Origin of the sequence: Metabacillus kandeliae (genome assembly GCF_021166585.1) — a bacterium.
Classification (GTDB): domain Bacteria; phylum Bacillota; class Bacilli; order Bacillales; family Bacillaceae; genus Metabacillus_B; species Metabacillus_B kandeliae.
Genome location: NZ_JAJOZE010000003.1, coordinates 115,343 through 230,685, shown reverse-complemented (window position 1 = coordinate 230,685; position 115,343 = coordinate 115,343). Strand labels below are relative to the sequence as shown.

At 43.2% G+C, this 115,343-nt stretch carries 107 protein-coding genes and 1 pseudogene (1 of these 108 cut by a window edge); 78 read left to right on the top strand and 30 right to left on the bottom strand.

Translation table 11 applies throughout. The features are described 5' to 3' along the window. The first annotated feature begins 155 nt into the window (after nucleotides 1-155). The 11 genes from ssuD (LRR81_RS10320) to fabZ all read left to right on the top strand — a co-directional run bounded on the left by ssuD (LRR81_RS10320) (nucleotide 156) and on the right by fabZ (nucleotide 10,232). On the top strand, nucleotides 156-1,238 hold the full coding sequence (gene ssuD, locus LRR81_RS10320; protein WP_231789284.1) for an FMNH2-dependent alkanesulfonate monooxygenase: 1,083 nt from the start codon (nucleotides 156-158) through the stop codon (nucleotides 1,236-1,238). Nucleotides 1,239-1,434: 196 nt separating this feature from the next. Then, a complete protein-coding gene (gene ssuD / locus LRR81_RS10315; RefSeq protein WP_231789283.1) occupies nucleotides 1,435-2,520 on the top strand; it encodes an FMNH2-dependent alkanesulfonate monooxygenase in 1,086 nt (361 codons plus the stop codon). After that, nucleotides 2,517-3,758: an ABC transporter substrate-binding protein gene (locus tag LRR81_RS10310; RefSeq protein ID WP_231789282.1), complete on the top strand. Its 1,242-nt coding sequence runs from the start codon at nucleotides 2,517-2,519 to the stop codon at nucleotides 3,756-3,758. The genes ssuD (LRR81_RS10315) and LRR81_RS10310 overlap by 4 nt, the downstream gene beginning before the upstream one ends. A gap of 69 nt (nucleotides 3,759-3,827) precedes the next feature. Then, nucleotides 3,828-4,703 carry a carbohydrate ABC transporter permease gene (locus LRR81_RS10305; protein WP_231789281.1) on the top strand — a complete coding sequence of 292 codons (876 nt, stop codon included), beginning with the start codon at nucleotides 3,828-3,830 and terminating at the stop codon, nucleotides 4,701-4,703. Between the two features lie 13 nt (nucleotides 4,704-4,716). Further along, nucleotides 4,717-5,535 carry a carbohydrate ABC transporter permease gene (locus LRR81_RS10300; protein WP_231789280.1) on the top strand — a complete coding sequence of 273 codons (819 nt, stop codon included), beginning with the start codon at nucleotides 4,717-4,719 and terminating at the stop codon, nucleotides 5,533-5,535. A 568-nt stretch (nucleotides 5,536-6,103) separates the two neighbouring features. Next, a complete protein-coding gene (gene spoIIID, locus LRR81_RS10295; protein WP_231789279.1) occupies nucleotides 6,104-6,379 on the top strand; it encodes a sporulation transcriptional regulator SpoIIID in 276 nt (91 codons plus the stop codon). A 140-nt stretch (nucleotides 6,380-6,519) separates the two neighbouring features. After that, on the top strand, nucleotides 6,520-7,521 hold the full coding sequence (mreB, locus tag LRR81_RS10290; protein ID WP_231789278.1) for a rod shape-determining protein: 1,002 nt from the start codon (nucleotides 6,520-6,522) through the stop codon (nucleotides 7,519-7,521). A gap of 347 nt (nucleotides 7,522-7,868) precedes the next feature. Beyond that, the gene (locus LRR81_RS10285; protein ID WP_231789277.1) at nucleotides 7,869-8,705 is read left to right on the top strand and encodes a flagellar hook-basal body protein; all 837 of its coding nucleotides are present in this window, start codon (nucleotides 7,869-7,871) and stop codon (nucleotides 8,703-8,705) included. A 17-nt stretch (nucleotides 8,706-8,722) separates the two neighbouring features. Next, nucleotides 8,723-9,517 (top strand): flagellar hook-basal body protein, encoded by a 795-nt coding sequence (locus tag LRR81_RS10280; protein WP_231789276.1) that lies wholly within the window; start codon nucleotides 8,723-8,725, stop codon nucleotides 9,515-9,517. 14 nt (nucleotides 9,518-9,531) lie between these two features. Continuing rightward, complete coding sequence (locus LRR81_RS10275; RefSeq protein WP_231789275.1) at nucleotides 9,532-9,747, top strand: DNA-directed RNA polymerase subunit beta; 216 nt, start codon at nucleotides 9,532-9,534, stop codon at nucleotides 9,745-9,747. A gap of 50 nt (nucleotides 9,748-9,797) precedes the next feature. After that, a complete protein-coding gene (gene fabZ, locus LRR81_RS10270) occupies nucleotides 9,798-10,232 on the top strand; it encodes a 3-hydroxyacyl-ACP dehydratase FabZ (protein ID WP_231789274.1) in 435 nt (144 codons plus the stop codon). Nucleotides 10,233-10,309: 77 nt separating this feature from the next. Here the strand turns inward: fabZ and LRR81_RS10265 are convergent, their stop codons facing one another. Next, entirely contained in the window at nucleotides 10,310-10,738 is a 429-nt protein-coding gene (locus LRR81_RS10265) for a YwpF-like family protein (RefSeq protein ID WP_231789273.1), read from the bottom strand. A gap of 160 nt (nucleotides 10,739-10,898) precedes the next feature. Here LRR81_RS10265 and nagZ point away from each other — a divergent pair, with 160 nt between their 5' ends. Together nagZ and ssb are read left to right on the top strand one after the other, a co-directional pair. Beyond that, on the top strand, nucleotides 10,899-12,236 hold the full coding sequence (gene nagZ / locus LRR81_RS10260) for a beta-N-acetylhexosaminidase (protein WP_231789272.1): 1,338 nt from the start codon (nucleotides 10,899-10,901) through the stop codon (nucleotides 12,234-12,236). 522 nt (nucleotides 12,237-12,758) lie between these two features. Continuing rightward, nucleotides 12,759-13,100, top strand: coding sequence for a single-stranded DNA-binding protein (gene ssb, locus LRR81_RS10255; protein WP_231789271.1), 342 nt, complete (start codon nucleotides 12,759-12,761; stop codon nucleotides 13,098-13,100). Nucleotides 13,101-13,458: 358 nt separating this feature from the next. On the opposite strand, the gene LRR81_RS10250 is transcribed toward ssb, so the two are convergent. Next, nucleotides 13,459-14,295, bottom strand: a complete 837-nt coding sequence (locus tag LRR81_RS10250) for a hypothetical protein (RefSeq protein WP_231789270.1) — start codon at nucleotides 14,293-14,295, stop codon at nucleotides 13,459-13,461. Between the two features lie 174 nt (nucleotides 14,296-14,469). Here LRR81_RS10250 and LRR81_RS10245 point away from each other — a divergent pair, with 174 nt between their 5' ends. Both LRR81_RS10245 and LRR81_RS10240 read left to right on the top strand, forming a co-directional pair. Then, the gene (locus LRR81_RS10245; RefSeq protein WP_231789269.1) at nucleotides 14,470-15,765 is read left to right on the top strand and encodes a glycoside hydrolase family 125 protein; all 1,296 of its coding nucleotides are present in this window, start codon (nucleotides 14,470-14,472) and stop codon (nucleotides 15,763-15,765) included. A 149-nt stretch (nucleotides 15,766-15,914) separates the two neighbouring features. Further along, nucleotides 15,915-17,129, top strand: a complete 1,215-nt coding sequence (locus LRR81_RS10240; protein WP_231789268.1) for a multidrug effflux MFS transporter — start codon at nucleotides 15,915-15,917, stop codon at nucleotides 17,127-17,129. Between the two features lie 28 nt (nucleotides 17,130-17,157). Here the strand turns inward: LRR81_RS10240 and LRR81_RS10235 are convergent, their stop codons facing one another. The 3 genes from LRR81_RS10235 to LRR81_RS10225 all read right to left on the bottom strand — a co-directional run bounded on the left by LRR81_RS10235 (nucleotide 17,158) and on the right by LRR81_RS10225 (nucleotide 19,253). Further along, complete coding sequence (locus LRR81_RS10235) at nucleotides 17,158-17,439, bottom strand: hypothetical protein (protein WP_231789267.1); 282 nt, start codon at nucleotides 17,437-17,439, stop codon at nucleotides 17,158-17,160. A gap of 93 nt (nucleotides 17,440-17,532) precedes the next feature. Then, nucleotides 17,533-18,354 (bottom strand): phytanoyl-CoA dioxygenase family protein, encoded by an 822-nt coding sequence (locus LRR81_RS10230; RefSeq protein ID WP_231789266.1) that lies wholly within the window; start codon nucleotides 18,352-18,354, stop codon nucleotides 17,533-17,535. After that, on the bottom strand, nucleotides 18,351-19,253 hold the full coding sequence (locus LRR81_RS10225; protein WP_231789265.1) for a sugar phosphate isomerase/epimerase family protein: 903 nt from the start codon (nucleotides 19,251-19,253) through the stop codon (nucleotides 18,351-18,353). The genes LRR81_RS10230 and LRR81_RS10225 overlap by 4 nt, the downstream gene beginning before the upstream one ends. A 104-nt stretch (nucleotides 19,254-19,357) precedes the next feature. On the opposite strand from LRR81_RS10225, the gene LRR81_RS10220 reads away from it, so the two are divergent. From LRR81_RS10220 to LRR81_RS10155, 14 genes are all read left to right on the top strand, one after another. Beyond that, complete coding sequence (locus LRR81_RS10220) at nucleotides 19,358-20,227, top strand: helix-turn-helix domain-containing protein (protein WP_231789264.1); 870 nt, start codon at nucleotides 19,358-19,360, stop codon at nucleotides 20,225-20,227. A 349-nt stretch (nucleotides 20,228-20,576) separates the two neighbouring features. Beyond that, a complete protein-coding gene (locus tag LRR81_RS10215; RefSeq protein ID WP_231789263.1) occupies nucleotides 20,577-21,164 on the top strand; it encodes a YdcF family protein in 588 nt (195 codons plus the stop codon). A 103-nt stretch (nucleotides 21,165-21,267) separates the two neighbouring features. Further along, nucleotides 21,268-21,861, top strand: a complete 594-nt coding sequence (locus tag LRR81_RS10210) for a YdcF family protein (RefSeq protein WP_231789262.1) — start codon at nucleotides 21,268-21,270, stop codon at nucleotides 21,859-21,861. Between the two features lie 156 nt (nucleotides 21,862-22,017). Further along, complete coding sequence (locus tag LRR81_RS10205; RefSeq protein ID WP_231789261.1) at nucleotides 22,018-24,375, top strand: glycoside hydrolase family 10 protein; 2,358 nt, start codon at nucleotides 22,018-22,020, stop codon at nucleotides 24,373-24,375. Between the two features lie 206 nt (nucleotides 24,376-24,581). Next, the gene (locus tag LRR81_RS10200; protein ID WP_231789260.1) at nucleotides 24,582-25,898 is read left to right on the top strand and encodes an ABC transporter substrate-binding protein; all 1,317 of its coding nucleotides are present in this window, start codon (nucleotides 24,582-24,584) and stop codon (nucleotides 25,896-25,898) included. Between the two features lie 344 nt (nucleotides 25,899-26,242). Then, the gene (locus LRR81_RS10195) at nucleotides 26,243-27,190 is read left to right on the top strand and encodes a carbohydrate ABC transporter permease (protein WP_231789259.1); all 948 of its coding nucleotides are present in this window, start codon (nucleotides 26,243-26,245) and stop codon (nucleotides 27,188-27,190) included. Nucleotides 27,191-27,208: 18 nt separating this feature from the next. Then, on the top strand, nucleotides 27,209-28,030 hold the full coding sequence (locus LRR81_RS10190) for a carbohydrate ABC transporter permease (protein WP_231789258.1): 822 nt from the start codon (nucleotides 27,209-27,211) through the stop codon (nucleotides 28,028-28,030). 28 nt (nucleotides 28,031-28,058) lie between these two features. Next, a complete protein-coding gene (locus LRR81_RS10185; RefSeq protein ID WP_231789257.1) occupies nucleotides 28,059-29,411 on the top strand; it encodes an FAD-dependent oxidoreductase in 1,353 nt (450 codons plus the stop codon). Between the two features lie 3 nt (nucleotides 29,412-29,414). Next, the gene (locus LRR81_RS10180; RefSeq protein WP_231789256.1) at nucleotides 29,415-31,985 is read left to right on the top strand and encodes a glycoside hydrolase family 38 N-terminal domain-containing protein; all 2,571 of its coding nucleotides are present in this window, start codon (nucleotides 29,415-29,417) and stop codon (nucleotides 31,983-31,985) included. Beyond that, nucleotides 31,982-33,655: an ROK family protein gene (locus LRR81_RS10175; protein WP_231789255.1), complete on the top strand. Its 1,674-nt coding sequence runs from the start codon at nucleotides 31,982-31,984 to the stop codon at nucleotides 33,653-33,655. Before LRR81_RS10180 ends, LRR81_RS10175 begins: the two co-directional genes overlap by 4 nt. A gap of 12 nt (nucleotides 33,656-33,667) precedes the next feature. Then, entirely contained in the window at nucleotides 33,668-34,630 is a 963-nt protein-coding gene (locus LRR81_RS10170) for an acetylxylan esterase (RefSeq protein WP_231789254.1), read from the top strand. Beyond that, a complete protein-coding gene (locus tag LRR81_RS10165) occupies nucleotides 34,627-36,162 on the top strand; it encodes a DUF4127 family protein (RefSeq protein ID WP_231789253.1) in 1,536 nt (511 codons plus the stop codon). Before LRR81_RS10170 ends, LRR81_RS10165 begins: the two co-directional genes overlap by 4 nt. Next, nucleotides 36,155-36,838, top strand: coding sequence for an N-acetylmannosamine-6-phosphate 2-epimerase (locus LRR81_RS10160; RefSeq protein WP_231789252.1), 684 nt, complete (start codon nucleotides 36,155-36,157; stop codon nucleotides 36,836-36,838). The genes LRR81_RS10165 and LRR81_RS10160 overlap by 8 nt, the downstream gene beginning before the upstream one ends. Nucleotides 36,839-36,967: 129 nt before the next feature. Next, nucleotides 36,968-38,065 (top strand): major royal jelly family protein, encoded by a 1,098-nt coding sequence (locus LRR81_RS10155; RefSeq protein ID WP_231789251.1) that lies wholly within the window; start codon nucleotides 36,968-36,970, stop codon nucleotides 38,063-38,065. A gap of 149 nt (nucleotides 38,066-38,214) precedes the next feature. Here the strand turns inward: LRR81_RS10155 and LRR81_RS10150 are convergent, their stop codons facing one another. The 3 genes from LRR81_RS10150 to LRR81_RS10140 form a co-directional block, all read right to left on the bottom strand. Further along, a complete protein-coding gene (locus LRR81_RS10150; protein WP_231789250.1) occupies nucleotides 38,215-38,703 on the bottom strand; it encodes a CBO0543 family protein in 489 nt (162 codons plus the stop codon). 420 nt (nucleotides 38,704-39,123) lie between these two features. Continuing rightward, nucleotides 39,124-39,906, bottom strand: a complete 783-nt coding sequence (locus tag LRR81_RS10145) for a GNAT family N-acetyltransferase (protein ID WP_231789249.1) — start codon at nucleotides 39,904-39,906, stop codon at nucleotides 39,124-39,126. Between the two features lie 31 nt (nucleotides 39,907-39,937). Continuing rightward, nucleotides 39,938-40,831: a phosphotransferase enzyme family protein gene (locus LRR81_RS10140; RefSeq protein WP_231789248.1), complete on the bottom strand. Its 894-nt coding sequence runs from the start codon at nucleotides 40,829-40,831 to the stop codon at nucleotides 39,938-39,940. 179 nt (nucleotides 40,832-41,010) lie between these two features. Here LRR81_RS10140 and LRR81_RS10135 point away from each other — a divergent pair, with 179 nt between their 5' ends. Next, a complete protein-coding gene (locus tag LRR81_RS10135) occupies nucleotides 41,011-41,655 on the top strand; it encodes a helix-turn-helix domain-containing protein (RefSeq protein WP_231789247.1) in 645 nt (214 codons plus the stop codon). A gap of 3 nt (nucleotides 41,656-41,658) precedes the next feature. Here LRR81_RS10135 and LRR81_RS10130 read toward each other — a convergent pair whose 3' ends face one another. The 3 genes from LRR81_RS10130 to LRR81_RS10120 all read right to left on the bottom strand — a co-directional run bounded on the left by LRR81_RS10130 (nucleotide 41,659) and on the right by LRR81_RS10120 (nucleotide 46,457). Further along, nucleotides 41,659-41,898 (bottom strand): hypothetical protein, encoded by a 240-nt coding sequence (locus tag LRR81_RS10130; protein ID WP_231789246.1) that lies wholly within the window; start codon nucleotides 41,896-41,898, stop codon nucleotides 41,659-41,661. A gap of 223 nt (nucleotides 41,899-42,121) precedes the next feature. After that, nucleotides 42,122-44,872 (bottom strand): DEAD/DEAH box helicase, encoded by a 2,751-nt coding sequence (locus LRR81_RS10125; RefSeq protein ID WP_231789245.1) that lies wholly within the window; start codon nucleotides 44,870-44,872, stop codon nucleotides 42,122-42,124. Continuing rightward, nucleotides 44,865-46,457 (bottom strand): SWIM zinc finger family protein, encoded by a 1,593-nt coding sequence (locus LRR81_RS10120; RefSeq protein ID WP_231789244.1) that lies wholly within the window; start codon nucleotides 46,455-46,457, stop codon nucleotides 44,865-44,867. The genes LRR81_RS10125 and LRR81_RS10120 overlap by 8 nt, the downstream gene beginning before the upstream one ends. 414 nt (nucleotides 46,458-46,871) lie before the next feature. Between LRR81_RS10120 and LRR81_RS10115 the strand changes: the two genes are divergently transcribed. The 28 genes from LRR81_RS10115 (at nucleotide 46,872) to LRR81_RS09985 (ending at nucleotide 75,501) form a co-directional block, all read left to right on the top strand. Beyond that, complete coding sequence (locus LRR81_RS10115) at nucleotides 46,872-47,015, top strand: hypothetical protein (RefSeq protein WP_231789243.1); 144 nt, start codon at nucleotides 46,872-46,874, stop codon at nucleotides 47,013-47,015. A 390-nt stretch (nucleotides 47,016-47,405) separates the two neighbouring features. After that, a complete protein-coding gene (locus tag LRR81_RS21235) occupies nucleotides 47,406-47,540 on the top strand; it encodes a hypothetical protein (protein WP_269448591.1) in 135 nt (44 codons plus the stop codon). Between the two features lie 173 nt (nucleotides 47,541-47,713). Beyond that, the gene (locus tag LRR81_RS10110) at nucleotides 47,714-48,460 is read left to right on the top strand and encodes a YveK family protein (protein ID WP_231789242.1); all 747 of its coding nucleotides are present in this window, start codon (nucleotides 47,714-47,716) and stop codon (nucleotides 48,458-48,460) included. After that, complete coding sequence (locus LRR81_RS10105; RefSeq protein WP_408631596.1) at nucleotides 48,450-49,157, top strand: CpsD/CapB family tyrosine-protein kinase; 708 nt, start codon at nucleotides 48,450-48,452, stop codon at nucleotides 49,155-49,157. The genes LRR81_RS10110 and LRR81_RS10105 overlap by 11 nt, the downstream gene beginning before the upstream one ends. Nucleotides 49,158-49,233: 76 nt before the next feature. Next, nucleotides 49,234-49,998 (top strand): tyrosine-protein phosphatase, encoded by a 765-nt coding sequence (locus LRR81_RS10100; protein ID WP_231789241.1) that lies wholly within the window; start codon nucleotides 49,234-49,236, stop codon nucleotides 49,996-49,998. Between the two features lie 250 nt (nucleotides 49,999-50,248). After that, nucleotides 50,249-52,060, top strand: coding sequence for a polysaccharide biosynthesis protein (locus LRR81_RS10095; protein WP_231789240.1), 1,812 nt, complete (start codon nucleotides 50,249-50,251; stop codon nucleotides 52,058-52,060). 142 nt (nucleotides 52,061-52,202) lie between these two features. Beyond that, complete coding sequence (locus LRR81_RS10090) at nucleotides 52,203-52,526, top strand: PglD-related sugar-binding protein (protein WP_231789239.1); 324 nt, start codon at nucleotides 52,203-52,205, stop codon at nucleotides 52,524-52,526. Nucleotides 52,527-52,734: 208 nt separating this feature from the next. Then, nucleotides 52,735-53,409 (top strand): sugar transferase, encoded by a 675-nt coding sequence (locus tag LRR81_RS10085; RefSeq protein ID WP_231789238.1) that lies wholly within the window; start codon nucleotides 52,735-52,737, stop codon nucleotides 53,407-53,409. Next, nucleotides 53,378-54,241, top strand: coding sequence for an NAD-dependent epimerase/dehydratase family protein (locus LRR81_RS10080; RefSeq protein ID WP_231789237.1), 864 nt, complete (start codon nucleotides 53,378-53,380; stop codon nucleotides 54,239-54,241). Before LRR81_RS10085 ends, LRR81_RS10080 begins: the two co-directional genes overlap by 32 nt. An 11-nt stretch (nucleotides 54,242-54,252) precedes the next feature. Continuing rightward, a complete protein-coding gene (locus LRR81_RS10075; protein ID WP_231789236.1) occupies nucleotides 54,253-55,488 on the top strand; it encodes a glycosyltransferase family 4 protein in 1,236 nt (411 codons plus the stop codon). Continuing rightward, a complete protein-coding gene (locus LRR81_RS10070) occupies nucleotides 55,481-56,503 on the top strand; it encodes a polysaccharide biosynthesis protein (protein WP_231789235.1) in 1,023 nt (340 codons plus the stop codon). The genes LRR81_RS10075 and LRR81_RS10070 overlap by 8 nt, the downstream gene beginning before the upstream one ends. After that, nucleotides 56,500-57,609, top strand: a complete 1,110-nt coding sequence (locus LRR81_RS10065) for a capsular polysaccharide biosynthesis protein CapF (RefSeq protein ID WP_231789234.1) — start codon at nucleotides 56,500-56,502, stop codon at nucleotides 57,607-57,609. Before LRR81_RS10070 ends, LRR81_RS10065 begins: the two co-directional genes overlap by 4 nt. 4 nt (nucleotides 57,610-57,613) lie before the next feature. Beyond that, nucleotides 57,614-58,738 carry a non-hydrolyzing UDP-N-acetylglucosamine 2-epimerase gene (gene wecB, locus LRR81_RS10060; RefSeq protein ID WP_231789233.1) on the top strand — a complete coding sequence of 375 codons (1,125 nt, stop codon included), beginning with the start codon at nucleotides 57,614-57,616 and terminating at the stop codon, nucleotides 58,736-58,738. Between the two features lie 66 nt (nucleotides 58,739-58,804). Next, nucleotides 58,805-59,974 (top strand): glycosyltransferase family 4 protein, encoded by a 1,170-nt coding sequence (locus LRR81_RS10055; RefSeq protein ID WP_231789232.1) that lies wholly within the window; start codon nucleotides 58,805-58,807, stop codon nucleotides 59,972-59,974. A gap of 1,299 nt (nucleotides 59,975-61,273) precedes the next feature. After that, a complete protein-coding gene (locus tag LRR81_RS10050; protein ID WP_231789231.1) occupies nucleotides 61,274-62,479 on the top strand; it encodes a polysaccharide biosynthesis protein in 1,206 nt (401 codons plus the stop codon). 125 nt (nucleotides 62,480-62,604) lie between these two features. Then, a complete protein-coding gene (locus LRR81_RS10045) occupies nucleotides 62,605-63,918 on the top strand; it encodes a nucleotide sugar dehydrogenase (protein ID WP_231789230.1) in 1,314 nt (437 codons plus the stop codon). A 402-nt stretch (nucleotides 63,919-64,320) separates the two neighbouring features. Next, nucleotides 64,321-64,644 (top strand): dynamin family protein, encoded by a 324-nt coding sequence (locus tag LRR81_RS10040; protein ID WP_231789229.1) that lies wholly within the window; start codon nucleotides 64,321-64,323, stop codon nucleotides 64,642-64,644. A 160-nt stretch (nucleotides 64,645-64,804) separates the two neighbouring features. Continuing rightward, on the top strand, nucleotides 64,805-65,740 hold the full coding sequence (locus LRR81_RS10035) for a hypothetical protein (protein WP_231789228.1): 936 nt from the start codon (nucleotides 64,805-64,807) through the stop codon (nucleotides 65,738-65,740). 199 nt (nucleotides 65,741-65,939) lie between these two features. Then, the gene (locus tag LRR81_RS10030; protein ID WP_231789227.1) at nucleotides 65,940-67,550 is read left to right on the top strand and encodes a hypothetical protein; all 1,611 of its coding nucleotides are present in this window, start codon (nucleotides 65,940-65,942) and stop codon (nucleotides 67,548-67,550) included. A gap of 222 nt (nucleotides 67,551-67,772) precedes the next feature. After that, on the top strand, nucleotides 67,773-67,958 hold the full coding sequence (locus LRR81_RS10025; RefSeq protein WP_231789226.1) for a hypothetical protein: 186 nt from the start codon (nucleotides 67,773-67,775) through the stop codon (nucleotides 67,956-67,958). 144 nt (nucleotides 67,959-68,102) lie between these two features. After that, nucleotides 68,103-69,026, top strand: a complete 924-nt coding sequence (gene yhfZ / locus LRR81_RS10020; protein ID WP_231789225.1) for a GntR family transcriptional regulator YhfZ — start codon at nucleotides 68,103-68,105, stop codon at nucleotides 69,024-69,026. Between the two features lie 13 nt (nucleotides 69,027-69,039). After that, the gene (locus tag LRR81_RS10015; RefSeq protein WP_231789224.1) at nucleotides 69,040-69,402 is read left to right on the top strand and encodes a PRD domain-containing protein; all 363 of its coding nucleotides are present in this window, start codon (nucleotides 69,040-69,042) and stop codon (nucleotides 69,400-69,402) included. Further along, on the top strand, nucleotides 69,399-69,758 hold the full coding sequence (locus LRR81_RS10010) for a DUF2620 domain-containing protein (protein WP_231789223.1): 360 nt from the start codon (nucleotides 69,399-69,401) through the stop codon (nucleotides 69,756-69,758). The genes LRR81_RS10015 and LRR81_RS10010 overlap by 4 nt, the downstream gene beginning before the upstream one ends. 30 nt (nucleotides 69,759-69,788) lie before the next feature. Further along, nucleotides 69,789-71,084: a YhfT family protein gene (locus tag LRR81_RS10005; RefSeq protein WP_231789222.1), complete on the top strand. Its 1,296-nt coding sequence runs from the start codon at nucleotides 69,789-69,791 to the stop codon at nucleotides 71,082-71,084. Between the two features lie 12 nt (nucleotides 71,085-71,096). Beyond that, nucleotides 71,097-72,035 carry a phosphotriesterase family protein gene (locus LRR81_RS10000; protein ID WP_231789221.1) on the top strand — a complete coding sequence of 313 codons (939 nt, stop codon included), beginning with the start codon at nucleotides 71,097-71,099 and terminating at the stop codon, nucleotides 72,033-72,035. Then, nucleotides 72,025-73,134, top strand: a complete 1,110-nt coding sequence (locus tag LRR81_RS09995; RefSeq protein WP_231789220.1) for an aminotransferase class V-fold PLP-dependent enzyme — start codon at nucleotides 72,025-72,027, stop codon at nucleotides 73,132-73,134. Before LRR81_RS10000 ends, LRR81_RS09995 begins: the two co-directional genes overlap by 11 nt. A gap of 7 nt (nucleotides 73,135-73,141) precedes the next feature. Continuing rightward, nucleotides 73,142-74,305, top strand: coding sequence for an alanine racemase (locus tag LRR81_RS09990; RefSeq protein WP_231789219.1), 1,164 nt, complete (start codon nucleotides 73,142-73,144; stop codon nucleotides 74,303-74,305). 2 nt (nucleotides 74,306-74,307) lie between these two features. Further along, entirely contained in the window at nucleotides 74,308-75,501 is a 1,194-nt protein-coding gene (locus LRR81_RS09985) for a phosphopentomutase (RefSeq protein WP_231789218.1), read from the top strand. A 258-nt stretch (nucleotides 75,502-75,759) separates the two neighbouring features. Here the strand turns inward: LRR81_RS09985 and LRR81_RS09980 are convergent. The 11 genes and pseudogenes from LRR81_RS09980 to LRR81_RS09930 form a co-directional block, all read right to left on the bottom strand. Continuing rightward, nucleotides 75,760-76,074: pseudogene (locus LRR81_RS09980) on the bottom strand (hypothetical protein); the annotation flags it as partial. A 218-nt stretch (nucleotides 76,075-76,292) separates the two neighbouring features. Beyond that, nucleotides 76,293-77,552 carry a hypothetical protein gene (locus LRR81_RS09975; protein ID WP_231789217.1) on the bottom strand — a complete coding sequence of 420 codons (1,260 nt, stop codon included), beginning with the start codon at nucleotides 77,550-77,552 and terminating at the stop codon, nucleotides 76,293-76,295. Nucleotides 77,553-77,563: 11 nt separating this feature from the next. Next, nucleotides 77,564-77,812, bottom strand: coding sequence for a hypothetical protein (locus tag LRR81_RS09970; protein ID WP_231789216.1), 249 nt, complete (start codon nucleotides 77,810-77,812; stop codon nucleotides 77,564-77,566). Nucleotides 77,813-77,821: 9 nt separating this feature from the next. Beyond that, nucleotides 77,822-78,730, bottom strand: a complete 909-nt coding sequence (locus LRR81_RS09965; RefSeq protein WP_231789215.1) for a hypothetical protein — start codon at nucleotides 78,728-78,730, stop codon at nucleotides 77,822-77,824. A gap of 11 nt (nucleotides 78,731-78,741) precedes the next feature. Further along, a complete protein-coding gene (locus LRR81_RS09960; protein WP_231789214.1) occupies nucleotides 78,742-79,056 on the bottom strand; it encodes a hypothetical protein in 315 nt (104 codons plus the stop codon). A 17-nt stretch (nucleotides 79,057-79,073) separates the two neighbouring features. Continuing rightward, on the bottom strand, nucleotides 79,074-80,267 hold the full coding sequence (locus tag LRR81_RS09955; RefSeq protein ID WP_231789213.1) for a DUF2460 domain-containing protein: 1,194 nt from the start codon (nucleotides 80,265-80,267) through the stop codon (nucleotides 79,074-79,076). Between the two features lie 110 nt (nucleotides 80,268-80,377). Then, nucleotides 80,378-81,670 (bottom strand): O-antigen polymerase, encoded by a 1,293-nt coding sequence (locus LRR81_RS09950; RefSeq protein WP_231789212.1) that lies wholly within the window; start codon nucleotides 81,668-81,670, stop codon nucleotides 80,378-80,380. Between the two features lie 261 nt (nucleotides 81,671-81,931). Continuing rightward, entirely contained in the window at nucleotides 81,932-82,618 is a 687-nt protein-coding gene (locus tag LRR81_RS09945; RefSeq protein WP_231789211.1) for a hypothetical protein, read from the bottom strand. A gap of 212 nt (nucleotides 82,619-82,830) precedes the next feature. Beyond that, nucleotides 82,831-83,397 (bottom strand): imm11 family protein, encoded by a 567-nt coding sequence (locus LRR81_RS09940; protein ID WP_231789210.1) that lies wholly within the window; start codon nucleotides 83,395-83,397, stop codon nucleotides 82,831-82,833. Nucleotides 83,398-83,415: 18 nt separating this feature from the next. Beyond that, on the bottom strand, nucleotides 83,416-83,943 hold the full coding sequence (locus tag LRR81_RS09935) for a hypothetical protein (protein ID WP_231789209.1): 528 nt from the start codon (nucleotides 83,941-83,943) through the stop codon (nucleotides 83,416-83,418). 83 nt (nucleotides 83,944-84,026) lie between these two features. Continuing rightward, nucleotides 84,027-85,583, bottom strand: coding sequence for a T7SS effector LXG polymorphic toxin (locus LRR81_RS09930; RefSeq protein WP_231789208.1), 1,557 nt, complete (start codon nucleotides 85,581-85,583; stop codon nucleotides 84,027-84,029). 268 nt (nucleotides 85,584-85,851) lie between these two features. Between LRR81_RS09930 and LRR81_RS09925 the strand changes: the two genes are divergently transcribed. The 11 genes from LRR81_RS09925 to LRR81_RS09875 all read left to right on the top strand — a co-directional run bounded on the left by LRR81_RS09925 (nucleotide 85,852) and on the right by LRR81_RS09875 (nucleotide 98,174). Continuing rightward, complete coding sequence (locus tag LRR81_RS09925; RefSeq protein ID WP_331716334.1) at nucleotides 85,852-86,418, top strand: hypothetical protein; 567 nt, start codon at nucleotides 85,852-85,854, stop codon at nucleotides 86,416-86,418. 131 nt (nucleotides 86,419-86,549) lie between these two features. Then, nucleotides 86,550-87,653: an amidohydrolase/deacetylase family metallohydrolase gene (locus LRR81_RS09920; protein WP_231789206.1), complete on the top strand. Its 1,104-nt coding sequence runs from the start codon at nucleotides 86,550-86,552 to the stop codon at nucleotides 87,651-87,653. After that, nucleotides 87,631-88,740: a DgaE family pyridoxal phosphate-dependent ammonia lyase gene (locus LRR81_RS09915; protein ID WP_231789205.1), complete on the top strand. Its 1,110-nt coding sequence runs from the start codon at nucleotides 87,631-87,633 to the stop codon at nucleotides 88,738-88,740. Before LRR81_RS09920 ends, LRR81_RS09915 begins: the two co-directional genes overlap by 23 nt. Further along, nucleotides 88,737-89,489, top strand: coding sequence for a 2-dehydro-3-deoxy-phosphogluconate aldolase (gene dagF / locus LRR81_RS09910; RefSeq protein ID WP_231789204.1), 753 nt, complete (start codon nucleotides 88,737-88,739; stop codon nucleotides 89,487-89,489). Before LRR81_RS09915 ends, dagF begins: the two co-directional genes overlap by 4 nt. Further along, nucleotides 89,482-90,495, top strand: a complete 1,014-nt coding sequence (locus tag LRR81_RS09905; protein WP_231789203.1) for a sugar kinase — start codon at nucleotides 89,482-89,484, stop codon at nucleotides 90,493-90,495. Before dagF ends, LRR81_RS09905 begins: the two co-directional genes overlap by 8 nt. Nucleotides 90,496-90,510: 15 nt before the next feature. Further along, complete coding sequence (locus LRR81_RS09900) at nucleotides 90,511-91,230, top strand: GntR family transcriptional regulator (RefSeq protein ID WP_231789202.1); 720 nt, start codon at nucleotides 90,511-90,513, stop codon at nucleotides 91,228-91,230. Between the two features lie 53 nt (nucleotides 91,231-91,283). After that, complete coding sequence (locus tag LRR81_RS09895) at nucleotides 91,284-92,609, top strand: GntT/GntP/DsdX family permease (protein ID WP_231789201.1); 1,326 nt, start codon at nucleotides 91,284-91,286, stop codon at nucleotides 92,607-92,609. Between the two features lie 303 nt (nucleotides 92,610-92,912). Next, the gene (locus tag LRR81_RS09890) at nucleotides 92,913-94,127 is read left to right on the top strand and encodes an ROK family transcriptional regulator (protein WP_331716331.1); all 1,215 of its coding nucleotides are present in this window, start codon (nucleotides 92,913-92,915) and stop codon (nucleotides 94,125-94,127) included. A gap of 26 nt (nucleotides 94,128-94,153) precedes the next feature. Next, nucleotides 94,154-95,725 (top strand): glycoside hydrolase, encoded by a 1,572-nt coding sequence (locus LRR81_RS09885; protein WP_231789199.1) that lies wholly within the window; start codon nucleotides 94,154-94,156, stop codon nucleotides 95,723-95,725. Between the two features lie 203 nt (nucleotides 95,726-95,928). Further along, nucleotides 95,929-97,854, top strand: a complete 1,926-nt coding sequence (locus tag LRR81_RS09880; RefSeq protein ID WP_231789198.1) for a BglG family transcription antiterminator — start codon at nucleotides 95,929-95,931, stop codon at nucleotides 97,852-97,854. An 11-nt stretch (nucleotides 97,855-97,865) separates the two neighbouring features. Then, nucleotides 97,866-98,174: a PTS sugar transporter subunit IIB gene (locus LRR81_RS09875; protein WP_231789197.1), complete on the top strand. Its 309-nt coding sequence runs from the start codon at nucleotides 97,866-97,868 to the stop codon at nucleotides 98,172-98,174. A 175-nt stretch (nucleotides 98,175-98,349) separates the two neighbouring features. Here LRR81_RS09875 and LRR81_RS09870 read toward each other — a convergent pair whose 3' ends face one another. Beyond that, nucleotides 98,350-98,925 (bottom strand): dihydrofolate reductase family protein, encoded by a 576-nt coding sequence (locus LRR81_RS09870; RefSeq protein WP_231789196.1) that lies wholly within the window; start codon nucleotides 98,923-98,925, stop codon nucleotides 98,350-98,352. A gap of 390 nt (nucleotides 98,926-99,315) precedes the next feature. On the opposite strand from LRR81_RS09870, the gene LRR81_RS09865 reads away from it, so the two are divergent. From LRR81_RS09865 to LRR81_RS09830, 8 genes are all read left to right on the top strand, one after another. Beyond that, the gene (locus LRR81_RS09865) at nucleotides 99,316-99,621 is read left to right on the top strand and encodes a PTS sugar transporter subunit IIB (RefSeq protein ID WP_231789195.1); all 306 of its coding nucleotides are present in this window, start codon (nucleotides 99,316-99,318) and stop codon (nucleotides 99,619-99,621) included. A 25-nt stretch (nucleotides 99,622-99,646) separates the two neighbouring features. Then, nucleotides 99,647-100,984, top strand: coding sequence for a PTS cellobiose transporter subunit IIC (celB, locus tag LRR81_RS09860; protein ID WP_231789194.1), 1,338 nt, complete (start codon nucleotides 99,647-99,649; stop codon nucleotides 100,982-100,984). A gap of 30 nt (nucleotides 100,985-101,014) precedes the next feature. After that, complete coding sequence (locus tag LRR81_RS09855) at nucleotides 101,015-102,370, top strand: glycoside hydrolase family 1 protein (RefSeq protein ID WP_231789193.1); 1,356 nt, start codon at nucleotides 101,015-101,017, stop codon at nucleotides 102,368-102,370. A gap of 30 nt (nucleotides 102,371-102,400) precedes the next feature. Then, nucleotides 102,401-102,712, top strand: coding sequence for a PTS lactose/cellobiose transporter subunit IIA (locus LRR81_RS09850; RefSeq protein WP_231789192.1), 312 nt, complete (start codon nucleotides 102,401-102,403; stop codon nucleotides 102,710-102,712). A 260-nt stretch (nucleotides 102,713-102,972) separates the two neighbouring features. Then, nucleotides 102,973-103,761, top strand: a complete 789-nt coding sequence (locus LRR81_RS09845) for an REP-associated tyrosine transposase (RefSeq protein WP_231789191.1) — start codon at nucleotides 102,973-102,975, stop codon at nucleotides 103,759-103,761. 123 nt (nucleotides 103,762-103,884) lie between these two features. Then, a complete protein-coding gene (locus tag LRR81_RS09840; RefSeq protein ID WP_231789190.1) occupies nucleotides 103,885-106,293 on the top strand; it encodes a bifunctional diguanylate cyclase/phosphodiesterase in 2,409 nt (802 codons plus the stop codon). Between the two features lie 154 nt (nucleotides 106,294-106,447). Next, complete coding sequence (locus tag LRR81_RS09835; protein ID WP_231789189.1) at nucleotides 106,448-106,789, top strand: ABC transporter; 342 nt, start codon at nucleotides 106,448-106,450, stop codon at nucleotides 106,787-106,789. A gap of 113 nt (nucleotides 106,790-106,902) precedes the next feature. Next, nucleotides 106,903-107,451, top strand: coding sequence for a GNAT family N-acetyltransferase (locus LRR81_RS09830; RefSeq protein WP_231789188.1), 549 nt, complete (start codon nucleotides 106,903-106,905; stop codon nucleotides 107,449-107,451). Nucleotides 107,452-107,517: 66 nt separating this feature from the next. Here the strand turns inward: LRR81_RS09830 and LRR81_RS09825 are convergent, their stop codons facing one another. From LRR81_RS09825 to LRR81_RS09795, 7 genes are all read right to left on the bottom strand, one after another. Next, entirely contained in the window at nucleotides 107,518-107,955 is a 438-nt protein-coding gene (locus tag LRR81_RS09825) for a methyltransferase family protein (protein WP_231789187.1), read from the bottom strand. A gap of 258 nt (nucleotides 107,956-108,213) precedes the next feature. Continuing rightward, complete coding sequence (locus LRR81_RS09820) at nucleotides 108,214-109,620, bottom strand: amino acid permease (protein WP_231789186.1); 1,407 nt, start codon at nucleotides 109,618-109,620, stop codon at nucleotides 108,214-108,216. A gap of 265 nt (nucleotides 109,621-109,885) precedes the next feature. After that, the gene (locus tag LRR81_RS09815) at nucleotides 109,886-111,580 is read right to left on the bottom strand and encodes a methyl-accepting chemotaxis protein (protein WP_231789185.1); all 1,695 of its coding nucleotides are present in this window, start codon (nucleotides 111,578-111,580) and stop codon (nucleotides 109,886-109,888) included. Further along, complete coding sequence (locus tag LRR81_RS09810) at nucleotides 111,580-112,704, bottom strand: ATP-grasp domain-containing protein (protein ID WP_231789184.1); 1,125 nt, start codon at nucleotides 112,702-112,704, stop codon at nucleotides 111,580-111,582. Before LRR81_RS09810 ends, LRR81_RS09815 begins: the two co-directional genes overlap by 1 nt. A gap of 222 nt (nucleotides 112,705-112,926) precedes the next feature. Continuing rightward, the gene (locus LRR81_RS09805) at nucleotides 112,927-113,277 is read right to left on the bottom strand and encodes a DUF2178 domain-containing protein (RefSeq protein WP_231789183.1); all 351 of its coding nucleotides are present in this window, start codon (nucleotides 113,275-113,277) and stop codon (nucleotides 112,927-112,929) included. A gap of 2 nt (nucleotides 113,278-113,279) precedes the next feature. Continuing rightward, nucleotides 113,280-113,513: a helix-turn-helix transcriptional regulator gene (locus LRR81_RS09800; protein ID WP_231789182.1), complete on the bottom strand. Its 234-nt coding sequence runs from the start codon at nucleotides 113,511-113,513 to the stop codon at nucleotides 113,280-113,282. 283 nt (nucleotides 113,514-113,796) lie between these two features. Next, a complete protein-coding gene (locus tag LRR81_RS09795) occupies nucleotides 113,797-114,750 on the bottom strand; it encodes a CPBP family intramembrane glutamic endopeptidase (RefSeq protein WP_231789181.1) in 954 nt (317 codons plus the stop codon). Between the two features lie 168 nt (nucleotides 114,751-114,918). Here LRR81_RS09795 and LRR81_RS09790 point away from each other — a divergent pair, with 168 nt between their 5' ends. Continuing rightward, nucleotides 114,919-115,343 carry the 5' portion of a response regulator transcription factor gene (locus LRR81_RS09790; protein ID WP_231789180.1) on the top strand. It continues 286 nt past the right edge of the window, so only the first 425 of its 711 coding nucleotides appear in the window; its start codon is at nucleotides 114,919-114,921; the stop codon falls past the right edge of the window.

Sequence of the window (115,343 nt, the reverse complement as noted above, 5' to 3'; positions counted from 1 at the left end):
TAGAGTTAGACCCCTGAATTAAATAACCATACTTGATTTATCGGAATTATCAACTTAAACTAAAAAGCAATAAGCAAGAATAATATAGGGTATTGAATAATGCCTTTTCATAAGCCTTGGGGACAATTTTTTACACAAATATGGGGGACGGAAAATTGAACTTATTTTGGTTTTTTCCAACAGCAGGGGATGAACGGTTTTTAGGGACGGAATTAGGTGCTCGCAAGGCAGACCTGCCTTACTTGAAACAAATTGCCGGTGCGCTGGATGATCTCGGTTATGACGGGGCACTGCTTCCGACAGGAGCCAATTGCGAGGATGCCTGGATTACAGCTTCGATGCTGGCATCTGTCACAAGCAGGCTGAAGTTTTTAGTGGCGCTGAGACCAGGGCTGATGTCGCCTACGCTTTCTGCCCGAATGGCAGCGAGCTTTGATCAGCTTTCAGAAGGGCGGCTGCTTTTAAATGTTGTAACAGGAGGAAATCCTGTGGAACAGGCGGGCTTCGGCAATTATTTAAAGCATGATGAGCGGTATGACATGACAGATGAATTTTTAACCGTATGGAGAGATCTGCTTCAAGGGAAAACGGTTGATTTTCACGGCAAGCACGTTTCTGTTACAGGTGCCGAGGTACCTGAGCAGCCTGTGCAAAAGCCTTACCCGCCGCTATTTTTCGGAGGCTCTTCAGAAGCCGGAAAAAATGTTGGATTGAAGCATGCGGATGTTCATCTGCTATGGGGCGAGCCGCCGGAAAAAATTAAGGAAAAAGTAGATGAAATGAGAAAGCGCGCGAAAGCAGAAGGCAGATCGATCAGCTTCGGCTTAAGGATGCATGTCATCGTCAGAGAAACGGAAAAAGCGGCATGGGATGCGGCCGATGAATTGATTCAATATGTGACAGATGAAACGATTGAAAAGTATCAGAAGAAACTGTCTGTGTTTGACTCAACCGCACAGAAAACGCAGGCCTCCCTGCACGGGGGCACCAAAATCAGGGAAAAGCTTGAGATTTCGCCTAACCTGTGGGCAGGTGTCGGCCTTGCGCGTGAAGGTGCAGGAACAGCGATTGTCGGCGACCCGGACATCGTCACAGAAAGACTGAAGGAATATCATGACATTGGAATTGATACGTTCATTCTCTCAGGCTACCCGCACCTGGAAGAGGCTTACCGATTTGCTGAACTTGTGTTTCCAAAGCTGAAGGATCAGCAAGTGAATATAAGAGGAATTGTTTGAGACTGGATCCTATGGGTTCAGTCTTTTTTCTTTTTGATAAAACACACTTGACTTATCGGAATTATCTGATTAGAATTAATCTCAAATCAATAGATTAGCTGATCAGAGGAACTGAAGGCGCCTTCTTGCTTAGAATAAGCAGAAGCGCCTTTTTTATTTAGACTTCTAGAGATAAAACATAGGGGGAGAGTAGGATATGAACGTATTTTGGTTTTTTCCAACAGCAGGAGATGAACGATTTTTAGGAACTCTTGAAGGAGCAAGAAAAGCAGATCTTCCTTACTTAAAGCAGATTGCAGGGGCACTGGACAATCTCGGCTATGATGGGGCACTGCTTCCAACGGGAGCGAACTGTGAAGATGCATGGATCACGGCTTCGATGCTTGCTTCTGTAACAAACAGACTGAAATTTCTTGTCGCGCTAAGGCCCGGACTGATGTCACCGACTCTTTCTGCCAGAATGGCGGCGACCTTTGACCAGCTTTCAGGCGGCCGCTTGCTTTTAAACATTGTAACAGGCGGCAACCCGGCTGAGCAGGCTGGCTTCGGCAATTATCTGGATCATGATGAACGCTATGAGCTGACAGATGAGTTTCTGACAATATGGAGAGATGTTCTTCAAGGAAAAACGGTTGACTTTAATGGCAAGCATCTATCTGTATCAAGGGCAGCCGTATCGGAAGCAGCCGTGCAGAAACCTTATCCGCCGCTCTATTTTGGAGGCTCTTCAGAGGCGGGGAAAAAAGTCGGGCTGAAGCATGCTGATGTGCATTTGTTATGGGGCGAACCCCCTGCAAAAATAAAGAAAAAAGTAGAGGAGATGAGAAAGCGGGCGAAGGCAGAAGGGAAGAATCTCCGTTTTGGGCTCAGGCTGCACGTTATTGTCAGGGAAACGGAAAAGGCTGCCTGGGATGCGGCTGACGAGCTCATTCAATATGTAACGGAAGAAACAATTGAAGCCTACCAAAAAAGATTTTCCCTTTTTGATTCTACCGCACAAAAAACACAGTCCTCTCTGCACGGCGGTTCTAAGCAGAGAAAGGACCTCGAGATTTCTCCGAATCTATGGGCCGGTGTCGGTCTTGCTCGGGAAGGAGCAGGGACAGCACTAGTCGGAGATCCTGATACTGTTGCAGCCAGATTAAAAGAGTACGAAGAAATTGGAATTGACACCTTTATCCTTTCCGGCTATCCCCATTTGGAGGAGGCCTACCGTTTTGCAGAGCTTGTTTTTCCAAAACTAAAAAATAAACCAGTGAATGTAAGGGAGGAAGCAATATGAAAAAATGGGCAGGTGTTCTTCTGGCAGCCAGCTTAACGTTAGCTGGCTGCTCAGCTGGCACTTCCGGGTCACCTGGAAGCGGCCAGAAGGAAAAAATCAGCTTTATCCATTGGCGCGGGGAGGATACGAAGGTATTCAACGAACTGATCAGCCAATTTGAGAAAGAAAATCCAAAGATCGATGTAGAAATGAACGTTTTCCCTTCTGATCAATATCAGACACTTGCTCAGACAAAATTAATGGATGGCACGGTTGGCGATGTGTTTGCCTCATTCCCCGGCGCACAATTCCAATCCATCGCAAAAGCTAATTTGTATGCTGACTTAACCGACAGCAAAGCCGTTAAAAACTACCAGCCCGAATACATAAAGGCAGGACAGAAGGATGGCAAGCAGCTCGCTGTTCCTTATCAGCTCGTATACAACATGCCGCTTTATAATGAAGAGATCTTCAAAAAGTATGGCCTGACACCTCCGAAAAATTGGGACGACTTCCTCGCAGCGGTGATGACACTGAAGAAAAACGGCCTTACCCCGATTGCTTTTCCTGGAGCTGATATTGGACCAGGCCAATTCATGAACACAATGGTGATGAACAATGCGCCTGATGACGCAGCCATCACAAATCTTGAAAAAGGCAAAAGCAAGCTGACGGAAGAATGGTGGGTTAAGACTCTCACGCAATTTAAAGAGCTCAAAGATGCAGGCGCCTTCCAGGACAATGAACTGGGAACCAAATCCGATGCGGCAGCCGCTTTGTTTGCTCAAGGAAAAGCTGCGATGCTGGCCACTGGAACCTACTCGATCTCTACAGTTAAATCCATTAACCCGAATATTAAGCTTCAGCTGCTGGCACCGATTACTGTACCGGAAAATCAGGCAAAGTGGGAAGGGATTCATACGACAACCTTCATGCTCGGCATCAACAGCCGCTCTCAGCATAAAGAAGCGGCGGAAAAATTCCTTGAATTCCTCAGTGATCCGAAGCATGCTTCCGATTATGCCAATAAAACGGTTCAGCACGTAACAGTGAAGGACGTTACCTACAGCTCTGAAGACCTGAAAAAGACAGCCGAATGGTCCAATAAGAAAACCAGATTTCAGCCGCGCTTCCTCATTCAGAATATGGATGTGCAGACGGCAGCAGTAAACTCCATTCAGGACGTCCTGAGCGGAACCGATCCGAAAGAAGCTGCAGCGAAGGCACAGAAAATTGTAGACCAGGCACTGGCTAAATAATCATGAAGGAAGGAAGAGGGCTGGCTCTTGCCCCTCTTCCTTTTTTTATAAAAGGGATGATAAAACGCAATGAGATACAGCAAAAGCATCTATTTATTTTTTCTTCCAGGCCTGCTGCTTTTTGCCGTCTTCTTTCTACTTCCGCTTGCCGAGACGGTATTTTACTCGTTTACGTCCTGGGATGGCTACACAGTAAACCCGCCATTTACCGGGTTGAAAAATTACACGCGCTTGATAGTGAACGATTCGATCTTTCATCAGTCCTTTTGGAATAATGCGAAATTTATGCTGTTTACAGTCATTCTGCAAACAGTGCTTTCCCTGATTTTGGCGCTTTATCTTTTGAAAAACAGCAAGGCAAGCATTTTTTTTAGAGCTCTATTTTTCTTTCCGACAATCCTTTCCTCTGTAGCTGTGGCTTTTTTATGGTCCTTTGTCTATGATCCAAGTCTTGGACTGTTAAATCAGCTGTTGAAAGCCATTCATCTGGACTTTTTGGCCTTAAATTGGATTGGTGATCCAAAAGGGGCGATTTTCTCCTTGGCCTTTGTCCAGGTATGGTCGCACATTGGCCAGATGATTGTGCTGTTTGTTGCAGGCATGCAGGCGATTCCGGCAGAGCTGTATGAATCCGCAGCACTTGAAGGAGGTTCAAAATGGGATATTTTCAAAAAAATTACCTGGCCGCTGCTGGCTCCAACAACAACCATTGTTGTAGCTTACACAACGATTCAGTCATTTAAAGCGTTTGATTTGATCTTCGCAATGACAAGGGGCGGGCCGAACTATTCCACAGAGATCCTCTCCACTTTTATCTATCATGCAGCATTTGAAAACTATCAATTCGGCTATGCTTCAGCGGCATCTGTTTTATTTATGATTCTGATCGGTGTTCTCACCTTCATTCAGTTTAAGCTGCTCCGGTCGAACAACGTCACTTATTAAGAAGGAGGCCAGCATGATAAGGACTGGTGCAACTAAGCCGATTCTCTTAATCGCCTATTCTATTCTAATTCTTGTGCCGCTAGCCACAGCACTCCTCACATCCTTTAAAAAAATGAATGATGTGTATGCTGGAGCGCTGGCACTCCCAAAAACATGGGTATTTTCCAACTTTACGCTCCTGCTTTTTGAAAAGTCCCTGCTGCGCTATTTTCTAAATAGCGTAACGGTGACCGCAGCATCTGTCTTTTTTGCGCTGTTTTTTGCCAGCATGATTGCGTACGGTATAACAAGGCTGAAATATAAGCAGGCAGGTATTCTGTTTGGGGTCTTTATGCTCGGCATGGTCGTCCCGGCTCAAACGATGATGGTCCCGCTGTATTCCTTCATGCTGAAAATGCATCTGACCAATTCGCTTGCAGGCCTCATCCTTGTTCACATAGCAGTTCTGCTTCCGATCTGTGTATTTATCTTAACGGGCTTTATGAGAACATTGCCGGAGGAATTGTTTGAAGCTGCACGAGTGGACGGCGCGACGGAATGGAGCATGTACAGAAGCATTGCCATTCCGCTCTCCCTGCCTTCTATCGCGATTACTGCCATCTTTTCCATGGTGATCGTCTGGAACGACCTGCTGTTTTCACTCCTGTTCATCACAAATGAAGAAAAAAAGACATTACCGCTTGCTCTTCTGCAATTTCAAGGGGAGTATTTAACGAACTACCCGGTACTATTTGCAGGCGTGCTGATCACTTCCCTTCCGCTCATCTTGCTGTACGTTTTCCTGCAGCGCTTCTTTATATCGGGTGCATTGAGCGGGGCGGTAAAGGGGTAATAGGAAGTAGGGGGCTGAATCCTTTGGGTTCAGTCTTTTTTAACATCTGAAGATAAAAAGGGTAACTGTGCATAAAGGCAGAAGCTGCTCATAAAGGCTCAAACCGCGCAAAACCGTGAGAGTCCGCGCATAAAAGGCCAAACCTGCGCATAACATTCTCAGTCCGCGCATAAAACAAAAATGCCGCGCAAAAATTCCTGAAACCCGCGCATAAACAGCAAACCACAGCTCCCAGCCAGTCCCATAACAGCAAAAATTCCTTCACCGCATGCCAAAATAGAACCCGAAGCCTTAAAAATAGCTCTCTGCCCATCAAATTTCCCTTCAAAAACACAATAAATACAAGAAACCCCTTGTCCTCATTGACTTTTTAGCATATATCCCTACCCAAGCTAATAAAATGTTACAAACCTAACAAAGAGAGTGTTTGAGGTGAGGACGTGGGTGTTCAAGGTAAATGGAGAAATAGAGGCATCTTAGAAAAAGCAAACATCAAAGCTGCGGGATTCCCTTCGTATGCGGGTCTCATTTCACACTTCTCACATCCATTTTAGGGAGGTCGAGTAGTGTGCACGATTACATCAAAGAACGTACAATCAAGATTGGAAAGTATATCGTTGAGACAAAGAAGACAGTTCGCGTGATTGCGAAGGAATTCGGTGTTTCGAAAAGTACTGTCCATAAGGATCTGACTGAAAGATTGCCCGAAATCAACCCTGATCTGGCCAATGAGGTAAAGGAAATTCTCGATTATCATAAATCGATCCGCCATCTTCGCGGCGGGGAAGCAACAAAGCTGAAGTATAAAAAAGAAGAAATTCTGGAAGAAGAAACAGTAAAATAAAAAAAATCTTCATTGCAAATCCATTTATTCCGCATACTAACAAAAACAGACTTTTTTTAGCAATTTATGATACAATATGAAATTAGAGCCCACCTGGGCAAAAAGCGGGAAAAGAGATTTGCAAGGAGGAAACTGGGAAAATGTTTGCGAGGGACATAGGAATTGACCTTGGAACAGCGAATGTGCTGATTCATGTTAAAGGAAAAGGCATTGTATTGAATGAGCCATCTGTTGTGGCTATGGATAAGAATACAGGCAGAGTTTTGGCAGTTGGTGAAGAAGCAAGGCGTATGGTTGGCCGTACTCCTGGGAATATTGTTGCGATTCGCCCTTTAAAAGACGGAGTCATTGCTGATTTTGAAGTAACAGAGGCAATGCTGAAGCATTTCATTAATAAGCTAAATGTAAAAGGGATTTTTTCAAAGCCCCGGATGCTGATTTGCTGCCCGACGAACATTACATCTGTTGAGCAGAAGGCCATTAAGGAAGCGGCTGAGAAAAGCGGCGGCAAGCAGGTTTATTTAGAAGAAGAGCCAAAGGTTGCAGCGATCGGTGCGGGAATGGATATTTTCCAGCCGAGCGGCAACATGGTAGTGGATATAGGCGGCGGTACGACGGATATTGCTGTGTTGTCAATGGGCGATATTGTTACCGCCTCCTCCATTAAAATGGCAGGGGACAAGTTCGACAGCGAAATCCTGAATTACATTAAAAAAGAGTACAAGTTACTAATTGGCGAACGTACAGCAGAAGACATCAAAATCAACGTCGCAACGGTATTCCCAGGCGCACGGAACGAAGAGATTGCCATTCGCGGACGCGATATGGTGACAGGTCTCCCTAGAACGATTACCGTTACATCAAGTGAAGTGGAACAAGCTCTAAGAGAGCAGGTAACCGTAATTGTACAAGCTGCAAAAGGCGTTTTGGAAAGAACACCGCCAGAGCTTTCTGCCGATATCATTGACAGAGGCGTTATTTTAACAGGCGGAGGAGCCTTGCTGAACGGTCTTGATCAGCTTTTGGCTGAGGAGCTGAAGGTACCGGTTTTCGTTGCCGAAAACCCGATGGACTGTGTCGCAGTCGGCACCGGCATTATGCTTGAAAATGTGGACAAGATTGCACGCCGCAAGCTTGGCTGATAAAGAAGAGTCCAGCAGAAATTGCTGGGCTTTTTTCTAAACAATCTTTATTGAAATGCCGATAATAAAAAAAGAGACAAATAGAAAATAAAACCCTGCTGACTGCCCCTTAAACATTCGTATATTCGACAAAATTAGACAAAATAAAAAGGACCCGGTCAGAGTGGGAGCAAAGACCGAGTCAAACACAATTTGAAAGGGGAACAAATAAATGTTCCTATTAGATTATACGATATTTAACAGAAATTTAAAGGGGTAGAGTCCTGAAAATGCAGTTTTTGTCGAAAAAAACTTTCAATAAGTGAACTTTTCATAAATAGTACCAACAAAAAGCAAGAGGTGAAAACATGTTAAGAGGGTTTTACACAGCTGCTGCAGGGATGATCGCAGAACAGCGCCGCACTGAAATGCTGTCCAATAATATGGCAAATGTGAACACTCCCGGCTATAAAGCAGACCAATCTTCCATCAGAGCTTTTCCGGAAATGCTTTTGAACCGGATGGAAAATGATACAGTGCCGGTTAACGGCGCATCTTCTTTTGGCACAAGCACGCCAATCGGATCGCTGAACACGGGCGCCTATATGCAGGAGGTTATGCCGCTGTTCTCACAAGGCGAAATCAGCGAAACCGGAATTCCTTCCGATGCGGCGATTGTAGAGCAGTCGGTACCGGAGAATGCGGAAACGGGCTTAAAGGGTTTCCTGATGTTTGCCGTTCAGTCTCCTGATGGAAATACACGCTATACGAGAAACGGCCATTTTTCCGTTAATGCAAACAATGAACTCACCTCACTTGGCAATCCCATCCTATCGACAGCAGGCAAGCCGATTCAAATTTCAGGCGAAGATTACAAAATCACTCCAGAAGGAAACGTCATCGTGAACGGCAGGCAGACCGCACAGCTTGATGTCCGTTTTGAAGGAGACGTCCGAAATCTTGTCAAAGAGGGCAGCGGGCTATTCCGTACTGCTGATAATGCCAATCTTCCAAGTGCTTCTGGCAATGGACAAGTGCAATACACGTTAAAACAGGGCTTTGTGGAGCGTTCTAACGTAGATACAGCCCGTTCTTATACAGACATGATGACAGCTTACAGGTCTTTTGAAGCGAATCAAAAAGTTCTTCAAGCCTATGACCGAAGCATGGACAAGGCCGCCAATGAAATTGGCCGGATCCGATAACGGGGGGAAAACGTAGCATGCTGCGCACAATGATCAACGCCGGAAATACAATGGGACAGCTTCAGCAGCAATTGGACGCAATTGGGCATAATATATCCAACATTGATACAGAAGGATATAAGAGGACAGACACAAGCTTTGCAGAAATGGTCCGCCAGCAGGTTGACAACCAGCCAGACAAAAAAGCGGAAACAGGACGCCTCACAGACTACGGCATCCGCATGGGCGCTGGGGCAAACCTGACGCAGAACATTGTTTATACGCAAGGGACCATTAAAACAACGGACAGGAAGCTGGACATTGCGTTAACAAAACCGGGCCAGTTTTTAAAAGTTGAGGGTGACGGCAAAGAGCTTTACACACGGAGCGGGGCGCTTTATCTTTCTCCGCTGAATGACGGCACTGGAAATTCCATGCTTGTTACTTCACAGGGATACCGCGTCCTTGATGAAAACAGCCTGCCGATTATTCTCGATGGATCCGGAGATATTAAAATTAATCAGGATGGCACGATCGTAGCATCTGCGGGAAATAGCCAGCTTGGAATTATACAAATCAATAAGCCGCAAAACCTTCTGCCGGCAGGCGAAAGCCTCTATAGCCTGAATGGAAATGACCCGCGAAGCTTAACGAATCTGACCGGAGCCGGAAGGCAGCAGATCGGCGTTCAGCAAGGAGCTCTGGAAATGGCCAACGTAGACTTGTCAAAGGAAATGACGGATATGACAATGGCTCAAAGAGCTTACCAGCTCAATGCAAAATCCATTACACTTGGCGATCAGATGCTCGGGCTGATTAACGGCATCCGCTAAAAGGAGCACTGACAGTGGTTTCTGATATGGCAGCAGACGGAAAACAAAGCAAGGAAACAAAGAAGATTTCGATATGGCTTCGTCTTGCACTTTTACTTGTGCTCGTCCTGCTTGCCTTTATCGGCGGAACCATGGCGGGATACGGCGGCCTCGGCGGTCTGAACCCGTTCGATGCCCTGAAATGGTCTACCTGGCAGCACATCATAGATCTGGTTGAAAAAAAGACGTGACAGGACTATACTTTTAACGGAGATCATTCGTATATAAAGGAGTCAATGCCATGCTTGATATTAACGAAATTAAAGACATTATTCCTCACCGCTATCCATTTTTGCTCGTTGACCGCATCCTTGAAGTCGAAGAAGGCAAAAAGGCAGTCGGACTTAAAAACGTAACAGCCAACGAACCGTTCTTCAACGGCCATTTCCCTGATTACCCAGTAATGCCTGGAGTCCTAATCGTTGAAGCACTGGCACAGGTCGGAGCAGTCGCCATGCTGAAAAAAGAAGAAAACAAAGGACGCCTCGCTTTCTTCACAGGCATCGACAACTGCCGGATGAGAGGTCAGGTTAAACCGGGCGATCAAATCCGCCTTGAAGTGGAAATGACAAGAGTCCGCAGCACAATGGGCAAAGGAAAAGGCGTTGCAACTGTTGATGGAGAAGTTGTTTGCGAAGCAGAAATTATGTTTGCGCTTGGTGAGAAGAAAGAGTAGGAGCAGCCTTAGGGCTGCTTTTTGTCTTCTATAAAGCAGAAATAAAAAAGGCACACCCTGTAAGCATGCCCGTCCCTCTATGATTTCGCTTCCTCCAGATTGTGCCACTTGCTTGAAAAAGCCTGAAGCAATTCCTCGCCGGTCAGCCCCTCATCAATCAATTCGGAAAGCAGTTTTTCTGCATCTCCCCGCGGTCTGTTGGCAGTCAGGCCGCCTTCAAATAATACGGAAACCTTATCCTGTTCAAGCTCCACAACCTCTTTGATCACAGCAGTAACCTTGGCTGGCGTGTTGGTCGATTTGGTAATCGTAACAAGCATTTGAAGCTCATCGTCTTTTTCCTTCAGCTCCTGAAAATAGGAAAGGTAATTTTTGTTCAGCAGAGCTTCAATCATCCAGCGGTTTTCACCGTCTTCCTTGTTGATGATCAAGCCGCCCTCCAAAGGAATTTCCGCGTACCGCTCATCGCGTTCGATCTTCATTCCGACTAGCCGAAAGGTCTTCATGCCTGGCCCTCCTTTATACCGTCCATTTTCTGACTATTATATCACAGAAAGTGCAGCTGGCGTCTTTCTTGAAAATCCCTTCCCCTTAAAGTTGAGGTATTAGCTTATGCAAGGCAAATGGTACAATAAAAGCAATAATCCAAAACTAGGGGCATGAAGCATGTTGAAAAATAAATTAATACTATCTATCTTTTTTATCGTTGTTATAATCGCGGCGATCATCTTTATCCCTCAGCTTCTTCAGAACAGACAAGCAGAGCAGACACAATCATCAGAGCCGCAGTCAGCTGAAACAGCAGGAGAAGCAACAAAGGAAGATGCAGCTGCGGATCAGAAAAACGCAGATACGAGTAAGCCTGCCGCAAAGCCTCTGCAAACAGATAATTCGAAAAGCACAGAAGAGCAGGCAAAAGAATTGCTGAAAGGGATGACACTCGAAGAAAAGGTCGGCCAGATGATGATGATCGGGATCCATGGCCATACGCTAAATTCTGAGGCAGAGGATATGATCCGGAATAAAAAGATCGGCGGCATCATTTACTTCAGCAGAAATATGTCAACGCCAGGCCAGGTGGCTGAGCTGTCCAATTCTTTGCAAAAGGAAGCGCTCAAAGAACGATTAAGGCTGCCGCTCATGATTGCACTTGACCAGGAGGGCGGGGCGATTACGAGGATGAAAGATAAAGTATCTCCTCTTCCGTCTCAGCAAAAAATCGGACAGAAGGCTGCCCCTGATGCAGCATACGAGGTTGCGAAGCTGAATGGGACTGAGCTTCGCGCCATGGGCGTCAATATTAATTTTGCCCCTGTGATGGACTTGTCAAAAACAGATTCAAGGTCGCTCGGGACAGATCCGATGAAAGCCTATCTATACGGCAGTAAAATCATCCAGGGCTTACAGTCGCAAAATATTACAGGAGCGCTGAAGCACTTTCCAGGCAACGGAAGAAGCTCGGTTGACCCGCACAAAGATACATCTGCTGTAGAGGCAAATGAAGCCGATCTGGAAAAATCGGATATTTATCCTTTTACACAAATGATCAAGAATACGGACAACCAGAATTTCTTTGTGATGGTGACGCATATTAAATACCCGGCTTATGACAAAGAAAAGCCGGCAAGCCTGTCGCCAGCCATTATTCAGGATCTGCTCCGCAAAAAGCTTGGCTATAAGGGGATCGTTGTAACGGACGACCTTGAAATGGGAGCCGTTAATAAATATTACTCCTTCAAGGACATGGGAGTCGAAGCGGTTAATGCTGGTGTGGATCTCCTGCTTGTGTGTCATGAATACAAGCACCAGGAAGAGATTTATAACGGGGTGCTGGAAGCCGTAAAAAGCGGAAAGATTAAGGAACAGCGCATTAATGAAGCGGTAACGAGAATTTTAATTCATAAGCTGGAAAAACATGATAGCACTGAGGCTGATCCGCAAAAGGCTGATCAGATTGTAGGAAGTCAGGAGCATCGGGAGCTTTTGAAGAAGCTGGGTTTTTAACTTGAGGGCCATTCATCTTTTGAGGTGGGTGGCTTTTTGTATTGTGAGGGTGCATATAAACAGCTGAACCCGCAACTAATAGGGCAAACCAGCAAATATCAGACTGAACCTGAAAATTTTATGAACAACTTGCAAATAAATTTCCAAAACCTGCAAATAAAATCCAAAAAGCCGCATATAAAATCGCCAAACCTGCAAATAAAAACCCGTAACCCGCCTATAAACCCCGTTCTAGCTGCTCTAAAGAGAGCAAAAAGTGAAAAAAGAGCCGGCTTGACTGCACTTTTTAATCATTTTGCATGAATTTTCCTCTCTTTTTCTTCAAAAATAGAGTCCCAGTAAATTTCCTCTAATTCTTCTAAAATTTAAAATTGCCTATTGTTATAGACAAAACGGGCATCAAACAGCCTGTATCCCATAGATAAGCAGAGTTTTAAGGGCTGAAAATTTATTTTTCCTAATTTTACCCAATGGAGCTTTTCCGTTACGATAGCTGTGAGAACGATAGAGAGGAGGTTAACCGTGATCAACCATGTCACCCTTGTTGGAAGACTGACGAGAGATCCGGAACTGAAATATTTAGCTGACGGGTCACCGGTGTCCAACATTACCCTTGCTGTCAGCCGGAATTTTAAAAATGCTGCGGGCGAAATTGATACGGATTTTGTGAACTGTACAATTTGGCGCAAAACGGCTGAAAATACCGCGAACTACTGCCGCAAAGGCTCCATCGTCGGCGTTACAGGCCGCATTCAAACCCGCCATTATGAATCTACAGAAGGAAAAAGAGTGTATGTCACTGAAGTTGTGGCAGACTCTGTCCGCTTTATGAGCGGAAAACCGCGAGAGCTCGCGGAAGTATAACCCCTTAAATCCCCTCTTACAGAGAATCAATCACATCCCCAGGTTCCCCTCATTCTTGCCAGCCAACGCAAAAGGCTGGTATTTTTCAAAGGAAGCTGTTCTTAATAAAGAAGTGCAAGCTACAATTTCAAACGGAAAAATTTCATCCGGGAATGACGCGGATCGCGATAACCTCCGTTAATTTGATGTCCGAGTGAGCAGGCGATGATCAGGGAAGCAAATAGAAGGATCGTTCTTTTCAATGGAAGGACTTCTTTCTTTTTACTATATAGGTTAATCCTAATGGCAGCGTCTTTCAAGGGGGATATCACTGATGCTAACAATAAAACCCCTTTTACAAGGGGTTGAACGCCATATATTAAGTATTGCTGACTGAACGGTCAGGGTTGCTCTGAACCCAGCCGCCACCTTGTTCAGCAGTATGGTCAATAGTAGAATCTCCATCGCCATCTACCCAAATTGTCCGGCCGCTTGCCAGAGTTCTTTCATGTGGATGTACATAATGGTTCCCTGGATTATTTTCATTCTCTGAAGCATCATCCTGAAGAGATCCTGGGTTGGATTGTATAAAGCCGCCGCCCTGTTCGGCTGTACGGTCAGCGCTGGTATCTCCATCACCGTCAACCCAAATAGTTTGGCCGCTTGCTAGGGTTCTTTCATGAGGCTGTACAAAATGATGATCTGCATGTGCCTCATCCAAATCTGAAGCAGTTGAGGAAGTGTGTTCCACTGCATCGGATTCAGCTCCATTAACGTCAACAATATCAGCAAAATCCAATACTGAAACACCTAATGCTCCGATTGCCGCCGTTTTACCTAAATTACGGGCGCCCTCTTTCCAGCGCGTTTCATCGCCATCTATCAGTCCGCCTGCTACGCTTCCCACATTCTTAACGGTTTGAGTGATTCCTTTGCCGACTGCCGACGCTGTGTTTCCAATTCCTTCTCCTAAGTCACCAAATCCTTGGTCTATTTTTTCTTCGTCTTTTGAAATTAAACCGCTTCCTACATTCCAGACTCCTTCAGCAACATTTCCAAGCTGCTTCCCTGCAAACTCGGTTGATTGTTTAACGCCATCTCCAACTTCCTGGATGAATTTTGAGCCGGTCGCTTCGCCAATGCCTTTAATAATTCCGCCAGTAACCCCTCCAACAAGCCAGCCGGCACCTTCACCTAATCCTTTTAAAAATCCCATGATAAAATCTCCTTACTAATATTAGTTCTTTTTACCTATGTTTTAACTATACTATAATGTCCATATATTGTAAAAATTTAATTAAGCCATTTATTTTCCGTAAACTCTCTATTATGTGTAAGATTTATGTGTAAGATTAAGTGAGGGACAGTTTTATAAATAGGGGTGTGGAAAATGAACGATACAGCTCTGCCGCAATCAATAAAAGACATGATTGCCCAGGTTCAGCAAAAAATGGCACACCGTCCGAAATTGGCGGCTATGTTTGAAAAGTGCTTTTCCAATACATATCAAACAACGATTAAGAGGCTTCAGGATGGCACCACTTTCATTATTACCGGGGACATCCCCGCAATGTGGCTGAGGGATTCCGCGTGCCAGATTAGGCCTTATCTTTCCCTTGCGAGAGAGGATGAGCATTTTTATGAGCTCATCAGCGGTTTGGTCGAGCGGCAGCTGCAGTTTGTGCTGCTGGATCCATATGCCAATGCGTTCAATGAGGAAGAGAACGGCCATGGGCATCAGTCTGATCAAACAGAGATGCACCCGCATGTTTGGGAGCGCAAGTATGAAATTGATTCCTTATGCTATCCGCTGCAGCTGAGCTACCTTTTATGGAAGGCATCCGGCAGGACGGACCATTTAAATGAAACGTTCCTTGCAGCAGCTGGAACAATCATCGATGTATGGATTACAGAGCAGGACCATGAAGCCAATTCTCCTTATACGTTTGAAAGGCCGGGAGCCCCTGCGATCGATTCGCTCACACGGGAGGGGAAAGGCAGCTTTGCTGAGCCGACAGGCATGACTTGGTCAGGCTTCAGACCGAGCGATGATGCCTGTGTATATGGCTATCTCGTTCCATCCAATATGTTTGCAACGGTTGTGCTTGGCTACATTAAGCAGATCGCAGAAGAGGTATTCAGCGATACAGCACTGGCGCAGCGTGCCCATGATTTGTGCGAGCAAATTGAAGGAGGCATTGAATCATACGGGATTACCGAGCATGAGCAGTATGGATCCATCTATGTGTACGAAACAGACGGAATGGGCCATAACCATTTCATGGATGATGCCAATGTTCCGAGCCTGCTGTCCATTCCTTACCTTGGCTACAGGGACGTTCATGACCCGATCTATCAAAATACTAGAAGGTTTATTTTAAGCAAGGAAAATCCTTATTATTATGAGGGGAAAGCGGCAAGCGGGATCGGCAGCCCTCATACTCCTGAAGGCTATATCTGGCACATTGCGCTTGCGATGCAGGGACTGACGGCAAGCTCCAGGGAGGAAAGGGAAAAAATTCTTGATATTTTAGAAGCGACAGATGCGGATACAGGTGTGATGCATGAAGGCTTTTCTGCAGATAATCCCTATGAGTTCACGCGGCCGTGGTTTTCATGGGCCAACGCTCTTTTCAGCGAATTGGTGATGGAGGAGTGCGGATTGGGACTTCAATTAAACGTTTGATTAAATGAATAATCAGCCCATTTTTCACATAAATGATAAAGTTAGTGCCCGCAGGCTTGGCTTCGGGCCTTTCTCTTTGTTATCTGAAGAAAGAAACGATATAATAAATTTCCAGTTTTGGATTTTGCTATTTTAGAAAGGCGGAAATAATGAATAAATTAACAGGGTCAAAACGTCTCCAGCTTGCCCTTTTATTAGGATCACTCGGTTTGCTCGGTCCTTTTACAATTGATATGTATTTGCCATCATTCCCTTCTATTGTGGAGGATTATCAGACACAGGCCTCCCTCGTCCAGATCAGTCTGACAAGCTGTCTCTTAGGGCTTGGTCTTGGGCAATTGGTGATCGGCCCTATGAGCGATGTGCTTGGCCGCAGGAAGCCGCTGCTCATCTTTCTTATCTTGTATTTGCTTGCTTCTCTTGCCTGCTCTTTTTCGCCGACCATCTATGTGTTTATTGCAGCAAGGCTGCTGCAGGGATTTTCCGCAGCCGGAGGGCTTGTTATTTCAAGGGCGATCGTCAGAGATCTTTACAGGGGCAAGGAATTGACGAAGTTTTTTGCACTGCTGATGCTCGTCGGGAACCTTGGTCCGATTGTCGCACCGATTGCCGGAGGCAGTGTGCTGACCTTTACGAATTGGTCAGGCGTTTTCATCGTGCTTGCCTGTGTGGGCCTGGTGCTATTTTTAATTGTCACAGCAAAGCTTGAAGAAACGCTGCATAAGGAAGAACGGGTTGCCAGCAATCTGCCGCAGATCCTAAAGAACTTCAAGTCATTAATTAAAGACCGGCAATTTGCCGGCTATGCGCTGACACAGGGCTTTATCATTGCCGGCATTTTTGCTTACGTTTCCGGCATTCCCTTTGTTTATCAAAACATTTACGGCGTATCGCCTCAAACCTTCAGTCTGCTGTTCGGGATTAATGGTGTTGCCCTGATCATCGGCAGCCAGCTCGTCGGCCGTTTAACAGACGTGATTCCAGATCAGACGTTCCTGAAAATCGGACTGCTCATTTCCAATACGGCAGGCGCCGCTTTGCTTATTGCGCTTCTGCTAAAAGCACCGCTAATTGCCGTTGCCATTCCGATCTTCTTTTTGGTTTCGTCTATTGGAATCATTTCCACAACCTCTTTTTCCCTTGCGATGGATTCGCAGGGACATATCGCAGGAAGTGCTTCAGCGCTTTTGGGACTGCTGCCTTTCATCCTGGGCTCTGTCACAGCTCCGCTTGTCGGAGTTGCAGGGGAATATTCCGCGATTCCGATGGGAATTGTGATTTTCTCGGCAAGCTTTTTGGCATTGGCGTCTTATCTATTACTCGTTCAAAAGGGGTCAGCTGTGAAGCTTTCTCCGAATAAATAAGAAGATCCGGCGGCTGCCGGATCTTTTTCTATCTGAATACCATCGCCAATGTAACGACAACTGCCATAGATAAAACAAAATAGTGAATTCCAATTTCTTTGTTTTTCTCTCTTAATAAATACTCAACCAGCCGCCCAAGCAGCAGAGCGACAGCAATAATCAGCGAGATATACAGGAGAAAAGTGGTAATGCTTTTTCGAATTATTTCACGGGGGAAAAATTCTATCGCGAATATAACGATGGTATACACGATCAGATTGCTGATTGTCTGCTGATTAGTTTTTCTGAAAAGCCGTTTAATAAAGTTCATATGTCACTCCGCCTATTATTAGTTAACTATATATTCAACAATAAATAGGGGGATCCTTCCAATAAAGCCAGCCCCTATCAGGCTGGCTTCCTGCTATTTTTTATAAACAACCGGATTCAAATCCGTAGCAGCCAAATCCCCGCCCTTCAATCCAGGGAGCCACTGGTTAAGGTCGCCTTTCCTGGCATTGCTGTCAGGCTCAGCAACCTTTGTGCCGTCTGCGTAATAGATCACGGTCATCACCTTGCGCATATCTTCGGTTGGGTTGCCCGGGGCAGAGTGAAGCGTCCAGCCGGCATGGAAGGTGGCGTCTCCTGCGTTCATGCTGCCGTAAGTGACGGTGTCGAAGCCTTTGCCTTCGATGAATTCCTTTAGTGTGCGGTGGGATTCGTCTGAGATGACCATTTTGTTGATATAGCCGAGCTTATGGGATTCTGAAGCAAAGGTCATTGAGCCGACTTCTTCTGAAACAGGGACAAGCGGCATCCACATGGTAATTGTTTTGTCGGTATCAAGCGGCCAGTAAATCTGATCCTGGTGCCATGGCGTGTGTCCGCCGCCGGGCTCTTTATATAGTGCCTGGTCATGATAGATTCTGACGCTGTCAACACCGAGCAAATCTGCGGCAATTTTGGCAAACCGCTTGGCGAGGACAAAGCGCTGCACGTCTTCACTGTGCTGCCACACGTTGCCGATCTGGATAAAGGCCTTGCCATATGTATCACGCTGATCAATCGGCTTGTCATGGTAGTTCAGCTCTTTTACTTTTTCCGAAATGATGGGTTCATACGCCTGGATTTCTTCCTGTGCAGCGACATCCCGAAGCAGGATGTGGCCGTTTTTCTGGTAGCCCTCAATCTGGCTTTCTTCCAATGTGTACAAATCAGTAAGCTCTGGCAGTTTTACCTGTGTCATACCTTTTGTTCCTCCTTTGTTTTGTCCCACGCCTGTTCGGCAATTTTTTTCATTACAAGAGACTGCTTCCAGCGGTCTGAAATTTCGTTCCATGAACAGCTAGGCTGAAAATTAGGTGTGACAGCGTAGTGGTGGCCGATCTCGCAGACAAAGGGAAGCACATCGCCGCTGCCTGCCTGATTCCGCCAATACTGCATTCCCCTTTGCCAATACTGTTGAAATGGTTCTACCATCGGATGATCTCCATTACCAACATCAATCTGCACCTGCTGGCCGTTTGTAATTCTGCCATGAAGACATGAGGTGCGCTTCAGAAGCTGATCAAAGTAGGGATCAGCTATTGTAAAATCTGTCATCTCACCAGCCAGAACGTAATGGGATAAGTCTATTGTTAATCTTAGATCTGGCAGGGCTGACACATAGCCTGCCGTCCTGATTAAATCCTGAGTAATCCGGCCGCGATGGGTTTCGATGAAAAGCGGGATACCAAAGGAATCAGCTTCGGCCATTAATTCCTGAAGGCGGGAGATGGCAGGTTCTCCAATAGTGAAGCCATCGGGCACCTGTGCATTGACGTACAGAACGTCATGGTCTGCTGCCTTTTTCAATAGCTCCCGTAAATCTTCGGCCGTTTCAGGGAAAGACTCCAAGCCAAAATGAAAAGAGTATTCCTCCATCAGTCGCCGCCATAATTTTTCTTCGTTTTTAGCGGGAAGGCCTGCAAAAACTCCTTCAAAGCCTGCGTGTGCCATTTGTTCAAACTTCTTCTCGAGAGACCACTCCTGGTCATAATCCCCATACAGCTTCATTGCCCACATAGATTGCTGAATCACAAGTTTTGGCTGATCCTTTGACTTGTCATTTGCTGAAAGCACGCTGTTTATCACCTCGTTTTTCATATCGTGCAGCTGCTTGTTAGTGCTATAATAAAAGAAAAGACAGAAAACCGCTTTGTCAGAAAGCGTTTACTTATTTGTCAAAAACAACTGAGTTAGGTGAGAGGATGCCAACACTATCTGAACTGCTGCAAGTGCAGCCGCTGCTTCCGTTTATCAGGGAGGGGGACATGGCAGAGCGCAAGCCGTGGCGTTTTCCTGAACGCAGGCTGCTGGATTATCTCTTGATTTTTGTGATGAAAGGCCGCTGCCGCTTTTGGGTAGAGAAGGAGCCGCATGATTTTGAGGAAGGCGAATTTTGCCTGATTCAGCCCGGGTGTTTAACAGTGCTGGAGGGCTTAACAGATACAATGACGCCGTTTCTGCACCTTGATTTCTTTTACAGCAGCTATAGAGAACAAAGCTTTCCAACAAAACCGGGACAGGTCAATCTCGCTCCCTATAAGGAGTACCTGCAGCCCAGCCTGAATGAGCTGGCCGGCATCCAGGTGCCTGTCCGGTTAAAGCCGAAAAACCCGCTGAAATTCAGGGAACAGTTCCTGAGACTTGTTGGCGGCTGGCATAAGCGGGATCCGCTGAACCAGCTTCAGATGCAGCAGGAAGCAGCAGAGCTTGTGATGTCTATCCTGGCTGATCATAACTCCCTTGAACCGGCTCAAGGGGATTACGCCGGAACACTGGACTGGATTCCCTCCTACTTTTCTTTAAACTTGAGCGAAAACCTGACCATCAAAGATATGGCACAGAAAGCGAGCCTTTCCCCCTCCAGATTCAGTGCCGTTTTTAAAGAAAAATACAGGCAGGCACCGCATCAATATTTGCTGGAAATGAGGATCCAGCATGCCATTGAGCTGCTGCAAACCTCCATGCTTTCCCAGGAGGAAATAGCGGAATACTGCGGCTTTGCAGACATCCACCATTTCTCAAAGGCGTTTAAAAAGCGGACAGGGCAGCCGCCCGGAAAATACAGGGTTTAAGAAGGAAAAACTTGGGTATATTTTCTTGTGAGATCAGCTGATTTTTTTCTGTTTTTTTGAAGGGTTAGATGCAATAATAGAAGAAGATAAAAGACACAGCTTTCCTTATACAGGAAGTGTGTTTTTCTTTTTGGCTGTGTTAGAGAAGAATGCTAATTTTTGCGCTTCTGTTGATCTACGTCCCAGGCGGGAGACTCCTGCGGGAGCAGCGGGACAGGTGAGATCCCGGAGGCGCTATGGTGCAAGGAGGCTCAGGCGCCCGCCCCGCGGAAAGCGGACTCCTGAAACGGAAATCAACAGCCAATATTAACAGAGCTTTTGATCAGAATGGCAAAGGAACGGTGAAACTGTGGTTCGGAAATTAAAGCGGACATTTCTATTGATCTTTTTTGCAGCATTGGTACTGGCCGCCGCGTTTCTTCTTAGCCGGTCAGTTCTTGATTCAGGACAGCATCCGAAAAAATCGGATGTCATCATCGTGTTAAGCGGTGACAGAGGACGCCTGGAAAAAGCCATTTCTCTTTATGAAAAGGGCTATGCAAAAAGCATTATGCTTTCAACACCTGTAGGCTTTGAAAGCAAGCTGAAAGACCACCTGAGAAAAGAAGTGCCGAAAGACAACTTTATTATGGAAAATCATGCTTCGACGACTTATACAAACGCGACCTACACAAAGCAGCTTGCCATGAAGCATCATTTCAAAAGTGCGATTGTTGTTTCTTCTGACTATCATATCAGGCGCACAAAGCTTGTCTTTGACAGAGTTTACAAAGACACAGGCATGAATCTGACGTATGTTTCTTCAACGAAAGATCATAAGCAGCCGTGGTTTATGGACGGACTGGAAGTGAAAGTCACTCTTTCAGAATACGTCAAGCTCGTAGGCTACTATTTCGAATTGTACAAATCGGTTGATAATCAGGCAAAAGCAGATTAAAGGCGCTTCAGCAAAAAAGGCTGCAGGCGTCTTTTTCTTTTGCCTAAATAATGGAACTTTACGGTATAATGAGCAAAGACGTAATAACAAAGGCGCGGTGAACATGCGAAAAATACTGATTGGAATAGGAACGCTCCTGCTGGCGCTGGCGGTTTTCGCTGTTTTCAGCAGGCAGCTGCTTGTGATAAATGAAAAACCCGTAAAATCTGATGTGATCATGATCTTAAGCGGAGACGGCGGCAGACTGGAAAAAGGGATGGAGCTGTACAAGGAAGGCTATGCCAAATATGTGATGCTCTCCACACCGCTCGGCCTTGAAGTCTCAAGCAAGCAACAGCTGCAAAAGGACATTAGCCCGGAAAACCTGCTGTTTGAGCAAAAAGCAACGAGCACCTACACCAATGCGGTTTACACAAAGCAGCTCGCCGAAAAATACGGCTTTAAGAGCGCGATTGTGGTCACCTCTGATTACCACATGAGAAGATCAAAGCTTGCGTATGACAGGGTATACAAAAACAGCGGCATCAGGCTGACCTATGTTTCAGCGCTTTATAACAGCCCTGTTCCCTGGTATAAAAATCCGAGAGAGGTCAGCCATACGGTTTCTGAGTATATCCGGCTGACAGGATATATGCTGGGCCTTTATGATTTTATCGATTTGCCGGACGGAATGGAACCGGGTCAAACAGCTCAATGAGCTGTCTTTTTTTTGCACGCAGCACTATGAAAATAAATTTCATTATAAAAAAATAAATAAAAATAATTTCAGAAAATTCTTGAGAAAAGAAAAAGGAGGCGTTATAGTTGGTAATTGAAAGCGCTATCAAATTAAGAAGAAAAAGGAGATTAAAGCATGAGCCCCAAATTACGCGTTTTACCAAGCTCTATTCTAGCATCTGCTCTGGTACTCTCTTCTTTTGGCACGGCAGGTATCGCATCGGCTGAAACAAAAACTGGTCCCTACAATGTCCTGACAGTAAAGGACGAGTCCGGTGACAGCATCGCCGTCAATGGAACGAATCAGCTCGCTAACAGCGGCAAAACCATTCTCTTTAATGACTCCTTCAGCTACTACACTGAAACCCAAAAAGGCAGCAAAGAGGCTGTGCTGGAGAAAATCGGTCTGAATCAGTACAAGGTAGTGAAGCACGGGGACGGCGATTCTGCGATTCCTGAGAACGGGCTAGTTCTTTCTACTGGCAGTGCTCCGGGTGCGCCAGCTGACTTTATCAGCCAGCTGAAAGACGGCGAAACAGTCACCGTTTACGAACCGGTTGAAAAATCTTCTGAAATGACAGCAAACGCGGTCGATCCAACCAAAGCCAGCAATCCTGCAGGAGCCCCTTTCGACGGATATAGAGGTCCTGACCAGCTGATTGTGTACACACCGGCTTTTGGCAGCACGACAAAAACCAATCCGTACGGTTATGAAATAACGGTGGAAAATGGCTATGTGACAAAGCTTGGCGGCGGAGGCTCGGCTATTCCGAAGAATGGATTTGTCGTCAGCGGCCATGGCATTGCTTCGTCATGGATTTCAGCGAATTCCATTATTGGAGCCAAAGTAACATTTGACGAAAAAGGACTTGTGAAAATCACTCAGGATGTGGACAGCTTTGCGTTCCAGAGCAAGCAGGCCATCGACCAGGCAAAAGCCTCTATCGAAAAAGCCAAGAAGGAATATCTTGATGTGGCAGCAGATCAAGCTTCAGCCTCCCTGAAAAAAGCGGAGGATCTTCTCTCACAGGTAAAGAATGAAGCCGATCCGGTAAAAGGACTCGACCTGACAAGACAGGCAACACAAGCTGCCTATGATGCGTACTACTATTCTCTCCCATCTAATCCAGCAGAACAGCGGGCCATTTGGTACCGTCCGGAAGAAACCACGCTTGACGGAGTCAAGCAGGTGCTGGACCGGATGGAAAAGGCAGGATTCAATTCAGTTTACTTAGAAACAACGTTTCACGGCTACACGGTTTTTCCAAGCAAAACGATGCAGGCTTACGGACTTCCCGCGCAGCATCCCCGTTTTCAGAACGCCAATTACGGCCCATATGGAAATGATCTGCTGAAGGCATACATCAAAGAAGCGAAAAAGCGCGGCATTTCCATTCAAGCCTGGACAGACGGCTTTATGGTCGGCGAAAGCAGTCTTGGCATGCCGCCGGAGCTCTCTAAGTATCCGGAATGGGCAGCTGTTCAGCGTCAAAATGATTCTGGTAAACCAATGCCGGATTCTTCAAGCAAATATTACTGGCTTGATATAGCTCAGCCAAAGGTACAGGAATTTATGCTGTCCATCTACAAGGAAATGCAGCAAAGCTATGATATTAAAGGGCTCGACATCGACTACATGCGCTATCCTAATCAGACGCCTGACAAGAGCTATGGCTTCAGCCAAACCCTTCGAAGCATGTATCAGTCAGAAAACGGAGTTGACCCGTACACACTGGATCCTGTTAAGGATGCAGAGCAGTGGAACCACTGGTCAGAATGGCTTCTCACTAAGGAAAACCAATTCGTCGATAAGCTTCACACCCAGTCAAAGGCCATTGATAAAACATTTATGATCACAGCAACGCCTGAGCCTGGAGCAGAAGCTGGCCGCATTGCCGATTGGAAGGATGATATCGATGGTGTGATTCCGCAAGCCTACGGCCATGACTTCAACAGCATCCAAAAAACCGTGCAGGACAGCAAAAAGCTGATGCCTGAAGGAACGATGTACTATACAGGCATTTACTCCTTCTATCACCATCTAAGCGAGATGGCAGCAGTCAGTGATGTCATGTCAGCTAAATATGATACAGAAGGCGTGAACATGTTCGCCTTCGGACAAGCAAGTGCCCCGTCCGTTGATGCGCTCGGCAAAGGTCCTTGGAGGGAAAAAGCGGTTAACCCTGGTGAAAATCCGATTGGCGCCTCTGTCGCCCTGTTCAGCAAAATGAAACAGAATGTATCAGAAATTTATATGAAACAGGGAGCTGTCAAAAAGAAAGAAGGAGCCAAGTTAAAGGTGCTGCTCGGAGCCCTTTCTGCCTCTGTCAGAATTCACCCTGAAAAGAGCAGCAAAGTATTCCAGGCAGCAGACAGCGGCATTCAGCAGATGATGGACAAGAATCAACTGGATAAAACCGTTGGAGAACGGATGAAGAATGAATTGAAAGAAGCCCAAAAGTGGGTCAGCTATTACATCAATCATCAACAGTAAGAACAGAGAAGCGGATAGATTCATATCCGCTTTTTTTCATAAGAAGAGAGTTCTCTGATCCTTCGGCAAGTCTAAAAGAAATTAATTTTCATAAATCAAAAAAGTTGTAAAATAATTTTACAAAAGGATTGTAATCAGGCGTGCGCGCGAGTATGATGAAAGTAAGCAAAAAGTAGTAAACGCTTTCAAACAAAGGGGGAAATAGTATGAAAAAGCTAACAAAAACATTGGCTGCAGGGACGATGGCTGCTGCGCTGACAATGAGTCTTGGCGCGTGCAGCAGCAGTACGAAAGAGGCTTCCGGGAGCGGGGAAATCTCAGGGAAAGTCACGATGTGGACAGCTTCACTCAAAGGGGAACCGTTCGATACATATTTCAAGAAGCTGGAGAAGAATTTTGAAAAGCTTCATCCAAAAGTGGATGTAGTGATTCAGGATATTCCGCAGGATCAGATGGAGCAAAAGGTACTCACTTCCCTGACAGGCAGCGACACACCTGATGTGGTCAACCTGAATCCGCATTACATGTCCAACATTGCCGCGCAAGGCGGGCTGCTGGATCTCTCTGATATGGTCAAAGACGATGTGAAAAAATCCTATGTCGATGGACCTTTCAATTCCGGTATGTACGACGGCAAGCTTTATGCCCTTCCTTGGTACCTGACAACGACGGTTTCCTGGTACAACAGTGCGAGCTTTGACAAAGCCGGCGTAAAAGAACTGCCTCAGGACACAGCAGGCCTTTATGAAACAGCGAAAAAAGTGAAGGAAGCAACTGGCAAGCCTTCTTACTATCCTGTTGTGAATGATGGCAATACGATCATGGAAAAAATGGTTTCATTGGCAAAAGGAGAACCAATCGTAAAGGATGGCAAAGCTCAGTTTGAGAACAACCAAGCGATCCTCGACTATTTTGCTGCTACTCAAAAAATGTATAAAGAAGGCATCATCCCGCAGGAAGCTGCAGAGGGATCTTTAAATACAGGCCAGCAGCTGTACATGTCAGGAAATATTGCCTTCCTTGAAGGAGGAGTAACGTTCCTTGGACCGGTAGAATCCGGGGCGCCTGCAGTGTACAAAGAATCCAAAGCAGGGCAGCCGCTTGAAAAAGAAGATGCTCCTGTAAACGTAGCAGTGATGAACTTTGCCGTACCAGCTAAAACAAAGAACAAAGAGGCAGCTGTTGAGCTTGCTGAATACGTGACAAATGCCGAAAACCAGCTTGAATTTGCCAAAACAGCCGGCACTGTTCTTCCAGCGACTAAGAAGTCATTAGAAGATAAGTACTTCAGCAATCCTGGCGACTCACCAAAGGCTACAGGCATGCTTGAGGCTTCCAAGTCCCTTGAACGTGCGAAAGTTCTTGTCCCGCCAACTGAAAACAGTGCGGATCTCAGAAGCTCGACAAAGGATATTTTTGTGAAAAATCTCCAAGGCAAACTGACTCCTGAGGAAGCAGTGAAGGAGCTTGCTTCCGAATGGAACAAATCCTTTGAAAAATCAGGCGAAAAGGTCACGTTCTAACAAAGGAAACAAGAGACTAGCTGTTAACTAGAAAGCTAGTCTCCTTTTTTGAAAGGCTCTCTTAAATTTGGCTGTTGATTGCAGTACTCAGGCGTCCGCTTTCCGCGGGGCGGGCGGTGAGCCTCCTCGGCGCTCTGGCGCCTGTGGGGTCTCACCTGTCCCGCTGCTCCCGCAGGAGTCTCCCGCCTGCCACTCCAATCAACAGGTGTGGAAAATTCAATATTCTTCTTTAACAGAGCCTTTTGAAAAATAAGAGAGTCTTAAATTTCACCCAGTTTAACTTCTCGGTACAGCTGCCTAAGGCTGTTCAATGCGCTTGCGTTTTTCTAGAAAGGAGAATCCACATGAACAGAGAACCCGCCATCATTCCAGCTAGAGTCAAAGCTAAAACTGAAAGTGTGCCGAAGCGAAAGAAAGGCCTGATGACAAGCGTCACCCCCTGGCTGTTTTTGCTTCCGTCGATTCTGATTCTCGGAATCTTCCTGGTTGTGCCGATCCTGCAATCCTTTCAGTGGAGCTTTCTTGATTACAAAATTATTGCCGGTACAGGCGATTTTGCCGGGTTGGATAATTTTAAAGAAATTTTCACCGATGATAAGTTTTGGCTCGCATTAATCAACACCCTCGTGTTTCTCGTCATCGTTCTGCCGCTGAACGTTTTTCTTCCTATGATTCTCGCGGTTCTGGTGAACCAGAAGCTTCGCGGGGTTTCCACCTTCCGAATCTTGTACTATCTGCCGGTCATTTCCCCGATGGTTGTGGCAGCGCTTATGTGGAAGATGCTTTATTCACAGAGCGGAATGATTTCTGCGCTCTTTGTGAAGCTTGGAATCTTTCATTCACCGACAAACCTATTGGTGCAGTCGTCAACTGCTCTCGCTGCCGTGGCTTTTATTACGGTCTGGAAAGGGCTTGGCTATTACATGATCATTTACCTCGCAGGCCTGCAATCGATTCCAAAGGATGTCTACGAATCTGCCAGCATTGACGGAGCTTCCGTTTTTCAGCAGTTCCGCCGGATTACGGTTCCGATGCTTGTCCCGTCTGTCACGCTTGTATCGGTCATGACGATCATTGCCGGGATGAAGGTGTTTGAGGAAATTCAGCTGACAACAGGAGGAGGCCCATCCGGAGCGACGCTCACTCTTGTAATGTATATTTTTGATAAGTTTAAGAGCCTGCATGTCTCAACAGCATCAGCAGCAGGATTGGTGCTTCTCATACTCGCCATTGCTGCTTCACTCCTGCAAATGAAGCTGACAAGCAAGCGTGAAGATGACCTGCGCGCCTAACAGGAAAGGAGAAAAAGGATGAAACAGAAACTATCAAGCAAACTCGCTGTCTACCTGCTGATGATCCTGATAGCCTGCCTGACAGTCGGCCCGTTTTTGGCTACCTTCTTTATTGCCATGAAATCGCCCGGTGAAGGAATTTATGACAGTCTGCTCCCGGCAGCGCCGACATTTAATAACTTTGCTCAAGCTTTCAGCAAAGCAAATTTCGGAAGCTATTTTCTCAACACTGTCATTGTGACGGTGATTGCAATTCCGCTCAACCTGCTGTTCTGCAGCCTTGCTGCCTACCCATTGGCCCGGATGAATTTTAAAGGACGGAGCGTAGTGCTGGCACTGATTATTTCCACCATGATGGTGCCGTTTCAGCTCTATATGGCGCCGCTGTTCCAGCTCGCAGGGGAGCTTGGGCTCAGGAATACACATGTTGGACTGGTTGTTATGCAAGTATCAACCGCCTTTGGGATTTTCTTAATGAGGCAGGCATTTCTACGGATTCCAAAAGAATTGGAAGAATCAGCTTACCTTGATGGAGCCAATAAATTCAAAGTGTGGTACATGGTTGCAATGCCGCTTGTAAAGCCGACGCTTGTGACGCTTGCGATCTTCACTTTTATGGGCACATGGGGAGATTACTTATGGCCGCTCATTAATTCTACCGACAGCAGCATGTACACCCTGTCCATCGGTCTTGCTGAGCTTTCTCAGAACTTTGACGGATCGAACATGAAGCTGATCAGTGCGGCATCAATCCTGACAACGATTCCTACCCTGTTAATTTTCATCTGGCTTCAGAAATTCTTTATTGCCGGTGCAACGGACGGAGCTGTCAAAGGGTAACAATACGATACATAAGAGGGTGGAAGCAGTGGAAACGATCTCCTTTTTCGGCAGGAGCCTGCCGGTTCTCTATGAAACAGACTGTGCCATTATCGGCGGCGGAACAGGCGGTGCGGCGGCAGCCATTTCAGCACTGGAAGAAGGCATCAGCACAGTAGTAATTGAAAAAACCAATGCACTTGGTGGCACTCAGACAAACGCACTCGTCTCACCAATGATGCCGACTCATGTGAAAAAGCAGAAGGTTAATACGCTGATTACAGAACGGCTGGCCAAAGAAAACATTGAGACAAGCGACGGAACGACAGCCTGCAGCTGGTTTAATACAGAGGCGCTGAGCTATGTGCTCGAGCAGCTGATCATCGAGCGCGGCGGCTTCCTTTTATATGATGCGAACGTGATTGACTGCCTGATGGAGAAGGGCTGCCTCACACATGTGGTCATCAACACGTGCCAGGGACTGGCAGCTGTAAAAGCCAAAACGTTTATCGATGCTTCCGCTGATGCAGTTCTCGCAAGGTCTGCAGGCGTTCCTTTCCAATCAGGCAATCACAACGGAGAGAATCAGCAGATCTCCTTCCGCTTTGAAATGGGCGGGATCGATATACAGGCGCTCAGAGCATTTATGAAGTCGCAAAATGATAACTTCTGCCAAATAGACAATCAGAATTTTTTCGAAATTGCGATGGTGCCTGGGAAAGGCCATGTGCTGGAGCCGCTGTTTCAAAAGGGGTTTGAAAATGGGGATTTAAAAGAAGAGGATCTCCGCTATTTTCAAGCCTTTACCCAGCCGGGAAAGCCTGGTGTGATGTCCTTTAACTGTCCGCACATCCCGGGAATCGGCAGCACAACAAGCCCTATTCTCAGATCAAAAGCTGTGACAAAAGGCCGCGAAATGATCCGCAGGCTGACGGGGTTTTTGCCGCGGTATCTGCCCGGCTTCGAGCATTCCTTTCTATTAAAAGAAGCCTCACAGCTCGGCATTAGAGAATCGTACCGGATCAAAGGGAAATATGTGCTCACAGAGAACGACTATGTCAAACGCGCCCGTTTTGCAGACGGTATTGCAAGAGGCGACTGGTATATTGATGTTCACAGCGTAACAAAGGAAGAGGCAGCAGAAGCGAAGCTCTCAAAGGGCGAATATTACGAGATTCCTTACCGGTCGCTTGTCACGCATGAGGCAGCGAACTTGATCGCCGCCGGCCGCCATATTTCCAGCACCTTTCTCATGCAGGCCTCACTCAGAATACAGCCGACCGTGCGCGATATGGCAGAAGCAGCCGGAATAGCCTGCGCCTATTCAGTGAAGCAGGGCATCCCGCTGAATGAATTGGACGGAGCGGTGATCAGACAGCATTTAGGGATGACGGAGGGATAACGGATGAAATCAATCAAAGAAGTGCACATACTCAACCATACGCACTGGGACCGCGAGTGGTATGAGACGTTCGAGGAATTCAGGTACAAATTGCGAAACGGCCTCCGTTATGTTCAGGAGCTTTTGGAAAAAGGAAGCATCCAGCACTTCTTCCTCGACGGGCAGACCATAATCCTTGAGGACTATGAAGAAATCGTTTCAAAAGAAGAATTCGAAAAGCTAGTTTCCTTTATGAAAATGGGCAAAGTGGAGTCGGGACCGTGGTACTTGCTGGCTGATGAGTTTCTTGTTTCAGGTGAAAGCCTGCTGAAAAACCTTGAAATTGGCATAAAGAAGGCAGCTGAACTCGGATCCCTTTCCCCTGTCGGCTATCTGCCTGATACCTTCGGGCATGCAAGCCAAATGCCGCAGATTTTAAAAGGATATGGCATCGAACAGGCACTGGTCTGGCGCGGCGCCGTTTCTTCTTCCTTCGAGAACACCTGGGAGGGTCCAGACGGACGCCGGGTGCTCACCTTGGTGCTTCCGCTAGCAGATGGGTACTACCAGACCTTCTTGAAGCACGGCGATTACATAGAGAAAACAAAAGCGTATCTAACAGCCAAGGCGCCGTATTTGGAAAACGGCCACGCCCTGATCATGAACGGAGCGGATCATACCTTCACGGCACATGATTTAAACAGCCGCATCCAAAAGCTAAAGGAAGAAATGCCGGAACTTAAGTTTCAGGAATCCCTGCTTTCCGCTTATATAAAGGAGTTTCAAGGAAAAGAACCAGCATCAATGATAAAGGGCGAGCAGCGGGATCCATCCAAGATTTTCATTCTGCCAGGCGTCCTTTCCACCCGCTCCTATTTGAAGCAGCAAAATCAGCTGTGCGAGGATGAAGCGCTCGGTGTGATGGAGGCCCTCAATGTATGGAGTAACGGCGGAACAGATTCAGAGGAATGGATGCAGTATATATGGAAGCTGATCCTCAAGAATCAGCCCCATGACAGCATCTGCGGCTGCAGCATTGATGAGGTTCACAATGAAATGGAAACGAGAACGGAAAAAGTGCTGAAAGGGATCCAGCAATTTGCAGCTGACACTCTGAACAGCTCCTATCCTTTTGACTACTTAAACGATGCTGGCGGCAATCCCTATCTTTACATGGTAAACAATCATCCTTTCGAAGGGATTTATCCTGTCGAGGCAGTGATCAGGATCCCGGCTGAAAAGGATCTTGGCAGCATAAAGCTTTTTCATAACGGAGAAGAGCTTTTCATTGATATCATGAAGAGAGATGTCAGGGAAGAATTTCTGCGGCATATTTTAGCAGAGCCTCATTATGCCGAGTATGCGATTTACAGCGTAAAATTTATGCTTCCGTTTAACGGAGCCGAAATAAAAAGAGCAGAGATCAGAAGTGTGAAAGAACAGGCAGAACTACTTGCTGCTTCTAATGAAAATAAGATAGAAAACGAATTCTACCTTGCGGAATGGGGGAAAAACGGTCTCGTTATAACTGATAAAGAAACAGGTGAAGTGTATGAGGATCAGCACATTCTCGTCTCTTCCCTTGATGCCGGTGATACCTATAATTACTCGCCGCCCGTAAATGACCGATTGTCCAAGGCCGTGCTGACCAAAACAGGTGCCGTTTATAAAGGCCAGACGGTTCAATCAGCAGAGCTGTTTTATGAAATGGAGCTTCCGGCCTCTCTTAATGAGGACCGGTCAGGCCCAAGTGAAGCTTTCACCATTAACAAAATCAAAACAGTGGTCTCGCTGCACGCTGGAGAACGGCTCATCACCTTCCGGACAGCTGTTGAAAATACAGCAAGAGACCAAAAGCTTCGCGTAGGCTTTGCAGCAGGAAATGCAGACAGCAGCTTTGCCGACACTGCATTCGATTTGATTCAGCGGGAAACGATCCGCGAGAAAGTGTTCGATGCAGCAAAAAACAAAGAAGCTGTGATGAACCAGTACCCCTCTTATTCAACGGTTCTGGCCAACAGCCACCAGCTAATACACCGCGGCATGCAGGAAGCAGAAATCGACAGGATCGACGGAAAGGATTATGCCCTCTTGACCATGCTCCGAAGTGTCGGCTGGCTGTCCCGGCGTGACTTAAGAACAAGAGGAAACGGGGCAGGCCCGGGCTTTGAAACCCCTGGAGCCCAGTGCCTCGGCACCTATGAATTCCATTATGCCCTGGTTTTAGGTGAAAGACATCATTCATTGAACAATGGCAAGCACTTAAGAAGCCGGGTGCTGACACAGCAGTCAAGTGTCAAAAAAGCAGAACAGCAGCTGTTCCGCATCCTCCAAGGAGAAACCGCATTTTCTTCTTTTCAGCAGAAGGAAGAGGATACGTTTCAGATCAGACTGTTTAATCCAAAAGAAGAAGAGGCAGAAGCCAAGCTTGCATTTGGGTTTCAGCCAGCTGCCGTAGAAGAAGTGAATTTTTCAGGAAATGTTTTACAAAAGCATCCAGCATCGGCTACACTGTGCGTAACGCTGAAAGGAAAAGAAATCAAAACCATCCAGGTGAAAAGGAACGGCAGAGGAAATGAAGGTGAGGAAGCATGAGAAAGTTACTTGCATTTGATATAGGGGGCACGCTCATTAAATATGGGGTGCTGACGGAGGACGGCGCGTTTGTTGAGAAGTTTGAAAAGGAAACAGAAGCCTATCTTGGGGGACCAGCCATTCTGGAAAAGGTAAAATCCTATGGGATAGAGCTGACAAAAAAGCATGAAATCAGCGGGGTTTGCATCAGTACGGCAGGCCAGGTTGACTCAAGAGAGGGAAGCATCCTTTTCGCTCTTCCATCGATCATCCCGGACTACACTGGTACACAGCTCAAAAAGGAGCTGGAGGAATACTTTCAGCTGCCGGTTGAAGTGGAAAACGATGTAAACTGCGCCGGGCTTGCTGAATCCTGGATCGGCACGGGGAAAGATGCGAAAAGCATTTTCTGCCTCACAGTCGGCACAGGGATCGGCGGAAGCTATATCTTGGATAATAAGCTTCATACCGGCCACAGCTTCAGCGGCGGCGAAATCGGCTATATTCCAATTGAAGGAAGCCAGCTTCAGGAGCTTGCTTCAACGAGAACGTTGATTATAAACACGGCGAAGCGAAAGGGCATTCCAGAGCATGAACTGAATGGAAAAGAAATTTTCGCTCTTGCAAAAAGCGGGGATGACATTTGCGCTGAGGAAATCAAGCGGCAGGTGTACTATTTGTCCAAAGGGATCGCCACGATCGCCTACATGATGAACCCGGAGATGATTATTATCGGGGGCGGCATCACGGCGCAGAAGGAATACTTGTACCCGCTGATTATGGAACAGCTGAAGAAGGACATTATCCCGAATATCCTGAGCAAAACCAAAATTGAAATTGCGCGGAATCTGAACGATGCCGGCATGGTGGGCGCGCTTCGCCATTTTCTCATGCAGGAGTCACTAAAGCCGCTAAAAAGCATTACAACGATGATTGAGTTTAACCGGCACAAGCTGACGAACAGGGAGCAAACCATCGCCAATTTTATCATTTTAAATCTGGAAGCTGTTCCGAACAAAACCATTTCAGAAATGTCGCGCCAAATCAATGTATCAGAAGCAACGATCACCCGCTTTTGCCAAAAGCTTGAATTTGGCTCGTACAATAAGCTCAGACTGATGGCGAAGGAAGCGACTGTGAGTACAAGACTGTATGAGCAGACAGAGGCATCCAGCCTGACAGAGGTCAAGCACACGTATATGAGCATGCTGAAAAAGAGCGATTCGCTCTACGATTTTAATGACATACAGGCATTTACCGCACAGCTTCTTTCAGCCGAAAAGGTTTATCTTTATGGTGCAGAAGAAATGGCCACTGTTGCCTCGCAGCTGAAATACAAGCTGATGAAGCTCGGCATCCCTGCCGACTATTTTACGAACAGCTATGAAATGGAGATGTCAGGCTATACCCTTAGTGCTGAAACGGTTGTGATCGGCCTGAACTCTACCGGCTATGCGAAAGAGATTATCGGCATCCTGGAAACCGCAAAAGCGCGCGGCAGTATCACGATCGCCATCTCAAGCCAGCAGGATTCTCCGTTAGCGAGGGCGGCGGATCTGACAATGCTGATCCCGGCAGCCGAGGAGATCAAAAGCGGCACGAGCTCCCTGCGCGAGGTGTCAGCCTATTATCTGCTCGACATTGTGTTCAAAGAGCTGCAGAACATGCAGCTGAAAAAAGTGAATCCATAAGGAGGCAGCACCATGAATCTGTATGATCTTCCGCTCAGCGAGCTGAAAGCCTACAAACCGCAGCAAACAAAGGAGCAGGATTTTGATTCCTTCTGGGATGCCAGAATAGAAGAAAGCGCCGGCATGCCCTTGAATGTTTCAGCTGAAAAGCGGGATTACGCCGTACCAGGGGTAGAAGTCTATGACTTGTATTTTGACGGCTTCCGCAATTCACGCATCCATGCTCTTTATGTAAAGCCACTGCACACGAACGCTGAAGCACCCGCTGCAGTCATGTTCCACGGCTATAACTGGAACGGCTTTGTGCCGCACCATGCCTTTAAATATGCCGTTCAGGGGATTCCGGCTCTACTAGTAGATGTAAGGGGACAAAATCTTCTATCGCCTGACTCCAACACCTATGAAAATGGGGGTTCTGCCGGCTGGATGACGCTCGGCATCAAAAACCCTGACAACTACTACTACAGCCATGTGTATATGGATGCCTGCAGAAGCGTTGACGTGATCAGAGAACTATCAGGAAAAACAGCCGTTATAGCAGAAGGCGGAAGCCAGGGAGGCGCCCTGACGATTGCTGCCGCAGCGTTGCAAAAAGATCTCCTGCTCGCCTGCGCGGATATTCCTTACTTAACTGATTTCAGGAGATCCGTAGAGCTCGCAACAGAAGGACCATACAACGAAATCTACCACTACTTCAAAGTGCATGATCCGCTTCATCAAACAGAGGAACTAATCTACAAAACACTCAGCTATGTGGATTGTATGAATCTCGCGAGCCGGATCAGCTGCCCTGTGATGCTTGGCATCGGCCTTGAGGACAACATTTGCCCGCCATCAACCGGCTTTGCCCTCTATTACCATCTAGAAGGGAAAAAAGAGATCAAAGTTTACCCGGAATGCGCCCACGGGCTGTCGCCGCTTCATGAAGAAGAAAAATTAGCTTTTATTGCTTCTGTCCTCGGAGAAACAGTATGAAGATGCTTTATCTGCCGCTGGATGAACGCCCGTGCAACACTGATGTTGTAGAGCGCATTGCCGGCTCCTCCAAGGAGATCTCTCTACTCTTGCCAAAGAGGGAATGGCTCGGAAGAAAGAAGATAGCCGCTGATCAAGAGCAGCTTTGGAAGTGGATAGAAGAGGAAGCCCAATCAGCGGATGCTCTGATTTTAAGCCTTGATATGCTCATCTATGGCGGGCTGCTGCCTTCCCGGCTTCATCATTTGAAGGAAGAAGCGGCGGAGAGATGGACAGAACGGCTCCGCTCCCTGCGTCAAGCGTATCCTGAGCTCCCCATCTATGCTTTTCACCTAATCATGAGAACGCCAAAGTACTCATCAAGTGACGAGGAACCGGATTACTATGAACAGTGGGGAAGAGAGATTTTTCTTCGCGCTTACTTAATGGATAAAGCATCAAGAGAAGATTTATCAGAAGAAGAGGCAGAAAAGCTGGAAGAAATTCAGCAGCAGCTGCCAAAGGAATACATAGAAGACTATGAAACGAGAAGGGCTTTTAACGCCTCCATGAACCTTCAGATGCTTGAGCTCGCGAAAGAAGGAGTCTTCACCTTTTTAGCCATCCCTCAGGATGACAGTGCGGAATTCGGCTATACAGCGATGGATCAGCAAAAAGCGGTAAGAAAGCGGGCAGAATTGCGGCTTCAGCAAAAGGTCCACATGTATCCGGGCGCTGATGAGGCGGGAGCAACGCTTCTTTCCCGCGCATACTGCGAATGGAAAGGCATCAGGCCGAAGATTTTCCCTGTCTGGAGCAGCACGCTCGGCCCGCAGCTTGTTCCAATGTACGAGGACCGCCCTTTTGCCGAAAGCCTTAAGGCGCATGTGCTTGCGGCTGGCTGCGAACTGACGGATTCTGAAGAAAATGCCGATTTGGTGCTCGCCTACAATGTACCAGGGAGAATCATGCAGGAATCCTGGGAGCAGGATACCCGGGACATCACTTATTCAAGCTTCCGGAATCTCGTCTTTTTCACAGATCAGATCAAGTCACTTCTCCAAAAAGGAAAAAAGGTCGCTGCAGCTGATGCGGCTTTTGCTAACGGCGGCGACAGGGAATGGATTACCATGCTTGACGAAGAGCAGTTTCTGGATCAGCTTGTTTCTTATAAAGGATGGAACACGAACTGCAATACACTGGGGACGACAATTTGCCAGGGAGTCATCGCCTTGAATGGCAAAGGGGACAAGATCAAGGAAAATCTAATTTATCATCTGCTCGATGACTATTTTTATCAAGCAGAAATCAAAATGAAGATGACAGAAGACTTCTTGCCGGAAAGAGGACTGGATTACTTCAATCTGCATGACAAAGCGGATGAAGTAAATAAGGAGCGGGACAGACAGCTGCTGAAGCATTTCCGCGGAACTATCCTAAAGAGCTTCCAAGATTTAGAGATTAGTAAGCTTGAAACCTATGCCCCTTGGAACAGAATGTTTGAAACAGGCATCCTAGTAGAAATTGCACAAAAGGAGGATCACCATGCTTGAAACAATAAAAGGAGGACTCGTCGTTTCCTGCCAGGCGCTTCCGGACGAGCCGCTTCACGGAGCAGACATCATGAAGAAAATGGCTGACGCAGCCAAACAGGGAGGCGCCTGCGGGATCCGGGCGAATGGCACAGCAGATATCGAGGCCATCAAAGAATACACAGGGCTTCCAGTTATCGGCATCATCAAACGGGAGTACGAGGGATCAAGTGTCTACATCACCCCAACCTTAAAGGAAGTACGGGAAATCGCTGAAATCGGAGCAGACCTCATTGCCGTTGATGCGACAAACCGAACCCGTCCGGGCGGCATAGAACTGCCAGAATTCATGCAAACGCTGAAAGAACGCTTTCCAGAGCAGAAATGGATGGCAGACTGCTCCACCCTTGAGGAATGCATTCAGGCGGAAAAGCTCGGCTTTGACTGCGTTGGGACAACCATGGTCGGCTACACAGCAGAAACAGCAGAAAAAAGGCTGTATCACGATGATTTTCAATTCCTGAAAGACGTTCTAAAGCAGGTAAAGGTTCCCGTCATCGCCGAAGGAAACGTGATCACACCTGAAATGGCGGCAAGGGTTCTGGAACTCGGTGCACATGCAGTGGTCGTAGGCGGCGCTATTACCCGTCCGCAGCAGATTACGGAACGGTTTATGAGTGAAATCAAAAAAGCATGACAAAAAAGCAGGCTAAGTCGCTTATGATTTAGACCTGCTTTATTTAATTTTGAAAAACTTACTCGGAAACAGGCATTTGGAAAAATACAAATCATATATAGGTGTATCCGTTAAAAGGCTGAGGAGGACTTGAGACATATGCTGCCTAGTGAAAGATATTTCGGCAATTTAGAATTAGTTCATGCATTTTATGGGGCTATGCCTACTGGTGTGACTGTTTCAGAAACTGGCCGCATTTTCGTTTGCTTTCCGAAATGGGGAGACGATGTTGCCTTCACAGTGGCGGAAATAGTTGGGGGTAAATTGCAGCCTTATCCCAATTTGCAAAGTAATGTGGTTAACCCCGCAAATCTCAAAATGACGTTCATCAGTGTGCAAAGTGTTGTAGCTGATGGGAGGGGAACACTTTGGATTTTAGATACAGCGGCACCCAATTTTTCCGAACCTGTAATAGGCGGAGCAAAATTAGTCGCTGTTGATTTAAACACCAATACAATTAGAAGAGTCTACACTTTTACAGAAGATGTTGTCCTGGCAACAACCTACCTGAATGATGTCCGGTTTGATTACCGTGTGGGAACAGCTGGTTATGCCTATATAACGGATTCTTCCTCCAAAGGACCAGGAGCGATTATCGTCGTAGATTTATCAAATGGAAACGCGTTTAGACGGTTAAATGGGGCAACTTCCACTTCGCCCGACCCTTATTTTTTACCAAAAGTAGAAGGCCGGATTTTAATGAACCGAAACAAAGACGGTTCAACTTCTCCATTTAGACTGGCGTCTGATAGTCTTGCGATTTCTCCGGATGGAAAAAAGTTATTTTATGCTCCCCTGACAAGCCGTCATTTATTTTCGATCTCCACGGAAGCCCTGAGAGACAGAAATATCCCTGACAAGGAGTTATCTTCTCAGGTGCAGTATTGGGGAGAAAAAGGGGCATCAGATGGAATGATCACTGATGCAAAGGGAAATGTTTATGCGGGAGATTATGAAAACAACAGTATCCGTAAAATAGATCCGAATGGCCGCATGGAAACCATTGCACATGATCAAAGAATACTGTGGCCTGATACGTTTTCAATTGGTCCTGATCAATATTTGTATGTCATTGTAAACCAATTGCACCGGCAGCCCAGATTTCATTATGGAAAGGACCTGCGGCAGAAACCTTATAGTTTACTTCGTATGAAAATCGGTGAATTTCCTGCTCGCCCCTTTTCATAAAATGGTTTCCCAGGAACAGTTTTGTCTTGAAACTGTTCCTGGGACTTTTTTATAACGTGGGTAAATTCAAAGCTGTATAATATGAAGATGATTGTCAGAAAAAATGTTCAGCCTGAATGCTCTGGTAGAACTTATGTTAAAGCCTCCATCTAAGAGAAATCGTATTTATTATTGAAGAGGTGCCTTATAACAGCCATTGAAAATCTGACTAATAAAAAAGAAAAAGAAAGCGAGTAAAAAGTGGTTTTCCAATTCCATCCCTTTTTATATTTCACAAGCTTTGTATTCTTTTCCAGCCATAGCTCAGTAATCGTCATCGGTACACTGAAATACAGCACTTTTAAAAGGCACTGATGGATGCGGGAATCTTTCGTCAGCTGATTATAAAAAACACAAGAAATGGGGAAAAGCAGGTAATCAAACAGCAAACTTGTTTTAACTGTTCTTGGAGATCGGGTGGGGTATTTAACATAACCTTTATGTACAACCAATTTATCGACCAATGAGGCATAATAGCTTTTTATAAAGAAAACTAAGAGCCAATCCTTTGCAAGGGGTTTTTTAATCAAGTAAATAAAGGAACCAATACCAAAGAAATAAAGCCATTTTATAAGGTTTTTTTCAAATTTTCTGCCCATGTTCAGCACCTCCGTAATATAATGCAGTAAATAAAAAAAGCGATGAAATCATCGCCAAATTTATCTATTTCTATTAGAACGTTCCTGATGATAAAGATAATCAACCCGTTCCTTCGTTTTTTGAAGCAGTGAAGCTAAAATTGCAGTGTAAATAGATGTTAAAAGAATAGCAATTATTCCTACCCCAAACAAAGTGTTATTATTACTGCGACGCATCAATATCACCACCATTTTCTTTTAATGCTGCAACAATATTTTGCTCTTGAACCCTAACTTTATTCAAAAGAATCAATGAATGACTGCAGTTGGATAATGAGGTAAGCTTCTCATTTTATTCAACCAGACAGGTACAATAATGGAAAAACCCAGAACTATCAGGTCTGGGTTTTTTCTGTTTAAGAATTTGATTCCTGTTTTCATTCAGCTTCCCCGAATCTCCAAAATACTCCGCCCGCCCCTGAACGCATGGCCGGTTTCCATCTTCAGCACCGTATCAAACCCGTACTTTCCATAAACTTTCTCAATCTGTTCATTAATCGGCAGCACCCAAAGCTGCTGAATCCCTTTATTAACTGTCTCCTGCTGGATAAAACGAATCAAGTGTCCGACAAGCCCCTTTCCTCTATAGGAAGAGAGCGTGGCAACACTCTCTAATCTCGCCTGATTACCATGTTCAAAAAGGCAGGCTGCTGCACAGGCTGTTCCGTTGTAGCGGAGCAGGTAGTGGGTAAAAGCTGGGTGCTCGAACTGAGTTTTGAAGGCTTTTTCAATCGTTTCCCTGCCGCCGAATTCCTCAATGCTGCATTTGATGGAAAGTGCTTCTTCATATTGCTGAGGTCCAGCGACTTCAACCGTCACGTTTGGATCCTCCGGCAGCTGAATCACCTCATTGTTCCAAAGCTGAACAGGGGAGATGAAAGATTCATACCCGAATCCCCGTGTTTTCAGCTCTTCTATAAATGGCCCCAACTTGTCGATTTGGTAAAGATAAAAGCGGGGCATCAGGTTCTTTTCCTGATAGAAGCGTATTACTTCATCAATCGCCAACCCCGGATTGGCAGGCGCTTCAGCAATAAAAGCATGGTTGGCATCATAATAATTCGGATGCTCTTCATTGCAGAAGAAAGCACCCCAGGAAGTATCAATGCGATTGGTGAAGGTTTCGAGATAAGCGAAGTCTAGTTTTGTGATGTCTTTTAGCATGGTGCGGTTCTCCTTTGGTACGATTTTTCAGCTAAACCCTGGAAATCTCCCGGACCCCGGCCAAAATCTCTTCTTTGTGCTCAAGAATCCAAAGAAACATATCCTTATTGCATTCATAAAGAGAATCATTTGACAGGAAATCTGCCATAAAAAGAGCCTGCACGCCGAGCAGAACCACCCATATAAACTCAAGCTCTGACTGCTGCAGCGGGTTCTCCTGCTCATAATGATGCAGAAGCTTTCCGGGGAAGGCAAGCCACTCATTTCTCAAGCTCTCATCGGCATAAACTCCGTACAAAATGCTTGTACAGAAATAGCATAGATCAAAAATACGTATATTTTCCTCAGCTAGTTCAAGGTCAAGAATCCCTGTCAGTTCGCTGTCTGTAAAAAGAAAATTCGATGGATGGGCGTCACGATGAATCAGCTGCTTTGGCAGATGGCTGGCTTTTTTCAGCAGAGGCTCAAGATTAAAGAAGGCTTTAGATAGTGATGGGTCTTTTGCGAGGATGGTTTTTGCAGCCCAGCCATAAACGGTTTCGTAAAAATCACTGCTTTGGCCGTTTTGAAATCTTCTTGTTTTTTTATGAAATTTGGCAAACGTTTGCCCAAACAAGCCTGGCGATTGGAGGCTCTTTTGTGCACTCAAAGTTTGGCCGTCCAAATAAGGATACAAGCAGTACAGCTCACCCTTCCATTCTGCAAAGTAATCTCCATGAACCGTTTTAATGGGCAGCGGCACAGGCAGGTTGCCGCTTAAATGCTCGGCCAGCTTCGTTTCTGCCAAAATTCCTTCGATCGATTGCTTCTGCTTTATAATATAAACTGATCTCGTAGACTGAATAAAGACAGATACCCGCTGCGAGACAGGCTTCATTTCACTGATCGTCAAGTCCCATTGCCTGGCAAAAAATAGATCCTTCATCCACATTCCCCCTCGACTTTTACTATTTCGACTTAAATGAAAGGAATCCTTCGTAGTTTTTTGTCGAGATTTATCAATCAATGGACCTATATCTTAAAATGTTAAATTTGTTGAGAATGTTGAATATGTTGTATTTTTCGATCAAATATGGATATTATTATGGTAAGGGAGGTAGAGAAATGTATCGTTTGATCGAGAAGGATCATGAAAACCTTTGGAGCGCCATTTGGACTTTATCCAGCCAGGAACTTTTTGATCAGTCCAAGACACTTATTAAATTAGCAATTGAAAATACGTTAACTGGAACACCATTTTCAAACTTGATTGAAGAAATACACTCCATCAATCCGTCGCCTAATCCGTTTAAAAAGGAAGATGCGGAAAAATTTATGGAAATTGAAAAACAGTTAATGAATACCAGTAGCTTTGAAAATGAGAATACAAAATTAGATGCAAAGCTAGCCATTATTGACTATCTAGAACTCATCTCGAAAATTCTAGATGACAGCCAAGAAGAACTAAGAAAAAAATTGCTAGCAAATCTAATTACGTTAGAAGAGAAGCCAAGCAATAAAGCTGCAGGAATTTCTCCTAAGGAAGCTTCCATCATATTAGGTGTTTCTGACCAAACGATTCGGAGAATGTGTGAAAAAGGGAAATTTCCAGGTGCATATAAGACAGATGGAGGGCATTGGAAAATTCCGTCCAGTCACTTCAAGATCACCAAAGCGCAGGCTTCACAAATTGAACTTGATATAAAAGACATTAGAAAAAAAGCAATAGAAGGCGGAGAGGTGGATGAATTTGATGTCATCCAGCGTTAAAATTCATGGAAGAACTGATTCAGCTGAAAATGGTAACCCCTTGAAGCTCAGAAACTGTGTTTTGTAAGGAGGAAATGTAAATATTAATGATAGTCCTTCTCCATATTCACCAAAACAGCCATCATATTCACCAAACCCCCTTACATATTCACCGAAAGTAGAAATATATTCACCAAAACGCCCCATATATTCACCGACCCGCATTTGAGAGCCAAAACTCAGTTTTCTCTCCATAAAACTCAATTTTGTCCGCCCAGCCAGCCAACCTATTCTTAAGAGTAAAAAAACCAACAAAAAAAGCAGCACGACCCAAGCCGCACTGCCCAAACTTCACTTCCGATACCCGACAGCCTTCTTCCCCGCAATCCGATAAAGCTCCTCCCACTCCGGAGCCTTTTTCGGCTTCTCAGGTTTTGCTGCTTTCTTCCTCGTCTTCTTCACCTCTGCCACAATCTATCCCTCCAAGCTACACACTCAAAGTAAACAGCTCTTCTAATTCATCAGTCGAAAGCTCGGTAATCCAGCTTTCACTTTGAAGTATTTCTTCGTTCAGCGACTGCTTCTTATCGAGCATCACGTCGATTTTTTCTTCAATCGTCCCTGTCGTAATAAGCTTGTGCACGTGAACAAACCGGTCCTGGCCGATGCGGTAGGCGCGGTCTGTTGCCTGATTCTCTACAGCCGGGTTCCACCACCGGTCATAGTGAATGACGTGGTTCGCCGCTGTCAGGTTCAGCCCTGTGCCGCCTGCCTTCAAGGAGAGGATGAGAATCGGCACTTCTTTCCCTTGGAACCGCTCGACCATTTTATCACGGTCTGTTTTAGACACACTGCCATTTAAGAACAGGACTTCGCTGCCGAATTCTCTTTCCAGGAGCTGCTTCATCATGTTGCCCATTGAGATATACTGCGTGAAGATGAGGCAGCTTTCTTCCTGCTCGCGAATCGCTGTTATGAGCTCCATCAGCTTTTCAATCTTCAGACTGCGGTCCACAACCTTCCTCGGTTGATCTTCTTTTAAATAAAGACCTGGGTGGTCGCAAATCTGCTTCAGCTTGCCGAGCATTTTTAAAATTAAAGCTTTCCGCTGCATGCCGGCGAGCTGGGAGACCTGTTCAAATGTATCCTTCACAAGCTGCTCGTAAAGGGAAGCCTGCTCGACGGTGAGCGGAATATATTCCTTCTGCTCCTGTTTTTCAGGAAGATTCAGGGCAACCTGTTCATCCCGTTTTGTTCTTCTCAACAGAAACGGACGAATCAGCTTCCGGAGACGCTCAACGGTTGCTTCTTCCCGGTCCTTTTCAATCGGCAGCACAAACCGCTTATGAAAGCCGTGCAGTGTTCCGAGGTAGCCGTGGTTGGTAAAATCAAAGATCGACCAGAGCTCTGTCAGCCGGTTTTCCATCGGTGTACCGGTGAGAGCAATATGATGCTGCCCCTTCAACTGCCGAATTGCGCGGGACTGCTTTGTGTGGGCATTTTTAATGTTCTGAGCTTCATCAATGCAGATGGTATTCCACTTCATCGCCGCTACATCTTCCACATCAGAAGAAGCAAGCCCGTAAGAAGTGAGCACAATATCCGCCTGCTTCATCTTCTCCTCAAAGCCCTCACCTTTCACCCGGTTCGGTCCGTAGTGGAGGTGAACCGTTAAATGAGGGGCGAATTTCTCGATTTCCTTCTGCCAGTTGCCGAGGACAGAGGTCGGCGCAACAATCAGGGCCGGATACTCCGGCTTTTCTTTTTCAAATAAATAAGAAAAGTAGGCGATCATCTGAATTGTTTTCCCGAGTCCCATGTCATCAGCAAGGGTGGCGCCGAACTTCTGCTCTCTTAGGAATAGCAGCCAGTTTACACCCTGCTGCTGGTAGGGCCGCAGCATACCGTGAAAGCTCTCCGGCACCTGATAGTCAGGAATATTCTGCAGGGAGGTGAGCTGATGAATCATCTTTTTCATCTGCTGGTTCAGTTCAATCTGAATGCCGGCAAAGATCCGAGGATCAATCGCTTCCTCATCCTGTGATTCTTCTTCATTTTCCGCTAGCTCTTGCACCAGGACGTCTGAAAAATGAAGCCCTTCCCGTTCTGCGCGCTTCAGCACCGTTTTCACATGCTGAATAAACGCCGGATCAAGCTTGATCCACTGGCCTCTGAAATTCACAAGTCTCCGCTTTTCATTTACAAGCTGCAGAAAATCCTCTTCTGAAAAATCCACTCCATTTGTGGAAAAACGCCAGTTAAAATCGATCAGCGAGTTCATGCCGAAAAAGGATGGGCCGCGCGGTGTGGAAGAAACCTTTGCCCGCATGAGCACCTGTGATTCTTTCACAACCTGCCACCAGGACGGCAAGAGGATTTCAATTCCCATATTCACTAGCATTTCGCTCGATTCAGTCAGAAACTGCCATGCTTCCTCTTCACTGACAAGTGTTGTGCCGCTTGTAAAGGAAAGCCATGGAACAGCTTCTTTAAAACGCTCCTGCTCGCGCTCAATTTTCTCGGCGTATTTCTTCCACTTGGCAGGGAGGGAGCTCTTGCCGTCATAAACCCGGATATTGTCCTCCAGTACCTTATCGCGAAGCATCAGCTCAAGCCGCCACTCACCGCCATCGTAATCCGGCTCGTTCAGGCGAAGGCCGATCGTAAACGGTGTATCATCAAGAATCCAGCCGATTTTCTCGAGCCAGTCCTGTTCATCAAGAAAATGCCCTTCAAAATGAGAGAGGGGAGGATGGGCGTCAAGGACAGCCTTCCAGGCATTCCGAAGACTTTGATCACGGTCCAGAAAATCAGCCGCTGCTGCGTTGAAGAACTCTGCTTCAAAGCCCTCAAGCTGCTCTTCCTTCGGCTTCCAGCCAATCTGCTGGTGCTGCCAGGCGTGAAAATCAGGCATAAAATCACAGTCAGAAAGGAGGTCATACACCTTTTCAGCCGCCGCAATCAGCGCAGAGTCAGCCTCAATTTCCACCTCTACGAAGGAATTAAACGGCCTGGCTCCGATCAGCTCCGCAAGCATCCAGGGGGAAAGCAAATAGGAGGGGATGCCAATGAAGCTGATGTTTTCAAGCGAAACACCATGCCGGGAAGAGCGGTGCCATGTGAACAGGCTGCGCTGCATTTCCTCGGCTGATACCGTTTTTCCCTCTTTGCTGCACGAGATGGAATAGTGGTAGGTTTCCGCCGGTTCGATATGAAGCTTGTAGACTGTTTTAAGCATGAATCAACTTCCCCTTCACCAATTCTTCCCGAAAAGCACGGAGCCGCTTGTGCTCCTGCAGCATGGCTGCGAGATAGTCTTCCCACTCTTCTTTTGCTTTTAGCTTTTCGTAGATTTTTTTAATTTTTTTCATCTTCCGGACCGCATGTTTATAGCTTTGCCGGTTCCGCTGGGAAATTTCCATCCACACATAGCGGTGGTAGATCGGAAGGAGGGACTCAGGCGCCTCCTTCTCTGCGGCACGCAGCATTTCTTTATCCATATCTTCCACTGAAAAACCAATCAATAAATGAAGCTCAGCCCATGATTTGAACTGCTTGCGGAAGGCGAGGAAATGAGCATATTCTGAAAAGCTGTACGGAAGCATCACCTGGCACCCTTTTTCGTAGGCTGCCTCATCCTTGGTCTGAACAGAATATTCCTGAAAAATAGTCAAGAGAAAGCTTGACGCTCTGCGCTTCTCATTAAATGGCATCGAAGCAGCGAAAAACTCGCCGGCATTGCTATACACATAATCCAGCCACTTCGAAAGGCTCTTCCACTGCTTCCGGGCAGTCAAATCTCCCATCCAGTCAAAAGTGAACGGAAAAAGATCTGGTCCTGCTTCTTCCAAAAACGTCTCCAGTGCTTCATCCTTGCGCTGCAGATAATCAAGATGCGCCAAACCTAGCTTGCACTCAGAAGCAAAATCATCAAGCTTTGCCAGTCTCTCTTCCAAATCCGCCCGCTCTCTGCTGATATATTTCTCTCTATTCAAAAGCCCATTCCACAAATGACGGTACAGACTGAACCGTTCAAACTGAAGCTCCTTGGAGTGAAACAAAAGCTCACGGAAACGCTCCACACTTTCATCAAGCAATGGATCAAGCGCAAATGGCATGGCATAGCGCTTCATTTCACCGAGCTCTGTCAAGATTCGTTTTTCAAGCTCTGAGATGTAGGCCTCTGCCAAATATTCATTTTGGTGCATCTTCTCTTTTTCAGCCAGGAGATCCAAAATAGTCAGCACCGTATAAACAGCCGCATGTATAATGAAGAACCGCTTAATCTCCACCTTCTGAGGTGCTTTCCGCTTTAAGCGGTCAAAAAACACCTCATAATGGCCTGCAGCTGTCTGAAGACTTTTGCCGTCTCGGTAATCCTTGTACTCCTCTTCAAAAAACGCGTACCAGCTATCAAGCGAAGCATCGTCAATTTCTGTCCTCTTTGCTCTCTGAAATTGGGCGAGAATTTGGGTGCTCCGGCCGCTGTTCCACGAGTCCAGGAACGTTCCCACCCTTTCATAGCTTGCATATACATATAGAAACAACGCGAGTAAATGCCTGCACAACCCGGGATTTGGACAGGAACACGTACTCGCCAGAAAAAATTCCAAATCAAGCTCGCATGACACAGGGGTGACATCCTGCACTTTTGCTCTGACAAGTGATGGGGAAGTTCTCACATTAAAGACACTTCCCTGCCTGTAGAGTATCATGCCTTTTTTCATTAAAGCGCGATGCTCCTCCTCATTCGGAGACAGGTATTCCTTCACCTGCTCAGCCGCATGCAGCACCGTATCCTTCGAAAGCTCACTATCAAGCATGCAACATGCTCCTTTCCGATATAGCAAATGGTACCATTTTAAGCGATTCTTCCCAAGATGGTTAAGGGAATCCAGATCCAGCTGCGGCGCCTAGCCCCTCGAGGTCATAAGCCGATCATCCAGAGAAAGGAAAGACCGCCTTTCTCCAGATGCCCGTCTTATGCTTGTCGGGGCTGAACGAGGCGCCTCCGCTTTTCAGTAAATGTTCACCATTTAGACAAAGTTATTCAATTCTTCTATTATACCGCACAAAAAACCAACTACCAAAGGTTTCAAAGCGTCAAAAATCGGGGAGATAAGAATCAGGACTTGTCGGAAGGGTCTAAAGGAAGATTGCCAACCTCGCAATCTCTTATTATAATAAGCAACATGCAGAGCTGTCTAAAACTGTAACATGAAAGGGAATCTTGTAAAATGGATGCCAAACAGATCAAGCAAGAAGATTTTCTGCAAATTCTCATGCACGCCTACAAGAAAGGCGAGCACACAAATGAGATCACAACAAAAGAAATGTTGGAAGAGATTATTCTGCAAATAAAGAAAGTTTATGCTTCTTGATAGAGAGAAGGGCAATCCGCTGATTTGGAATCGGCGGGTTTTTTAGTGGTTAAAATATCCAAAAGGTCTTTTTTAGTCACACCGCAACATGACGAAAAATGCCGAAAAAACCGCAAAAGTTAAATTTGCGTTACATTTCGGGTTTACAATTCAAAATACCTATTAAATTTTTTAAAATTTTTTCCGATAAAAAAACTAGCCGCATCGACACTGTCCGACAAATATCCCTAGTACCTTTCGAACCTTACCTCAAAAAGAGACTTAAAAACATAAAAGCGGTAAAGGACACCAGTGGTAGTTGTACAGAAAAATGAACCTATAAAAGAGAAAATGGATTCTGGAAAATTGGCTTAGCCAACCAGAATGATAAGCGGCTCTAAGGGGGACAAAATGAATAGTCATTGGATTACACCAGAAGAAATGGAAAGAAAAAAACAACTAAAAAGCAAAATGGTTACTGTTGCAGCCGTTATCATCTGCATCGGAATAGTAGCAATAGGGACAATTTTATTTCATAAAATGTAAAAAAGACCTGATAGTAGGTCTTTTTTACTTTTATACTAATATAATATTTTTTCGAAAGGTGGCTTAAGGTTTATGTAAATTTTACCGTCTATCTGTTAATTTATGTAGATATAAGACGATATTTCCAATATAATGATGAGTGTGCTTTTGAGTTCACCTAAACGGAGGTCATCATGGAAGAAACAATCAGCTTAAAAGAGCTGTTTCAGACACTTAAGAAACGCCTTTCTCTTATTATACTAATCACCGCACTCGCAACAGCAACAAGCGGAATCGTCAGTTACTTTTTCCTCACACCAGTATACGAAGCATCCACTCAGATCTTGGTCAACCAATCCAAAAATGATCAGCAAATGTATGAATACAACCAGGTGCAAACGAATGTACAGCTTATCAACACGTATAGCGTCATTATTAAAAGTGCACCAATATTGGGCAAAGTAAAAGAACAACTGAAGTTACCCGAAACCTTAAAAACTCTAACCGATAAGATTACTGTGGCAAGCGAAAAGGAATCTCAAATATTTTCCGTTACTGTGGAAGATGAAAGTCCAGCAAGGGCAACTAAAATTGCAAATACGATTGCGACTGTTTTTCAATCTGAAATTAAGAACCTTATGAACGTTGACAATGTGAGTATTCTTTCTCCCGTGGATGTGGCAGACAGCCAAGCACCTGTAAAACCTAGACCTGCTTTGAACATGGCCATTGCATTTGTAGTTGGTCTAATGGCAGCAGTTGGACTTGCCTTTTTACTGGAATACTTGGATAACACGATTAAAAATGAGCAGGATATTGAAAGATTACTAGAGCTGCCGGTACTGGGATCCATTACACAAATCAAGGATGACGGTCAGCAGAATACCCAAGCAAACCAGGCTTCCATGCAAAGAACAAGAGGTGAGACCATTGGCTCGTAAAGACAGAAAACAGCTTTTTCAGCTGCAAAACAGAAGCTTAATCTCGATGACACAGCCTAAATCTCCTGTTGCCGAGCAGTACCGGACAATTCGAACAAATATACAATTTACCAATGTAGACAGTGATCTCTCTACTATCGTAGTAACATCTTCTGGACCCGGAGAAGGAAAATCCACTACTGTTGCCAATCTCGCTGTCGTGTTTGCGCAGCAGGGGAAAAGGGTGCTGCTGATTGACGCCGATCTTAGAAAGCCGACAGCTCATTACACCTTTGCAACTGAAAATCATACAGGTCTGACAAATGTACTTACTAGGCAAACAGAGTTAAGGGAAGCCGTTCACCTTACTAAGCAGAATAATCTAGATCTTTTGTCAAGCGGACCAATACCGCCTAACCCATCAGAGCTGCTCGCGTCAAAGAACATGAAAGCCCTCATAGAAGAAGCAAAGCAGATGTACGAATTGGTAATCTTTGATTCTCCTCCAATTCTGGCTGTAACAGATGCTCAAGTGCTAGCCAATTTAGTAGATGGCGTTGTCCTTGTAGTCAGCAGCGGAAAAACAGAAATCGAAGGAGCTAAAAAGGCAAAAGAACAGCTGCAGAATGCCAATGCTAAGCTCCTGGGAGCAGTATTAAATAATAAAAAGCAAGAAGATGCTAGTTACTACTATTATTATGGCGACAAAAAGGCTTAAATCCTTTTTGTCCCCCATAGTTCCTTACCTAGCTAATATATCAATTTAACATATATTCCATAAGGAGGGACTTTAAGTGATTGATATACATAGCCACATCCTTCCAGGGGTGGATGATGGTGCACAATCATTGGAAGATGCACTTCAAATGGCTAGAGCAGCAGTAAATGAAGGGATCACAAAACTTGTCGCATCGCCACATCATCAAAACGGGGCGTTCAATAATGATAAATCTTCCATTCTGGCAAATGTTGAGTCGCTCAATATCGCTCTTCAGAAAGAAAAGATTCCATTAGAGATTCTTCCAGGTCAGGAAACCAGAATTTATGGGGAACTGCTAGAGGATTTAGCCACTGATGTTATCTTGCCAGTTAATAACTCAAACTACCTTTTAATAGAACTTCCGTCAGGTCATGTTCCAAGGTACACGGAACAGCTTCTGTTTGATCTTCAATTAAAAGGATACACACCAGTTATTGTGCATCCGGAGAGAAATGCTGAAATTATTGAAAATCCAGATATACTGTATAACCTGGTAAAAAAAGGGACTTTAACTCAAGTAACAGCAGGCAGCCTTACAGGTCATTTTGGAAAAAAGATTAAAAAGTTTTCATTAGACCTCGTCGAAGCCCAGTTAACCCATCTCATTGCGTCAGATGCTCATAACACTAATAGCCGCTCTTTCAGATGGAATGATGCCTTGAGCGTTCTTAATAATGAATTTGGTGTACCTGCATCTTATTATTTTTTTGAAAATTCCGATTTGTTGATTCGGAATCAGACATTAATTAGACAAACTCCAGAAAGAATAAAGCGTAAAAAATTTCTTGGAATGTTTTAAGTAAGAGATATATAGGTGATGCCTCCTAGCCTCTATTAAAGGAGACACTCGGCTGTACTATGGGTGAAAACCTTAGACGCTTTCGTCGCTAGTGCAGTGTGAGGGCGGGTTGAATGCCCAATTTTATTTTTTAATGAAATATCTAATGAGAGAACACAATGTGTTCTTTCATTAGATATTCTCATTTTACAAAAACAGTAAATTAATAATTACGTAAATATTAACAAAAACCTGAAAGGAGAAAGGTTAAATGACGTATGGAAAAAGATTTGCCTTTTTGTTGTTTTTAGATTCTTTTACCGTTGTTACAGCTATTTATCTTAGTTATTTTGTTATTAACCCATCACAGGAGCTTATAAATCCGACAATCATGTGGAGTTCAGTCATTCTTCTAATGTCTCACCATGTTTATTCCTCTATATATCGTTTATATAAGAAAGCTTGGGAATATGCCAGTATAAAAGAACTTATCGCAATTTTTAATGCAGTTTCCTTATCAGCTATTACGACGGGTGTTTTCCAACAAATTGTATTCCATGATATCTATATTCGTATTCTTGGAATTACTTGGCTAATTCATATGGTCCTTATTTGTGGAACCAGATTATCTTGGAGGATCTTCAGAGACGTATATTACAGGGTTTCCACTGATAAAAAGCGAACCTTAATCGTTGGTGCAGGCATGACGGGAACAATGGTAGCAAGGCAACTTTTAACTAATCGCCATTCAAAACTATTACCTGTTGCGTTTGTAGATGATGATAAAAAGAAACAGCATTTACAAATTTTTGGTCTTCCAGTGGATGGCGGGATCGATGAATTACAAGAAGTTTGCCGCGACTTATCAGTCGAAACAATCATTTTAGCCATTCCTTCATTAAATAAAAGTGAGCTGAACAACATTTATAAAAAATGTGAAGAAACAAATGTTAAGGTTCTTACGATCCCTAAGATGGAAGATATCATGCTTGGAAAAGTTTCTTCAAATGAATTCATAGATGTAAAAGCTGAAGACTTATTAGGAAGAGAACCCGTAGAATTGGATATAGAAGGAATTACAGGAACGATTTCCGGAAAAATCATTTTAGTAACCGGAGCCGGCGGTTCCATTGGATCTGAAATTTGCCGGCAGATCTGCCGCTTCAGTCCAGCGAAGATTATACTCCTAGGTCATGGAGAAAACAGTATTTATCAAATTGATATGGAATTGCGAAATACATTTCAAGAAAAAATAGAAATCATCCCAGTCATTGCGGATATCCAAGATCGTGGGCGCATATATGAAATTATGGAGCAGTACCAGCCTTTTGTAGTGTATCATGCTGCCGCTCACAAGCATGTACCTTTGATGGAATACAATCCGAGAGAAGCAGTGAAAAACAATATATTTGGCACAAAAAATGTAGCGGATGCAGCCGATACATTTGGTGTAAACACATTTGTCTTGATTTCATCGGATAAAGCCGTCAACCCACCCAATATCATGGGGGCCACGAAACGATTTGCTGAGATGATGATACAGCATCTTTCTCAAAAAAGTTCGACCAAATTTGTAGCTGTACGGTTTGGGAATGTTTTGGGCAGCAGGGGAAGCGTCATTCCTCTGTTCAAAAAGCAAATCCAGTCAGGAGGTCCAATTACAGTAACTCACCAAGAAATGACTAGATACTTTATGACTATTCCTGAGGCATCCCGTCTTGTTATTCAAGCAGGTTCACTTGCAAGTGGCGGTGAAATTTTTGTGTTAGATATGGGAGAGCCGGTAAAAATAGTGGATCTTGCTAAAAACCTAATTAAATTGTCTGGGTATACGGCTGACGAAATTGGAATAAATTTCTCTGGATTACGTCCAGGAGAGAAGATGTATGAAGAGCTGTTGAATGAGAATGAAGTTCATTCGGAGCAGGTGTTTCCGAAAATACATGTAGGTAAGTCTCTTCTAATTAATGAAGAAAAATTGATTAAGTTTATGGAAGATTTTACTGAATTGGAAGATGTTGAAATTAAAAAAAGACTGCTTGATATGGCTAACAATAGAGTTGAGAAAACCTTGGTTATATAGGGATTTTCTGGTTGTCAGTAAGTAAATCGCTGCTTACTGATGACTATTTTAGTGTGTTAATAGTTAAGTGGATGGAATCATCCAAATAAGTATTAAAAAACTAAATGATAATTATTCTTTAGGACTATTTCAAACGACATAATTGAAGGAGCTGATAAAAACTAGGTACAATCTGCTGGTTCTAGGTGCAGGAGGGCATGGGCGTGTAGTTAAGGGAACTGCAGAAGCAACTGGATGCTTTAATGAAATTGATTTTTTTGATGATAAATCAGAGTTGGCTATAGGTTATTGCACGGATTACCAAAAATTCAAAAATGACTATACACATGCATTTGTTGCATTTGGAAACAATCTGGAGAGAAAAACATGGCTTAATTTTCTACTAAGTGCAGGATACCAAATTCCTACAATAGTTCATCCAAAGGGGAAGGTACGATCGTTTGTTCAAAAGCAGTTGTGCATATAAATGTAAAAATTTTAAAAGGTACCATCGTTAGTATTGGAGCTTTAATCGATCACGATTGTTTAATTGGACAATTTACGCATATCAATGCTGGGGCGATTGTAACAGCAGGTAGTGAAGTGGAAGAACTGAGTAGAGTTGAGTCTGGAGAAATTTTCACAAAAGAAATGATGTTTGAAAGAAATTTTTAATAACTTGGGGCGTGTAAAAGATGTATATGAAAATAAAAAGATTAATGGATATTGTTCTTTCATTAGGTGGACTAATTATCCTGTCTCCTTTTATTCTAACTTTTATTGCTGCAATAAAAATAGAATCACCGGGGCCAGTGTTTTTTAAGCAAAAGCGTGTAGGCATTCATAAATCTCATTTTTATATTCTTAAGTTTCGGACGATGAAAATTGATACACCTAAGGACACGCCAACCCATTTACTTGAAAACCCAGAGCAATACATTACGGGAATGGGGAAATTTTTAAGGAAGACCTCACTTGATGAATTACCGCAAATTTGGAATATATTAAGTGGTGAAATGAGTATTATCGGTCCAAGACCAGCTTTATGGAATCAATACGATTTAATTGAAGAACGTGACAAATACGGTGCAAATGATATCCCTCCTGGAATGACAGGTTGGGCTCAAATTAATGGCAGAGACGAATTGCCCATTGAAATCAAAGCTAAACTAGACGGGGTATACACTGAAAAAATCGGGTTATGTATGGATGTCAAATGCTTCTTTGGAACGATTGTAAGTGTAGTGAGGAGTGAAGGAATTGTAGAGGGTGGAATTGGAACGAGTAATATCGTTTCCACAGGGCAAGAAATCTCTACTGCAAAGGAGCAAAAATCAAATGAAAAAAGTGCTGATTACCGGAGTAAATAGCTTTGTAGGAAAGAACGTTAAGGAATGGTTAAATAAAGATCCCAATAGATATAAAGTGGATTCTATAAGCTTACGAAACGATCAATGGAAAGAAAAAGATTTTTCTAATTATGATGTCATTTTACATGTGGCAGGTATTGCACACGTTTCATCAGATCCCTCCATGAAAGAAACATATTATAAAGTAAACAGGGATTTGACGGTTGAAACAGCTAAAAAAGCTAAGAAAGATGGAGTCAAGCAGTTTATCTTCCTAAGCAGCATCATTGTTTATGGGGATAGCAGCAATAAACAAAGAATCATTGATAGAAACACTATCCCTTCTCCTAGCAATTTTTACGGAGACAGCAAACTTCAGGCAGAAGAAGGGCTGAACATTATAGCTTCCGATGAATTTAAGGTTGTCATTATAAGACCCCCGATGATTTATGGAAAAGAGTCAAAGGGGAATTATCCTAAACTTGCGAAAGCAGCTCGTAAACTGCCGGTTTTTCCTAAAATTAATAATCAGCGGAGTATGCTCCATATTGATAATCTTTGTGAATTTATCCGGTTGCTAATTGAAAATGAAGATGCCGGTCTATTTTTTCCTCAAAATAGTGAATATGTGAATACGAGTGATATGGTTAGAATTATTGCTTCATTTCATGGAAAAAAAATTCTGTTAACGAGAGTATTTAATCCCGTATTAAAACTATTGGGAGCTAAGATCAACTTGATTAATAAAGTATTTGGAAATTTGGTGTATGAAAAACAATTAAGCAGTTATAAATCTAATTATCAAATTAGGAATTTTAAAGAATCTATTCAAATGACCGAAGGTCGATATTAAAGGAGAAGGATATGAAAAAACATATTTTGGTGATTTCTCAGTATTTCTATCCTGAACAATTCCGCATCAATGATATCTGTAAGGAATGGGTTGAAAGAGGTTATAAGGTCACAGTAATTACTGGAATACCTAATTATCCTCAAGGGGAATTTTATAAAGGATATGGATTATTTAAAAGAAGAAAAGAGATAATCGACGGAGTTGAGGTTATTCGCATTCCATTAATTCCACGCGGAAATAAATCTATAATGCTTGCGTTAAATTATTTATCATTTGTTGTTTCGGGCTTCTTCTGGAGCTCCTTTACTAAAATAAAATCTGATTTGGTATTTATTTTTGAAGTATCTCCTATGACTCAGGCTTTGCCTGGGGTGTGGTACGCACGGAAAAGAAAAATTCCTTGTTATTTATATGTTCAAGACCTTTGGCCAGAAAATGTAGAGATTATAACTGATATTAAGAATAAGTTTGTTATTGGAAGCATTGGCAAGATGGTGGATTACATTTATAAACGTTGCACAAGAATTTTTACTACATCAAAAAGTTTTATAGATTCTATTGAAAAAAGAGGGGTTTCAAGAGAAAAGATAGAATTTTGGCCACAATATGCCGAGGATTTTTACCGCCCACTAGAGAAAATCAGCATTCAAGAGATCCCAAATGATGATGTTTTCAGTATCATTTTTGCAGGGAATATTGGCAATGCGCAAGGATTAGATATCCTTCCTGAAGTTGCGAGGATGTTAAAGGATAACCTTAAAAGGGTTCGTTTTAACATTGTAGGCGATGGCAGATATAAAGAATCGTTAATAAAACATGTTATCAACATGGGTGTTGAAGACATGTTTAATTTTATTCCAAAACAGCCTGCAACGAATATCCCGAAATTCATGGCTGCGAATGATGCAGCTTTTTTGTCCTTGACTGACTCCCCTTTATTTGAAATGACAATTCCTGCAAAACTCCAGTCCTATATGGCATGCGGAGTTCCGATTATTGCATCTGCCAGTGGAGAGACAAAAGGTATTTTAGAACAATCAAATGCAGGTCTTGTAAGCCCCCCAGGTGATGTTACCAAACTTTATGAAAATATACTTCACCTTTTGCAAAAAACGAGAAGCGAATTGGACGGATTGGGCAATAACGCAAGAAATTTTTATAATCAGCATTTTAGTAAGGATGATCTTTTAAATAGAATGGATATTAATTTTAATTCTAATCAACCGGAGGAAAAAGAAATTGTTTAAAAATAAAACATTATTAATTACAGGCGGAACAGGCTCATTTGGAAACGCAGTAATGAGAAGGTTCATAGATACAGATATAAAAGAAATTCGAATATTTTCTCGTGATGAAAAGAAACAGGATGACATGCGGAAGAAATATAAAAATGAAAAATTAAAATTTTATATTGGAGATGTAAGAGATTTAGCAAGTGTGAAGAATGCTATGTTCGGAGTGGATTACATTTTCCATGCAGCAGCATTAAAACAAGTACCTTCCTGCGAATTTTTCCCATTGGAAGCTGTAAAAACAAACGTATTGGGAACGGACAATGTTCTTACAGTCGCGATTGAAAGCAACGTAAAAAAAGTTATTTGTTTATCAACGGACAAAGCAGCTTATCCGATCAATGCAATGGGTATTTCAAAAGCCATGATGGAGAAAGTTTTTGTAGCAAAAGCACAAACGGTTGATTCTGAAAAAACATTAATCTGTGGAACAAGATACGGAAATGTAATGGCGTCAAGGGGCTCTGTTATTCCATTATTTATCGAACAGATTAAAAACGGCCAGCCCATTACCGTAACGGATCCAAATATGACAAGGTTTTTGATGAGCTTGGAAGAGGCGGTCGAACTTGTAGTATTTGCATTTGAAAATGCAGCGGCTGGGGACGTCATGGTACAAAAATCTCCGGCATCCACGATTGGAGATTTGGCTCAGGCAATTAAAGAATTGTTCCATGCAGATAATGAAATCAAGGTCATTGGAACAAGACATGGAGAAAAGCTTTATGAAACATTGCTTACCAGAGAAGAGCATGTAGTGGCTCATGATTTAGGTGGATTTTATCGGGTGCCGGCTGACAAGAGAGATCTAAACTATGATAAGTATTTCATTGAGGGAGATAAAAAGCTATCTTCCGAGGAAGAGTATAACTCTCATAACACAGAAAGGTTAAGTATTGATGCAGTTAAAGACAGGCTGCTAATGCTTGACTATGTACGAGAGGAATTGAAAGGCTGGAATCAGGGATGAAAATACTTGTAACAGGAGCAAAGGGGTTTATTGGTAGAAATCTTGTTGCGGAGCTGAAGAATCAAAATGACATCGAAATATTAAGGTGCAGCAGGGAAACAAGCATGGTTCAATTGGATGCATACTGCCAAGAAGCGGATTTTGTTTTTCACCTGGCAGGAGTGAACCGGCCGCAGGATCCCTCTGAATTCATGGATGGAAATTACGGCCTAACCGGTTATATTCTTGAAAATTTGAAAAAGCACCAAAACACTTGCCCAATATTAATTTCATCCTCAATCCAGGCGGAACTGGACAATCCTTATGGAATCAGTAAAAAGGCAAGTGAAGATCTTATTATCAGCTATGGTGAAGAGACAGGCGCAAAAGTATTGGTGTATCGTCTGCCAAACGTTTTTGGAAAATGGTGCAAGCCTAATTATAACAGTGCTGTAGCTACCTTCTGTCATAACATTGCGTCCAATCTTCCTATCACGATAAATGATCCATCCGTTACGATGAAGTTAGTTTATATTGATGATGTGGTTGAAGAGTTCATCCAGGCTTTGAACGGAAAAGAAAATAAGTTGAATGACTACTGTGCAATTCCAATCGCTCATAGAACAACTCTAGGAGAAATAGTCGAGATTATCGAATCATTTAAAAGAAGCCGAGAAGAACGATCTGTTCCAAATATGAATGATCCATTTACCAAGAAACTGTATAGTACATATTTAAGTTACCTGCCTGAGGATCAATTCAGCTATGAATTGAAAATGAATGTTGACAATAGGGGCTCATTCACAGAATTTCTGAAAACACCGGAAAGAGGACAGGTTTCCATCAATGTTTCCAAGCCGGGTATTACAAAGGGAAACCACTGGCATCATACCAAAAACGAAAAATTTCTCGTTGTCAGCGGAACGGGAGTAATTCGTTTTAGAAAAGTGGATACAGAAGAGATCATTGAATACTTTGTCAGCGGAGACAAGCTTGAAGTGGTTGATATCCCAACCGGCTATACTCATAATATTGAGAATTTAGGCGAGACAAATATGGTTACCGTTATGTGGGCAAACGAATTATTCGATCCGGAAAAGCCTGACACTTATTTCTTGGAGGTATAAGAACATGAAAAAATTGAAAGTCATGACTGTTGTAGGAACAAGACCGGAAATTATTAGACTTTCAGCTGTAATTAATAAATTGGAAGAATCGAATGCTATTGATCATACTCTTGTCCATACCGGCCAGAATTATGATTATGAATTAAACGAAGTGTTCTTTCAGGATTTCCATTTAAGGAAACCAGATTACTTTCTAAATGCAGCGACGGGAACAGCGATTGAAACCGTTGGGAACATCTTAATAAAGATCGATCCTATTTTAGAAGAAGTAAAACCTGACGCATTTTTAGTGCTTGGAGATACGAATAGCTGCTTATGTGCCATTGCTGCAAAAAGACGTCAAATTCCTATCTTCCATATGGAAGCAGGCAACAGATGCTTTGATCAGCGTGTGCCGGAAGAAACCAATAGAAAAATTGTGGATCATACGGCAGATATCAATTTAACGTACAGTGATATCGCGAGAGAGTATCTTCTAAGAGAAGGTTTGCCTGCTGATCGGATCATCAAAACAGGAAGCCCGATGTTCGAAGTACTCAATAGCAGGAAAGCAGACATTGAGAGATCTGAAATATTGGAGAAATTAGAACTTGAGGACGGTAAGTATTTTGTTGTTTCTGCTCACAGGGATGAAAATATCAGCTCAGAAACGAATTTCCTGGACCTTGCGAATTCCCTAAATGCAATAGCTGAAAAATACAAAATACCGGTGATTATAAGTACACATCCAAGAACAAGAAAAATGATTAAAACTAAAGGTATTCAGTTTCATGAATTAATAAGGACATTAAAACCATTAGGATTTAATGATTACGTTAAACTTCAGCATAATTCTAAAGCTGTACTTAGTGATAGTGGGACAATTAGCGAAGAATCTTCTATTCTTGGTTTTAGAGCCCTTAATATACGCCAAACGCATGAAAGACCAGAAGCAATGGAAGAAGCAGCTGTAATGATGGTAGGATTAACAAGTGAAAATATTTTGCAAGGGTTGGAAATCTTGGAGATGCAGGAAAATAATACACTTAGGAGCGTCAATGATTATTGTATGCCTAATGTATCGGATAAGGTTCTTAGAATAATTATATCTTATACCGATTATATTAATAGAGTCGTTTGGGGAAAATAATTTTTCTTTAGAGTGAGAATCTTATAAGCAGTTATAACCCAGTTTTTAAGAAAAAGAGGTAAATTAATGAAAATTGTACATTTATGTTTATCAAATTTTTATATAGATAATTTCGGTTATCAAGAGAATATCATTCCGAAATATAATAAAAAAGAGGGCCACGATGTAACTATTATTGCTTCCAGATTTTCATATAATATAAAAAATGGAGAAAATACAAAAGTTCAAGCAGGGTCCTACTTCACTTCCTATGGAATAAAAGTAATACGTATTGATTACAAATATAAATGGTTAGGGAAAATAAACGATAAAATAAAAATATACAAAGAGACATATAAATTACTTGAAAAAGAGAAACCGGATATTATATTTAATCATGGAATGCAGTTTCTTGATCTTTTAGAGGTAGCTAGATATATAAAAGATAATCCTGAATGTTTATTGTATGTTGATAATCATGCTGCGAATATAAATAGTGGGACAAATATATTGTCTAGACAAATTCTCCATAAAAAAATGTATAAATGGGTAATAAACAAATCATTACCGTATATTAAAAAAATATTTGCAATAGCACCTGGCTGTAAAGAATTTGCTAAAGAAATGTATGGTATACCAGACGAAAAAATAGAATATCTCTTTTTAGGAGCAGATACAGACAAAATCAACTTAATTAATAAAGCACATGCAAGAAAAAAAATAAGAGAGGAATTAAATATTGATGATAAAGATTTTCTATTCATTACAGGTGGAAAATTAAGCAAGGGTAAAAATATTTCACAACTTTTAGAAGCCTTTAGGAAAATTGATAATAAAGACATAAAAATAATAATTTTTGGTGTGTTTTCAGATGATATTAAAAAGGAGTTATTAACAAAAATTGAAAGTGATAATAGAATTATATATATTGGTTGGTTAAAAGGAGAAGACGTTTATAGTTACTATTTAGCTTCAGATGCAGCAATTTTTCCAGGGACTAAATCAGCATTATGGGAACAAGCTATTTGCTGCGGATTACCGCTTATATGCAAAAAATGGACTGGAATGGAATATGTAGATGTTGGTGGTAACTGCATCTTCTTAGATAATGATGAGGAAAATTCAATAATTGAGAGTATAAAGCAACTTCATGGGAACCCTAAGATGTATAAGGAAATGAAAAAAGTAGCAGAGACCACCGGATATAATACTTTTTCATATGAAAAGATTTCTCGTCAAGCTATTTTTGTAGAGTAGTAAATGGATTCAATTTAATGTATTTAATTTTAAGGGGAAGTATTAAAATGCTCTCGAAAAGTGAAAAAGGACTATCCACAAACATTCCAGCAATAAAAAAAGATAGTAAAATAAGTTTTGCATTAATATTCCAACTATGTATACTAATAACTAATTATACTATTAAAGAAGTTTTTGTAATAGAAGATTCAACAATGCGTGAAGGTATCAGCTTAGTATCGATGATCTTGGTCGGAACTTTTTTTTTGAAAAACCTACCCACTGTATTAAATAGAATTGGAAGACTTTTTATTATAACTTATATATTTAGTATTACTATTTTTTTGTTGCATATTCTATTTTTTTCTAAAAATGCATATTATATAGTGAATATATCATTTTGGTTTTTCTTAATAGGTTTACCAACTGGATTGTTTATATTTCAATTAAAGACAAATCTATATTTTTAAATATGTTAATCAAGTCAGCGTATTATCAAATGGGAATTGGAATTATTTTTTTAATAGATTCTTTAATAAAAAAAAATAATAATTCTTTTGATTATGACATGGTATTTTCTTATTTAATCCTAGTTCCAACTGTGATTTTAATATATAAAAATTACAATAAATTCAAATTTATTGACTTCTCTTTAATCATAGCGGGAATAATTTCAATAGTATTAATAGGGTCAAGAGGTCCCATTCTATCAATTATATTATTTTATTTATTACTAATATTAATAAATTTTATTGAAAAGAGAAAAAAGGCTAAAACTATTTTTTTGTTTATTTTAAACTGCGTTTGTTTAGGTTTTTTTCTTACATTTTTGCAACCCATACTCCAAATACTTGTGAATTTAATTGCTGCTTTTGGTATACAAAGTAGAAGTATTTATTTGTTAACTACTAATAACGCTGATTTCTCTAGTGGAAGAACTGACATTTATAGTATAACGACTAATAAAATAGCTACCAATTTTGGGTTATGGTATAGCAGGAGATAGGGGATTTTTAAATGGTACTTATCCACACAATTTATTCCTGGAAGTGATAGCGCAATTTGGAATTATAATTGGGACATGTCTATTGGTCACTTTCTTGTTCTATTGGTTTAAAGGAGTTTTTAATAAAAATAAAACAGAAAAAAGCATTGTTATTATTTTAATGGGAATAGGATTATTTCAATTGTTTATTTCGAGTTCTTACTTAATGTCGAGCAATTTTTGGTTACTTATGGGTGCATGTATATCATCTGTACACTATAAAGTGAAGATTTAAATGTTTTCTTGGCATCCATTAAGGTGGAGAGGATTGTTTCATGAATAAAAAAATATTTTCAGATGTTATTTTGAATATTTTAGCATCTGCTTTCCCTATTTTTTTTCTTCAATTTTTATTATTACCTATTGTTGCCTTGAAGTTAGACTCTACTTCATATGGGTATTTAATAACTATTGTAACATGGTTGAATTTCTCGGCTTTGACGTTAGGGAGTGTATTGAATAATGCAAGATTAATTTATAATAATACCTATCAAGAATTAAATATTAAAGGCGATTTTAACATCTTGTTAGGATTATTTATTGGATTAAATCTAGTATTAATGTCTATAGGATTATGGTGCTTTAAAATATCTATAGATCCACTTAATATTATATTATTATTGATTACTTCAGTAATGATGATTATTAAGAGTTATATCATAGTAGAATTTAGAATTGAATTAAACTATAAATACATTCTTTTTGATAGTCTTTTTGTGTCATTAGGCTATGGAGTAGGATATATATTGTTTTTAATAACACAATATTGGCAGTTTATATATCTATTCGGAGCAACTTGTAGTTTTTTATTTGTGGTCCAAAAAACTAAAATATTAAAAGAACCTTATAAAAAAACTAAACTCTTTAAAAAAACAACTTATCAAACTTCTGCGTTATTATTTTCTGGGGTATTGAACACCTCTACCGTTTATATTGATAAGTTGCTTTTGTTTCCATTACTGGGAGGTCTGTCGGTTTCTATTTATTATACAGCAACTATATTAGGAAAGACTTTAGCGTTAGCTATAGGACCTATTACAGGGGTTTTTCTGAGTTATATTTCAAAATTAAAAGATATAAATAATAGAACGCTTATTTTAATTTTTTCTTTATGTATTTCCGGTGGAGTAATTGGATATATAATCCTGATGCTAATAAGTGAACCTATTCTAAAAATGCTATATCCTCAATTTGCTGAAGCTGCATTAAAATACCTAAATATAATTACAATATCAATAATAATTAATATGATAAGTAGTTTACTAAATGCAGTAATCTTAAAATTTTGCGAATTAAAATGGCAAGTAACATTAAATGCAACCTACCTAGTAATATACGTTGGTTTATCATTATTCTTACTCAGTTATAAAGGGTTAATAGGGTTTTGTATCGGAATATTAATTTCTAGTGTAATAAAAATGATAAGCATGATAGGCGTATACTACTTAACGAATATTAAAAAAGTGAGCTTATCCAAATAAATTTGGATAATAAGCGGGTCAAAATTGATAAGTAGAAACTAGTAATAGAATTTGAAAGAGAAGTGAGCTTAAAGAAAAAAACATTACCATTTTATGGATTATTATTAGAAATTAAGGAGAAAAAAATGAGCTATTATGAAATTACTTTTAAAAAAATAGAAAATAAAGAAGCTGTTATCGGTGTGGTTGGCTTAGGTTATGTGGGCCTTCCGTTAGCTGTCGAGAAAGCAAAAGCGGGATATAAAGTAATCGGGTTTGATGTTCAGGCAGCTCGTGTTGAACAAGTAAACATGGGGATTAATTATATTGGGGATATTGTAGACCAAGATCTAAAAGATATGATTAAGAAAGGTATGCTTGTGGCAACGACCGATTATGCAAGAATTCAAGAAGTGGATGCAGTAGCCATCTGTGTACCTACCCCATTAGACGTATACCAGCAGCCAGATACGTCCTATGTAGAACGCTCTTCGAAGGAAATAGCAAAGTATGCCCACGAAGGAATGCTGGTTGTTTTAGAATCAACCACTTACCCAGGTACTACCGAAGAAATTGTTAAACCGGCTTTAGAAGAAAAAGGCCTGGTCACTGGGGAGACTGTATTTATTGCATATTCTCCTGAGCGAGTTGATCCAGGAAACAAACAATTTAAAACAAAGAATACTCCAAAGGTTGTAGGGGGAATAACTGAGAATTGTACAAAAGTTGCTTCGAAATTATATCGTAATGTCCTTGAAGGTGATGTATTTGAAGTTTCCAGTCCTGCTGTTGCAGAAATGGAAAAAATATTTGAAAATACATTCCGACATATAAACATTGCTCTTGCTAATGAAATGGCTATTCTTTGTGAAAAAATGGGCATTGATGTGTGGGAAGTAATTGATGCTGCTAAAACTAAGCCATATGGTTATATGGCATTCTATCCTGGGCCAGGATTAGGTGGTCATTGTATCCCGATCGATCCATTCTATCTAACATGGAAGGCTCGTGAATACAATTATCACACACGTTTAATTGAACTCGCAGGTGAAATTAATAACAGTATGCCTGATTATGTTATCACCCGTTCAATGGAAATATTGAATAATGAAGGAAAAGCATTACGAGGAGCAAAGGTTGTCGTTTTAGGGGTAGCTTATAAGAAAGATATTGACGATGTTCGTGAATCCCCAGTCTTAAAAATTGTTGATTCACTTAACCAGCATGGAGCTGACTATAAAGTTGTTGATCCATATGTCACATCATTTAAGTCAGGTAAAGCAATTATAGAAACTGTTGAACTGACAAAAGAACTGCTTAGTGAAGCAGACCTTGTACTAGTGACCACAGATCACTCCAATTTCGACTATGAGATGGTTACGTGCGAAAGCAAAGTCATCTTCGATACCCGGAACGCTCTGAAGGATATTGAAAAAGTAAATAAATATTACAAATTGTAAGATAAAAACTGGTTACAGACATAAAGAGACACAGGGACGTTCCTGTGTCTCTTTCATATCTATAAATTGGGGAAAGATAGTGTAATTTGCCTTGCAAAACAACCCCATATTTACAACCAAAAAAGCGTTTGCAGGAAAAAGATTAATCTGGCAATTGCCCTCTATTCCTACTTCTTTCCAGAAGAAATTAACGCTACAGCACTATATTTTCCGAGTGTTAACTACGCCTTTTTGTCTCCCACTGAGTATATCACCAGCTTTAAATAAATAATTTCCAACTCCTAAGTACACATTTATGGAATGTTTTTGAAAAATATACAAAATGATACATTATGTTGTTATAATAAAATAGGTTCTATAGATCAGGTCTAAATAACTAACAATAAAACGAGGAATCATCCATTGGATTGGAAACTCCAAATGAATTGCGGAATAGATCAATGGTTCCATATGTTGCCAAATCATAAAAACTACATATCAATCAAAAACCAGCTTACAAAGCTTAAAGAAGATATTTATGAACAGCCCTCAATCATGATAGTCGGAGAATTCAATGCAGGCAAATCAACATTCATCAATGCATTGCTTGGAGAAAAGGTTTTATCTTCTGATGTAACACTCAAATTGAGTGATAAGACCCTCACGTTTTTGTCCAAGTATTTCTCTAGTTTCATTAAAAAAACTCTACTTTTCTTTCGTGTTTCTCAAATCTTTTCTTTCTTCTAAATAAATTAAAAAACCGCTTCAATCTGGCCATAGTCTTTCCTGTTGCTAAAAACATTATAATAATCTTTTTTACCTATATAGCTAGAATTTTTAGTAAGTAATATGATATTTTTTTACTATATTTAACCTAATATAAAGAGGAAATGGGAGAAGACAATTTATGAATTGGTTTGTGAACCTCGTGACTTTTGGTGCTGCTGGAAGAGTTGAAGAAAAAGTAATCCTTTATAATGAACTTTACGCTAGATATAAGAAGCTCTTTGATGAAGCTGAAATGAAAAAAGAGGAACTAAATAGCACATTTGAAACTCTAATTAAACAAAAGGTCCTGTCTGTAAAATCCCTAAAAAAGATGAGAGTGTTTACAAAGCATATAATGAATTCAAATTTTGTAGAAGTTGAAAGATCAAATGGAATGAGGTCAAATTCTACAAAATTAACTCATATAAATAATACCTTATCCTCCGCTCATGCAGCCTTATATGCTTCAGGAGGTTTGTCTGCTGGGCTGGGAACAGCTGTGGGCGCATGGGCATTAGTATCAAACTTAGGATTTGCTTCAACAGGAGCTTGGATTGGGGGATTAAGTGGCGTAGCAGCTACAAATTCTACCTTAGCATGGTTTGGGGGAGGAGCATTAGCTGCTGGTGGTGGAGGAATATTAGCAGGTACTGCTGTCTTAGGTGGACTTTTTGCTATTCCAGCGATAGCAATAACCGGTTGGTTAAGTCATAAAAATGCAAATAAAAAAATAGAAGAACTTGAAAAAAGCATGAATGAAATTAATTTGATTATGCCAAAGTTAAAAGAGGAAATTAAAGAATTAGATGAATTAAAAGTAAAGGTATACGAACCTGCTAAAGCATTAATTTTAGAATTAACATCAACAACAACATTATTAGAGTATGAGTTGAAAAGAAGACGCAAACAAGTCTACAGAATGCCAATGATTTCAAGATTAATAAAAATAGCAAGAAAATCTATTTTAAAGAAAAACTATTTCTCACAAAAAGATATGACAGTAATACTTCCACTTATTGATATTGCAGATCATCTTTCCGCACTAATTGATACAAAACTCTTAAATGTTAAGTAAGACTAACCTAAGATTTCAATTTATAGTTCTAAAAATTACTATGTACACTTTGAAGACAGTACACTATGTACCCAGGAATGAGGAAAAAAATAAATGATATTATTGTTAATCACTTTATGACTCTATCGTTAAGGAAATAATTTATCACAATGGTATAATTATCCTTTAGGCTAAAAGGTTGGAAAGGATGATAAATAGCATGGATTCAGCCTACCTACATAATTCCGTTTTTGATATTGAGTTGAAAAGAAGAGAACTAGAACAACAAAATTTAACACGATCAGAAGTTAAGCACTGGTTAGAGGATCATTATCGTGTTTTTTCCAAGAAGAGTGCGTTTACTTGCTTATGCTGCAACAAGCCAGTAAACATGAATTTAACGAAAGATGAAGGACGTCCTTTCTATTTTCGCCACATTGATGAAAGTGAATGCTCTTATTCTGAAAATACCAGAACGTATGAAAAGCATGTTTCTAAACTTGAGAATCATTCTAAAAAAAATATTGGTCTCACTATTTTTAAAGAGATATTAGAAGGAGAGCTAAAACCTTATGATGTTGTGATTGAGCGAGGATATCATTATAAAAAGAAGCTTTCGTTTATTCCGGACTTTATTATAAAGTTTCCTAACTCAGAGGAACGCTGGGCAATTGATTACTTTACAGCAATTGATCAAGGGCTAACCTCAGGCAGCTACGCCCGCCACTTATCAAAGAGAATGAAAACTTATAAAGAAGAAGGCTTTAAGCCCTTTTCATTTGTAGATTATAGCTGGCTTTCTTATTTGGAAGAAACGAATAAAGGTACACTTCTTACGGCTGAAAGCCATGTAACTAGTAAAGCACGTGAAGATGAATTGTGGGATACATTCCTTCATGAAAATGTTAGAGGAGAGTTACTGGAATTTTTCGTAACAGAAACTAGGTCGAATAGAGACGAATTTGATACTCGTAACATTGCCTATGTAGATATATATAATCGTTTATGTACGATTTTTCGCTTTATCCAACTATCCCAACATGAACGAACGATCACTTTTTATAAATTATCATCTTCAGAAGTTCCCCTCGCAAAAGCATTAACGGTAAATGCTGATCAAAATCATTTTGTCCTTTCAAAGGAGAATGATGATGAGAGTAGAAAAGAGTTTCTGAGAAAAATAATAGAAAGGAGAAGGATGTTTGAGCAAGAACATCAGAGGCTGAGGGAAGAACAAGAACGAATGAGGGCAGAAGAAAAAAGAATACAAATAGAGCAAGAAAAGCAGAACGCTTGGGTAAAAGCTGACGAGGAAGAAAGGTTAGAACAAAGGCAGAGAGACAACGAATTGCAAGATGAGGGATTGGAAAGAGAAGCTCAAGAAACGATGAGAAGAGCAGCTTTAAGACCTATCGAGGTTCATCCAAACCAGTGGAACCACGAATCTAAGAGTCCAAACCCTTATAGCAGCTATACCTATCAAAAAGCTTCTACTGCAGCCACGAATGTTAAAGCAGATAAAATAGATAAGGAGAAAAAAGAGAAGATACGAGAATTATTGCTTTCCCAGCCGATCACGGGAGAACTCTTTATCGGTGGCGATATGCAGTATTGGCGGAAGGTGATCTTGAAGTGGATAAAAGAAAACCAATCAGATGATGCCCTTGTTGTATCGTTACAAAAAATTATCGCTTACATGAAGAATTCTGAAGTCTCCTTTAATCAACATAATAACCTCGTAAAGCATCCGATAAAGAATTTCTTGGAATTTTATGTGAAAACATTGAAAAAAGAATTAAAGAAAAAGATTGAGCTGAGTATTCGAGAATAGTTTTTGGTGCTTGTGAAAATAGCTTAGCTTAAGTAATGAAATATTGAAAATATTAAACTTTACTGCTAATCAATAAGCCAGCCTGGAATCCAGGCTGGCTTAAATTATTATATAGGATTCTCTCGATTATAAGTAAAATACATGCAAGGTTAATAATATTTATAGGTTCATCAGCATAAAAGGAAACCACCTTTTATTAGATTACCAGGAAAGCAATTTCCAATGCAGAAGATTACTGGAACCTATGATTATAGCAGTGGTACAGCACTAGACGTTAAGGTGCTGGATGAGTATGATTCGTTCCTGACTAAAGTAACCAGCGAGGATAAACATATTTACATCGGCGGTACTTATAACGGTGAAGATTTCCATTTTAATATTTTGTTTGATGGTGCTACAAAGAATTAATTTCAATAAGAACAGGTTCCTTATTTAAGGGCCTGTTCTTTTTATTTGCACTAAAAAGTTTTCAGAATACATTGCAACTAATTTGTTCTATATGTTAGCATGAAAATACAAAGTACAGAAAACTGTATATTGAAAGGACATAACATGAATATCTTACAAGATCTCTACTCAAAAAGCGGCATGGTCATGCGTAAGGTAGCGGAGGAGCTGCTGTTTGTGGAAGTAGGTGAGCGGGTTCCTAAAATTAATGAGCTGGCTGAAAAATATGCCGTGGGAAGAGGTACGATTCAGAGTGTGCTGAAAAAGATGGAGGAAACGGACTGTATCAAGCTGGAGTCGAGAGGCCATTTAGGGACCTTTCTTCGAATGAAAAATGTTCCTCTTCTTTTGAATTATGGAGGAGTTTCAAACCTTGTTGGTGTTATGCCGCTTCCTTATTCAAAGAAATATGAAGGGCTGGCAACAGCTTTGCATGAAGAATTCAGTCAGATTGATCTTCCATTGCATGTGGCGTTTATGAGAGGAGCCCAGGTAAGGGTGGCTAATGTTCTGGAGGGCCGTTATGACTTTGCAGTGGTTTCGAGGTTTGCAGCGGAGGAGGCTTGTGAGCAGAATAAGGATCTCCTGATTGTAAAGGAGATGGGTGTGTCCACTTATGTTACACAGCATGCTCTGATTTTTTCTGATGTAAAAGAAAGGCTGGAGGATGGAATGAAAGTAGGGGTGGATAGCTTTTCAACGGATCAGCATGCTTTGACATTGGCTGAAACAGAGGGAAAAAAGGTAGAGATGGTTCAGCTGAATTACATGCATTTGTTAGAGAACCTGAAGGCGAATAAGATTGATGCGATGGTTTGGAACGTGGATGAAATTGATAAAAGCCGTTTTCACATTACTTCGCTTGCATCAGAAAAGGCAAGGCATATGGATAAGGAAATGAGCAACGCAGTGCTTGTTGTCCACGCAAGTAATAAAAAGATCCAGTATTTGTCCAATTTGCTGGATTCTGAAAAAATTCTAAAAATCCAGCAGGAAGTTGAAAGAGGAGAGAGGATTCCGAGTTATTAAAGGGGGAAAGCATGTGTCATCTTTGAAAAAGCGTCTTGAGATTTTATATGAAAACAAGGCCATTACACACCTGTCAAAGGAGATCTGCGAATCGGCCATTGACCGTTTTATTAAGCCGGATCAGGAGGAATCATACGCCATGCTTGTGACCCATCTCGCTATGGCGATTACTAGGCACGAGCGAAAAGAGGCAATGGAAGGCCCTCCAGAGGAAATGATGGCTGAAATACGGCAATCGTTCCATTTATCAGAAGCGGAAGAAAAGGTGAACTGGATAGAGGCCAAGATGCCCGGCTTTCCAGAAGAGGAGAAGCAATTTTTATTAATGCATTTTGTAAGCGCTTTAAATAACGAGAAGAGAGAGGGATTGGGATGAAGGTAGTGATCGGGGGACAGGTGGAAAAGAAAGAAATTGAAGCATTGGTGAAGGAGGCTGGCAGCGGCGCCATCCAAACTGAGGTGAAATCAGATTTAGACGCAGCGATGGCGGTGAAGTCAGGCCAGGCAGATTACTATATTGGAGCGTGTCATACAGGAGGCGGCGGAGCGTTGGCAATGGCCATTGCCCTTATTGGGAAGCCAGCCTGCGCTACCGTGTCAATGCCGGGCAAGCCACCGGAAGAAAGCAAGGTTCAGGAGGCAGTTAGCCAGGGGGCAAAGGCTTTCGGTTTTACGGGAGATCATAAAGAGTCGGCAGTGAAATTCATAGTAAAGGCTCTGCTTGCAAAATAGAAAAACAGGGGATGGAGAAGGGGGATATTTATGCTGGAAGCGGTATTGTTAATTGCGATTGGGGTTTTAACTGCGGTGATGGCGAACTTGGGGATCGCTGTCTTCAATGATGGGATAAGGCCGATTGTGCCTGAGAATCTGGAAGGCCGCATGAGCCGGAAGGAATTAGGGGTAACGGCGTTTGCGATGAGCTTTGGACTGGTGATCGGATTTGGGATTCCAATATCCATTTCAGGGAGCATATTGCTGATACACAGCATCCTTCTTGGAACTGATATTATCGGGCTTGCCTTTAAACGGGGCAAATTCTCTACTGTCATTGCCGGGGCACTTGGCGGATTATACGGGGCAGGCATTTATTTTGGTCTGCAGGCAGTAGTAAATGCGTTTAAAATGCTCCCGCTGAACTTTATTGACGGATTTAATAAAATCGGTGAGCCGGTTGTTGTTTCGTTCATGGTATTCCCAGCGATCGCGATCGCTCTTCAATTCACTTTGAAAAAGGGAATTCTTGCGTTTGTGGTGGCTGCTCTTGCAAGACAGCTGATTGTTTTCGTTAATACAGAAAAGCTGCTTTCCATTAATGGTTCTCCTCTTGTTCTGAGCCCGGAAGGTATCGCTTTGATTGTCGGCATGGTGTTTTTAATTGCTTTTGCCATGAGGGAAAAATCGGAGGAACAAAATCTGTCAACACTCGCTACGCTCTTTACGGACAGGGTCCTGAAGATTAAAAAATATGCTTGGGTGCTTATGATCAGCGGAGCGCTGATTGCGGCAGCTACACATTTGCTGTTGATTGCCGGTGATCCGATCTCATTAAGTCTATTGGCAAAAGGGAAGGTGGCCGAGGGCGGATTTGCAGCTTTAGCTAAGGCGATTGGATTTGTCCCGCTGATTGCCAGCACGGCCATTGCAACAGGCGTATATGGCCCGGTTGGTTTTACCTTCGTTTTTGCCGCTGGTCTTTTTTCGCCAAATATCGTTGTTGCCATTATTGCCGGCGCCATTATTATTTTCCTTGAGATTCAGCTGCTGACACAGCTCGCAAAGCTTCTGGACCGTTATCCTGGAATCAGGGCATCTGGAGAAAACATCCGGACAGCAATGACACGCGTTCTGGAGGTGGCACTGTTAGTCGGGGGAGCGAATGCTGCTAATGCCATTGTCCCAGGGCTTGGTTTCTTCGGGATTGCGGGATTCTATTTATTAAATGAAGCAGCAGGGCGTCCGATCGTTCGTATGGCAGTCGGGCCGATTGGGGCTATAGCAGTCGGAATATTGGGAAATATCTTGGTTTTATTAGGGCTTTATACGCCGCCGCAATAAAGGAGTGGAAGTATGTACATCCAAACTGTGAACGGAAGAATCAATCCGGAGGAGATGGGGATCTGCGCTTGCCATGAACACTTATATGTGGATTTAAGCAGGATTAAAGGAAACCGGGATACATGCCTTCAGGATACAGAAGCCGTCATAAAAGATTTAACAGGTTTTGCCGCTTGCGGAGGTCAGGCTGTTATTGAAATGACGAATAGCGGTATGGGAAGGGATGTTAAGAAGCTGAAGGAAATCAGCAGCAGAACAGGACTTCATATTATTGCAGCAACAGGCTGCTATAAGGATCCCTTTATTCCGGATGAAAAAAATTTCTGGAAGCGGGAGCAGTTTGCTGAATGGATGATCAGTGAAATTCAGGATGGGATAGAAGGGACTGGGATTAAACCGGGGGTCATTGGAGAAATTGGCTCAAGCCTCAATGAATTTAAAGAAATTGAAATCGAGCTATTCTATGGGGCAATTGCGGCAGCAAAAGAAACGGGGCTTCCGCTCTCCACCCATACAACGCTTGGAACTCATGCCTTGCAGCAAGTGAATTTATTTTCAAAGGAAAATCTCCCTTTAGAGCAAGTCATTATTGGGCATCAGGACTTGAATGAGAGGGACGAAATCGTATTAGAAGTTCTCAAATCAGGGGCATTTGTGGCGCTTGATACTGTTGGGAAGGAGAATTACCGCAGCGATCAGGATCGCCTCACATCGCTTCTGAAGTTTTTGGAAAACGGCTATGAAAATCAAATTCTCTTATCCACCGATTTGACGAGAAAGTCTCATTTAAAGCAGAACGGAGGACAGGGATACGATTATGTGCTGCGCTCTTTTATTCCAAAGCTGAAAGATGCAGGGGTAACAGAAGAGACGGTGGAAAAACTGCTTGTTAAAAATCCGAAAAGAGCATTCAGCATCAAAAGAAGGGTGACGGCAGATTATGAGATATGAAGCATCTATTTTACCTGAAAGAACATTAGACGAAGCAAAAGATCTTCAGTTTTCATTAGTGAATGAAATAACAAAGGAATTTCAGGAGAACGAATTTTTTCACACAGGAGATGTTGGACTTCATCCGGCAAATAAGCGTCCTTTAATGACTGCCCGGGTAGAGAATGTTCTCGCCGCTGCTTTTCATGGGGAGGCATGTGCACTTGTAAGAGGAAGCGGAACTGGAGCCATTCGCTTGATCTTGAGTATTCTCGCGGAACCAGGAGATTACTGTATCGTTCATACGGCACCGATGTACACGACCACTAAGGAAACGTTCAGACTGATGGGGCTGGAGAAGGAGACTGCTGATTTTAATGATAAAGAGGCTTTACGGAAAAAGCTGAAGGAGAATCAGCATTCAAAGGTATTTTATGTCCAGCATGCCCGGCAGCAGCCCACAGATACCTATGATTTAAAAGAGGTCATTCAGCTTGTGAAAGAGTGCCGTCCTGATCTGCCGATTGTTGTGGATGATAATTACTGTGCGATGAAGATGAAGGGAATCGGGATTGAGTATGGGGCGGATTATTCGACATTCTCCGGCTTTAAGCTAATGGGGCCGGAAGGAATCGGAATTGTGATTGGAAAAAAGGAAGGCATTGAAAAACTTCATAACCGCAATTATTCAGGCGGAGGGCAGGTGCAGGGCTATGAAGCACATGAATTGCTCCGCAGCATGGTGCTCGCACCTGTTGCCCTTGCCATCCAGAATGAACAAGTAGAAGAATTATGCAATAGGCTGAATGCTGGGGAACTTGACGGAATCAAAGAAGCTTATATGACCAATTCTCAATCAAAAAATGTCATTTTAGAGCTGGAAAAACCGCTGGCAGAATCGGTTATTCAAGTAGCTTCAAAACACGGGGCAGCCACGTACCCGGTTGGAGCCGAATCCCGGTTCGAATTAATTCCGATGATTTACCGGGTATCCGGAAGTTTTCTGGAAAGCCGCCCGGAATTAAAAGAAACCGGACTGCGGATCAATCCAATGAAATCTTCAGCAGAAACAGTACTACGCATTTTGGAGAATTCTTTAAAAGACGCAGCAAAGGGATGACAGACCGATGTTTATTGAAATGATGCAGAAAAGAAATGAGGGATTGATCCGGTCTTCGGTTAAGCTCCACCAAGAAGGAGCTATACCGCCCAATACGTATGTAATAGATGCAGATGCCCTTGAACACAATGTAAATGCCATCAGCATGGAAGCTAAGAGACATGATTTAAATTTGTACTATATGACAAAACAAATTGGACGGAGCGGCTTTGTCGGCAAATTAATTGAAAGAAACGGCATTGAGCAGGCAGTAGCTGTAGATATCGATGAGGCCTATACGCTTTCTGAGGCTGGCTGCAGAATTGGCAACGTGGGTCACATTGTTCAGCCTGGGAAAAACCAATGGGAGAAAGTCCTTCGTTCAGTCAAGCCCGAGGTCGTCACACTCTTTTCCTATGAAAGAGCTAAACAGTTATCGGATGCTGCACAAAAACTTGGAACTGTTCAGAATGTCATCTTAAGAGTGATCAAAAAGGGAGATATGATTTATCCTGGTCAGTTCGGCGGATTTTCGCTTGAAAACCTTGTTCACGAGCTCCCTGTTTTAATGAAGCTCGGTGGAATTCATATTAAGGGTGTCACGAGTTTTCCGGCTCTAAAGATAAACGAGGAAAAAACAGATTATGTTTTCACCTCCAACATGGCTACCCTACAGGCTGCAGCAGCTCTGCTCGAGAATACAGGCATCAGGGCTGAGCATATCAATGCTCCCGGTGCAACGAGCTGCTATACCGCTCAGATGCTAAAGCAAGCTGGCGTTACGCATGGGGAACCTGGACATGCATTAACTGGGACGACACCGCTGCATGCGGTAAATGAACATTTAGCTGAAATTCCGTCCATAGTCTATGTGTCAGAAATTTCTCATCTGGATGATCAATTTGCGTATACGATTGCTGGCGGATTCTATACAAGATCCCAAATGGAAAGTGCTCTCTACGGCTCTTCTGCGAGTGAGATCGTAATACAAAAAACCTCAGTTTCCGGCGTTTCAAATGAGAACATAGATTATTACGGTTCTCTTTTAAGACAGGAAAACATGAAAGCAGGAGATACAGCGATTTATGCCTTTAGGACACAAATATTTGTAACCCGTGCTCATGTAGCCTACATCCGGAAAGCAAATACAAACCAGCCAGAGGTCGTTTATTTTCAGCAAAGGGGACGATAAGGATGGGAAAGCTGACATTGTTCGTATTAGACGGTTTCGGCATCGGGGCTATGGCAGACTGCAAAGAAACGGTCCCTCAGGATGCTGGCGCTCATACGTACCGGCATCTTCAGGAGAAGGTTGCGGTCAAGCTTCCAGTATTAGAGCGGCTTGGATTAGAAAAGCTTGCCGGCGGCAATAGTGTCCCGCAAGCAGCCTATGGGAAAAGCAATCTAGCGCATTACGGGGCTGATACCTTTATGGGCCATCAAGAGCTGATGGGAAGCCGCCCGGGTATTCCTGCCAAACGGCTGATGAAAGACATTGGCACAAAATTAAAAACTGAGCTTCAGGCAGAAGGATATGACGTCCGTTATCCCTTGGAAGGTGCGCCAATCCTATTAGTCGAAGAAGCCGTTGTAGTCGGTGACAACCTTGAATCACAGCTTGGAAATATCATTAATGTCGTCTGTGATTTAAACAAAGTGACCTTCGAGGAAGCTGGCGAGATTGGAAAAGTAGTCAGGAAACATGTGGACACAAGCAGGGTCATTGTATTCGGAAACAAAAAAACAAACATAGACCGCATTCTATCTTCAGTACAGGAAAAGGCACCAGGCCAATGGGGAGTCGACAGCCCCAGTTCAGGCGTTTATGGAGAAGGATACCGCGTGCTTCACCTGGGGTATGGTGTGGAATACGAAAAGCAATTTGCCTACATGGCAGAACAAGCAGGCTATCCGGTTTATCGAATCGGCAAAACAGCGGACGTTATTCAGGCTAATGGCTTCAGCGATCCGGTAGTTGAAACCAAGCAATTACTGGAAACCTATGAAAAACTATACCGATCCAGCGAAAAAGAGGCCACCTTTCTCGTAAACGTCCAAGAAACCGATCTGGCCGGCCATAAAGAAGACAGCAGCTGGTACAAAGAAGTACTTGAGGAAGCGGATCAGTTCTTCGGCTCATTTATTGAAACACTTGATGAAGACGATCTGCTCATTATCACCGCGGACCATGGCAATGACCCAACAATTGGGCACTCTAACCATACCCGGGAGCAGACTCCTATTTTAATAGTAGGAAAGCAAGTAAAACCAAATGATATTGGAACTCGGATGACGATGGCGGACATTGCGGCGACGATGTGCGAGTATAGGGGATTACCGAAGCCTGAGTTTGGGGTTAGTTTTTTGGGGGAGATTTTGGAAGCATAGGGACGGTTCTCGTGCTTCTTTTCTATTGATAGGGATAGGAAGCATGGGGACGGTTCTCATGCTTCTTTTTCATTAATAATGTTATTTATTGGCTTGCTAGAGAAATTGAAAGTTTTAATGCAATATACTCCGAGGAAATCTGCACTTGGTATTTCATTTTTTACTATATAAATGCATAAAAGAGCTGAAAATTATTCAGCCCTTGGTAGCTTTATAGCTCCTGTTCTACTGCTTCTAATAAGGTTTGAACCGGATTATCTAATCATCTAGTAAATCCAAGTAATATTTATCGTCTTCTGCTAGCTTTCTTAAAAATTCTTCAAGAGAAGTCGCAATCTGAATATCATAATAGTAAACTGGGCTTTTATTACTTTCATTCAATCCTAATGACATTAAAGCAGATTCACTGCCTACGAAAAATATTATTTTGTCCTTTTCATATTCCTCATAGATTTCTATGTCTGGATAAAACTCATAATCATTAACTCTTAATCGAAAATCTCTAATTGAGTAAGGATCCATAATGCGATTTATATTAAATTCAGAACCTTTAATAAATCCATATCCAACTTCCGGCTGTTTTATTTCCATTGAACACTTGAACCACTTTTCCACCCGCGACTGCCGGTATATTCATACCCATTGCAGAACCGGGACCCTTTTTGCCTGCAAGATCAATGCCCTTATGCCCGTCCGGATGGAGAGTGTCATTTGCCGCAAATGCAGTAGAAACCCTGAAATTAGACAAATAGTAGCTTGCCGCTTGGGATTGCCCGGCCCCGCCGGGCTCATTAGGGTATACCAGGGAGACTCATGCCATTATTTTTGTAGTAATCAATCTCCGCTTGGCTCATGCCTTGGCTTGCAGCATTGTTCGAGTCATTTTCATACATTCTCCAAGCCATGTCCTCACCAAACTGCTGTTTCGCCCACTCCATATTCGCTTTTTCAGAAGCAGACATATGGTTATAGGTGTATTCTCTCCACTGTTTCTCCTCCGCGTCAGAACGTCTCTGATACTTTTGAGAGGATTCCCATTGTGAATCGCCCACTTTGTCACGACCCTGCTGATAATCAAACATTTTCTGCTGCCAAGCTCGGTCATATTTGGTCTGAGACTCCCATTTCGCATCCGATGCAGCATCACGGCTTCGATCATATTTCGTTTGTGATTCCCACTGAGCATCTGCCGGGGCATCCCTGGTCTTTGTATAGTCAAACTGCGATTTCCATTGCGAATCCCCCACAGCATCCCGTGAGCGTTGATACGCCTGATCTGTTGTGCGGTTATAGGCATCCATCATTGCTTTGGATCTCTCCGCTTCAAGGGCCGCAATCATGGCGTTTTCATCTGCCGGGTTGTTCAGATCAGAGATCCGGCGCTGGAAATCATCCATTGTCTGCTGTTCCTGCAGGTTCAGGTTGTTCAGGGAGGTTTGACGGGTATTGTTCTGCGCTACCTGTGCGGTGACGTTCTCTCCGCTTGCTGTCAGGCCGTTATTAGCCATCATTTCATTGAGCTTCTGTCCGTTCTGCATGTTCACCACATCAGCCTGATTCCTTGCTTGCTGATTCCTTGCTTGCTGATACTGCGGCGCCACTTGTCCCATTTGCTGATTTACCTGTCCGACTGCTTTATCCCTTGCTGCATAATACTGCGCCAGCTGCGCTTGTTTCTGCTGATTAAAATAGTCATCCATATAGGACTTTTGCTTATTCATCAGATCTACTTGAATCTTATTCTGATCAATCTGAGGAGTGGTATTGTAATTCCATTTATTCGCCACATCGTTGTACTGCTTCATTTGAGCAGCCGTAACGCCTGTATTGTTCTGCAGAGCCTGGCTTGTACGGTTTAAAAACCGCATATCCACGGACTTTGTATAGTCGCTATTTGGATTCGCCTGCCGGTATGCGCGCTCTTCTGCAGCATTAGCGAATGATGTTGCGGTTGGGTTGTTGTAAACCATACCACCTGCAGCCTGAGGCTTTGCAGCAGCTACAACAGGTTTGGTTACAACTGCTGTCGGTTCTTTAACGATTGTCGCCATGCTTTCACCCCTTATAAGAAGATGATTCTTTTCGTTTTTGCATCCACTTTGTAGCTTTCATGCTGCTTGAATCGGTCAGCATATGCCCCGAAATCAAGGTCTATATAATCAAATGAGTCCCGGTTTCGCTCTGAAAGGACTGGGAACGAAAAAATGTCCTGCATATCTGTTGTCTGCAAGACATCTCCTTCCATTTCTCCCTTATCCAGAATGACTTCTCCGGTAGTATTGTCGTAATAAATTCGCCTGCCTATTTGCATAGTGCCCTCCTATTCATATGCCACCCATGAATATGACCCAGCAACTGCTACCGAAAGTCTAAATCCATCATTAGTGAAGGAAGGCTGCGTTACATGTCCTAATTCCTGATTACCTAAGTTCACCATCTGAATTCCGCTTCCTAACGGGAAGATTGAATTGTCAATCATACCTGATTGATAATAGTTTGTAGTTTGTGAGGCAGGATTTAATACGGCATAAACCATTTTCGGCCTAAACGAGAGCCCATTTACAATCAGCTTCCGGTCGTTAAAGTTCTCACTTGGATAAGCTACTCCAGTAGCAGATTTCCTCCCGGTGCTCACGCTGCTGATGTTACCTGCCAAAGAATCCAAGCTCTCCGTGCCTATTGCCGACGTACCCTTTGCAGTAAGGTTAGCCGCCACTTTATTCTTCACATTCTGAATCACTGTCTTCAAGTCATCAAAAGAGCCTGTAGCCGATGCGGGGGAGCCAATAACACCCGCTAAATTGGTTTTACCGTTATTGGCATTTGTAAAAAGCTCTTTTAGTACCCCTTCAAGGTCTGCTGCTGTAAATAGGTTAGATGCATCAGCCACCGTGATATTGGATGCTTGCTTTGCTGATGGTGCAAGTTTTACCGCCGTAATCGCATTATCAGGTATTTGCCCCAGCGAAACGTTGTCTATTTGTGTTTTAAGCCACTCAATAAGCCCCTGAAGAGTGTTAGAACTGTTGCCAATCGGTGTTACTCCAATGTTATCCGCGCCACTTTTCCCCTTCTCCGCACCCGATAGCTGATCAATCAAGTGATTAAGTGCTGCCCGCAATTCCTCAGGCGAACTGTCAAAATAAGCCTTTAAATCATTGGAGTTCATGGCGGGCTGATCTTCCAAATCACTTAATTTTCTTGAAAACCCATTCAATTTATCAAACATCTTCTCACTCCTTACTTTACAGCGGACTGCATTTTGTATTTAATACCAACAGAAAGAAGCCCCAAGCTTTCCTCCGGTTCCTCATTGCTGATGACCAGTTGAAAGTGTGTGACTTTCTTCGCTTTGATCTTCGCCATTGTCTCCTGCGGAAATTCACTCGTAACGAAAGAAAAATGGTTGAAGTCGAGATTTTTGAAGTCGAACAGGTTCATCTTTGCTGTTTTGATGATGCCGCTCTCCTTTTTATTGGAGATGTAGCTGAGGTTAGCAGAGGTTTTGCTGTCCGGCTTAATGCTGAAGTACACCTTATCAATCAGCTTCTTCATTTCATGAGCACCGAAGGTCATGTGCTTGGACTTCCAATAGGCTTTAATCGCCTTTCCGTCGTCATTATACGGACGTTGCTCGTCAGGACGCATAAAACGGTGTATAAGGCCGTCTTTGGAACTGCCAAAGTATAAGTTTCCTCGATCTCCAAAAAACAGGAGGCGGGGATATTATCGTAAATAAGCCACTCCTGAACACGGTAATCAAAGAGATACACCTTCTCATTGACCGCTATCCAGTATTTGTTGTCGTAATCAAAGGTGATCGCCTTATCAATGTTCGGTTCTTGTTTCAGCATGCTGTCAATATTCTCAGAAAGATGCAGCACATTGCGCTCATCCCTAACATTTGTTGACTGCAGCATGTAAATGCCCTTTTTCGAAAGCATAACCGGGTTGTTTTCCACGATTTGAATGGAATTAGAAGCAATGGTCCCTACCTGATCGTTTAACGGGATGATCGGGAAGAATGCTTCACCGTCCACCATGGTATATTGCATCTTCCAGAGTGAGTTTTCCTTATGAACGATCAAGGAATCGTACTGTTTAGAGAAGCCGACTACCTTTTCAACGTCCAGTCCGATCTTGTAGAAGCCGTTTTCCGGCCAATACGTCGGATCGTACAGGCCGCTGCGCCATACATAGCTGGGCATATCCGGATTTCCGCTGAAAAACACCCTGGTATCATTGGCGCCGCCGTACAGCACCATGAATTTGCACTTTTTGATCTTGGCAGCACTACCGTCTATCGTCTTATAGGCGGTAATAACGACGTTATTCGTCCCTTTTGATGGCGCGGTCGTGAACGTCACCTTTCCTGCTGCCCGATCCACGGTGAAATCTGTTCCTTCTTTCTTGTCCGTGTTGTCCACTCGGGCTTTTACCTCTGTAGCATCCAGTCCTTTCAGGGATAAGGTAAACTCCTTTGATGTCCCATCGCCTGTAAAGCTGTCCTTGAACCCTGTACCAAGCAGATTAAAATCCTCAAAGGCTGTGCCGCGGCCTGCAGGGTCTTTGGATATGGAGACTGTCGGTATATAAGGCTCTACCGGCTTAACGTCTTTTCCATCAAATACAAGGAACTGCGCCCCATCCATCATGTACATTTTGTCGTTCATCATAAAAAAAGACATCGGGGAATCAGACAGTCCGGTGTACTTCTCGATAGGTCTTACGGCTTCGGTATATAATTCACTTTCCCATGAAAGCAAGTGTGTTCAGCTCCTTTCTTGGAGGCATAACAAAAGAGCCGATGTTAAACACCCGCCCTTTTTTGTGATGAAATTAGCATTTTAACTCGATGAGTGGTTGATCTTAAAACCTAATTAGTTTTAACATTATTGACAAAATCTTTATTTTTGGATAAATATTCTTGGGTCGATACAATATACATAAAAATCAATAATAATCCAAAGCCCCAAGAGATAATTGCAGTTAATAAAGAACCGTCATTGAGAATTATCATTGTGTATACCAGCAGAGCTGAGTATTTATACCTCTCTTCACTGTGCCTAGAAATTGAATCTACAAATTTCAATATGCTAACGAGAATGACTGAGTAAATGACCATGCCTGCAAATCCAATATTATCATAAGCGTCTGCAAGGAACCCTGTGTTCCAGTTAGCTCCAGGGTCAAGTTTTTTGGCTACCATATAAGTTGATAATTCATTATAAGAGGAATTCAACCCAAATATTTTACCGATCATTCCTTCAGAAAAGTACAAGTTTGGATTTTCTGAGAAGAAGTTAAAATGAGTAACACTCATTAATGCAGGTATTACAAGTTGCCTTGTCGGGAATATAGCTATACTCATCAGGTAATCGGTAACTAAATAAAGCCCAACAGCTGATATAGTAACCAGTGTATAGAATTTCGGCACTCCGGTTTCAAAAGTACCTTTTTTGATAAAGTACACACAAACCAAAATGAGTGCTACTGAAAATAATAAAGTTTTTGAACCTGTGCACAAATATAAATAAACCTGCATAGAACTAGCTAAAACAATTTGCAACTTCTTTTTCCGAACAATACTCATCACTAAGCAGAACGGAATCATTAGCTTAGATAGCCAATTAACTAGATACGCCCAAATTCCAGGATAAACAATATCTTCTCTCAGATCATAAACCTTTTCAAAGCTGAACGCCCTGGTATCAATGCTTCCAAATTTCAGAGTGAATAAAATCAAGAAAATTAAACTTATGATAAATACGAAATTCACAAAGTCAATTTTCTTTTTGTTATGCCTCGGCTCACTTACAATAAAATAAGGAACTCTTATCGGTTTCACAAACCTAATTAATACAAACATCAACGAGAAACACAGACTTACATATAGAAAATAAGTGAAACCTAATGATGTTTGCCAAACAAACGAAGACAAAGGTACGTAAGTTGTATAAAACAACAACTGTATTGATAAATATGATGGTTTGTCTTGCCCTTTAGGAATGAGAAACAAAAGAATAAAAAATAAAAAATACGAAATATAAAAATATTCCGTTGTGGGGTTCCAAACCAGTCCGTAGTAACCATAGATCGGAGCAATAAATTTAGCATACACTAGCTCTAAGACAATTTTATAGAAAAATGCCCATAAATACACCTTCAAAAGAACCACCTAATTTAATTTATTTTGAACCAACTTTTATTAATGTATCAAAATATTGGTATTTTTTCTATAAAAACTTAATTAGATGTTAGTTAAAAAGTCATATTAGGGTCGAATCTAGGTATTACACTACTCCCCAATCAAAAGAAACAGTTTATTGACAAATCCCGCAATGTGACCATATGTTGAAGCATGAGAAAATACCTCCATGCCTGCACCTTGCCTAGTTGTGTGCCTGCAGTTTCTCCTTTTCTAAGCGTTTTATTTCGCAACCCAACCGATATTCCCCGTTCCACTCTCTTTTACATAAAGAGTAGTATTTGCTCCCCCATCAGCTCTTAGGTACATACTTCCAATTCTTGCGGAAACTACACTTTCCGGACTACCACTGCCAGAAAAAATACCACGATCATTCCTTGTTCCATCTACTGTGTTAAATCGTAAACCCGATTGAAAATATCCAAATTGGTTAGAGAAGACCTTTCCACTAGCCTTAATGAAAAACCTTTCATTGTTAGAAGTGTCAAGTAGACGAATGTTTTTATAATTATTAGAACCTACGTTACGAATAGTAAACACTCCATCAACGTCACTGGAATAATTTACTTTCTGGCGAGTTTGAGTGAAGTTCTGTGAACCATTGTCTACAATAAGCGAGGTATTGTAATCATCGTACCCTAGGGTGACTGCGTTGAATCTTGAACCAGCAGCAAGCTCTATTACTCCTGTTTGTTCTGCTCGTGCATAAAATATTTGGTTAAATTCTCCGGTTACATAGCAACATTTCGCACCGTTTGTATTACCTCTCTCAAAAGAGGGTGAGTAAAAATGGTTATTATTTTGCTTATACCCGCCGCTGTCATCGATTGTCAAAAGGCAACAATCTGTATCTAAACTGTCTGTTGTATTGAATCTAAATTCTCCACCAAAGAAATTGTTTTCGTTCACCCATCCATTAGTAGAAGATGTTATAAATAATGATTTTTTACCACCATCACTTCTACCGATATAAAAACGGTTATAGGATATTCCTTGATTGTTCTTGGCATTTAATTCAATATTTTTATATGGGGACGGTTCTCATGCTTCTTTTCCATAAATAGTGACATTTTCTTGCTGGTTTAACCAAAAGTCCTCAAAGACTTCTGAAGAAGCTAAGCTCAGATTGTTACCTCCACTTCAAGAAAGTCACATCCAGTAATATCACTCTTTTCAATAATCCCTTTGACTAATTCTGATATAAAAATGGGGATTTCATCGCCTTTTAATTTAAAAATATGCTTACCATTGATTTTATCTTCATTTAAAGCATATCTAGTAATGTCGTAAATCTTTTTATTATCTAATTCAAAAAAACTATATGTGGAGTTTTCCAAATCAATAGCATCAACAACGTTAATTATATTTGCCACTGAGTAGTCATGAATTGAATGCTCATTTTCTTTGTTTACTATGTTTAATGGCAAAAATTGCACTCCACTTTCATCTGTCTCCATTAGAATATTTTTAAACTGAGGAGATACTATGAACCAAGATAAATTATTATGAATGTAATCAGGTATTTGTTTACCTTCCACTGGGTCATAGTAGAAGGTCAGTTCCTTATCCCAATTGTTAATTGTTTTTCCTTCTGATAATTCATATTGCTCCCAACCCAGAGTATTTTCACAAAAACAAAGTACTTCTTCCTCATCCGAATAGTCTTTAAGCAGCTTAAAGTACCTCATTCTTTTATTATCCTTTTCCTATTCTTCAAATAAGCATTGAAAGACTGTAAGCTCTCCTTCCTCAAGTTCTAATGAAATTTCATTAACCTTTAAAGCTAATGTTTCCCCTTGTAAAATTTCCAAGTTATTCTCATTCAATAGGCTTATCAATTGCTTGTAAATCGTTTTGCTCTCTTCTAGAGGAGGATGAGGTAATTCAATTAATTGGACGTTACTTTCAATGTCCTTATACCGAAAGAACTTAATGGCAGCAAAAGGAGCTATGGCAGAAATATAGAGCATTATTCCATCAAGAAAAGAGTGGTTCTTCAGATATTCTGACAACTCATCACTTCCGAGATTGATTTTTGGATAATAGTCAGAACAAATAAATAAGGTAAAGCACTTTGAGTAATTGAAATCGGTAAGATTGTCTATATGGGTGGCCTTCATATTTGTAAGGAGTTTATCCTTCCAATAATCTCTATCAACATAGTTTAATAAGGTGTAGCTATAATCTGGTTTCTGATATAAATCTTGGATAATTTTCAATATGTTTGTTTGCATACATTCCACCTACCTTACTGGATATCCATGAATATTTCCCTTTTTATCAATATGAACTTTAACTCTGGTTTCACCGTTAGGTCCTATGTTTTTTTGAAGTCATATATTTTTACACTGCCATCAGGTTTGACAACAGTCCCCTTTGTCCAAGCAATTTGAGTAAGCTCTACTCCATTTATCCCCTCAGGCCATTGGGTTTTCTTAGCAGGTAAACTGTTGGGATGTCCGGTCACATGTTTGCCTTGCTTACCAGCGTCCACTTTTGGTGCTCCAGAAACACCCGAATCAATAAGTCCCTGATTGGGAATTTTATCATTCTCTCTGAATCTTTCAATCATCTGCAGCCGCTGATTAAACAACCCCTCAGGACTCATCACATTATAAGGAGAACCAGCACCCAACATCTGATTTTCAACACTATAACCAGGAACTCTACCTCCTGCTTTCTCAATCCCTCTTTTAATCCCTGCTTTACTAACAGCCGCGCCCTTTTCTACCACAGACATCGCCGTCTTCCCCGCAGCTAATTCCTCAAGCGGAGTGGTGGCGAGCCCTATAGGTAATGCAGTTCTCCCAGCCCAGCGAGCTTTACTGGCAGTATCTCCATTAACATATTCTTTTTCGTAGGAATCACAAAGCTGGTTCCACATGTACTTGAATACATCAACTGGATGATTTGCTGTGTATTTAATGCCTTCCCATGTTTCATCAAGGTGAGTGGCCATATAATAGTTTTCATCAAGTATCTTCTTAGCACCTTCACCGACACCAGCTGCAAAATTCTTCGTATGAATCCAGGCCTTTTTCTGCATATACGTATCCTGCATATCCTTCGGCAGGCTGAGGTATCCATATTCGTCTGCTAATTCTATGTATTCTTCAGCTGATAGGTCGGGTTCCTGCAATCTTGTCCAAATTTCATGGTTTAAGATGTCGCTTTTTTTATTCAGGTAGTCTTTAAGGGGAGCATTCATGTGATCAACATTCTTGAAAATATCCTTTTGGCGAAAGGCTTTTCCATCAAATGTGAGCTGGTTTACTTCTTTTCCACTGGCTGTTGTAGATCCGCATAGCTCATTCATAAACTGCTGGATATGTGTCTCTAAGTTGTCTGTTAAAGAATAATCCTTTACCAGATCGGCATCAAGCTGATTGAGGTTCATTTCTGTATCTCTTTTTTTCCTTTTGGCACCTTCAGTGCTGTCTTCAAAGAGCTCTGAAGAGAACGGTGTCAATGGCACAAGATCATGGATGCTTTTCAAAATGTCTTCTAGATCAGTTTTTTGGCTGTTCACCAGGTTCTTAGCATTTGTAAGGCCGGTTTCCAGTTCATTGTCTAAAAAGCTTTCTTGAATAACAGCATCATCTAGCTCCATATGGTGCAGAGTGAAAGGAAGGAGCTTTAAAAAAGTCATTCTCATTTGCACTAATGTCTGCCATTCATCTACCAGATTTATCTGCTCTTGATAGAAGCTCTTGATCGCATCGGCTCCATTACCCTTGAATTCCGTGTTTTGAACTAAATCCTGAAAAGAAAACTTCAGCTGATAAAGCTGCCTTGATAACTCCTCATATTCAGTGCTCCGTGCTTTCATGGCCGAGAGAAACGGTTCCGCATCAAGTATCTTCGAATTTCCCATCACATAGCCTCTCTTAAAATAGTATCGTTACTTTCTACTATTACCCATGTATGCTTGGAGTCCTTTCGAAATTTGGTGTATTTTGTAAAAATGAGGCAAAAGAATCATGGGGACGGTTCTCGTGCTTCTTTTCAGGAAGCATGGGGACGGTTCTGTTGCTTCTTTTTATCGAACGCAAACAAAAATGGAAATATTAACCTATAGTAGCGTTAAATCGTATGAGAAAGAGGGTACACAGAACTATATTCTGCTAAAGGGTGTGACTGTATTGGGATTCTTTCAGCGGTTTTTTAAAAAAGTGGAAGAGGTAAATAAGCAAGAAGCCGCTGTATCGGAACTAGGGTCAGAAATGTATGTCGAGTCACCGGAAGAAGAAGCGATGAACTTATGGGTGGAGATTGCTCAAAATATTATAGTTAATTCGATAAAGGCTGCTGATAATTTAGTAGATCGCGCCTTTGTCTTAGTCGAAATGAGAGAAGAACCTTCTTTTGATATTTTTTATCAAAAAGACGGGAGATTGGTGATGTGGCACGAGCTCGAAGATCCTGTAGTAAAAGAAAGAATTGAAAATGAGCTGCTGCCGCAGGCACCCAGTGTGGCGTCTGCTGTAAATGGGAACTTTGCACAGGTTGAACATCCTGGAATTGCCTATGCACAGCTGCAATTCGAGTGGGCTACAAAAGCTTGGTTTTCACATATCATCTGGGAAGATCATGAACACGCAAAGCTTGCAAAGGAAGAGATTTTGCGTAATTGGTTCAGCAACTTAAGTGCAGAAATTAAAACAAAACCATTGGATAGTGATACTAAACTTTCATGGTATCCCGAATGAGACCTTTCTTGGTTTGTATTTTATTCATAAACATTATAACGTTATATTGACCCGTCGAAAAATCTATGCTAACCTAAACCCAAAGCAAAAATGATAACGCATACAATCTATTCCTGAAAAGGATGAGGACAATGAGTCAGAGTGTCATACTGCAGAATGTAAAAACAACAGACGAGCGTTCGATAGACATCAAGATTGAGAATCATAGAATTGCAGATATTGTTCCTGCTGGCCAAGGACAGGGAGACAAGGTCGTGGATTTTGAGCATAAGGTTTATGTCTCAAGCGGCTGGGTCGATTTGCATGTTCATGCCTTTCCGGAGTTTGAACCATATGGTGATGAGGCGGATGAGATCGGTTATAAAACTGGTGTGACGACGATTGTTGATGCCGGGAGCACTGGAGCGGACAGGCTGGCTGATCTGATCGACATGAATCAAAAGGCGAAAACCAATGTGCTGGCATTTTTGAATATCTCGCGGATTGGGCTTCAGCGAATTGATGAGCTGTCAGATCTTTCGCTGCTGGATGGAGAAAAGCTGAAAAAGTGTGTCGCTGAATTTGGCGAGCATATTGTAGGCCTGAAAGCGAGAATCAGTAAAAGTGTTGTTGGCGGAAATGGAATACAGCCGCTAAAAAAGGCTAGACAGTTTTCAAATGAGACAGGTCTTCCGCTGATGGTCCATATTGGTTCAGGGCCACCGCATATTAATGAGGTTTTAGATTTGCTGGAAGAGAACGATGTGATCACGCATTACTTGAATGGAAAAGCGAACAGTGTTTTTGATGAGAATGGTGAGCCGCTGCCAGAGCTTCTTGAAGCCATTCAGCGGGGAGTTCAACTGGATGTTGGTCATGGGAATGCCAGTTTTTCTTTTGTGACGGCAGAGTTTGCGAAGAAAGCGGGCATTCCTTTTAACAGCATCAGCACAGATATTTACCGGAAAAACCGGCTGAATGGGCCTGTGTTCAATATGGCGAATGTTCTTTCCAAGTTTTTATACTTGGGCTATTCCTTAAAAGAAGTGATTGATGGTGTGACACGGAATCCAGCGAAGTGGCTGAAGCGGCCAGAGCTTGGAAGGATCGCCAAAGGAGACACGGCAAACCTGACTCTTTTCACTGTTGAAGAGAAGGAAACCGTTTTCCGGGATTCGGAAGGGGAAGAGCGGAAGGCAGATCAGCTGATGATGGTGAAAGGAGTGGTGATCAATGGAGAATACATTGAATGCTAAATACGGATTAAAACGGGTAGTTAATGCGAGCGGGCGGATGAGCATTTTAGGAGTTTCAGCGCCGTCAGATACGGTGATGGATGCAATGAAAACAGGCGGACAGAATTATGTGGAGATCGCTGATTTAGTGGATAAATCAGGTGAGCATATTGCCGGCCTGCTTGATGCAGAGGCAGCGGTTGTGGTGAATTCAGCTTCAAGCGGGATTGCACTGTCTGTTGCGGCGATTGTGACAGAAGGAAATCGGAGAAAGAGCGAAAGGCTGCACCAGGAACACATTCAAAAAAACGAGATTCTTCTATATAAAGGGCATAACGTGCAGTACGGCGCTCCAGTTGAGACGATGGTCTTTCTTGGCGGCGGGAAAACCGTAGAAGTCGGCTACGCCAATGAGGGGAAAGCAGAGCATCTCATTGAAGCGATTTGCGAAAACACGGCAGCTATTCTTTACGTGAAATCCCATCATGCGGTTCAGAAAAACATGATTTCAGTAGAAGAAGCCTGGGAAGTGGCTCAGAAGCACAATGTTCCGCTGATCGTGGATGCTGCTGCTGAAGAAGATTTGAAGAAATACGTAAAGGTGTCAGATATCGCGATTTACAGCGGCTCAAAGGCGATTGAAGGACCGACTTCAGGAATTGCAGCCGGTAAGAAAAAATACATAGAATGGCTGAAAGTGCAGCTTCATTGCATTGGAAGAAGCATGAAGGTAGGGAAGGAAACAACATTCGGTCTGCTGCAGGCGCTTGACGAATACTTCGAGAAAAAGGACAGCAGTGTACAGGAAAGAGAGAGCCTGCAGGCTTTAGAAACACTCAGCGAGCTTAAAGGTGTGGCTGTTTCCATTGTGCAGGATGAAGCAGGAAGAGAAATCTACCGGGCCCGCATTAAAATTGACCCTAAGGCTTCAGGTACCAATGCGAAAGAAGTTAATGACAAGCTGAGAAATGGGGAAATCGCGATTTACACCCGTGACTATGGGATTCGCCAGGGCTTTTTTGATATCGACCCGCGCCCGCTGCAGGGGGACGATATTCAGGTGATACAAGCGAGATTGCAGGAGATACTGGGAGGGAATGAAGCATGACAATTGAAAACCGTTTTTATCGTAACCGCGTCGCACTGAATGTGCTGGCCGGAAACTTGGAAAATGCGAAAGAAGTTTTTGAAGCAGCAGAAGGGCATGTACTCGTTGGTGTTTTATCAAAGGATTTCCCTGATGCGGATACAGCAGCAGCTGCTATGAAAAAATGCGGAGCTGAGATTGAGGAAGCCGTATCCATTGGTCTCGGGGCAGGAGATAACAAGCAGGCAGCTGTTGTGGCGGAAATTGCGAAATCCTATGCAGGCAGCCATATCAACCAGGTGTTCCCTGCAGTCGGAGCGACAAGAGCGAACCTTGGCCAAAAGGCAGGCTGGATCAATGCCCTTGTATCGCCTTGCGGAAAGCCGGGATATGTGAATATTTCCACTGGTCCGTTCAGTGCAGCTTCGGAAGAATCCGCTATTGTTCCCGTGAAGGCTGCGATTGAACTGGTGCGGGATATGGGAGGAAATGCGCTGAAGTATTTTCCGATGAAAGGGCTGGAATGCGAAGAAGAGTACCGGGAAGTTGCGAAAGCCTGCGGAGAGCAGGGGTTTGCGCTAGAGCCGACAGGCGGCATTGATTTGGACAACTTTGAAAAAATCGTGGAAATCGCTCTGGAAGCGGGTGTGCCGAAAATCATTCCCCATGTTTACTCATCGATTATTGACAAAGAAACAGGGAGAACGCGACCGGAGGATGTCAAGGCATTGCTTGAAATGGTGAAAAAGCTGGTTGACCGGCATGCCTAAAAAAATCACGGCGTTCGGGGAAGTGATGATGCGCCTGCAGGTACCGGGCTATGAACTGCTCACGCAAGCAGGCACGCTGCAATACACGTTTTCCGGAACAGGAGTGAATGTGGTTTCCGCAATGACAAAGCTTGGCCATGAAGGCTTTTTGGCCACAAGACTGCCGGATAACCCGATTGGAGAAGCTGCCTTTTCCTTTTTGCAGCGGCTTGGCATCAGCCGGCAGTTCATTAGCAAAGGCGGCAAATACATAGGGCTGTATTTTCTGGAAAACGGCTTCGGGCAGCGGGCAAGCCGGGTGACGTATACAAACCGGCTGGAAAGCAGCTTTAACACGGCTCCTTCAACTGCTTATGACTTGGACGCCATTACCGAAAATACGGATGTGCTTCATTGCTGCGGTATTGCACTTGCGATGACGGATGGAGTGCGCCATACAATGAAAGAACTCGCCCGTAAGGTGAAGGCGAAAGGCGGACTTGTCTGCTTTGACTGCAATTACCGCCCGTCACTATGGGAAGAGGGATACATCGGTGCAAAACAGCATTATGAGGACATGCTTTCTTTAGCAGATGTTGTGTTTATGAATGAGAAGGATGCCCTTCATATTTTGGGAATGGAAACAGAGGCAGTCTCTAAAGAAGAACAGCTGCAGGAGCTGATTCCCCTGGCAGCTGAACGCTATAGGATTGCAGTTATCGCCGGCACACATAGAGGCATTAACCCTGATAACACGCACTCCCTGCAAGGATACCTGTACAAGAACGCTGCGTTCTCTTTTTCTGAAAAGATCTCCTTTTCCGTGTATGATCGAATAGGAGCCGGCGATGCCTTTGCAAGCGCCATTCTCCATGGAGAGCTTTCAGATTTTTCACCGAAAAAAACCGTTGAATTTGCCGCTGCAGCCGGCATGCTTGCCTGCACGATTGCGGGCGATACACCGATGGCGTCAGAAGCGGACATCCTAGCAGCCATGCAGGGGATGACGGGTGATATTAAGAGATAGACAGGAGATAGAGTCATGAACGTAAGCAGAAATAAGGGTCCTCTTTACCTGCAGATAAAAGAAATCATGAAGGACCGCATCCTGCACGGGGTGTATCCGATCCATAGCATTATTCCGTCAGAGCCGCAGCTTGAAGCGGAATTCGGGGTAAGCAAAATTACGATTCGGAACGCAATTAAAGAGCTTGCTATAGAGGGGTTTGTTGAAAAGAAAAGCGGGATCGGCACAACGGTTATTGCCAATGTTTCAAAAACAAAGCTGTCAAAGGGGAAGCGGTTCACAGAGCTTTTAGTAGAAGAAGGCCATCACATGACAAAGCAGATCCTGAGCATACAAAAAGCGAAATGGCCGGAAGAGGCTGGCGGGATTCCTTTGTCAGGAGAAAACTGCATCAAAATAGAGCGGATCTATTTTTTGAATAACGAGCCGTATATCTATTTTTCACACTACTTATCTATCAATCTGCCGGAAAAAGAAGTCGAAGAACTGCAGATCAATTCACTCTATCGGTTTTTAGAGGAAAACAGCATCAAGCTGGAAAGCTTTCAGGATGAATTTGGGGCTGCGATCGCTCCGGCGCAGGCTGCGGATGCTTTAAAGCTTGAGGATCAAACAGCGCTGTTGAAGAGAATTCGCCGTTCGCGGGATGAATCCGGGAGAATCGTTGAATACAGTGTTGGCTATTACAATTCTGACAAGCACAATTATGTGGTGAATTACAATGATTCTATTTAAGAATCATTTGTTTTTAAATAATTTGTAAGCGTTTACTAGAAGGGGATGGGAAAATGACGCTCTATTTAATGGGAATTACAGTCGTCGCGATTATTATTGTTATTTTAGGGGTTTCATGGTGGAAATGGCACGCGTTTATCAGTTTAACTGTTGCTGGCTTGTTTTTAGCGATTTTTTCCGGCGTTCCATTGGACAAAATTGTCGGTGCCTATGAAACAGGGGTAGGGGCCGTTCTTGGCCATTTGATTGGAATTTTGGCTCTGGGAACAATTCTCGGCAAAATGATGTCTGACTCTGGTGCTGGAATGCAGGTAGCCGAATTTTTCATCAAAAAATTCGGGAAGAAAAACATGCCATGGGCGATGCTGCTCTCCGGATTCATTATTGGGATCCCTGTCTTTTTCGAAGTAGGGCTCGTGATCTTGCTCCCGCTTGTGATCGCCATCCGCAAAACGGCGAAACAGAATATCCTGCTGATCGGTATTCCGGTGCTTGCCGGCTTGTCCATCGTTCACGGATTGGTGCCGCCGCATCCAGGCGCTATGACGGCGATCGGCATTTATAAAGCCAATCTTGGACATGTTCTTCTCTACTCACTCATCATCGCGTTTCCAACAGCCATCATCGCAGGTCCGCTGTTCTCCAAATGGATTCACAAACGTGTAAAGCCTGAAGGAGAACCGACCATCGTTCGAGTAGAAACAAAAATTAACCAACTGCCAGGAACAGGCACTTCGTTTGCGATCATTTTGCTTCCAGTCATCCTGATGCTCTTGACACTTGTAGCTCCGTATCTATCCATGCCGGCAGGCTTTGAGAAATTCCTGCTCTTCATCGGAAGTCCTGTTATTGCCTTGCTCATCTCTTGTTTCGCCGCCTATTTCTTCTTAGGCTACCGCCAAGGAATGGACAGAACACTGATCAAAAAACTGACAGAAGAATGCCTTCTGCCACTGGCTTCAATCATCCTAATCATTGGAGCAGGCGGCGGATTCAAACAAATCCTGATCGAAAGCGGAGTAGGAGATGCTATCGCTCAAATGTCCGAACAACTCTCCCTCTCACCGATTGTGCTAGCTTTCTTAGTAGCGGGACTGATCCGGGTAGCAACAGGCTCAGCAACCGTCGCTTTAACTACAGCAGCCGGCATCGTCTCACCGGTTGTGGCGCATATGTCAGGAGTTAATCTCGAACTGCTCGTTATTGCTACTGGCGCAGGATCGCTTATGCTATCTCATGTAAACGATGCAGGGTTTTGGCTTGTGAAGGAGTACATGGGGTTGACTGTGAAAGAAACGTTTAAGACTTGGACGGTGATGGAAACGATCCTCTCGTTTGTGGCTTTTGGGTTTACTTTAATTTTGGATTTGTTTGTTTAGGAAGGAGGAAGCATGGGTCTGTTCTCGGGAAGCATGGGGACGGTTCTCGTGCTTCTTTTTTAAATAATTCCAAAGTAAAAATCAATCTCTTTTAATCTTATCAATCACTTTTTTAAGTTCTTGTTCGAATAAAGCATGGGGACGGTTCTCGTGCTTCTTTTTAATATTAGCAACTGGCTCAATTTAAAAAGCTTACACACAGCGACCAAAGCCTCACCCCAAAAGATCTAATTCTGAAAATTCATAACTTTCATCTTGAAATTAAGTTAGCGCTTTCATATAATAACAGTGAAATATTCTTTAATGAAGCCGGTGAGAGAATTGTTGAAGATGCTGCAGGATATTCAAAATGGAAATGCGAAAAAGGTTGTTCAGTGTATACGGGAGAAAGGTCCAATGTCCAGGGTGGAGCTTTCTGAGGCGATGGGGATTCCGCAGCCTACTATGACGAGAATCATAGAAAAGCTGATCGATGGGAACATTTTAGTGGAGAAGGGCTTTGGCACTTCGAATGGTGGACGGCGCCCGATTTTAGTCGCTTTTAATGAGAATTGCTCGTATGCTGCAGGTGTTGAGTTAGGCAGAAATGCCATCAGGGCAGCTGTGACGAACCTGGACGGGAAGATACTTTCATTCAGAGAGAAAGAAACGGCGCTTGATTTGTCTATAGATCAGTTAATCATGGAGGTGGGAAAGCTCGTCAGTCAGGTTGTTGCTGATTCGGGTGTGGACTCTCAGCTCATCTTTGGAGTCGGGGTCGGTTTGCCGGGACCGCTCAATGAATCTCCGGATGGCCGGATTTCACCGCCCAACTTTTACGGAGCCGAGGGCATTCCTCTGAAGGAACGTTTGGAGGAAGTGCTGGAGTATGAGGTAACCATTGAAAACGATGCGAACTGCGGTGCTCTTGCGGAAAAGTGGTTTGGAGCAGGGAAGAACGTTGAGAACTTTATTTTCTTGTTTGCTGATGTTGGAATTGGAAGCGGTATCATCCTGCGCAATGGCATTTATCGCGGTACTTACGGAGAAGCAGGGGAAATTGGACATTCTACTATTCATGTATTTGGTGAGAGATGCTATTGCGGAAATTACGGCTGTCTTGAGACGTTTTGCTCTCTGCCTGTGATTATCAATAAAGTGCAGAATGAACTAAAAACAGCTCCTGAGCGTGAAAGGCTTCTTTTTCCTGAAGAGTCTATGAAAATCCAAGATATTGTGTCTGCGTTAAAAAGGGGTTCTTTTACAGCTGAAAAAGTGCTGAGAGAAGCGGGACAATTTCTCGGGATTGGCGCTTCTAATCTAGTGAATTTATTTGCGCCTGACGAAATTATTATTGGCGGAAAGGCAGGGGCCTCTCATCCGATTTTCATGGAAAGTGTCCGAGAGTCTTTGCGGTCGCATGTGATTGGATACAACGGAAAGAAAACCCCTGTTTCCGTTTCTGACCTCAGCCATGGAGTCGTGCTGGGCGCTGCTGCACGCGCCATTCATGAAACGTTTTACTCACTGTCAAAATAAGTGCTAAAAAACAAGGAGGAAGAACATTGAAAAAAAGGCTCAGTTTTCTTATCTTTGCTTGCATTGTTTTGCTTTTTACCAGTGGAGTTAGTGCTGATACGGTAAGTGCCGCCAAAAAGTCGAAGCGTGTGGACGCAACATCCTACGTTGATACAAATTTTACTCTTATAAAAAATTATATGGGAATCGGTGTCCAGTGGGATCCGCATGAATGGTACGATCTTTCTAAAGAAGATTGGAAAACGCTTACCTCAAGAGTGGACTATTTAAAGCCGGCCTTCCTTCGCGTGATGTTCAGAGCCTATTGGTACACTGAAGGCTACGATAAAAACGGAAGACCGATTTATAATTGGAACACAAAACGGATGCAGAAACTTTATAAGCTATTAGACTATGCAAAGAAAAAGGATATTCCTGTTTTGTTAGGACAGTGGGATGACCCGGCAGCAAATTCTGATAGAGACTCCAGTCTTGATCATCTGCGACAATACAACATTCAGGAGGACGATCCGCGCTGGGCAAAATTGATCGGAGACAGCCTCAATCATCTGATCAACAAGAAAGGCTACACAAATATTAAGTATTTCAACTATGTGAATGAACCAAATGGAGACTGGTCTTTTTCAGCAGATTATGACAAATGGAGCAAAGGCATAGGCTATCTTCACGATGAGCTTGAAAAGCAGGGGCTAAGCCGCAAAGTGAAAATTTCCGGTCCGGATAACTCCGGCCAGAATGAGTGGATCACAAAATCGGTGAACCAGTTGTCAGATAAAATCGGCATCTATGATACGCACTGGTACGCCAATGCAGACCAAATCCAGAATGGCGAAATCGAAAAAGTGATGGCTCCTTTTAGAAGCTATATTACAGCTAATGATCCGAATGGGAAAAACAAGCAGTTTTTCTTCGGAGAAGCAGGCGTCTTTACAGGACGGACAAATGGCGACCAGCAGCCGAATGTGAAGGAATATTGGTATGGCGTCAGCATGGCCGACTTTACCGTTCAATCCATGAGAGCCGGCATGTCCGGAATCACCGGTTGGGACTTGGAAGACAGCATGCACATTAATAACGGTTTTGAAGGAGTATCAGGCGATAATTATCCAACTCCTCCAGGCCCAGGCACATTGAAGGTTTGGGGAATGTGGAACGCCCTTGGCGCTGAAATGGGCAACCCGGATGATGAAAAACTGCGTCCATGGTTTTACACATGGTCACTGCTTTCCCGCAACTTCCCGAAAGGCTCGAAAATCGTCAGAACAACGGAAACAGGCCTTGAAGGCGTAAGAACAACAGCAGCCATTATCCCTCACGGCAAAAAGAGCGACATGAGCCTTGTTGTTGTCAACAACTCAGACAAGCCAAGAACCATAAAAGTGATGGTTCCGACCGCTGCTTCATCAGCAAGATTCAGCCAGTATAATTACTTTGAAAACGACAGACCAACAAACTCTAAAGGATTCCCGGTACCGGAGAAAACCAATCTGAAGGCCAACCTGAAAAAGGGCATTGATGTGAAACTTCCATCTAAAGGTATGGTCCTGCTGACCACATTGGACGGCGGAAAGGCCATTCATTTGAAGGGGAATCGATAATAGAAGCAGCTTTGACATGTATCCTTTAGGAGAAGAAGCTATCATTTTTATGGTAGCTTTTTTCCTGCTTTGTTAGAACGAATTGTATAGGACAAAATGAAGCCAAGTTTGTTTATAATTAATGTAAGCGTTTTATAGGTTCCTCCCCGCCAATTCCTTTAAACCCCCTCTAAAATTAGAAATCTGCTAAAGGAGTGAAAATCATGTTAAATACTCGCACAGCCGCGATTTTAAGAGAATTAATGAGAAGTGAAGCACCGATGACTAGCGAGTATTTAGCAAAGCTGATCGGTGTCACATCGCGAACGATTAGAAACGACATCAAAGAACTGAATGCCTATATTTTAGAATCAGGCGCCTCGATTCATTCCATCAGAGGAACCGGCTTTCAGCTTGAAATAGAAGACAGCGGAAAGTTCCGGAAGCTTCTTCAGGAAATCGTAAAAGATGAGGCTGAGGAAACTCCGTCACTACCGAAAGACCGCATCCACTACCTCCTAAAGCGGCTGCTGCTTGCGAAAGGCTACAGCAAGCTTGATGATATTGCAGATGAAATGTTCGTCAGCAAATCTACTCTGAATAATGACCTGCGCGATGTGAAGGAAATTCTGCACGCCTACGGAATCACTTTAGAAAAGCGTCCGAATTTTGGATTAAGGTGCAAAGGGGAAGAGTTTAAAATCCGCTTGTGCATCGCAGATCATGTTTTCAATACCTTTGAAATCGATTTTGATCCGAAAACGGTTGGGATAGAGAGCATCACAAAAGAAGATATCACAGCGATCCGCTCGACGATTTTGAAAAATATAGAGGAGCATGGCATCACAATTTCAGATATTGGCCTGAGCAATCTATTAATCCATATCGCCATTGCCATTACGCGAATTCAAAACAAGAACTATGTGAACGTGATTTCCGCAGAACTGGATGATCTTAAAGAGCGCAAGCAATATAAGGTTGCAGAAGAAATTGTGTTTTCACTTGAAAAGATATACAGCATCCAATTTCCAGCGGCGGAAATTGCCTATATCACGATTCATCTTTTAGGGACAAAAATTATTTCAGAGCTTCATTTCAGCGAGCAGGACATGCAGGGGATGATGGACAGCTGCCTTTATCTTCTCATCAACCAGATTGTCGGCAGAATCAATGAAGAGCTTCACATTGGGATCAACCATGATAAAGAACTATTTATAGCCATGAGCCTGCATCTCAAGCCGGCTCTTAACAGGTCAAGATACGGGATCAATCTGCCAAATCCTTATCTGAACGACATAAAGTCTAATTACCCACTGGCTTTTCAGGCAGCTGTCATTGCAGGAGCTGTGATCAAGCAGGAGCTGAATATGGAGATTAACGAGCATGAAATCGGCTACTTATCTCTGCACATTGGCGCTGCGATGGAAAGAAGGCAAAAAGGGATAAAAAGATGCATGATTGTCTGCGCCTCAGGCGTCGGAAGTGCAAGGCTGCTGGAGTCGAAAATCCACTCGGCGTTTCCGCGCGAAATTGAAATTGCCGGCACAACGCCGTACTACAACCTGCCGAAAGCCGAACTGAGTGAAATCGATTTTATCATCAGCACTGTTCCAGTGCCCTATGATTTGCCGGTGCCGGTCATCCAGGTGAACACGATTCTTGGAGAAAGCGATCTGGATAAGATTGAGAGCACCCTCAAGGAACGGAGCAGCCATGCCATTTTTTATCTGAGAAAGCCGCTTGTTTTCCTGAATCAGGACTTCCAGGAGCGGGATGAAGTATTGAGGTTTTTAAGCAGCAACCTCTATGCAGCGGGCTTTGTCACGGAAGATTATTTGAATGCTGTTTTGGAAAGGGAAGCCCTGTCCCCGACAAGCTACGGCAACCTCGTCGCCATCCCGCATCCGATGACCCCGCAGACAGAGGAGAGCTTTTGGACAATCTGCACCTTGCGGAATCCGATTGACTGGGGAGGCAACAGAGTGCAATTCGTCTGCCTGCTGAATGTCGGAAGGAACAGCAGTGACAATCTGCAGGACATGTATGACATGTTAATCAAAATAGTCGATAACAGCCAACTGGTACAGAAGGCAGTTAAATGCAAAACATATGACCAGCTAAGCTGCTTGCTCGCTGAGAATATTTCCTGAGGAGGAGTAAGGTGAAAATATTATTATGCTGTGCAGCAGGTATGTCATCCAGCCTGCTTGTAGCTAAAATGAAAAAAAGTGCAGAAGAGCTGGGAATGGAGTGCGAGATTTGGGCGATTCCTACAGAAGCGGTTTCCCACCAGATCCATCAGGCAGACGTTCTGCTGCTTGGTCCTCATGTGAGGTATTTAATGAAGGATTTCATGCAGCTGGGTGAGGAAAACCATGTTCCCGTGGGATTGATCAAAGCTGAGGATTATGGGACGTTTAACGGGGAGAAGGTTTTGCGGCAGGCGATGGAACTGCGGGATAAAGGCTGAAAGGACGGCAATTTGCGGATTCATTTTTGAAGTTAGAGTAATAGTAGAAATACGAGGAATTAGAATGAGTCGTAAAAACAGCAGTGACAGACTAGGAACTCGAGAGACCTGGACTGCCGCTGCTTTTATTGCGCTAATGTAATCAGGTAAGCGTAATATACTTTAAAAGACAAGTTCATCTAACCGTCTGGTAAACGAGGCCTATGGCTCCAGAATCAAAAGTCTTGTTTTCGATAAGTTTAAGAGTGATTTTCTCCTTGAGACCTTGGAATAACGGCAACCCGCTGCCAATCAGGACGGGTGAAACCGTAATTTTATACTCATCTATTAAATCAAGCTGCATAAGGTAGTGTGCGAACCTAGGACTTCCGAGGATGACCATATCCTTGCCTGTCTGCTCTTTGAGGTTCTTAATCTCTTTCTCGACATCTTCTTTCACTAGTCTGGAATTATTCCATTCGACTTTCTCCAGCGTCGTGGAAAAAACGATTTTGGATGTCATTTCGATCCACTCGGCATGGTCCCGTTCATGCTGCGAAGCTGATGGATTCGAAGGCACAGATGGCCAGTAATTGTGCATCATCTGATAAGTCCCGCGTCCCCACATAACAGTGTCAGCAGTACTCAGAATTTCTTTCGCGTGTTTTTCCAATTCAGCATCGTAGGAAACCCAGCCAATGTCCATTTCACCATTCGGCCCTTCTACAAAACCGTCAAGCGATGCGTGCAGAAATAGAACGAGCTTTCTCATGTTTAGTTCTCCTTTATTCATGATATCCAGTGTCCGTTTTTCCATAATCCTGCTCGTTAGTTCGTTACATTTCATCCCAACTCTATACTTATTTTAACATATAATTACATTTGCCATCTTAGTTAAGAAGAATCAACATACGACAATTTAAGTGCAAAAAAGCCGATAATCATTAATAATCAGACCAAACCTTATGCGATTTAGTCGTTTTATTGGTATGTTATTTCGCATCTTGTACTCGTGGACCCCCCTTTAGAATGCAATTTGCAATCTTTTTTCATTTTGACAGCGCTTTCCTCTACACAACGGAAAAAGATTACATATAAATGAAAGCGCTTTTAAAATATACTGAACCCAATCATACAAAACAAAGAAAAGAGGGTTTCTAGGATGAATATTTTACTATGCTGTGCAGCTGGCATGTCAACCAGCCTGCTTGTGACAAAGATGGAAAAGGCCGCTACTGAACAAGGAGTAGAGTGCAAGATTTGGGCCGTAAGTGCAGACGAAGTTAAACAGCACGTTGACAGCGCGGATGTCCTGCTGCTTGGACCGCAAGTCCGCTATATGCTGCCTCAGATGAAAAAGCTTGGCGAAGAAAAGAACATTCCGGTTGATACGATCAGCCCGATGCATTATGGCATGTGCAATGGACCTGAAGTTCTGAAAGATGCGATGGCACTTGCAGGAAAATAAGAAAAATCGATAGGGGGCTAAAAATATGAATAGGCTTACGCAATTCCTGGAAGAAAAAATTATGCCGTTTGCCGGCAGGGTTGGCCAGCAAAGGCATCTTCAGGCCATCCGCGACGGAATCATTTTAACGATCCCGCTCGTTATCATCGGTTCGCTTTTTCTTATCCTCGCCTTTCTGCCGATCCCCGGCTATGACGGGTTCATGGCCAGTATATTCGGCGAAAACTGGTCAGCCAATCTTCAGCTTCCAGTCGGAGCAACCTTCGATCTTCTAGCCATTTTTGTTGCTGTCGCTGTCGCTTACCGCCTGGCAGAACGGTATAAAATGGATCCTTTATCGGTTGCCGCTGTGTCGCTTGTCAGCTTTATGCTGGTGACGCCCTACAAGATTGCCTTTACTCCTGAAGGGATGGACAAAGCCTTTGATGTAGCAGGGATTCCCCTTGCCTTAACCGGAAGCAAAGGGATGTTCGTTGCCATTGTCGTCGCCCTGCTATCAACAGAAATATACCGGGCAATTGTAAAGAGAAATTTTATCATCAAAATGCCTGACGGTGTTCCGCCGGCAGTAGCCAAATCCTTCGCTTCACTCATTCCGGGATTCGCGGTCGTGCTGACCATGTGGATTCTTCGTTTGATCCTTCAGGTAACGCCATTTGAAAACATGCATAACATTGTCGGTGAACTGCTTGGCAAACCGCTGTCCTTGCTCGGCGGATCGTACATCGGGGCGCTCATCGCTGTTATTATTGCTCAAATGCTTTGGGTAACAGGCATTCATGGACAGGCCCTTGTTTGGGGGATCATGTCACCTGTGTGGCTTGCGCTTGTTGACCAAAACAGGCTTGCTTATACAGCAGGCGAACAGATTCCGCACATCGTTAATGTTCAATTCATGGATATTTTCTACTCCATCGGTGGATCCGGCACAACGCTCGGACTCGCGCTGATCCTGTTCTTCAGGTCGCGAAGCAAGCAGATGAAGCAGCTTGGAAGGTTAGCCGTGGCACCAGCCATTTTCAATATAAATGAACCGATCATCTTCGGCTTTCCGATGATCATGAACCCTGTTATGATGATTCCTTTTATCCTTGTGCCGATTGTGATCGTAACTGTTTCTTATTTTGCAATGGACCTTGGGCTTGTTGCCAAAACGGCCGGTGTGATGGTTCCATGGACAACGCCGGCGCCAATAGGCGGATTCCTGGCAACCGGCGGGAAAATATCAGGAGCAGTCCTTCAGCTTGTTAACGTCATTATTTCCGCAGCGATCTATTATCCATTCATTATGATCTGGGACAGACAAAAGCTGAGAGAAGAAAGAGAGTTTTCCGGAACAGACAGCAGCAGCAAGTCAGCCTAATTACAAACAATAGAAAGAGGGTATGCAGTTATGACGAAGAATATCATTCCAGAAGGTTTTTTATGGGGCGGAGCTGTGACATCATTTCAAACTGAGGGAGCCTGGAACGAAGGTGGAAAAGGTCCTTCAATCGTTGATGCAAGACCTGTGCCGGAAGGGTTTTCTGATTGGCATACAGCTGTTGATTTTTACCATCGCTACAAAGAGGACATTGCGTTATATAAGGAAATGGGCTTCAATGCTTACAGGACAAGCATTTCCTGGTCACGCATTTTTCCTGACGGCGAAGGCGAGCCAAATGAAGAAGGCCTGCAGTTTTATGATGATGTGTTTGATGAAATGCTCGCAAACGGCATTCAGCCTGTGATCACGCTCTATCACTTTGATGCACCGCTTGCGCTTGCTGAAAAATATAACGGCTTTGCTTCTAGAGAAGTGGTTGAGCTGTTTGATCATTATGTGCGCACTGTTTTCACCCGGTACCGCGATAAGGTGAAATACTGGCTCACATTCAACGAGCAAAACCTGTTTCTCGGACAGCCGAAGCTTTTGGGCGTCACTTTAAGGGATGAAAAAGACGAAGCACTGCGCTACCAGGCTGTGCACAATGCGCTTGTGGCCCATGCCAAAGCAGTAAAAGCACTGCATGAAATTATCCCTGATGGAAAAATGGCCGGCATGATCACGTACATGACCACTTATCCTATTTCCAGCAAGCCGGAAGACGTTCTAGCGAGTGTCCGGGCGAATGAACTATTGAACAATTTTTGCCTTGAAGTCTTTTCACGCGGCGAATATCCGGGCTATGTGCTGAAGGATCTGGAGCGGAAAGGCATTACGCCTGTTTTTGAAGAAGGGGATGAAGCCCTGCTGAAGGAAAATACGGTAGACTATTTAAGCATCAGCTACTACCAATCAAAGGTAGCCCAGCATACGGATGAAGAGGTGATCGTACCTGAGCTGCTTCCTAACCCGCACCTCCAATCAAACGAATGGGGCTGGGCGATTGACCCGATCGGATTGAGAGTTGCAGTGAAGGATATGTACGACCGCTACCAGCTGCCGATTTTTATCACGGAAAACGGAATCGGTGTGAGGGAAGAGCTGGATGAAAATGGTACAGTAAAAGATGATTACCGGATCGACTACCTGCGCGAGCATATTAAGCAAATGAAACTTGCAATGGAAGAAGGCGTCGACATTTTCGGCTACCTGACATGGGGAGCAACGGATCTCCTAAGCTCACAGGGAGAAATGAAAAAACGCTACGGCTTCATCTTCGTAAACCGCGATGAAACCGACTTAAGAGACTTAAACAGATACAAAAAGAAAAGCTTTGACTGGTACCAAAAAGTAATCCGCTCAAATGGAGCCGAATTAGAATAGGGGAACTGGCCAAAACAGGAGGAAACAGCGATGGATAACCTGGAAACAACAATCTTCCAAATCATTTTACACGGCGGAAACGGAAAAAGCAGCGCCATGGAAGCCATCATGGCCGCCAAACAAGGCGACTTCCCAGCAGCCCGCCAAAAACTAAAAGAAGCCGCCGAAGCCCTAAACGAAGCCCACGTCATCCAAAACTCCTTAATCCAAGGCGAAGTCCGCGGGGAGAAAACAGAAGTCTCGCTGCTGCTGGTACATGCACAGGATCACTTGATGAATGCGATTACGATTAAGGATTTGGCGGCGGAGTTTGTGGAACTGTATGAGCGGATTGGGGAATGAAGCGTGGGGACGGTTCTTGTGCTTCTTTTTTGGAAGCATAGGGACGGTTCTCGTGCTTCTTTTTTAATATAAGGAAGGAAGCATGGGGACGGTTCTTATGCTTCCTTTTTATTTTATAGTGTGCTCTCATACAAGAAATTGCGATTTTTTTGTAATATATGGTAGATTAATCATGTTGTAGCATATTTCCCCTCATTTAATCTCTATTTCCCCCTTCATAGCGCTTATCCAAACTCAGGAAAAAATTATTATGATAGAAGGTGAGCCCAATACCCCGATCTGCCAGAAAGAAAAGTAATAGCGGCGTTTACCATGTGATTTTCAGGGGCGCCAATCGACAGGAAATTTTTCATGATGATCAGGATTGCAGAAGATTTCTTACTACCTTGCAAAAGTACAAAATTCAAACGGACATGAAGATATATGCCTGGTGCCTGATGGGGAACCATGTCCATCTTCTTGTGAAAGAAGAGAACGAAAGCATTTCACTTGTGATGAAACGGCTGGGGATCAGCTACGCGATGTACTATAACTGGAAATACAGAACGACTGGGCATCTCTTTGAGGACCGATTCAAAAGTGAAAATGTGGAAGACAATCGATACCTGCTCACCGCCGCAAGGTACATCCACCAAAACCCCGTGAAGGCTGGGATTGCCAGCCACCCCGCTGAATGGAAATGGAGCAGCTGTCTTGGCTATTACAAAAAGTTTGTTTATCCCCCAAACCTCCTTGATTCCCACTTTCTCCTCAATATATTTTCCTCAAATGAATCGATTGCCCGGACTAGATTTAAAGAATTTAATGAACGGATCAATGATGATCAGTGCCTGGAAGGTTATGAAGACAGCAGAAAAAGAATGACCGATGATGAGGCGAGGGCGGAAATCAGGAAGTGTATGGAGAGTTTGGAAATCCCGCACGTAAAGAGTTTGCCCAGGGAACAAAGAAATGAAGTGCTGAGAAAAATCAAAGCGATCAATGGGTTGTCTCATAGGCAGGCTGCAAGGATTTTGGGCATTTCTCCAAACCTGATATCTAAGGCTTGAGCTGGGAGGAAGCACGAGAACCGTCCCCATGCTTCCTAGCCCCCGCTCCATGCTTCAAAATCTCCCCTCACTGCCGATATATAAATTACCGCGACTAATTTTATCAGCACAAGGAGATCACGAATGAATCACCTCACCAGCACTTATCACATACCCCTTGTAATTTTATCTGTTATCATTGCGATTCTCGCTTCTTATACAGTTCTGCATTTGAGTGTCCGATTGATCAAGGCGAAGCCGCCGGCACGGTATATTTGGCTTACGGCAGGGGCTTTTGCGATGGGACTTGGCATTTGGGCGATGCATTTTATTGCGATGCTTGCTTTTCAAATGGCGATGCCTGTCAGCTATGATTTTGGCATGGTGTTTGTGTCGATTATTCCTGCCATTGTATCCGCTGCGCTTGCGTTTTATATGATCAGCCGTCCGGATATGGGGAACAGGCAGATTTACCTCGGTTCTCTTTTCATCGCAACAGGAATTGTTTCGATGCATTATACAGGAATGAAGGCCATGATTATGGCGGCTGACATTGTTTATGATCCTATTTTATGGACTCTATCAGCTATCATCGCGTTTGTGGCTTCCGTTGCCGCGCTTTATCTTTTGAAATATGTGAGCCAAAATGCAGAAAAGCCCGGGATTAACTGGTTCAAGCTCGTTAGCTCCATTGTCATGGGCTTTGCGATTTCCGGCATGCATTACACGGGAATGGCTGCGGCAAAGTTCATGCCGCATGAAGGACATCAGCATATCATGACCCAAAATATTGACAGTACGTATCTGGCTTATGGGATTGCGCTTGGCGTACTGCTCCTGTTCGGCATTCTGTTTATCAGTATGTTTGTGGACCGGAAATTTGAGTATCAGGCGATTTCGTCTGAACTGAAATTCCGCTCGGTTATTGAGTCTGCCAATGACGCAATTATTTTAGCAAACCGCGACGCGGAGATTATTTCCTGGAATCTTGGTGCTGAGCGGATGTTTGGCTACAAAAAGGATGAAGCGATTGGAGAGAAGCTTCAATTGATCATCCCGGATCCATGCAGAAACAATATTAATTCTTTTCTTTTTGAAAATATTTCCGATCTTGCAGGTTCCACAACAGAGCTGACGGGGCTTAGGAAGAATGGGGAAGAGCTCCCGATTGAGCTTTCGCTTGCAGCATGGGGTGAAAATGGCCAGGTGTTTTTCAGCGGGATTATCCGCGATATTACAGAGCGCAAGAAAACGGAAAGCAAGATCAACCGTCTCGTTTACCGCGATCCGCTTACAGGGCTGCCGAACAGGCTGCTGCTGAATGACCGTTTAAAGCTTGCGATCAGTCAGGCAGAGGAATCGAAGAAGAACATCGGGATTCTTTTTATCGATTTGGACCGGTTCAAAAACATCAACGATTCCCTTGGCCATGCCACAGGTGATCTGCTTTTAGTTGAAGTGGGCAAGAGAATCAAAGCCGCTATCGGGGAATCCGATACGCTAAGCCGGCAAGGAGGAGACGAATTTATCATTCTTCTTCCGCAGACAGATGCCAATGAACTGACGAAAAAAGCGCAGAAGATCATTGATTTGTTCAGTCAGTCAATCATGATTCGGGAATATGAACTCTTTGTCACTCCTTCGATCGGGGTTGCCATGTATCCAGTAGACGGGAAAGACATTGAAACGCTAATTAAAAATGCCGATACGGCGATGTACAGAGTGAAGGAACAGGGAAAAAACAGCTTCCAGTTTTATGCTCCAAGCATGAATGCGACTGTCTCACGAAAAATGCTGCTTGAAATCGGAATGCGCAAAGCACTCGAGCGGGACGAATTCAAAGTCTTTTATCAGCCGCAGGTCGATGTGAAGGACGGCAAGCTGATCGGCGTCGAAGCTTTAATGCGCTGGATGCACCCGGAATGGGGAAGCATTTCGCCGGCTGAATTTATCCCGATTGCAGAAGAAACCGGACTCATCCTGACACTTGGCGAATGGGTACTGGAGCAAGCCTGCGTGCAGAACAAAGCATGGCAAAATAATGGCTACCAGCCGTTCAAAGTCGGCGTCAACATCTCCTCCCGCCAGTTCCAGCACAGCAACCTCGTGGAAATGGTGAAAAACGTGCTCGCGAAAACTGGACTTGCGCCTGAATACCTGGAACTCGAACTCACAGAAAGCATTATTCAAAGTTCAGAAGACGCCGTAGTAAAAATGCAGCAGCTAAGAGACATGGGCATCCACCTGTCGATCGACGACTTCGGGACGGGGTACTCTTCATTAAGCTATTTGAAGACGTTCCCGATCAACACGCTGAAAATCGATCAGACCTTTACGCGGAATATTTATACGGATCCAAAGGATGCTTCATTGGTCGATACCATCATTAATATGGCTCATAACCTGGATTTGAAAGTAATTGCAGAAGGTGTTGAAACGGAAGAGCAGCTGAGGTTTTTGGAAGAGAAGCAATGTAATGAAGCTCAGGGGTATTTTTTCAGCAGGCCAATTCCGGCGGAGGAGCTGGAGATAGTGCTGGCTGTTGGTGTTTAGGAAGCATGGGGACGGTTCTCTTGCTTCCTTCCTAAGGAGCAAAAAGCGTGGCTAGCAGGGAATATGCAGTTGATGATTATGCTTTGGAGAGTGAAATCTTATGGGTTTTGCTCTTTTTTTATATTGTTTTTATTATTGGGGAGTGAACAGTTCCATGAAAGATGCCTTATCTCAGGTTTACGATCATTGGGAAGAAAAAATGGACAATAATGAATGGTATTTTAGTGATGCATTTGACGACATAGTAAAAGATATGACTCCGGAAGATGCGTTCGCCTATATCCCGAATGTTCTCGGAATGCTTTTGAGAATAGAAGAGGAGTTTCTTATCTGGGAAACCCTATATTTTCTTTTGCAAGTATACGCAATAGCCGATACAACCGAAATCCATCCGGAATTGAAAAGCAGCTGGGATGCACTTGAAAAGCATATCTCCTGCTACCCTGAGGCATATGGGACTCCATTTCAGGAGTTGAAGAGAGATTTGAGATTATGAAGCATGGGGACGGTTCTCTTGCTTCCGAAGCAGAAGAACCGTCCCCATGCTTCCTGTTTTTACTGCTCAAAATCTGGGATAATAAGAAAAAAACCAGAAAGCAGCTGAGGTCAATGGAGATAGATTTAAAAGATGGCAAGTTAGTTATGATTCGCGAAGCAGAGAAGAAAGATGCTGAACAAATAATTGAATTCTACAACAAAGTGGGGGGAGAAACGGATTTTCTTTCCTTTGGGAAAGATGAATTCCAAAAGGACGCAGAGGAATATAGCCGTTCTATAGAAGAAGCTCATTTAGCGGACAATTCTATTATGCTTTTGGCCCTTTTGGACAATAAAATCATCAGCATTGCTACCATTCATTCAAGCCAGAAACCAAGAAATCGTCATGTCGGTACGCTTGGTATTGTGATCAGCAAAGAGTTTACAGGACTTGGTCTTGGGCGCATCCTCATGGAAAGGCTAATTGAATGGACGAAACAAAATGGGGTAACGAAAAGAATCAGCCTTGTCACGAGAGAGGATAATATTCCTGCTATTGCGCTGTATAAAAAGCTCGGTTTTCAAGAGGAAGGGCTGATCATAGGTGATACTTATATAAACGGCATTTACTATAATACTCTTTTGATGGGATTGTCTTTTGATAGTATCAAGCATACATAAATGGGGTGCGTTCATTGTGAACGCACCCTTTAGATTTGATTATTGCACGGAAGATCAGCTGAAGTTCTAAAAAATAAAAGGAAGCAGAGCCCACGATTGTTTCATATAGTCTTGATATTCGTCTCCGAATTCCATCACCAGGAATGCTTCTTCTTTTTTTATTTTTGCAATATAGGAAAGTAAAATCATGACCAATCCGATGAAAGAAGGAAGAGTGCCAAATAGAAGAAATGTACCGAAAAATCCACAAACAATCCCTGTATAAATGGGGTGTCTGATAAATTTGTAAGGTCCGCTCCGAACAAGGCGCTGGTTTTTGACTTTTTGAATGGCTCCGCTCCAATTTCTCCCCAGCATCATCCTCGCCCAAACAGTGTAAGAAAGTGACAGCAATAAGATCACAAGTCCAATGCTTTTCAATGCAAAAACAGAAGGGAGGATCATGATGCTTTTAAAATTCGCTGAAAAGAAGGTAATCAGAAAGGCAACGATGACTAAGATCAAATGTACGCTTCGCTGCGTCCTTTCTTGCCCGCTATACTCTTTTTTCACTTTCTTCCGAGTAGAAAGTGCGGATAGGATCCAATAAACCCAAAAAACGGACCATAAATATATTGTGAATCTGATGATGCTCAAAATTTCCCCCTCTAGTCAACTGCGGAATATAGACGAATTAAATGCATTACGAAAATACCATTCACTTTTGTCTAATTTGGGATTGCATCTTTATACAAGCGGTGTTATATCTAACGGAAGGAAGCATCAGAACCGTCCCCGTGCTTCCTTTCGCCCGAACGCCAAGAAATACCCTAGCAAAATCAGCCCAACGATAATCAGACTGATAAAGAATCCTACCCGCTGATTTGCGTGAAACAGCGAACCTGAAATAGCTGCCCCTATCAGGATGATCCCTAAATAGGAAGTAAAAGGATAAAGAAACAGTTTATATTTGATTTTCTCAAAAGTGTAAGATGGATGATTTTTAATATGAGAAGCTAAAATAATGACCCAGTTCAAAATCAGTAAAATACCAGCTGCTGTTGTTAAGTACTCATAAACCGTATCGGGCAGAAAATAGGAAGCAATGATCGACATGGCAAGCCCAGAAGCGCTTAGAATCAGGGATGGAACCGGTACATCTTTTTTATTAGTCCTGGCAAGCCTTTTAGGTGCATCACCGTCTTTGGCAAGTGATACCATGACAGTCGTGACTGCATACAGTGCTCCGGCCATTGTTGAAAAAGCAGCGGTAATTAAAATGACGTTAAAAATAGAATCAATGTAAGGGATCGTGAAAACGGAAAGAGCTGTAACGAACGGGCTCTCTTTCTGAGTGATGTCTGTCCATGGAATAAATGTCATCACAAACAATAAGGAGAGCATATAGATTGCAGTCAGCGCGATGAGCATCACACTGCCCGCTTTAGGGGTGTCATTTTTGTTCTTTAATTCACTGGATAAAAACCCCGTAACCCCAATCCCGCCAAAGGAAAAAAAGACAAATATTAACGAATTCCAAAAGCCCATTAGGCCATTCGGAAAAAGAGTTTCATTTCCTTTATGAAGCAGGGCTGTATGGGTGTGATCACTTGAAAAAACTCCAAATAGAAATAATGCTCCGAAAAGAATAAAGGCAAGCAATGCAGAAATCTTTATGATGCCGAAAACACTTTCGATCTTCCCGAAATTTTTCACCCCAAGCAGATTAATACCAAAGGCGATGAGGGAATACAAAATCGCAAACACCCATAATGGGATATGCGGGAACCAAAATTGAGTAAAAATCGATAAGGCGGTTATTTCACTCGACATGATCAGGACGCCGGCAACCCAGTAAATCCATCCGCTTAAGAAACCGAAAGAATGGCCAAAAGCTTTTTTGGCATACCCCCTGAAAGAACTTGGATCAGGATCTTGGACAGACATTTCTGCCAATGCCCCAAAAACGATAAAAGCCGCTGCTCCCCCTATTAAATAGGCAAATAAAATAGAAGGGCCTGCTGTTTTTATAGATAATCCTGTCCCAAGAAAATAGCCAGCACCGATAATAGAACCAATACCAATCAGTGAAAGTTCCCACCATTTCAGCTGATGGTCTTTTCCTTTTTTAAGTTTCTTCGTTTTCTTATTGGCAGCAACCTGTTTAATTAAATGGTCATCTTTTTCCATAGGATCCGCTCCTTTAACATTCTGCTAAATTTAGCATCTGCAGTTTAAGGAGTTGTATTCGGGGACAGGAACCTTGTCCCGCCATAAACCATTGGGGCGGTCCCCACCGGTCACATGGCGCCTCTTTTTTAAACAGCATCTAAATAAAGGCATTTAGTTGAAGGAAGCATAAGAACCGTCCCCATGCTTCTTCGAACAGAAGGATGCATAAGAACCGTCCCCATGCATCAAAAAAAGCAGCAGACTCTAATCTGCTGCTTTCCCTCTATAGCTGAAACCTCCCAGCCATCTCATCCAAAGCCTCAGCCATCATTTTCAAACCTTCGTTTCTCTTTTGCAGCTCTTGTACGGTGATGCTTTGCTGCTGGGAGGAGGCGGAGATTTCCTGGATGGTTGCGACGCGCTCTTCGGAGATTGCGGCGATTTCGTGAATGGATTCGGTTGATTTTTGTGAGACTTCATTGATCGTTTCTGTGCTGCTGACCATTCCTTCAATGTTGGCTGTGAGCGTGTTGATAGCGGTGAAGATCTGCTGAAATAGTTCTCCGCTGATGGAGATGAGTTCAACACCCTCGCCGATTTCCTTGTTGACGGATGCGTTGGATTCGAGCATCAAGGAAGTTTGTTCGTTTACTTCTTGAATGGCTGTGTTGATTGTGGTGACGATGGATTCGGTCAGTGCTGCGAGCTTCTGAACTTCCTGGGCAACGACTGAGAATCCTTTGCCCGCTTCACCCGCTCTTGCTGCTTCAATCGAAGCATTTAGGGACAGTAGATTAGTTTGGTCGGCGACCGCTTTGATCAGCTTCGTGTCATCATTGATTTGCTGGATTTTGCTGCTGAGGAGCTTCAGGCGTTCGTTGCTTTCATTCCCATTTTGCTGGATCCGGTCGATCTGCTCGGAAATTTTAGCGATCTGTGCAGCGCCTTCCTTCGCGATTTTTCCTGAATCCTTGGCAAGGCTGTCCATTTCCCTTGTTTGTGTATTAACGCTTTGGATTTGGGACGCCATGAAAGTGGTTCCTTCAGAAATTCTCTCGATGTGTATAGACTGGCTTTCGCTTGCCTTTGCTTCCTCGCTGGTTCCGGCTGCAATTTGCTCCTGCGCTTCAGACATTTCCTGAAAGGCTGAGACCAGGGTGGAGCTCGTCTCATTGATTTCTTTGGAATTGTGCTTCACGCCTTGAATGATTTCAATAAAACCTATGCGCATCTGCTCCAAATTTGCTGCCAGGATGCCAAGCTCGTCTTTTCGCATCAATTTCACAGGTTCCGTCAAATCGCCCTTCGCCATTCGGTTAATGGCATGCAGCAGCACCATAATATGCTTGTTCAGGCTTCTGCCGAAAAGTAAGGCAATGACGGCGCCAATAATAATAGAGATAATAAGGAAGCCGGCCACGAATAGGTTAATGGTGCGCTGAAGGTTTGTCACAAACTGCGTGCTCATATCAATGCCGACAATGGCGTTAGCACCTGGAATCGGAGCGAAAAAGCTTTTATGGCTGCCCCATTTGTCTGTATAAATCTCTGTAGAAATTTCTTTATGATTTTTAAACGATTCTGCCTGCTGTGGGGTAAAAGGAGACTCTGTCATCGTCTCCTTGCTTCCGTTCAGGCCGACAATATAGTCCTTGCCGCCTTCACTTGTCAGGACGTAGGCATATTCAATGTTATCTTTTCCTTTTACAAAGGAATCGAGGAAGCTGGCTAACTCAGAATTACTCTTGTCCTTTGCTTCAATCACTTGATTGACGAGGCTGCCGTCAACGGAGGTCTTTAAATCTTCTCCATTAATTTTTAAAACATTTGCAAACTGAGGAAGCACATGCTCGTTGATGATGTAGCCGGTAATGCCTTTTACAAAAACAAGCATCAGCATGCCTAAGATTAGAAAAGGAATAAGAAAGTTAATAAATAATTGCGTTCTCAGTGACTTTTTTGGGTTCCATTTTTTCATTATACCGGTGTCTCCTGTTTTGACTGCGTCATGTATTGGGCAAGATCAAGCTCTAATAAATAATCGATTTCACTCATGTCCTTCGTTTTAAAGAAAACAACAGCAAAGGTTCTGTCATTGGAAGCATTGATCTTCCGATACTCCATCACATGGCTGAACTCTTTGTAAAGCCTGTCATGATCTATGCTTTCGATCAGGTTCTTTGTGATCTCCATTGGAATTTCTGCGCAGAAAAAGCCATAAAACCAGTCTTCATCCTGGCTGAGCACAGTTTCCCATGCCGGTTCCTGGCCGCTGAAGTAGGTTCCTGCGCCATTAATGCCGTAAGCATAATAGCTGATGTCTGTCGTGCCGGCACCTGCGAAGCGGAGCGGGTTCACCTCAATCGGCATAATGCCGTTCGGGCTTAACCTAACTTCAATGTGAAACGGGTAGTTTTGAATCTTCATATGCTTGTTCAGCTCAAGGAGAAATGCTTCCAGCTCCTCTTTGATCTCTTGGATAATGGGGACCGACGTATAATAAATCCGGTCAGACGTATCTTTCTCATGCAAGAACCGGCGTTTTAAAATATTGAGCGTCACTGGTTTTCCGCTCTCATCAAAATAGCAATCGGCCGCATACTCATCACCCTCGATGAATGCCTCAATCAGGATTTCTTCCCCATTGATCACATCGCTGCTGTACGTATTTTTAATGAGCAATAGGTCTGCATACAAACTTTGAACAGCAGCATCCCACTCTTGCTCATTTTTCACAATATACACACCGATACTGGAATAACCCTTATTCGGCTTCACAACCACTGGAAAAGGAATAGCCTCGCTTTCCATACTTAAAAGCTGTTCAAGAGTCACAAGCTGAAAATAATAATCGGGCATGGCTGCAGACAAAAGCGTGCGGAACTCTGCTTTATTCTTTAAAAGCTGAGAAGTGGCAACAAACGGGTGGGTAGGAGAAAATTGATCTAAAATCCGAAGGCAGCTTTCTGAATTCGTGAGTACCCTCGCATTTTCCTCTAAATAGATCGCCCGTTCATCAGTACTGTAATAAATCGGAATTTTCCTCGCCACAGCTGTTTCAAGCAGCAAAGGGGATACAATCTGGTTTTCTAAAATAATCATTCTACACCTCCGGGGAATCTACAAGTACCTTATCGGCCACATACTGGAGGAGTTTAACGCTTTAAAGGATGTTGAGAATATTCGGACTTTATGGGGAGTTTTAGGGAAGCGGTTGCAGGAAGCAGAGGGACGGTTCTCGTGCTTCCAATGCAGTAGAAACCAGGGAAGCAGAGGGACGGTTCTCGTGCTTCCTAAGCAGTAGAACCGTCCCCGTGCTTCTTTTTAAATAAATTCCTTTTTATATCGAATAGCCAGATAAATTGCTGAAGCAAGGAAGGTAAGAGAATATTTGAATAAGAAGAAAATCTGCCACATATATTCTTTCGGGAAAATGATGTCGCACAGTACAATTACACTAAACATGATGAGGGCGCATTTTAATCCTATTTGCATTGTTCTTTCATCAGTTTTCCCCATTTTACGTTGAAAAACGTAGGTTACAATTCCTCCAATGAAAAGCAATGCAAACCCAATCCCAATGAGGGTATTCCAATTTCCAACAGAATGTTCAGCCCAAGACCTTAAAGAGTGAAAAATTGAACCATGTACATTTGAGATAAAATTAGAAATCATTTTTAATCATTTCCTCTCTCATAAGTGAAAATTTCATTAACATCAACCTTGAAAAATTCGGCAATACGAAAAGCTAACAGCAGAGTGGGAACATAATTTCCTTTTTCCATGACGAAAATGGTTTGCTTGGAAACCCCGACTTTCTCTGCTAATTCTTGCTGAGACAATCTGGCAAGCACACGATATTCATAAACCTTATTTGATATGGAATCACCAAAATCTTTCTTCACCGCCATCACCTCTTGAGATGAATTATATACTAATTATTTACAAAAAGTAAAGTAAACTTATATAAAAATATAAAATAATATTATTATTCATAAAAATACTTTTATTTATGAACAAAACAAAAAGAGCTCATCTGCGAGCTCTTTTCACGTTATATGCTATTCAGTTTTTGTTGGAAGCAGGAGAACCGTCCCCATGCTTCGAGGCGGGAGGAAGCGCGAGAACCTTCCCTGTGCTTCCCCCTTACTTCAAAGGTTGGGTAAGAGGAAGCAAAAGAACCGTTCCCATGCTTCAAAGATTAAGCTCGGAGGAAGCACCAGAACCGTCCCCACGCTTCTTTTCCCGCACCCAAACAAGTACCACCATCGCAACATTAACAGCGGCCAAAATTAGCAGGGAGGCATCTCCTTTTTCAGTGGAGCGGTCAAGGGTGAAGACCTTGCCATCGGCCATGAGCGTGTTGACGATTCCCATCATGACGTTGTTGGCGACGTGGAACGCGACCGAGGCCTCGATGCCACGGCTGATGATTGCAATCAGCGCTGTTGAGGCGCCGACAACGAAGAAGTATCCGAACAGCCAGGGGTCAGTTGAACCGTGCATTACCGCGAAGTGAAGGCTTGATACCAAGAGTCCGACGACCAAGGCAGGGAGGACGGGGCGCACCCACGATGCAGCTGCCGGCATGACGGCGCTTCGATACATCAGTTCTTCACCGGCGGATTGGATCGGAGTGGCCAATAAGGTGACCACCAACATGGCAATCGTTGTGCCAGTAAAGCCGAAGGCCTTCCATCCCGGTGCTTCAGGTGCGACCAGTGCGATCACACCGATTCCGACGCCCACCAGCACCGCCGCGCCGAACAGGTACTGCCCAAAGCGCCGCATGTCGAGTGCCCGCGGCGAGCTGAGCATGCTGCGCCAAGGCACTTTCGCCATCCAGACGAGGAGCAGAACCGCCAGTATACCTGTGACGCCTATGCTCAAGCTGTCGGATAGAAACCTCAATGGTGTATAGCCGACTGAAAGCGGATCGTCGCTGCCCTCGATGAGGCCAACGACGAGGCGGAGCAAGACCTGCACGACAACCAGCGCCACCGACGACAAAATGATGACTGCGAGCGGCTTCCACCAGCTCATACGGAGGTGGGCGCCGTACGGCCTCGTGCTGTCGACGGCCGGCCGAGCATTCTTCAATGCTGCACCTCCGGTAACATTGTTTTCCTCTTCAATTCTTTTTTCCAAAGTAATCATCCTCTGATTTATTATTTTGAACGATGAATTCTATTACTCAGTATAATCAGCCTCTATTTCTCCTGAAGAAACAGAAGTTTACTTTCTGATAAACTTTCCTGCTGGTTGTTAATATGCTGGTAATGTTTGTGTGCTAACATAGTGCCGAGGTGGGCAAAAGTGGAAAATGCGGAAATTTTATTAGTGGATGATGAAAAATCAATCGTTAAATTAATGGAAACCGTTCTGAGAAAAGAAGGATTCAGCCATATACATACAGCTTATACTGCAGAAGAGGCGCTTGAGTGCGTTTCTTTGCACCACATTGATATTGTGGTGCTTGATGTCACGCTTCCCGGACAGAGCGGTTTCACTATTTGTCCGAAAATCAGGGAAATCTCAGATGCGTATATTCTCTTTTTGACAGCACGTGTCTCCGACCTTGACGTGCTGACAGGATTTGGGGTCGGGGGCGACGATTATATTACCAAGCCCTTCAACCCGCTTGAGATTGCCGCAAGGATTAAGGCGAGGCTCAGGCGGAACCAGACTCATCCCCCTTCCATAAAAAAGATGGACAGGAAGCATGATTACGGGCGCTTTAT

Excerpts from the sequence above, each read along its gene's own strand:
- ssuD (WP_231789283.1), top strand. The coding sequence starts at position 1,435 with ATGAACGTATTTTGGTTTTTTCCAACAGCAGGAGATGAACGATTTTTA.
- LRR81_RS10310 (WP_231789282.1), top strand. The coding sequence starts at position 2,517 with ATGAAAAAATGGGCAGGTGTTCTTCTGGCAGCCAGCTTAACGTTAGCT.
- LRR81_RS10305 (WP_231789281.1), top strand. The coding sequence starts at position 3,828 with ATGAGATACAGCAAAAGCATCTATTTATTTTTTCTTCCAGGCCTGCTG.
- LRR81_RS10300 (WP_231789280.1), top strand. The coding sequence starts at position 4,717 with ATGATAAGGACTGGTGCAACTAAGCCGATTCTCTTAATCGCCTATTCT.
- mreB (WP_231789278.1), top strand. The coding sequence starts at position 6,520 with ATGTTTGCGAGGGACATAGGAATTGACCTTGGAACAGCGAATGTGCTG.
- LRR81_RS10285 (WP_231789277.1), top strand. The coding sequence starts at position 7,869 with ATGTTAAGAGGGTTTTACACAGCTGCTGCAGGGATGATCGCAGAACAG.
- LRR81_RS10280 (WP_231789276.1), top strand. The coding sequence starts at position 8,723 with ATGCTGCGCACAATGATCAACGCCGGAAATACAATGGGACAGCTTCAG.
- fabZ (WP_231789274.1), top strand. The coding sequence starts at position 9,798 with ATGCTTGATATTAACGAAATTAAAGACATTATTCCTCACCGCTATCCA.
- LRR81_RS10265 (WP_231789273.1), bottom strand. The coding sequence starts at position 10,738 with ATGAAGACCTTTCGGCTAGTCGGAATGAAGATCGAACGCGATGAGCGG.
- nagZ (WP_231789272.1), top strand. The coding sequence starts at position 10,899 with ATGTTGAAAAATAAATTAATACTATCTATCTTTTTTATCGTTGTTATA.
- LRR81_RS10250 (WP_231789270.1), bottom strand. The coding sequence starts at position 14,295 with ATGGGATTTTTAAAAGGATTAGGTGAAGGTGCCGGCTGGCTTGTTGGA.
- LRR81_RS10245 (WP_231789269.1), top strand. The coding sequence starts at position 14,470 with ATGAACGATACAGCTCTGCCGCAATCAATAAAAGACATGATTGCCCAG.
- LRR81_RS10240 (WP_231789268.1), top strand. The coding sequence starts at position 15,915 with ATGAATAAATTAACAGGGTCAAAACGTCTCCAGCTTGCCCTTTTATTA.
- LRR81_RS10235 (WP_231789267.1), bottom strand. The coding sequence starts at position 17,439 with ATGAACTTTATTAAACGGCTTTTCAGAAAAACTAATCAGCAGACAATC.
- LRR81_RS10230 (WP_231789266.1), bottom strand. The coding sequence starts at position 18,354 with ATGACACAGGTAAAACTGCCAGAGCTTACTGATTTGTACACATTGGAA.
- LRR81_RS10225 (WP_231789265.1), bottom strand. The coding sequence starts at position 19,253 with ATGAAAAACGAGGTGATAAACAGCGTGCTTTCAGCAAATGACAAGTCA.
- LRR81_RS10220 (WP_231789264.1), top strand. The coding sequence starts at position 19,358 with ATGCCAACACTATCTGAACTGCTGCAAGTGCAGCCGCTGCTTCCGTTT.
- LRR81_RS10210 (WP_231789262.1), top strand. The coding sequence starts at position 21,268 with ATGCGAAAAATACTGATTGGAATAGGAACGCTCCTGCTGGCGCTGGCG.
- LRR81_RS10205 (WP_231789261.1), top strand. The coding sequence starts at position 22,018 with ATGAGCCCCAAATTACGCGTTTTACCAAGCTCTATTCTAGCATCTGCT.
- LRR81_RS10200 (WP_231789260.1), top strand. The coding sequence starts at position 24,582 with ATGAAAAAGCTAACAAAAACATTGGCTGCAGGGACGATGGCTGCTGCG.
- LRR81_RS10195 (WP_231789259.1), top strand. The coding sequence starts at position 26,243 with ATGAACAGAGAACCCGCCATCATTCCAGCTAGAGTCAAAGCTAAAACT.
- LRR81_RS10190 (WP_231789258.1), top strand. The coding sequence starts at position 27,209 with ATGAAACAGAAACTATCAAGCAAACTCGCTGTCTACCTGCTGATGATC.
- LRR81_RS10180 (WP_231789256.1), top strand. The coding sequence starts at position 29,415 with ATGAAATCAATCAAAGAAGTGCACATACTCAACCATACGCACTGGGAC.
- LRR81_RS10175 (WP_231789255.1), top strand. The coding sequence starts at position 31,982 with ATGAGAAAGTTACTTGCATTTGATATAGGGGGCACGCTCATTAAATAT.
- LRR81_RS10170 (WP_231789254.1), top strand. The coding sequence starts at position 33,668 with ATGAATCTGTATGATCTTCCGCTCAGCGAGCTGAAAGCCTACAAACCG.
- LRR81_RS10165 (WP_231789253.1), top strand. The coding sequence starts at position 34,627 with ATGAAGATGCTTTATCTGCCGCTGGATGAACGCCCGTGCAACACTGAT.
- LRR81_RS10160 (WP_231789252.1), top strand. The coding sequence starts at position 36,155 with ATGCTTGAAACAATAAAAGGAGGACTCGTCGTTTCCTGCCAGGCGCTT.
- LRR81_RS10150 (WP_231789250.1), bottom strand. The coding sequence starts at position 38,703 with ATGGGCAGAAAATTTGAAAAAAACCTTATAAAATGGCTTTATTTCTTT.
- LRR81_RS10145 (WP_231789249.1), bottom strand. The coding sequence starts at position 39,906 with ATGCTAAAAGACATCACAAAACTAGACTTCGCTTATCTCGAAACCTTC.
- LRR81_RS10140 (WP_231789248.1), bottom strand. The coding sequence starts at position 40,831 with ATGAAGGATCTATTTTTTGCCAGGCAATGGGACTTGACGATCAGTGAA.
- LRR81_RS10135 (WP_231789247.1), top strand. The coding sequence starts at position 41,011 with ATGTATCGTTTGATCGAGAAGGATCATGAAAACCTTTGGAGCGCCATT.
- LRR81_RS10125 (WP_231789245.1), bottom strand. The coding sequence starts at position 44,872 with ATGCTTAAAACAGTCTACAAGCTTCATATCGAACCGGCGGAAACCTAC.
- LRR81_RS10120 (WP_231789244.1), bottom strand. The coding sequence starts at position 46,457 with ATGCTTGATAGTGAGCTTTCGAAGGATACGGTGCTGCATGCGGCTGAG.
- LRR81_RS10115 (WP_231789243.1), top strand. The coding sequence starts at position 46,872 with ATGGATGCCAAACAGATCAAGCAAGAAGATTTTCTGCAAATTCTCATG.
- LRR81_RS21235 (WP_269448591.1), top strand. The coding sequence starts at position 47,406 with ATGAATAGTCATTGGATTACACCAGAAGAAATGGAAAGAAAAAAACAA.
- LRR81_RS10110 (WP_231789242.1), top strand. The coding sequence starts at position 47,714 with ATGGAAGAAACAATCAGCTTAAAAGAGCTGTTTCAGACACTTAAGAAA.
- LRR81_RS10095 (WP_231789240.1), top strand. The coding sequence starts at position 50,249 with ATGACGTATGGAAAAAGATTTGCCTTTTTGTTGTTTTTAGATTCTTTT.
- LRR81_RS10085 (WP_231789238.1), top strand. The coding sequence starts at position 52,735 with ATGTATATGAAAATAAAAAGATTAATGGATATTGTTCTTTCATTAGGT.
- LRR81_RS10080 (WP_231789237.1), top strand. The coding sequence starts at position 53,378 with ATGAAAAAAGTGCTGATTACCGGAGTAAATAGCTTTGTAGGAAAGAAC.
- LRR81_RS10075 (WP_231789236.1), top strand. The coding sequence starts at position 54,253 with ATGAAAAAACATATTTTGGTGATTTCTCAGTATTTCTATCCTGAACAA.
- LRR81_RS10065 (WP_231789234.1), top strand. The coding sequence starts at position 56,500 with ATGAAAATACTTGTAACAGGAGCAAAGGGGTTTATTGGTAGAAATCTT.
- wecB (WP_231789233.1), top strand. The coding sequence starts at position 57,614 with ATGAAAAAATTGAAAGTCATGACTGTTGTAGGAACAAGACCGGAAATT.
- LRR81_RS10055 (WP_231789232.1), top strand. The coding sequence starts at position 58,805 with ATGAAAATTGTACATTTATGTTTATCAAATTTTTATATAGATAATTTC.
- LRR81_RS10050 (WP_231789231.1), top strand. The coding sequence starts at position 61,274 with ATGAATAAAAAAATATTTTCAGATGTTATTTTGAATATTTTAGCATCT.
- LRR81_RS10045 (WP_231789230.1), top strand. The coding sequence starts at position 62,605 with ATGAGCTATTATGAAATTACTTTTAAAAAAATAGAAAATAAAGAAGCT.
- LRR81_RS10035 (WP_231789228.1), top strand. The coding sequence starts at position 64,805 with ATGAATTGGTTTGTGAACCTCGTGACTTTTGGTGCTGCTGGAAGAGTT.
- LRR81_RS10030 (WP_231789227.1), top strand. The coding sequence starts at position 65,940 with ATGGATTCAGCCTACCTACATAATTCCGTTTTTGATATTGAGTTGAAA.
- LRR81_RS10025 (WP_231789226.1), top strand. The coding sequence starts at position 67,773 with ATGCAGAAGATTACTGGAACCTATGATTATAGCAGTGGTACAGCACTA.
- yhfZ (WP_231789225.1), top strand. The coding sequence starts at position 68,103 with ATGAATATCTTACAAGATCTCTACTCAAAAAGCGGCATGGTCATGCGT.
- LRR81_RS10010 (WP_231789223.1), top strand. The coding sequence starts at position 69,399 with ATGAAGGTAGTGATCGGGGGACAGGTGGAAAAGAAAGAAATTGAAGCA.
- LRR81_RS10005 (WP_231789222.1), top strand. The coding sequence starts at position 69,789 with ATGCTGGAAGCGGTATTGTTAATTGCGATTGGGGTTTTAACTGCGGTG.
- LRR81_RS10000 (WP_231789221.1), top strand. The coding sequence starts at position 71,097 with ATGTACATCCAAACTGTGAACGGAAGAATCAATCCGGAGGAGATGGGG.
- LRR81_RS09995 (WP_231789220.1), top strand. The coding sequence starts at position 72,025 with ATGAGATATGAAGCATCTATTTTACCTGAAAGAACATTAGACGAAGCA.
- LRR81_RS09990 (WP_231789219.1), top strand. The coding sequence starts at position 73,142 with ATGTTTATTGAAATGATGCAGAAAAGAAATGAGGGATTGATCCGGTCT.
- LRR81_RS09985 (WP_231789218.1), top strand. The coding sequence starts at position 74,308 with ATGGGAAAGCTGACATTGTTCGTATTAGACGGTTTCGGCATCGGGGCT.
- LRR81_RS09975 (WP_231789217.1), bottom strand. The coding sequence starts at position 77,552 with ATGGCGACAATCGTTAAAGAACCGACAGCAGTTGTAACCAAACCTGTT.
- LRR81_RS09970 (WP_231789216.1), bottom strand. The coding sequence starts at position 77,812 with ATGCAAATAGGCAGGCGAATTTATTACGACAATACTACCGGAGAAGTC.
- LRR81_RS09965 (WP_231789215.1), bottom strand. The coding sequence starts at position 78,730 with ATGTTTGATAAATTGAATGGGTTTTCAAGAAAATTAAGTGATTTGGAA.
- LRR81_RS09960 (WP_231789214.1), bottom strand. The coding sequence starts at position 79,056 with ATGAAGAAGCTGATTGATAAGGTGTACTTCAGCATTAAGCCGGACAGC.
- LRR81_RS09940 (WP_231789210.1), bottom strand. The coding sequence starts at position 83,397 with ATGAGGTACTTTAAGCTGCTTAAAGACTATTCGGATGAGGAAGAAGTA.
- LRR81_RS09935 (WP_231789209.1), bottom strand. The coding sequence starts at position 83,943 with ATGCAAACAAACATATTGAAAATTATCCAAGATTTATATCAGAAACCA.
- LRR81_RS09930 (WP_231789208.1), bottom strand. The coding sequence starts at position 85,583 with ATGGGAAATTCGAAGATACTTGATGCGGAACCGTTTCTCTCGGCCATG.
- LRR81_RS09920 (WP_231789206.1), top strand. The coding sequence starts at position 86,550 with ATGAGTCAGAGTGTCATACTGCAGAATGTAAAAACAACAGACGAGCGT.
- LRR81_RS09915 (WP_231789205.1), top strand. The coding sequence starts at position 87,631 with ATGGAGAATACATTGAATGCTAAATACGGATTAAAACGGGTAGTTAAT.
- dagF (WP_231789204.1), top strand. The coding sequence starts at position 88,737 with ATGACAATTGAAAACCGTTTTTATCGTAACCGCGTCGCACTGAATGTG.
- LRR81_RS09905 (WP_231789203.1), top strand. The coding sequence starts at position 89,482 with ATGCCTAAAAAAATCACGGCGTTCGGGGAAGTGATGATGCGCCTGCAG.
- LRR81_RS09900 (WP_231789202.1), top strand. The coding sequence starts at position 90,511 with ATGAACGTAAGCAGAAATAAGGGTCCTCTTTACCTGCAGATAAAAGAA.
- LRR81_RS09895 (WP_231789201.1), top strand. The coding sequence starts at position 91,284 with ATGACGCTCTATTTAATGGGAATTACAGTCGTCGCGATTATTATTGTT.
- LRR81_RS09890 (WP_331716331.1), top strand. The coding sequence starts at position 92,913 with ATGAAGCCGGTGAGAGAATTGTTGAAGATGCTGCAGGATATTCAAAAT.
- LRR81_RS09880 (WP_231789198.1), top strand. The coding sequence starts at position 95,929 with ATGTTAAATACTCGCACAGCCGCGATTTTAAGAGAATTAATGAGAAGT.
- LRR81_RS09870 (WP_231789196.1), bottom strand. The coding sequence starts at position 98,925 with ATGAGAAAGCTCGTTCTATTTCTGCACGCATCGCTTGACGGTTTTGTA.
- LRR81_RS09865 (WP_231789195.1), top strand. The coding sequence starts at position 99,316 with ATGAATATTTTACTATGCTGTGCAGCTGGCATGTCAACCAGCCTGCTT.
- celB (WP_231789194.1), top strand. The coding sequence starts at position 99,647 with ATGAATAGGCTTACGCAATTCCTGGAAGAAAAAATTATGCCGTTTGCC.
- LRR81_RS09855 (WP_231789193.1), top strand. The coding sequence starts at position 101,015 with ATGACGAAGAATATCATTCCAGAAGGTTTTTTATGGGGCGGAGCTGTG.
- LRR81_RS09850 (WP_231789192.1), top strand. The coding sequence starts at position 102,401 with ATGGATAACCTGGAAACAACAATCTTCCAAATCATTTTACACGGCGGA.
- LRR81_RS09840 (WP_231789190.1), top strand. The coding sequence starts at position 103,885 with ATGAATCACCTCACCAGCACTTATCACATACCCCTTGTAATTTTATCT.
- LRR81_RS09835 (WP_231789189.1), top strand. The coding sequence starts at position 106,448 with ATGAAAGATGCCTTATCTCAGGTTTACGATCATTGGGAAGAAAAAATG.
- LRR81_RS09830 (WP_231789188.1), top strand. The coding sequence starts at position 106,903 with ATGGAGATAGATTTAAAAGATGGCAAGTTAGTTATGATTCGCGAAGCA.
- LRR81_RS09820 (WP_231789186.1), bottom strand. The coding sequence starts at position 109,620 with ATGGAAAAAGATGACCATTTAATTAAACAGGTTGCTGCCAATAAGAAA.
- LRR81_RS09815 (WP_231789185.1), bottom strand. The coding sequence starts at position 111,580 with ATGAAAAAATGGAACCCAAAAAAGTCACTGAGAACGCAATTATTTATT.
- LRR81_RS09810 (WP_231789184.1), bottom strand. The coding sequence starts at position 112,704 with ATGATTATTTTAGAAAACCAGATTGTATCCCCTTTGCTGCTTGAAACA.
- LRR81_RS09805 (WP_231789183.1), bottom strand. The coding sequence starts at position 113,277 with ATGATTTCTAATTTTATCTCAAATGTACATGGTTCAATTTTTCACTCT.
- LRR81_RS09800 (WP_231789182.1), bottom strand. The coding sequence starts at position 113,513 with ATGGCGGTGAAGAAAGATTTTGGTGATTCCATATCAAATAAGGTTTAT.